This window comes from Sphingopyxis sp. 550B, assembly GCF_057401805.1.
On record NZ_CM171610.1, the window covers coordinates 1 to 112,126 of the forward strand.

General features: G+C 66.6%; 106 protein-coding genes, 1 tRNA gene and 2 riboswitches (1 of these 109 cut by a window edge). Of the genes, 28 read left to right on the forward strand and 79 right to left on the reverse strand.

Going from position 1 to position 112,126, the window contains the following annotated elements; genetic code table 11:
• Positions 1–1,527, forward strand: coding sequence for a glycerol-3-phosphate dehydrogenase (glpD, locus tag AC2S9W_RS00005; protein WP_076076765.1), 1,527 nt, complete (start codon positions 1–3; stop codon positions 1,525–1,527).
• Between the two features lie 81 nt (positions 1,528–1,608).
• Here glpD and ahpF read toward each other — a convergent pair whose 3' ends face one another.
• From ahpF to AC2S9W_RS00070, 13 genes are all read right to left on the reverse strand, one after another.
• Complete coding sequence (ahpF, locus tag AC2S9W_RS00010; protein WP_486571457.1) at positions 1,609–3,192, reverse strand: alkyl hydroperoxide reductase subunit F; 1,584 nt, start codon at positions 3,190–3,192, stop codon at positions 1,609–1,611.
• Between the two features lie 135 nt (positions 3,193–3,327).
• A complete protein-coding gene (ahpC, locus tag AC2S9W_RS00015) occupies positions 3,328–3,891 on the reverse strand; it encodes an alkyl hydroperoxide reductase subunit C (RefSeq protein WP_076076768.1) in 564 nt (187 codons plus the stop codon).
• A 323-nt stretch (positions 3,892–4,214) separates the two neighbouring features.
• Positions 4,215–4,766 (reverse strand): 3-hydroxyanthranilate 3,4-dioxygenase, encoded by a 552-nt coding sequence (locus AC2S9W_RS00020; protein ID WP_243469439.1) that lies wholly within the window; start codon positions 4,764–4,766, stop codon positions 4,215–4,217.
• Positions 4,763–5,209 (reverse strand): RidA family protein, encoded by a 447-nt coding sequence (locus tag AC2S9W_RS00025; RefSeq protein WP_067185885.1) that lies wholly within the window; start codon positions 5,207–5,209, stop codon positions 4,763–4,765. The genes AC2S9W_RS00020 and AC2S9W_RS00025 overlap by 4 nt, the downstream gene beginning before the upstream one ends.
• Entirely contained in the window at positions 5,206–5,985 is a 780-nt protein-coding gene (locus AC2S9W_RS00030; protein ID WP_083675151.1) for a 2-keto-4-pentenoate hydratase, read from the reverse strand. The genes AC2S9W_RS00025 and AC2S9W_RS00030 overlap by 4 nt, the downstream gene beginning before the upstream one ends.
• A 9-nt stretch (positions 5,986–5,994) precedes the next feature.
• On the reverse strand, positions 5,995–7,467 hold the full coding sequence (locus AC2S9W_RS00035; RefSeq protein WP_076076771.1) for a 2-hydroxymuconic semialdehyde dehydrogenase: 1,473 nt from the start codon (positions 7,465–7,467) through the stop codon (positions 5,995–5,997).
• Entirely contained in the window at positions 7,464–8,291 is an 828-nt protein-coding gene (locus AC2S9W_RS00040; RefSeq protein WP_076076774.1) for an alpha/beta fold hydrolase, read from the reverse strand. The genes AC2S9W_RS00035 and AC2S9W_RS00040 overlap by 4 nt, the downstream gene beginning before the upstream one ends.
• On the reverse strand, positions 8,291–9,040 hold the full coding sequence (locus AC2S9W_RS00045; RefSeq protein WP_234002467.1) for an ABC transporter ATP-binding protein: 750 nt from the start codon (positions 9,038–9,040) through the stop codon (positions 8,291–8,293). The genes AC2S9W_RS00040 and AC2S9W_RS00045 overlap by 1 nt, the downstream gene beginning before the upstream one ends.
• Positions 9,037–9,792 carry an ABC transporter permease gene (locus AC2S9W_RS00050; RefSeq protein ID WP_486571458.1) on the reverse strand — a complete coding sequence of 252 codons (756 nt, stop codon included), beginning with the start codon at positions 9,790–9,792 and terminating at the stop codon, positions 9,037–9,039. Before AC2S9W_RS00050 ends, AC2S9W_RS00045 begins: the two co-directional genes overlap by 4 nt.
• Positions 9,789–10,346 (reverse strand): VOC family protein, encoded by a 558-nt coding sequence (locus tag AC2S9W_RS00055; protein WP_076076779.1) that lies wholly within the window; start codon positions 10,344–10,346, stop codon positions 9,789–9,791. Before AC2S9W_RS00055 ends, AC2S9W_RS00050 begins: the two co-directional genes overlap by 4 nt.
• On the reverse strand, positions 10,343–11,395 hold the full coding sequence (locus AC2S9W_RS00060) for an ABC transporter substrate-binding protein (protein ID WP_076076782.1): 1,053 nt from the start codon (positions 11,393–11,395) through the stop codon (positions 10,343–10,345). The genes AC2S9W_RS00055 and AC2S9W_RS00060 overlap by 4 nt, the downstream gene beginning before the upstream one ends.
• The gene (locus AC2S9W_RS00065; protein ID WP_076076785.1) at positions 11,392–12,306 is read right to left on the reverse strand and encodes a fumarylacetoacetate hydrolase family protein; all 915 of its coding nucleotides are present in this window, start codon (positions 12,304–12,306) and stop codon (positions 11,392–11,394) included. The genes AC2S9W_RS00060 and AC2S9W_RS00065 overlap by 4 nt, the downstream gene beginning before the upstream one ends.
• Before the next feature lie 129 nt (positions 12,307–12,435).
• Positions 12,436–13,263: a sulfite exporter TauE/SafE family protein gene (locus AC2S9W_RS00070; RefSeq protein ID WP_486571459.1), complete on the reverse strand. Its 828-nt coding sequence runs from the start codon at positions 13,261–13,263 to the stop codon at positions 12,436–12,438.
• 333 nt (positions 13,264–13,596) lie between these two features.
• Here AC2S9W_RS00070 and AC2S9W_RS00075 point away from each other — a divergent pair, with 333 nt between their 5' ends.
• Both AC2S9W_RS00075 and AC2S9W_RS00080 read left to right on the forward strand, forming a co-directional pair.
• On the forward strand, positions 13,597–14,400 hold the full coding sequence (locus AC2S9W_RS00075) for an aspartate dehydrogenase (protein ID WP_076076787.1): 804 nt from the start codon (positions 13,597–13,599) through the stop codon (positions 14,398–14,400).
• A gap of 28 nt (positions 14,401–14,428) precedes the next feature.
• Positions 14,429–14,875 carry a VOC family protein gene (locus AC2S9W_RS00080; protein ID WP_067112222.1) on the forward strand — a complete coding sequence of 149 codons (447 nt, stop codon included), beginning with the start codon at positions 14,429–14,431 and terminating at the stop codon, positions 14,873–14,875.
• A gap of 297 nt (positions 14,876–15,172) precedes the next feature.
• On the opposite strand, the gene AC2S9W_RS00085 is transcribed toward AC2S9W_RS00080, so the two are convergent.
• Entirely contained in the window at positions 15,173–16,189 is a 1,017-nt protein-coding gene (locus AC2S9W_RS00085) for an amidohydrolase family protein (RefSeq protein ID WP_234002468.1), read from the reverse strand.
• 167 nt (positions 16,190–16,356) lie between these two features.
• Between AC2S9W_RS00085 and AC2S9W_RS00090 the strand changes: the two genes are divergently transcribed.
• Positions 16,357–17,313 carry a LysR family transcriptional regulator gene (locus AC2S9W_RS00090; protein WP_104959849.1) on the forward strand — a complete coding sequence of 319 codons (957 nt, stop codon included), beginning with the start codon at positions 16,357–16,359 and terminating at the stop codon, positions 17,311–17,313.
• A 116-nt stretch (positions 17,314–17,429) separates the two neighbouring features.
• Here AC2S9W_RS00090 and AC2S9W_RS00095 read toward each other — a convergent pair whose 3' ends face one another.
• From AC2S9W_RS00095 to AC2S9W_RS00135, 9 genes are all read right to left on the reverse strand, one after another.
• Entirely contained in the window at positions 17,430–18,818 is a 1,389-nt protein-coding gene (locus tag AC2S9W_RS00095; protein WP_076076790.1) for an amino acid permease, read from the reverse strand.
• 26 nt (positions 18,819–18,844) lie between these two features.
• Positions 18,845–20,098: a kynureninase gene (gene kynU, locus AC2S9W_RS00100; protein ID WP_076076792.1), complete on the reverse strand. Its 1,254-nt coding sequence runs from the start codon at positions 20,096–20,098 to the stop codon at positions 18,845–18,847.
• Entirely contained in the window at positions 20,088–21,530 is a 1,443-nt protein-coding gene (locus AC2S9W_RS00105) for an aldehyde dehydrogenase family protein (protein WP_234002469.1), read from the reverse strand. The genes kynU and AC2S9W_RS00105 overlap by 11 nt, the downstream gene beginning before the upstream one ends.
• Complete coding sequence (locus AC2S9W_RS00110) at positions 21,527–23,155, reverse strand: thiamine pyrophosphate-binding protein (RefSeq protein ID WP_076076795.1); 1,629 nt, start codon at positions 23,153–23,155, stop codon at positions 21,527–21,529. Before AC2S9W_RS00110 ends, AC2S9W_RS00105 begins: the two co-directional genes overlap by 4 nt.
• 98 nt (positions 23,156–23,253) lie before the next feature.
• Positions 23,254–23,931, reverse strand: a complete 678-nt coding sequence (locus AC2S9W_RS00115; protein WP_076076798.1) for a fumarylacetoacetate hydrolase family protein — start codon at positions 23,929–23,931, stop codon at positions 23,254–23,256.
• Between the two features lie 10 nt (positions 23,932–23,941).
• On the reverse strand, positions 23,942–24,859 hold the full coding sequence (locus AC2S9W_RS00120; protein WP_076076801.1) for a hypothetical protein: 918 nt from the start codon (positions 24,857–24,859) through the stop codon (positions 23,942–23,944).
• A 25-nt stretch (positions 24,860–24,884) separates the two neighbouring features.
• Positions 24,885–26,636: an LVIVD repeat-containing protein gene (locus AC2S9W_RS00125; RefSeq protein WP_076076803.1), complete on the reverse strand. Its 1,752-nt coding sequence runs from the start codon at positions 26,634–26,636 to the stop codon at positions 24,885–24,887.
• A gap of 80 nt (positions 26,637–26,716) precedes the next feature.
• Positions 26,717–29,098, reverse strand: a complete 2,382-nt coding sequence (locus tag AC2S9W_RS00130) for a TonB-dependent receptor (protein ID WP_076076806.1) — start codon at positions 29,096–29,098, stop codon at positions 26,717–26,719.
• 272 nt (positions 29,099–29,370) lie between these two features.
• Positions 29,371–30,915, reverse strand: a complete 1,545-nt coding sequence (locus AC2S9W_RS00135) for a M23 family metallopeptidase (RefSeq protein WP_076076809.1) — start codon at positions 30,913–30,915, stop codon at positions 29,371–29,373.
• Between the two features lie 294 nt (positions 30,916–31,209).
• Between AC2S9W_RS00135 and AC2S9W_RS00140 the strand changes: the two genes are divergently transcribed.
• From AC2S9W_RS00140 to AC2S9W_RS00165, 6 genes are all read left to right on the forward strand, one after another.
• A complete protein-coding gene (locus tag AC2S9W_RS00140; protein ID WP_486571460.1) occupies positions 31,210–33,975 on the forward strand; it encodes a helicase-related protein in 2,766 nt (921 codons plus the stop codon).
• Positions 33,975–34,274: an RNA-binding S4 domain-containing protein gene (locus AC2S9W_RS00145; protein WP_067106393.1), complete on the forward strand. Its 300-nt coding sequence runs from the start codon at positions 33,975–33,977 to the stop codon at positions 34,272–34,274. Before AC2S9W_RS00140 ends, AC2S9W_RS00145 begins: the two co-directional genes overlap by 1 nt.
• A 163-nt stretch (positions 34,275–34,437) precedes the next feature.
• Entirely contained in the window at positions 34,438–34,776 is a 339-nt protein-coding gene (gene fdxA, locus AC2S9W_RS00150; protein WP_067106391.1) for a ferredoxin FdxA, read from the forward strand.
• A gap of 314 nt (positions 34,777–35,090) precedes the next feature.
• A complete protein-coding gene (locus tag AC2S9W_RS00155; RefSeq protein WP_067106389.1) occupies positions 35,091–35,741 on the forward strand; it encodes an ATP-dependent Clp protease proteolytic subunit in 651 nt (216 codons plus the stop codon).
• 215 nt (positions 35,742–35,956) lie between these two features.
• Positions 35,957–37,225: an ATP-dependent Clp protease ATP-binding subunit ClpX gene (gene clpX / locus AC2S9W_RS00160; protein ID WP_067106387.1), complete on the forward strand. Its 1,269-nt coding sequence runs from the start codon at positions 35,957–35,959 to the stop codon at positions 37,223–37,225.
• 270 nt (positions 37,226–37,495) lie between these two features.
• On the forward strand, positions 37,496–40,702 hold the full coding sequence (locus tag AC2S9W_RS00165; RefSeq protein ID WP_076076819.1) for a TonB-dependent receptor: 3,207 nt from the start codon (positions 37,496–37,498) through the stop codon (positions 40,700–40,702).
• A 91-nt stretch (positions 40,703–40,793) separates the two neighbouring features.
• On the opposite strand, the gene AC2S9W_RS00170 is transcribed toward AC2S9W_RS00165, so the two are convergent.
• The 10 genes from AC2S9W_RS00170 to AC2S9W_RS00215 all read right to left on the reverse strand — a co-directional run bounded on the left by AC2S9W_RS00170 (position 40,794) and on the right by AC2S9W_RS00215 (position 44,411).
• Complete coding sequence (locus tag AC2S9W_RS00170) at positions 40,794–41,204, reverse strand: SufE family protein (protein WP_076076822.1); 411 nt, start codon at positions 41,202–41,204, stop codon at positions 40,794–40,796.
• An 89-nt stretch (positions 41,205–41,293) separates the two neighbouring features.
• Positions 41,294–41,548 (reverse strand): hypothetical protein, encoded by a 255-nt coding sequence (locus AC2S9W_RS00175; protein WP_174521638.1) that lies wholly within the window; start codon positions 41,546–41,548, stop codon positions 41,294–41,296.
• 26 nt (positions 41,549–41,574) lie between these two features.
• Entirely contained in the window at positions 41,575–41,838 is a 264-nt protein-coding gene (locus tag AC2S9W_RS00180) for a hypothetical protein (RefSeq protein ID WP_076076824.1), read from the reverse strand.
• A 45-nt stretch (positions 41,839–41,883) separates the two neighbouring features.
• Positions 41,884–42,132: a hypothetical protein gene (locus AC2S9W_RS00185; RefSeq protein ID WP_067185928.1), complete on the reverse strand. Its 249-nt coding sequence runs from the start codon at positions 42,130–42,132 to the stop codon at positions 41,884–41,886.
• 10 nt (positions 42,133–42,142) lie between these two features.
• A complete protein-coding gene (locus AC2S9W_RS00190; protein ID WP_424537962.1) occupies positions 42,143–42,463 on the reverse strand; it encodes a hypothetical protein in 321 nt (106 codons plus the stop codon).
• A gap of 11 nt (positions 42,464–42,474) precedes the next feature.
• Positions 42,475–42,774: a hypothetical protein gene (locus AC2S9W_RS00195; RefSeq protein ID WP_212598518.1), complete on the reverse strand. Its 300-nt coding sequence runs from the start codon at positions 42,772–42,774 to the stop codon at positions 42,475–42,477.
• 28 nt (positions 42,775–42,802) lie between these two features.
• Positions 42,803–43,183 carry an envelope stress response membrane protein PspC gene (gene pspC / locus AC2S9W_RS00200; RefSeq protein ID WP_067106375.1) on the reverse strand — a complete coding sequence of 127 codons (381 nt, stop codon included), beginning with the start codon at positions 43,181–43,183 and terminating at the stop codon, positions 42,803–42,805.
• Between the two features lies 1 nt (position 43,184).
• Positions 43,185–43,460, reverse strand: a complete 276-nt coding sequence (gene pspB, locus AC2S9W_RS00205) for an envelope stress response membrane protein PspB (protein WP_067185932.1) — start codon at positions 43,458–43,460, stop codon at positions 43,185–43,187.
• A gap of 12 nt (positions 43,461–43,472) precedes the next feature.
• Positions 43,473–44,135, reverse strand: a complete 663-nt coding sequence (pspA, locus tag AC2S9W_RS00210; RefSeq protein ID WP_067106372.1) for a phage shock protein PspA — start codon at positions 44,133–44,135, stop codon at positions 43,473–43,475.
• Positions 44,136–44,240: 105 nt separating this feature from the next.
• Positions 44,241–44,411: a hypothetical protein gene (locus tag AC2S9W_RS00215; RefSeq protein ID WP_156482980.1), complete on the reverse strand. Its 171-nt coding sequence runs from the start codon at positions 44,409–44,411 to the stop codon at positions 44,241–44,243.
• A gap of 176 nt (positions 44,412–44,587) precedes the next feature.
• Between AC2S9W_RS00215 and pspF the strand changes: the two genes are divergently transcribed.
• Positions 44,588–45,613, forward strand: a complete 1,026-nt coding sequence (gene pspF, locus AC2S9W_RS00220; protein ID WP_486571461.1) for a phage shock protein operon transcriptional activator — start codon at positions 44,588–44,590, stop codon at positions 45,611–45,613.
• A 234-nt stretch (positions 45,614–45,847) separates the two neighbouring features.
• Here the strand turns inward: pspF and AC2S9W_RS00225 are convergent, their stop codons facing one another.
• Entirely contained in the window at positions 45,848–46,366 is a 519-nt protein-coding gene (locus tag AC2S9W_RS00225; RefSeq protein WP_486571462.1) for a hypothetical protein, read from the reverse strand.
• 229 nt (positions 46,367–46,595) lie between these two features.
• Between AC2S9W_RS00225 and rplU the strand changes: the two genes are divergently transcribed.
• The 3 genes from rplU (at position 46,596) to AC2S9W_RS00240 (ending at position 48,226) form a co-directional block, all read left to right on the forward strand.
• Positions 46,596–47,075, forward strand: coding sequence for a 50S ribosomal protein L21 (gene rplU / locus AC2S9W_RS00230; RefSeq protein ID WP_486571463.1), 480 nt, complete (start codon positions 46,596–46,598; stop codon positions 47,073–47,075).
• A 42-nt stretch (positions 47,076–47,117) separates the two neighbouring features.
• Positions 47,118–47,387 (forward strand): 50S ribosomal protein L27, encoded by a 270-nt coding sequence (rpmA, locus tag AC2S9W_RS00235; protein ID WP_067106365.1) that lies wholly within the window; start codon positions 47,118–47,120, stop codon positions 47,385–47,387.
• A 242-nt stretch (positions 47,388–47,629) separates the two neighbouring features.
• Entirely contained in the window at positions 47,630–48,226 is a 597-nt protein-coding gene (locus AC2S9W_RS00240; RefSeq protein WP_486571464.1) for a GNAT family N-acetyltransferase, read from the forward strand.
• Positions 48,227–48,242: 16 nt separating this feature from the next.
• Here AC2S9W_RS00240 and AC2S9W_RS00245 read toward each other — a convergent pair whose 3' ends face one another.
• Positions 48,243–49,877 carry an amidohydrolase family protein gene (locus AC2S9W_RS00245; protein WP_199775010.1) on the reverse strand — a complete coding sequence of 545 codons (1,635 nt, stop codon included), beginning with the start codon at positions 49,875–49,877 and terminating at the stop codon, positions 48,243–48,245.
• 61 nt (positions 49,878–49,938) lie between these two features.
• On the reverse strand, positions 49,939–50,337 hold the full coding sequence (locus AC2S9W_RS00250) for a hypothetical protein (protein ID WP_158682280.1): 399 nt from the start codon (positions 50,335–50,337) through the stop codon (positions 49,939–49,941).
• Between the two features lie 211 nt (positions 50,338–50,548).
• Between AC2S9W_RS00250 and AC2S9W_RS00255 the strand changes: the two genes are divergently transcribed.
• Entirely contained in the window at positions 50,549–51,004 is a 456-nt protein-coding gene (locus tag AC2S9W_RS00255; RefSeq protein WP_067106361.1) for an Lrp/AsnC ligand binding domain-containing protein, read from the forward strand.
• Between the two features lie 57 nt (positions 51,005–51,061).
• Here AC2S9W_RS00255 and AC2S9W_RS00260 read toward each other — a convergent pair whose 3' ends face one another.
• From AC2S9W_RS00260 to AC2S9W_RS00275, 4 genes are all read right to left on the reverse strand, one after another.
• Positions 51,062–52,468: an amino acid permease gene (locus AC2S9W_RS00260; protein WP_076076833.1), complete on the reverse strand. Its 1,407-nt coding sequence runs from the start codon at positions 52,466–52,468 to the stop codon at positions 51,062–51,064.
• A 116-nt stretch (positions 52,469–52,584) separates the two neighbouring features.
• The gene (locus AC2S9W_RS00265; RefSeq protein WP_104959851.1) at positions 52,585–54,219 is read right to left on the reverse strand and encodes an amidohydrolase family protein; all 1,635 of its coding nucleotides are present in this window, start codon (positions 54,217–54,219) and stop codon (positions 52,585–52,587) included.
• A gap of 157 nt (positions 54,220–54,376) precedes the next feature.
• Positions 54,377–56,077, reverse strand: coding sequence for an amidohydrolase family protein (locus tag AC2S9W_RS00270; RefSeq protein ID WP_234002471.1), 1,701 nt, complete (start codon positions 56,075–56,077; stop codon positions 54,377–54,379).
• A gap of 90 nt (positions 56,078–56,167) precedes the next feature.
• Positions 56,168–58,414: a TonB-dependent receptor gene (locus AC2S9W_RS00275; RefSeq protein WP_486571465.1), complete on the reverse strand. Its 2,247-nt coding sequence runs from the start codon at positions 58,412–58,414 to the stop codon at positions 56,168–56,170.
• Between the two features lie 507 nt (positions 58,415–58,921).
• On the opposite strand from AC2S9W_RS00275, the gene AC2S9W_RS00280 reads away from it, so the two are divergent.
• On the forward strand, positions 58,922–59,593 hold the full coding sequence (locus AC2S9W_RS00280) for an FABP family protein (protein ID WP_486571466.1): 672 nt from the start codon (positions 58,922–58,924) through the stop codon (positions 59,591–59,593).
• A gap of 48 nt (positions 59,594–59,641) precedes the next feature.
• On the opposite strand, the gene AC2S9W_RS00285 is transcribed toward AC2S9W_RS00280, so the two are convergent.
• Complete coding sequence (locus AC2S9W_RS00285; protein WP_486571467.1) at positions 59,642–59,767, reverse strand: hypothetical protein; 126 nt, start codon at positions 59,765–59,767, stop codon at positions 59,642–59,644.
• Between the two features lie 385 nt (positions 59,768–60,152).
• Complete coding sequence (locus tag AC2S9W_RS00290; protein WP_067185952.1) at positions 60,153–60,851, reverse strand: CerR family C-terminal domain-containing protein; 699 nt, start codon at positions 60,849–60,851, stop codon at positions 60,153–60,155.
• Positions 60,852–60,896: 45 nt separating this feature from the next.
• On the opposite strand from AC2S9W_RS00290, the gene AC2S9W_RS00295 reads away from it, so the two are divergent.
• On the forward strand, positions 60,897–62,279 hold the full coding sequence (locus AC2S9W_RS00295) for an oxygenase MpaB family protein (protein ID WP_486571468.1): 1,383 nt from the start codon (positions 60,897–60,899) through the stop codon (positions 62,277–62,279).
• A 15-nt stretch (positions 62,280–62,294) separates the two neighbouring features.
• Here AC2S9W_RS00295 and AC2S9W_RS00300 read toward each other — a convergent pair whose 3' ends face one another.
• A complete protein-coding gene (locus AC2S9W_RS00300; RefSeq protein ID WP_286750049.1) occupies positions 62,295–63,254 on the reverse strand; it encodes a Coq4 family protein in 960 nt (319 codons plus the stop codon).
• 99 nt (positions 63,255–63,353) lie between these two features.
• Here AC2S9W_RS00300 and AC2S9W_RS00305 point away from each other — a divergent pair, with 99 nt between their 5' ends.
• The gene (locus AC2S9W_RS00305) at positions 63,354–63,995 is read left to right on the forward strand and encodes a TetR/AcrR family transcriptional regulator (protein WP_067185958.1); all 642 of its coding nucleotides are present in this window, start codon (positions 63,354–63,356) and stop codon (positions 63,993–63,995) included.
• Between the two features lie 43 nt (positions 63,996–64,038).
• Here AC2S9W_RS00305 and AC2S9W_RS00310 read toward each other — a convergent pair whose 3' ends face one another.
• On the reverse strand, positions 64,039–65,478 hold the full coding sequence (locus AC2S9W_RS00310) for an MFS transporter (protein WP_067106344.1): 1,440 nt from the start codon (positions 65,476–65,478) through the stop codon (positions 64,039–64,041).
• Positions 65,479–65,487: 9 nt separating this feature from the next.
• Entirely contained in the window at positions 65,488–67,929 is a 2,442-nt protein-coding gene (locus AC2S9W_RS00315; RefSeq protein WP_286750050.1) for a TonB-dependent receptor, read from the reverse strand.
• Between the two features lie 565 nt (positions 67,930–68,494).
• Here AC2S9W_RS00315 and AC2S9W_RS00320 point away from each other — a divergent pair.
• Positions 68,495–69,946, forward strand: a complete 1,452-nt coding sequence (locus AC2S9W_RS00320) for an alpha-L-fucosidase (protein WP_286750051.1) — start codon at positions 68,495–68,497, stop codon at positions 69,944–69,946.
• 141 nt (positions 69,947–70,087) lie between these two features.
• Here AC2S9W_RS00320 and AC2S9W_RS00325 read toward each other — a convergent pair whose 3' ends face one another.
• The 6 genes from AC2S9W_RS00325 to AC2S9W_RS00350 all read right to left on the reverse strand — a co-directional run bounded on the left by AC2S9W_RS00325 (position 70,088) and on the right by AC2S9W_RS00350 (position 78,365).
• On the reverse strand, positions 70,088–71,002 hold the full coding sequence (locus AC2S9W_RS00325; RefSeq protein ID WP_486571469.1) for a LysR family transcriptional regulator: 915 nt from the start codon (positions 71,000–71,002) through the stop codon (positions 70,088–70,090).
• 127 nt (positions 71,003–71,129) lie between these two features.
• On the reverse strand, positions 71,130–72,029 hold the full coding sequence (locus AC2S9W_RS00330; RefSeq protein ID WP_486571470.1) for an enoyl-CoA hydratase: 900 nt from the start codon (positions 72,027–72,029) through the stop codon (positions 71,130–71,132).
• Between the two features lie 47 nt (positions 72,030–72,076).
• Positions 72,077–73,084 carry a polysaccharide deacetylase family protein gene (locus AC2S9W_RS00335; protein ID WP_486571471.1) on the reverse strand — a complete coding sequence of 336 codons (1,008 nt, stop codon included), beginning with the start codon at positions 73,082–73,084 and terminating at the stop codon, positions 72,077–72,079.
• Positions 73,085–73,102: 18 nt separating this feature from the next.
• Complete coding sequence (locus AC2S9W_RS00340) at positions 73,103–74,656, reverse strand: AMP-binding protein (RefSeq protein ID WP_486571472.1); 1,554 nt, start codon at positions 74,654–74,656, stop codon at positions 73,103–73,105.
• Positions 74,657–74,747: 91 nt separating this feature from the next.
• The gene (locus AC2S9W_RS00345; protein ID WP_486571473.1) at positions 74,748–76,970 is read right to left on the reverse strand and encodes a TonB-dependent receptor; all 2,223 of its coding nucleotides are present in this window, start codon (positions 76,968–76,970) and stop codon (positions 74,748–74,750) included.
• A gap of 267 nt (positions 76,971–77,237) precedes the next feature.
• Positions 77,238–78,365, reverse strand: a complete 1,128-nt coding sequence (locus tag AC2S9W_RS00350; RefSeq protein ID WP_486571474.1) for a CaiB/BaiF CoA transferase family protein — start codon at positions 78,363–78,365, stop codon at positions 77,238–77,240.
• A gap of 503 nt (positions 78,366–78,868) precedes the next feature.
• On the opposite strand from AC2S9W_RS00350, the gene AC2S9W_RS00355 reads away from it, so the two are divergent.
• Positions 78,869–80,098, forward strand: a complete 1,230-nt coding sequence (locus tag AC2S9W_RS00355) for an MFS transporter (RefSeq protein ID WP_486571475.1) — start codon at positions 78,869–78,871, stop codon at positions 80,096–80,098.
• Positions 80,099–80,282: 184 nt separating this feature from the next.
• Here the strand turns inward: AC2S9W_RS00355 and cobU are convergent, their stop codons facing one another.
• From cobU to AC2S9W_RS00445, 18 genes are all read right to left on the reverse strand, one after another.
• Entirely contained in the window at positions 80,283–80,795 is a 513-nt protein-coding gene (gene cobU, locus AC2S9W_RS00360; protein WP_067185971.1) for a bifunctional adenosylcobinamide kinase/adenosylcobinamide-phosphate guanylyltransferase, read from the reverse strand.
• Positions 80,792–81,001 carry a hypothetical protein gene (locus AC2S9W_RS00365; RefSeq protein WP_486571476.1) on the reverse strand — a complete coding sequence of 70 codons (210 nt, stop codon included), beginning with the start codon at positions 80,999–81,001 and terminating at the stop codon, positions 80,792–80,794. Before AC2S9W_RS00365 ends, cobU begins: the two co-directional genes overlap by 4 nt.
• A complete protein-coding gene (cbiB, locus tag AC2S9W_RS00370) occupies positions 81,001–81,939 on the reverse strand; it encodes an adenosylcobinamide-phosphate synthase CbiB (protein ID WP_486571477.1) in 939 nt (312 codons plus the stop codon). The genes AC2S9W_RS00365 and cbiB overlap by 1 nt, the downstream gene beginning before the upstream one ends.
• Positions 81,932–82,912 (reverse strand): aminotransferase class I/II-fold pyridoxal phosphate-dependent enzyme, encoded by a 981-nt coding sequence (locus AC2S9W_RS00375; protein ID WP_486571478.1) that lies wholly within the window; start codon positions 82,910–82,912, stop codon positions 81,932–81,934. The genes cbiB and AC2S9W_RS00375 overlap by 8 nt, the downstream gene beginning before the upstream one ends.
• Entirely contained in the window at positions 82,909–83,631 is a 723-nt protein-coding gene (locus tag AC2S9W_RS00380) for an adenosylcobinamide-GDP ribazoletransferase (RefSeq protein WP_486571479.1), read from the reverse strand. The genes AC2S9W_RS00375 and AC2S9W_RS00380 overlap by 4 nt, the downstream gene beginning before the upstream one ends.
• Entirely contained in the window at positions 83,628–84,197 is a 570-nt protein-coding gene (locus tag AC2S9W_RS00385) for a histidine phosphatase family protein (RefSeq protein WP_486571480.1), read from the reverse strand. Before AC2S9W_RS00385 ends, AC2S9W_RS00380 begins: the two co-directional genes overlap by 4 nt.
• The gene (cobT, locus tag AC2S9W_RS00390; RefSeq protein ID WP_486571481.1) at positions 84,194–85,210 is read right to left on the reverse strand and encodes a nicotinate-nucleotide--dimethylbenzimidazole phosphoribosyltransferase; all 1,017 of its coding nucleotides are present in this window, start codon (positions 85,208–85,210) and stop codon (positions 84,194–84,196) included. The genes AC2S9W_RS00385 and cobT overlap by 4 nt, the downstream gene beginning before the upstream one ends.
• Positions 85,207–85,614, reverse strand: a complete 408-nt coding sequence (locus tag AC2S9W_RS00395) for a DUF1636 domain-containing protein (protein ID WP_486572105.1) — start codon at positions 85,612–85,614, stop codon at positions 85,207–85,209. The genes cobT and AC2S9W_RS00395 overlap by 4 nt, the downstream gene beginning before the upstream one ends.
• A 2-nt stretch (positions 85,615–85,616) precedes the next feature.
• On the reverse strand, positions 85,617–86,162 hold the full coding sequence (locus AC2S9W_RS00400) for a hypothetical protein (protein WP_424539956.1): 546 nt from the start codon (positions 86,160–86,162) through the stop codon (positions 85,617–85,619).
• A gap of 32 nt (positions 86,163–86,194) precedes the next feature.
• Positions 86,195–88,147: a TonB-dependent receptor plug domain-containing protein gene (locus AC2S9W_RS00405; RefSeq protein WP_486571482.1), complete on the reverse strand. Its 1,953-nt coding sequence runs from the start codon at positions 88,145–88,147 to the stop codon at positions 86,195–86,197.
• A gap of 146 nt (positions 88,148–88,293) precedes the next feature.
• A riboswitch (cobalamin riboswitch) is annotated at positions 88,294–88,483 on the reverse strand.
• A gap of 12 nt (positions 88,484–88,495) precedes the next feature.
• Positions 88,496–89,797: a cobyrinic acid a,c-diamide synthase CobB gene (locus AC2S9W_RS00410; RefSeq protein WP_486571483.1), complete on the reverse strand. Its 1,302-nt coding sequence runs from the start codon at positions 89,795–89,797 to the stop codon at positions 88,496–88,498.
• A complete protein-coding gene (gene cobO, locus AC2S9W_RS00415) occupies positions 89,794–90,402 on the reverse strand; it encodes a cob(I)yrinic acid a,c-diamide adenosyltransferase (RefSeq protein ID WP_486571484.1) in 609 nt (202 codons plus the stop codon). Before cobO ends, AC2S9W_RS00410 begins: the two co-directional genes overlap by 4 nt.
• Positions 90,403–90,513: 111 nt before the next feature.
• Positions 90,514–90,735, reverse strand: a riboswitch (cobalamin riboswitch).
• 522 nt (positions 90,736–91,257) lie between these two features.
• Positions 91,258–92,448, reverse strand: a complete 1,191-nt coding sequence (locus AC2S9W_RS00420; protein ID WP_067113795.1) for an IS91 family transposase — start codon at positions 92,446–92,448, stop codon at positions 91,258–91,260.
• Between the two features lie 5 nt (positions 92,449–92,453).
• Positions 92,454–93,362, reverse strand: coding sequence for a tyrosine-type recombinase/integrase (locus AC2S9W_RS00425; protein WP_067113797.1), 909 nt, complete (start codon positions 93,360–93,362; stop codon positions 92,454–92,456).
• A gap of 165 nt (positions 93,363–93,527) precedes the next feature.
• Positions 93,528–93,604: transfer RNA gene (locus AC2S9W_RS00430), tRNA-Arg, on the reverse strand.
• A 48-nt stretch (positions 93,605–93,652) separates the two neighbouring features.
• Complete coding sequence (locus tag AC2S9W_RS00435; RefSeq protein ID WP_475282834.1) at positions 93,653–94,126, reverse strand: DUF1178 family protein; 474 nt, start codon at positions 94,124–94,126, stop codon at positions 93,653–93,655.
• Entirely contained in the window at positions 94,123–94,389 is a 267-nt protein-coding gene (gene grxC / locus AC2S9W_RS00440; protein WP_067113840.1) for a glutaredoxin 3, read from the reverse strand. Before grxC ends, AC2S9W_RS00435 begins: the two co-directional genes overlap by 4 nt.
• 4 nt (positions 94,390–94,393) lie before the next feature.
• Positions 94,394–95,206 carry a double zinc ribbon domain-containing protein gene (locus AC2S9W_RS00445; protein ID WP_486572049.1) on the reverse strand — a complete coding sequence of 271 codons (813 nt, stop codon included), beginning with the start codon at positions 95,204–95,206 and terminating at the stop codon, positions 94,394–94,396.
• Positions 95,207–95,392: 186 nt separating this feature from the next.
• Here AC2S9W_RS00445 and AC2S9W_RS00450 point away from each other — a divergent pair, with 186 nt between their 5' ends.
• On the forward strand, positions 95,393–96,196 hold the full coding sequence (locus AC2S9W_RS00450; RefSeq protein ID WP_486571485.1) for a class I SAM-dependent methyltransferase: 804 nt from the start codon (positions 95,393–95,395) through the stop codon (positions 96,194–96,196).
• 191 nt (positions 96,197–96,387) lie between these two features.
• Here the strand turns inward: AC2S9W_RS00450 and AC2S9W_RS00455 are convergent, their stop codons facing one another.
• Positions 96,388–96,780 (reverse strand): (deoxy)nucleoside triphosphate pyrophosphohydrolase, encoded by a 393-nt coding sequence (locus tag AC2S9W_RS00455; protein WP_286750224.1) that lies wholly within the window; start codon positions 96,778–96,780, stop codon positions 96,388–96,390.
• Positions 96,781–96,883: 103 nt separating this feature from the next.
• Between AC2S9W_RS00455 and AC2S9W_RS00460 the strand changes: the two genes are divergently transcribed.
• Positions 96,884–97,063 (forward strand): Flp family type IVb pilin, encoded by a 180-nt coding sequence (locus AC2S9W_RS00460; protein ID WP_067113754.1) that lies wholly within the window; start codon positions 96,884–96,886, stop codon positions 97,061–97,063.
• A gap of 138 nt (positions 97,064–97,201) precedes the next feature.
• Positions 97,202–97,381 (forward strand): Flp family type IVb pilin, encoded by a 180-nt coding sequence (locus AC2S9W_RS00465; protein WP_067113752.1) that lies wholly within the window; start codon positions 97,202–97,204, stop codon positions 97,379–97,381.
• A gap of 73 nt (positions 97,382–97,454) precedes the next feature.
• On the opposite strand, the gene AC2S9W_RS00470 is transcribed toward AC2S9W_RS00465, so the two are convergent.
• The 5 genes from AC2S9W_RS00470 to AC2S9W_RS00490 form a co-directional block, all read right to left on the reverse strand.
• Positions 97,455–98,957 (reverse strand): M48 family metalloprotease, encoded by a 1,503-nt coding sequence (locus AC2S9W_RS00470; RefSeq protein WP_486571486.1) that lies wholly within the window; start codon positions 98,955–98,957, stop codon positions 97,455–97,457.
• Positions 98,958–99,254: 297 nt separating this feature from the next.
• Entirely contained in the window at positions 99,255–100,202 is a 948-nt protein-coding gene (locus AC2S9W_RS00475; RefSeq protein WP_067106173.1) for an acetyl-CoA carboxylase carboxyltransferase subunit alpha, read from the reverse strand.
• A gap of 152 nt (positions 100,203–100,354) precedes the next feature.
• Complete coding sequence (locus AC2S9W_RS00480; RefSeq protein WP_286750215.1) at positions 100,355–101,242, reverse strand: tyrosine recombinase; 888 nt, start codon at positions 101,240–101,242, stop codon at positions 100,355–100,357.
• Entirely contained in the window at positions 101,235–103,055 is a 1,821-nt protein-coding gene (locus AC2S9W_RS00485; RefSeq protein WP_286750216.1) for a hypothetical protein, read from the reverse strand. The genes AC2S9W_RS00480 and AC2S9W_RS00485 overlap by 8 nt, the downstream gene beginning before the upstream one ends.
• A complete protein-coding gene (locus AC2S9W_RS00490) occupies positions 103,052–103,357 on the reverse strand; it encodes a hypothetical protein (protein WP_156482976.1) in 306 nt (101 codons plus the stop codon). Before AC2S9W_RS00490 ends, AC2S9W_RS00485 begins: the two co-directional genes overlap by 4 nt.
• Between AC2S9W_RS00490 and AC2S9W_RS00495 the strand changes: the two genes are divergently transcribed.
• Both AC2S9W_RS00495 and aroB read left to right on the forward strand, forming a co-directional pair.
• The gene (locus AC2S9W_RS00495) at positions 103,330–103,893 is read left to right on the forward strand and encodes a shikimate kinase (protein ID WP_067106188.1); all 564 of its coding nucleotides are present in this window, start codon (positions 103,330–103,332) and stop codon (positions 103,891–103,893) included. The genes AC2S9W_RS00490 and AC2S9W_RS00495 overlap by 28 nt on opposite strands.
• Complete coding sequence (gene aroB / locus AC2S9W_RS00500) at positions 103,881–104,987, forward strand: 3-dehydroquinate synthase (protein WP_067106167.1); 1,107 nt, start codon at positions 103,881–103,883, stop codon at positions 104,985–104,987. Before AC2S9W_RS00495 ends, aroB begins: the two co-directional genes overlap by 13 nt.
• 28 nt (positions 104,988–105,015) lie before the next feature.
• Here aroB and AC2S9W_RS00505 read toward each other — a convergent pair whose 3' ends face one another.
• The 4 genes from AC2S9W_RS00505 to radA form a co-directional block, all read right to left on the reverse strand.
• Complete coding sequence (locus AC2S9W_RS00505; protein WP_067106165.1) at positions 105,016–106,902, reverse strand: cation:proton antiporter domain-containing protein; 1,887 nt, start codon at positions 106,900–106,902, stop codon at positions 105,016–105,018.
• Entirely contained in the window at positions 106,899–107,324 is a 426-nt protein-coding gene (locus AC2S9W_RS00510) for an iron-sulfur cluster assembly scaffold protein (protein ID WP_067106163.1), read from the reverse strand. The genes AC2S9W_RS00505 and AC2S9W_RS00510 overlap by 4 nt, the downstream gene beginning before the upstream one ends.
• A complete protein-coding gene (locus tag AC2S9W_RS00515; protein WP_067106161.1) occupies positions 107,321–107,896 on the reverse strand; it encodes a CvpA family protein in 576 nt (191 codons plus the stop codon). Before AC2S9W_RS00515 ends, AC2S9W_RS00510 begins: the two co-directional genes overlap by 4 nt.
• 142 nt (positions 107,897–108,038) lie before the next feature.
• Positions 108,039–109,400: a DNA repair protein RadA gene (gene radA, locus AC2S9W_RS00520; RefSeq protein WP_286750217.1), complete on the reverse strand. Its 1,362-nt coding sequence runs from the start codon at positions 109,398–109,400 to the stop codon at positions 108,039–108,041.
• A 187-nt stretch (positions 109,401–109,587) separates the two neighbouring features.
• On the opposite strand from radA, the gene fsa reads away from it, so the two are divergent.
• From fsa to AC2S9W_RS00535, 3 genes are all read left to right on the forward strand, one after another.
• Positions 109,588–110,238 carry a fructose-6-phosphate aldolase gene (gene fsa / locus AC2S9W_RS00525; RefSeq protein WP_067106157.1) on the forward strand — a complete coding sequence of 217 codons (651 nt, stop codon included), beginning with the start codon at positions 109,588–109,590 and terminating at the stop codon, positions 110,236–110,238.
• 252 nt (positions 110,239–110,490) lie between these two features.
• Complete coding sequence (locus AC2S9W_RS00530) at positions 110,491–111,294, forward strand: enoyl-CoA hydratase-related protein (protein WP_286750218.1); 804 nt, start codon at positions 110,491–110,493, stop codon at positions 111,292–111,294.
• A gap of 1 nt (position 111,295) precedes the next feature.
• A protein-coding gene (locus AC2S9W_RS00535; RefSeq protein ID WP_486571487.1) for an acetyl-CoA acetyltransferase crosses the window boundary here: on the forward strand, positions 111,296–112,126 show its 5' portion. Its footprint extends 672 nt past the window's final position; the window shows 831 of its 1,503 coding nt (coding positions 1–831); the start codon lies at positions 111,296–111,298; its stop codon lies beyond the right edge, outside the window.

Here is a 112,126-nt window from a genome sequence, read left to right on the forward strand (position 1 = left end):
ATGACCGACCCCGTGCCGCCGCCCTATGATGTCATCGTGATCGGCGGCGGGATCAACGGCGCCGGGGTCGCGCGCGATGCGGCCGGGCGCGGCGCGCGGGTGCTGCTGCTGGAGGCGGGGGACCTTGCGCAGGGCACCTCGTCGGCCTCGACCAAGCTGATCCACGGCGGGCTGCGCTATTTGGAGCATTATGAATTCGGCCTGGTACGCGAGGCGCTGAAGGAACGCGAGATATTGTGGGGCATCGCGCCGCACGTCATCCGGCCGCTGCGCTTCGTGCTGCCCTATCGCGACGGGCTGCGCCCGCGCTGGCTGCTGCGGCTCGGCCTGTTCCTCTACGACCATATCGGCGGGCGCCGGAAACTTCCCGCGACGCGCTCGGTCGACCTGCGACGGCACGCGGCGGGCGCGCCGCTCCAGCCGCAATATGTGCATGGCTTCGAATATTCGGACGGCTGGGTCGACGATGCGCGGCTGGTGCTGCTCAACGCGCGCGACGCGACCGACCGGGGGGCGCGGGTCCGCACGCGGATGCACGCCGACCTGATGCGCGTCGAGAACGGCCTGTGGGTGGTCGAGGCGACGGGCGAAGGCGGGCGCGCCTATCGCTTCACCGGGCGCAGTCTGGTCAACGCTGCCGGGCCGGCGGTGCTCGACGTGCTGCACCGCGCCTCGGCCCCGCCCGATTACCGGATGCGGCTGGTGCGCGGGTCGCATATCGTCGTGCCGAAGCTGTTCGACCATCCCTATGCCTATTTCTTCCAGCTTCCCGACGGGCGCATCTTCTTCGCCATTCCCTATGAGCGCGATTTCACGCTGATCGGCACCACCGACCAGGACCATGACGGGTCGCTGGCCGACGTCCATGCGAGCGCCGAGGAGGTCGCCTATCTGTGCGAGGGCGCGAACCTCTATTTTCGCACCGCGATCACCCCCGCCGACGTCGTTTGGACCTATTCGGGGGTGCGGCCGCTGGTCGAGGACGGATCGGGCCGCCCCGAGGCGGCGACGCGCGGTTATCGTATCGACCTCGATTGCGACGAGGGCGCGCCTTTGCTCACCATCTATGGCGGCAAGATCACCAGCTATCGCCATGTCGCCGAACATGCGGTCGACGAACTCGCCGCGCATGTCGGGGCGCTGTCGGGCCGGCGCTGGACCGGCACGGCGCCGCTGCCCGGCGGCGATTTCGCGACCGACGGCGCGGCGGCGCTGGCCGCGGAATATAAGCTCGCGCACCCCTTCCTGCCCGCCGCGACGGTCGAGCGCATCACCCGCGCCTACGGCACCGACGCGCGCCGCTGGCTGGGCGACGCGGGCGACTGGGACGCGCTGGGCGGCGAAATCGCCCACGGCCTGTCGGCGGCCGAATGTGAGTGGATGTGCGCAAAAGAGTGGGCCCAATCCCCCCCCGACATCCTGTGGCGGCGCAGCAAGCTGGGGCTGTTGTTCAGCGAGGACGAAGTGATCCGCCTCGCGGCGTGGCTCGATGCGAGGCGCGGCGCAGCTTCGATGCTTGTGGATTGACTCGTTTCGTCATTGCGAGCGGCTTTGCAGCTCGCAATGACGAAGAGTGCCTACAGGGAGACGAGCCGCCTCCGCGTCGTATCAGGCGACCTCGACCTCCGCTTCGGCGGGCAGGCGGATCATGTAGTCGAACGCCGACAGCGCCGCCTTCGACCCTTCGCCCATGGCGATGACGATCTGCTTGTAGGGCACGGTGGTGCAGTCGCCCGCCGCGAAGATGCCAGGCTGGCTCGTCTCGCCGCGATGGTCGACCTCGATCTCGCCGCGCCGCGACAGGCTGATCGCGCCCGACAGCCATTCGGTGTTGGGGACAAGGCCGATCTGGACGAAGATGCCCTCCAGTTCGACCTGGTGCAGCGTGTCCTTGTTGCGGTCCTTGTACGACAGGCCCGTCACCTTGCCGCCATCGCCGAGCACCTCGGTGGTCAGGGCCGAGGTGATGATCCGCACGTTGGGCAGGCTCGCGAGCTTGCGCTGGAGCACGGCGTCGGCGCGCAGTTCGGCGTCGAACTCGATCAGCGTCACATGCGCGACGATCCCGGCGAGGTCGATCGCCGCCTCGACCCCCGAATTGCCGCCGCCGATCACCGCGACGCGCTTGCCCTTGTAGAGCGGCCCGTCGCAATGCGGGCAATAGGCGACGCCCTTGTTGCGATACTCGTCCTCGCCGGGCACGCCCATCTGGCGCCAGCGCGCGCCGGTCGACAGGATCACGGTGCGCGCCTTCAGCGACGCGCCGTTCGCCAGCCGCACCTCATGCAGCCCGCCCTCGCGCTTCGCCGGGATCAGTTCCTCGGCGCGCTGGAGGTTCATGATGTCGACGTCATATTCCTTGACGTGCTGTTCCAGTTGCGCGGCGAGCTTCGGCCCCTCGGTGTGCGTGACCGAGATGAAATTCTCGATCGCCATCGTGTCGAGCACCTGTCCGCCGAAGCGTTCGGCGGCGATGCCGGTGCGGATGCCCTTGCGCGCGGCGTAGATGGCCGCCGCGGCGCCCGCGGGGCCGCCGCCGATGACTAGGACGTCGAACGGGTCTTTTGCGGCGATCCTCTCAGCGGCCTTCGCCTCGGCGCCGCTGTCGAGCTTTGCGAGAATCTGTTCCAGTTCCATGCGGCCCTGGCCGAAGGTCTCGCCGTTCAGGAAGATCGTCGGCACCGCCATCACCTGGCGTGCCTCGACCTCGCCCTGGAACAGCGCGCCGTCGATCGCGGTGTGCGTGATGCGCGGGTTGAGGACGCTCATCAGGTTGAGCGCCTGCACGATGTCGGGACAGTTCTGGCACGGCAGCGAGAAATAGGTTTCGAAATGATAGTCGCCGTCGAGCCCGCGGACCTGGTCGAGCAGTTCGGGCGCGGCCTTGGACGGATGGCCGCCGACCTGCAGCAGCGCAAGGACAAGCGAGGTGAATTCATGGCCGAGCGGGATGCCGGCGAAACGCACCGCCACATCGGGCGCGCCGACGCGGCGGATCAGGAAGCTCGGACGGCGCGCGTCATCGTCGGTGCGCGCCACGCTGACCTTGTCCGACAGCGACGCGATCTCGTCGAGCAGGCCCGCCAGCTCGGCCGACTTCGGGCCGTCGTCGAGCGACGAGAGCAGTTCGATCGGTTCGCGGATGTTGGCCATATAGGCCTGAAGCTGCTGCTTGAGCGATGCATCGAGCATGGAGAGAGTTCCTGTAATCTGAAAAACATCCATGTGCTCCCACGAAAGCGGGAGCCCGGAGCAAAGCCATGCCAGCATTGCGGCCAGACGCTCCGGGTCGCCGCTTCCGCGGGGACACACGGCGTTGTTTTGGGCTTAGATCTTGCCGACGAGGTCGAGCGAGGGAGCCAGCGTGGCCTCGCCCTCTTCCCACTTCGCCGGGCAGACTTCGCCGGGGTGGCTGACCCAATATTGCAGCGCCTTGATCTTGCGCAGCAGTTCGGCGGCGTTGCGGCCCACGCCCTCGGGAGTGATTTCGAGGAGCTGGATTTCGCCCTGCGGATCGAGGACGAAGGTGCCGCGATCGGCGAGGCCGACGCCCTGGCGCAGAACCTCGAAGTTGTTCGAGATGCTGTGGTTCTGGTCGCCGACCATATAATAATTGATCTTGCCGATCGCCGGCGAGGTGTCATGCCACGCCTTGTGGCAGAAATGCGTGTCGGTCGACACCGAATAGACCTCGACACCCATCTGCTGGAGGGTCGGGTAGATGTCGGCAAGGTCCTCGAGTTCGGTCGGGCAGACGAAAGTGAAGTCGGCCGGATAGAAGAAGAAGACCGCCCACTTGCCCTTCACATCCTCGTCGCTGATGTCGACAAACTTGCCATCCTTGTAGGCGGTGGCCTTGAAGGGCTTGAGCGTGGTATTGAGAACGGACATGAGAGCCTCCTGCTGGGTTGTTCGGAAGGCCCCTGTCTAGCGCCCGGCGCGCGCGAACGGAAATTGGAATTCCCCCCGACGCTGATCGAGTTTATCGATCAATAGCCGCTTGCTTTTTCAAAAAGGCGGTTAGCGCGTGGCGATACTGGCTGGAATCGTCATTGCGAGCGGCGAAGCCGCGCGGTAATCCAGAGTAGCGTAGACCGCCCTAGATTGCTTCGCTCCGCTCGCAATGACGAAGTGGGCCAATCCAAGTCATTCGGAATCCTGGAGTATGGAATCTTACCGGTCGTCCTCCCCGGTGGATGGATTTGAGGATCGGCTCAGCCGGCGTCCGCTGCCGGCGCGTGCCTGCCCGGATGGACCGTGCCGCAATGGCCGCAGGTGCGCAGTTCCTCGCTGGCATAGAAAGCCTCGAACAGCGGCGGCAGGTCGCGCACGATGCTCTGGAGCTGAACCTCGACCCGGTGGACGATGTGGCCGCAATCGTCGCAATACCATTGGAAGGCGTCGAGCAGGCCGTCGGGGCGCTTGCGTTCGATGACGAGACCGACGCTGCCCGCGACGGGGCGCTGCGGCGAGTGCGGAACATAGGCGGGGAGCAGGAAGATGTCGCCCTCGCGGATCGGCATGTCCTTCGGGCCGTCCTCGGTCCACAGGCGCAGGTTCATGTCGCCTTCGAGCTGGTAGAAGAACTCCTCGAGCGGATCGACATGATAGTCGGTGCGCTGGTTCGGACCACCGACCACGGTGACGATGAAGTCGGCATCCTCCCAGATCTGCGCGTTGCCGACCGGGGGTTTCAGCACGTCACGATGATCCTCGATCCACTGTTGGAAGTTGAAGGGCAGGCCATAGGTCAGCATGGGCGTCATCCTTGTGTCGAAGCGCGCGGGATGAAGGCGGTCGCCTTGATCTCGATCAGCAGATGCGGGTGGGGAAGCTGGTGGACCGCGACGGTGGTGCGCGCGGGGCCCGCTTCGTCGAAATATTCAGCGTAGACAGCATTGTAGCCGCCGAAGTCGTTCATGTTGACGAGGAAGCTCGTCACGTCGACGACGTCGGCGAGCGAGCCGCCCGCGTCGGCGAGGATCGCGCCGATATTCTCGATCACCGCGCGCGTCTGTTCGGCGATATCGAGGCTGACGGTGCCATATTCATCGGCCGAAGCGCCGGCGAAGCTGTTGTCGGCGCGGCGCGAACTGGTGCCCGAGACGAAGACGAAATCGCCCGCGCGGCGATAATGCGGAAAGCGGCCGCGCGGGCGCGCCTTGCCGGGGATCACCCTGCCCCCTCCATTTTGGGCGCTGCCGCTCATGCCGCGCCTCCTTCGATGGTGAAGCCGACGCGGCCGAGATGCCCGGCGTCGAGCGACACGGTGCGCGCCTCGCCGATCGCCGCCGCCGCCGTCGCGCCGCCGAGCATCACGGTCCAGCCGGGCTGAAGCGTGAGGCCCGCCGCGCCCGCAAGCCGCGCCGCCGCGACCAGCGAGCGGATCGGGTCGCCAAGGATCGCGGCGCTGGTTCCCGTCTCGGCAATTTCGCCGTCGACACGCATCTCCATTGCAACGTCCGAAACGTCGGTGTCGGCGGCGAGCCACGGGCCGACCACGAAGGCCGACGACGACGCATTGTCCGCGACCACATCGCCCAGCGCGAAGCGGAAATTCTCGTAACGGCTGTCGATGATCTCGAGCGCCGCCGCGACCGCATCGACCGCCGCGAGCGCCTCTTCGCGCGTCACCTCGCCCGCCAGCGGCGCCTTCAGGCGCACCGCCACCTCGGGCTCGACGCGAGGGTGGATGAAGCGCGCGCGATCGATCGCGCCGCCGTTCACGACGACCATGTCGGAGGTGAGCCGGCCCCAAATCTGGTCCTTGAGGCCCATCTGCGCCATCTTCGCCTCGCTGGTGAATCCCATCTTCATGCCGACGAGCGTCGCCCCGCGCGCCAGCCGATGGTCGATCGCGGCGCGCTGGATGGCATAGGCGTCGGCGAGCGGCAGTTCGCCCGTCTCGCCCGTGATCTGCGGGATCGCTTCCGCCCTTTGCGCGGCGGCGTCGAGCCTCGCGGCGATTGCACTGATGTCCACCATTTCGGTCCCTTACAGTTTCACGCAGATGTTGGTCGGCTCGGAATAGAAGTTCAGCGAGTGCTCGCCGCCCTCGCGCCCGATACCCGACAGCTTCATGCCGCCGAACGGCGTGCGCAGGTCGCGCAGGAACCATTCGTTGACCCAGACGATGCCCGTTTCCATCTGCGCCGCGACGCGGTGCGCGCGGCCCACGTCGCGCGTCCAGATCGCGGCGGCAAGGCCATAGTCGGTATCGTTGGCGAGTTCGACGGCTTCCTCCTCGCTGTCGAACGGCGCGATGTGGCAGACGGGGCCGAAAATCTCCTCGCGCACGCAGCGCGCCTCCTGCCCGAGACCGGTGAGGATCGTCGGCTGAACGAAGGCGCCGCCCGCAAGCGCGCCGTCGAGGTCGGGCACGCCGCCGCCGGTCACCACCATCGCGCCTTCCTCACGCGCGAGCGCATAATAGGAGAGCACCTTTTCGCGGTGGCCGTGCGAGATCAGCGGCCCCATGTCGGCGCCCGACCACGGATCGCCGACGGTCAAAGCTTCCGCGCGTTCCGCCAGCGCTTTCACGAAGCGGTCAAAGATCGGGCGCTCGACATAAATGCGCTCGGTGCACAGGCACACCTGCCCGCAGTTGGAAAAGACCGACCGCACCGCCCCCGCGACGGCCTCGTCGAAATCGCAGTCGGCGAAGACCAGCGCGGCGTTCTTGCCGCCCAGTTCGAAGGAGACCGGCTTCACGCCCGCCGCCGCGACGCGCATGATCGCACCGCCCGTCGCCGATTCGCCGGTGAAGGTGATCGCGTCGATGGCGGGATTGGCGGTCAGCCACTCGCCCGTCGAGTCGGCGCCGAAGCCGTGGACGAGGTTGAACACCCCCGGCGGCACGCCCGCCGCGTCCATCACCTCAGCGAGCAGGGTTGCGGTCGAGGGGGTCTCCTCGCTCGGCTTGACGACGACGACATTGCCGCAGGCGAGGGCGGGCGCGACCTTCCACGTCATCAGCAGCAGCGGCAGGTTCCACGGCGAGACGATCGCGACGACGCCGAGCGGGCGCGCGATCGCATAGTTGATCGCGCTGCGCCCGTCGGGCAGGTCGGTGCGGAAACTCGGCATCGCGCGTGCTTCGGCGAGCGCGGCGAAGGCACGGAAATTGGCGGCACCGCGCGGAATGTCGATCGTCCGCGCCTGATGCAGCGACTTGCCGGTGTCGGCGATCTCGGCCGCCGCGAACTCGTCGAAGCGCGCCTCGATCCCTTCGGCGATGCGGATGAGCAGCTTGCAGCGCTCGGCCTGCGACATCCTGCCCCACGGCCCCTTGAGCGCTGCGCGGCCCGCGGCAACGGCGCGGCCCACGAGGTCGCGGCTGGCGAGCGACACGCGGCCCGCGACGCTGCCGTCCACGGGATTCACATTGTCGAACCAGCCGTCACCCTCGACGAAGGCGCCGTCGACATAGTTCAGGACCGGCCGGTCGGCGAAGGGATAGGCGCTCATGCCGCGCCTCCTACCGGCACATAACCGGCGGCGTTGCTGTGCGCGGGGCCGGACTGGCCGACATGGCCCGCCATCTGGAGCAGCGACAATATCGTGTCGTTGAACTGCACCGGCTGTTCGAGGAAAGCCGAATGGCCGGCGTCGTTGATCTCGACGAGGAAGGAGCCAGGCACATCGGCCTGCACCAGCCGCATCGCCTCGACGGGAAAGAGGATGTCGTCGAAACCGCACAGGAACAGCACGGGAAAGCCTTTGCCGCCCAGATCGGCGGCGGGCCGGGCCGCAAACTTGCCGGTCAGGCTGTGGCGGTCGACGGCGTTGAAGCTCGCGATCTGGCGATAGAGCACCGCCAGTTCGCGCGGCGCGCTCGCGCCCAGCACGCGCTCGATCTGGTCCATAGCGGCGGTCTTCGCGCGCGCGGCGTCCATGAGCGCCTTGACCCCGGCACTCTCTTCGATGCCGTGCAGGCTGTCGCAGACCGCCAGCGCCGCGACGCGTTCGGGCGCGCGGTGCGCGAAGCCGATGCAGGTCCCCGCCCCCATCGACTGGCCGACGAGCGCGACCCGGGTTTCGCCCAGATGGTCGAGCAGCGCGGTCAGGTCATCGACAAAGGCATCGCGCCCGCGCCCGTCGATATCGCGCGACAGGCCGAAGCCGCGATGGTCGAAGGCGATGACGCGGTTCGAGCGCGACAGCGCGTCGAGTTGCCGATACCAGATCGCGTGATTGCCGCCGATGCCGTGCGCCAGCACGACGGCCGGTCCTTCGCCCTGCGCCTGCCAATAGAGTTCGGCGCCCGCAGTCGCCAGCACTCCGCTGTCCATCACGCTACTCCCATCAATTTGCTGAGCCGCACGACATAGTCGCCGAACGCCGGGTTCTCGCGCGTGACGCTGGGGTCGCGCGGGCGCGGCAGGTCGATGCGGACATCCTCGACGATAGTCCCCGGCCGTTCCGACATCACCAGCACGCGATCGGACAGCAGCACGGCCTCCGCTATGCTGTGCGTGACCAGCACCACCGTCTTGCGGTCGCGCTGCCAGATGCGCAGCAGTTCCATGTTGAGCCGGTCGCGGGTCAAGGCGTCGAGCGCGCCGAAGGGTTCGTCCATCAGCAGCACCTGCGGCCCGCGCGCGAGCGCCTGGCCGATCGCGACGCGGTGGCGCATCCCACCCGATAACTGATGCGGATGGCTGTCTTCGAACCCCGTCAGGCCCAGCGTCTCGACCAGATCGGCCAGCGCCGCCGCGTCGGGACGCTTCGCCGCCGGGTCGAGGTCGACGCCGAGCAGCAGATTGTCGCGGACATTGAGCCACGGCAGCAGGTTCGACGTCTGGAACACGAAGCCCATATCCGCCGACGGTGCCGTGACATCCGCGCCGTTGAAGCGGATATGTCCTTCCTCGAAGGGAACGAGGCCTGCGATCAGCCGCAGTAGCGTGCTCTTGCCGCAACCCGAGGGGCCAAGGATCGAGACGAACTCCGACGCGCCGATCTCCGCGCTGACGTTTTCGAGAACACGGCGACCGCCGAACAGCTTGCCCGCGCCCGAGAGGGAAATCACCGCGCTCATGCCGCCCGCCACCAGATGAAGCGTTCCCAATAGGCGACGCCGTAGAAGAGAAGCAGCGACAGCACCGTGACGGCGATCAGCGCCGCGAAGGTCAGCGTCGTGTGGCCGGAGCCCGAGGCAGTGAGGATCAGGTTGCCGAGCCCGTCGTTCGACCCGACGAACTCGCCCACGACGGCGCCGATCACCGCGAGCGGCATCGCGACCTTGCACCCGTCGAGGAAGCTCGGCAGCGCCGCGGGGACGCGCAGCCGCCAGAAGCCCTGCATCGGCGTCGCACGCAGCGCCCGGAAATGCTCCTCCAGATGCCCGGGCGTGCTGGCGAGCCCGCCCAATGTCGCAATGATGATCGGGAAGAAGGCGAAGAGGAACGCCATCATCAGCTTCGACGCCAGCCCATAGCCGAACCAGACGACGATCAGCGGCGCGAGGCCGATCTTCGGGATCGACTGGAGCGCGACGAACAGCGGATAGACGGTGCGCTTCGCGGTGCGCGAGAAATGAATCAGCGCCGCGATCGGCACGCCCAGCGCCACCGCGATGAGGAAGCCCCAGAACACCTCGGTCAGCGTGACGAGGCTCTGCGCCAGGATCGGCCCGCGCGAATCCCACAGTTCGCCCAGGATCGCGCTCGGCGGCGGCAGCAGGTAGGAGGCGACCCCCGACCAGCGCACGCCGAACTCCCACGCCAGCCCCAGCGCGAGGAAGAAGCCCGCGCTGATCGCGGCATCGCGGCCGAACGGCGCGCGCGTCATGCGCCGTCGTCCTTGTCGAGCAGCGCCTGAATGCGCGCCGGGGGCGGCACCAGAAAGCGGTCGAGGTGCCAGCGGTCGAAGGTCTCCAGGTCCTTCCCGTTCCACACCGACGCCGTATGGGGATGGTCGGCGTCGATCTGCGTCATGTCGGTATAGAATTCGACATTGTTGCCGTCGGGATCGCGGAAGACGAGGAAGCTGTTCGCCCCCGGCCCGTGCTTGCCGATGCCGCGGTCGATCGGGATGCCACGCGCGACCAGCATCGCCGCGACCGCCTCCATCTCCGCGATCGTTTCGAGGCGATAGGAGAAATGCTCGACCGCCGGATAATGACCGTCCGGGATGCCGGTATGGCCGGGCGGAAGCTGGAGCAGCGCGAGATCGTGATGATCGGTGCCCGCGCGCAGAAAGACCATGTTGTGGTCAATCCAGTCGGACACCTCCAGCCCGACGACTTCGGTGTAAAAGGCAAGGCTGCGGTCGATGTCGCGCACCTTGAGCACGAGATGGCCGAGCCGCGTCGGGCGCGGGCGATAGAAAGCGGGATCGGTCATGGCTGTTTCCCCATGGGCACGAAAGCATTGGTGAAGAGCTGCGCGCTCTGGTCGAAATCCCGAAGCTGGCCGCTCGCCTGCAGAGTGGCGACAGTGCGCTCGATCTTTTCGGGGCGAAGGCGGTGCGAGCCACCCTCGGCCGCCATCAGTTCGGCGGTCTCGCGGATCTGGCGTTCGGTGACGGCCTCGTCGAGCAGCGGATAGGATTTGCGGATGATCGCCAGCGCGGCTTTCGGGTCGCGCGCCGCGTCGGCATAGCCGCGATAGGCGGCCTTCAGGAAGGCGCGCACCAGCTCAGGGTCCTTTTCGATCAGCGTATCGTGCGCCGCGAAGCCGCTGCCGTAGACGTCGAGCCCGAAATCGGCATAGGCGATGCGGCCGACGGTGACACCCTTCGCCTTCGCCGCCTTGTCGAACAGCGCCATCGAATTGCCGAGCCAGCATTCGGCGGCGTCGATCCGCCCCTCGACCAGCGAGGAGACGACGATCGCGGGGTCGAGCTGGATTTGCTCGACGCGGGCGGGATCGACGCCATTGTCGCGGAGCCACGCGGGCAACAGCGCCTGGATCGCCGAACTCTGCCCCGCCCCGAAGCGCAGGCCGGCAAGGTCGGCGGGCCGTTCGACGCGGTGGCGCTCGCGCACGAAGCAGGCGCCGGCGGGAAGCCGCATGTTGATGCCGCCGATCATCCGCACCCTGCCGCTCTTGGCACGGCTCAGCGCAACCGACAGCGGGTCGAGATAGGCGAATTCGAACATGCCCTGATCGAGTTCGTTCGCGGTCCGCATCCCGCCGAACCCGCGGACGGGCTCGACGTCCAGCCCCGCGTCAGCGAAATAACCCCTGTCGATCGCGACGAAGATGCCCGCCATGCTGCCCTGCGGCAGCCACGCCATGTTGAAGCGGACCGGCCGCGCGCCCTCGTCCTGCGGCGCTGTGCGCGGCGCCATACCGCCGAACGCGCTCCACAGGGTCAGCGCCGCGATGCCCGCGACGACGAGCAGCGGCACGATCAGCGCGCGGCGCGAGAAGGCAACTCTTTCGGTCATGCGCGCGGCAGATGCGGCGCGGAGACGGGGTTGCGCAGTTCGCCGATCCCATCGACCCACGCGTCCATCACGTCGCCGTCCTTCAGGAACACGCCGCGCCCCATGCCGACCCCGGCGGGGGTGCCGGAGGCGATCAGGTCGCCCGCCCTGAGTTCGAGGACCGTCGAGAGATAGGCGATCTGTTCGTAGATGTTGAAGATCATCTCGGACGTGTTGCCGTCCTGCATCGCCTCGCCATTGACCTTGAGGCCAAGGCGGATGGCGTGCGGATCGCCGAGGCAGTCGCGCGGCACGAACACCGGGCCAAGCGGCGTGAAGCTGTCGAAGCTCTTGCCGCGGAACCAGTCGTGCGAAAAGGGAAAGTCACTGCGCCGCGTCCGGTCGCGCGCCGACACGTCGTTGACGATCGTATAGCCGGCGATCAGATCGTGCGCGGCATCGACTGGGACATTCTTGCCCGACCGGCCGAGAACGACGCCGAGTTCGACCTCCCAGTCGGGGCGCGACACCTGCGGCGGCACGGTGACGGTATCGCCGGGACCGACGACGCTTTCGATCGTCTTGAGGAAGATATAGGGTTCGCTCTCGGCCTTGGCGGCGAGCTTGGTCTGCATCTCCTCGGCGTGCTCGATGAAGTTGGACGCGGCGGCGAAGATGCGGCGCGGCTCGAACGGGGCGGCGAGCGTCGGTGCGCCGATTCCGCCGGTGGCGCCTTCGAGCGCGCGGGCGAGCGCGAACAGCCCCTCACGCCGCGCCTCCCAGTCGCGGACGATCGCGGTGACGTCGCCCGCGACGGCCGCGAAGCCATGCGTCGCCGCGGCATCGTGCAGGTCGTGAAAGGCGCCGCCGACCTGGATCGTCGGGCGCGGCCCTTCGGCGGCGGCGCGGGTGGCAAGGGCGAACCAGGTCATGCGTTTCTCTTTCTTTCCAAAAGCGCCGGCGAGCGCGGGACCGGCGCGGACGAGCGCGAGACCGGCGCCAATCCGCGCAAGAGCCGCGCGGCGACCGAGCGGGCGAACAGGGGCAGCGCGCATCGCATCTCAGCCGAAGGCCCGGAGCAGCATCCGCACCGCGACGACGGTGAGGAACAGGCCGAACAGGATGCTGAGCTGCCGCTTCGACAGCGCGTGCGCGATGCGCGCACCCAGCGGCGCGGTGACAAAGGTCGCCGGGCCGATGATCGCAAGCCCGATCAGGTTGACGTAGCCGAGGCTGCCCGGCGGCAGGCCGGGGACGTTCCAGCCGGCAATGACGAAGGCGACGGTCGCGGGCACGCTGATCATCAGGCCGAACAGTGCGGCAGTGCCGACCGCGCGGTGGATCGGGATGGCAAACAGCGTCATCGCTGGCACGCTGAGCGTGCCGCCGCCGATCCCCATCATGCTCGACACGCCGCCGATTCCGAAGGGGATGAGCTGGCCGCCGACGCCGCCCGGCATCGCGTCGGCGATGTGCCGGCCTTCGAGAGGCAACAGCATCTTGATCGCGACGAGCAGCGCGACGATGCCAAACACCGCCGACAGCACGTCGCCCGACACGCGCGAGGCGAGGACGACCCCCGCGATCGCGCCGAGGAAGATAGCGATGCCCCAGCGGCGAAGCTGGACATGATCGACCGCGCCCTTCGCCTCGTGCGCGCGCGACGAGGAAATGGCGGTCGGGATGATCGTCGCCAGCGAGGTCGCAACCGTGACATGCATCCGCACCGACGGATCGACGCCGAGCGCGGCGAGCACGAGGTCGAGTACCGGCACGATAACGATGCCGCCGCCGACGCCCAGCATGCCCGCGATCACGCCGCCGACCGCCCCGGTCAGCAGCATCATCGCCGCCAGCGTCAGCAATTCCGGATTCAAAAGCGCGTGCATCGGTCCTCCCCAAAGATCGGCGATGCTTGTGCGGGGTCCGGGATATGCAGTCAAAGATGGAAAATGAGTTTTTCTATAACCGAAAATAGATAGCCGGTGAAACGCAAGCCGAGAATATCAAGCCTTTATCCACGCCCGCCCGTCATGTTCGTGTCGAGCGAAGTCGAGACATCCATCGGGATAGCGCTTGGTCGATGGGTGTCTCGACTTCGCTCGACACGAACGGATTGAGATGGCGCATAGTTAGAGCACAGGGCTCTATATCCTTTTCAGGATATCAAGGCGGCCAAAGGATATTATCCTATATAGCAGCGCCGCCCTAGCGCGGCAGGCATGAAAAGCATCGGCATCGCCGGATTCGGCACCATCGGCCGCGTGGTCGCGCGCCATATCGAAGCAAGCGAATTGCCGCTGAAACTGGCGGCGGTTTCGGCGGGCGACCGCAGCCGCGCCGAAGCGGCGATGGCGCAGCTGAAGACGCCGGTTCCCATCGTCGACACGCACGAACTGGTCGCGCTGTCCGACGTCGTCATCGACAGCGCCCCGACCGCGGCCTTCCGCGAGATCGCCGAAACCACGCTGCGCGCCGGCAAGACGCTGGTCACGGTCAGCGGCGCGGCGCTGATGCAATGGCCCGAGGCCGCCGACGTCGCGCGCGCGCACGGCGGGCGGCTGATCCTGGCGACCGGCGCGCTGCTCGGGCTCGACGCGGTGCGCGCGGCGGCGGTCGGCACGATCCACTCGGTCACGATGGTAACGCGCAAGCCGGTCAAGTCGCTGATCAAGGCCGAGCATGTCGTGCGCAACAGGATCGACCTCACCGCGATCACCGAACCGCTCAAGATCTTCGAGGGCAGCGCGCGCGAGGGCGCGATCGCCTTTCCCGCCAACGTCAACGTCGCAGCCGCGCTCGGCATGGCGGGCGTCGGCCCCGAACGCACCCGGCTCGAAATCTGGGCCGATCCCGCGCTCGAACGCAACACGCACCGCATCGTCGTCGATTCGGACAGCGCGCGGCTGGAGTTGGGAATCGAGAATATCCCGACCGACGAGAATCCCGGCACCGGCCGCATCACCGCGCAGAGCATCGTCGCGGCGCTGAACGACCTCGTCGCACCGATCCGCATCGGCACCTGATTTCCTTGCCAACAGAAAGGCCCGAGACATGACCACCCGCCTGCGCCATGTGGCGATCGCTTCCGCCGACCCCGATCATGCGGTCGGCTTCTTCACCGACGTCCTCGGCTGGACCGTCGCCGGCAAGGTCGATAGCCGCAACGCGCGCGGCTATTATGTGACCGACGGCCATATCAACATCGCGCTGCTCTGCTTCAAGAACCGCCCCGCCGCGGGGATGGAGTTCCCCGAAGGCTATACCGGGCTGCATCACATCGGTTTCCAGTGCGACGACATCAACGACGTCGTCGCGCGGTTCGAGAATTCGGGCTATGCCCCGCGCCACGACGTCAACCTGGCGCAGGGCCTCGGCAAGAATCCCGCCAAGGACAATGCCGAATACAAGATGACCGGCCCCGAAAGCGTGATGGTCGACGTGTCCGAACGCGGCTGGGTCGGCACCGACAGCTACAAGGGTGTTCCGCCCGCGGCGTGACGTCCTTGCCCTGAAATGCGAAGGCCGCCGGAGCCATGCTCCGGCGGCCCCTTTTGCGTGCGCCGAACATGCTCGGAAAATCGGTGCGCGAGCGGCCGGTTTCGACCGGAAGCTGCCGTCCATCTCCCCTCCCGCAGGCGGGAGGGGTTGGGGGTGGGCAGCGGCGGTGCAAAGGCCCACCCCGCTGCGACTAACGAACAAGTTCGTAAGTCTCGCTGCCCCTCCCGCCTGCGGGAGGGGAAACCAGGGAATGTCTCAAACGACCGCTTCCCACCCCAAAGCCGACATCGGCAATGGTTACAGGTTCAGGAAGGCCCGCGCATTGCCGCTGAGGATCTTCGCTTTCTGCGCCGCCGACAGTCCGTCGTGCTCGCGCACAAGCGCGCCGATGTCCTGCTCGCCGAGCGGGAAGGGATGGTCGGAACCGAGCAGGATGCGGTCCTCGCCCATCACGTCGACCAGCAGGCTGAGCGCGCGCGGATCGAACACGGCGGAATCGACGAAGAAGCGGTCGACATAGGTCGACGGCGGGTTCGGGCAATCGACGCGCACGATGTCGCGGTGCTTCCACGCATTCTCGACCCGGCCGAGCAGGAAGGCGAAGCTGCCGCCGCCGTGGCCGAAGCAGATGCGCAGGCTTTTCGGCAGACGCTCGAACGCGCCCGACAGGATCAGCGACAGGATCGAAAGCTGCGTTTCCGCCGGCATCGCGACGAGCCAGGGCAGCATATATTTGGGCATGCGCTCGCGCGCCATCATATCCCACGGGTGGACGAGCACCGCCGCGCCGACATCGGCGCAATGGGCCAGGAAGGTCAGCAGCCCCTCGTCATCGAGGTTGCGCAGCCCCATGTGGTTGCCGATCTGCACGCCCAGATGCCCCGACGCGACCGCGCGGCCGACTTCGGCGCATGCCATGTCGATGTCCTGAAGCGGTACCTGCGCCAGCGCCTGCATCCGGTCGGGCGCATGGGCGCAGAAGGCGAGCGCCGCATCATTGAAGCGCTGCGCCGAATCGAGCGCCTGTTCGGCGGGGCGGCCGTAGCCGAACATGATCGGCGTCGCGCAGATGATCTGGAGGTCGATACCCTGCTCGTCGAGCGCCTCGATGCGGCGGGCGGGATCCCAGAGGATGTCCTCGACCGGGCGAAACGGCTTCGTTCCCGACATGATGAGGCCGGTGCCGTCGCCGGCGTCGCGAAGCCACGGCAGCCCCTCCGCCTCCGCCTGCGCGCGATAGGCGGCGTCCATCGCGGGGAAGAAATGGCTGTGCATGTCGATCACCGCCGCTGTGTGTGATGCCTGTCTGTCCATGCGTATTCGCGGCGCTCCCCGTCCATCGGTCGATTACGACCGGCGGCCGGTTCCGGGCGCGGGTCGAATACCCGGGTAGCCGGGGTTTGCTATCAACAATAATCTCCAGACTTGTCCTCGCTATTATAAAATGGCTATAACTGTATCAGGCCGCCCGGGGGAGCATCATGCCAAAATTTCACGAGAATTTTCTGCTGAGCCGTCTGAAGCTCCGCCAGTTGCGGCTGCTCACCGCGATCGCCGACGAAGGCACGGTGCTCAAGGGATCGCAGGCGCTGAACATCGCCCAGCCGGCGGCGACGAAGAGCATCAAGGAGCTGGAGGACGCACTGGGCGTCCAGCTGTTCGACCGCTCGTCGCGCGGGGTGACGCCGACCGATTTCGGCGAGGTGATGATCAAGCATGCGAAGCTGATCCTGACCCAGCTTCGCCACGCGAGCGAGGAGCTGCAGTCGCTGGAGGAAGGCCTGTCGGGCCGCGTCCATGTCGGCACGCTGCTCGCCGCATCGACGTCGCTGCTGCCGCGCGCGCTCGCCCGGCTGCGCGAGCGGCGGCCGGGGATCGCAGTGACGGTCGCCGAGGGCACGATCGACCGGCTGATGCCCGGCCTGCGCACCGGCGACATCGACGTCGTGCTCGGCCGCCTGCCCGAATATCGCGAGCGCGAGGGGCTGAAGCAGGACGTCCTTTATCTCGATACGGTGTCGATCATGGTGCGCGCCGATCATCCGCTGGCGGCGCGCGACGCGCTGAGCCTCGCCGAACTCGTCGACCAGCCGTGGGTGATGCCGCCGCCGCAGACGTCGCTGCGTCGCCAGATCGACCACGCCTTTCGCCACGAAGGGCTGGAGCCGCCGCGCGACGTGATCGAATCGGTGTCGATCCTGACCAACCACGCGCTGCTGATGAGCACCGACATGCTCGCCGCGATGCCGCACCAGGTCGGGCTGGGCCAGGCGGGACTGGTCGCGCTGCCGGTGACGCTGGAGGGCGCGAGCTCGCGCATCGGCGCGACGACCCACGCGCATGTCGAGCTGTCGGCGGCGGCGCGCTATTTCATGGGCGTGATCCACGAGATCGCGGCCGAAATCCGCGCCGAACTAGGGCAGGACACGGTCAGCTAGAGTGTTTTCAAGTCAGGTGGAATCACCTGACGACTCGGAAAACACGGCAAAACAAGAATCCAGAGTGCCGGTTTTGATTCAATTAAAACCGAACGCACTCTAGGTTCGACGCGAAGCTATGCGGATTCGAACGTTCCCCGCGACCGCGCCATACGGCGCCAGACCAGATAGGCGGCGGCGATCAGCACCAGCCACGGTCCGCCGGCGAATACCGCCACCTGCCAGTCGGCATGGAGCGCCATCGTCACCGTGATCGCGCCGAGCAGGACCAGTCCGAGAATCTGCGCATAAGGAAAGAAGGGCATGCGCACCGGCAGATCGGCCCCCTGGTGCCGCCGGCGGAAGCGGAGGTGGCTGACGAGGATCGCGCTCCACACCAGCAGGCCGCCGAACAGCACGATGCCGAACAGATAGTTGTAGGCGAGCGGGGTCAGGATCGACAGCGAGGCGGCGGCAAGGATGCCCGCGCCGGTGACGGCGGTCGCGCGCATCGGCACATTCTGCGCATTGAGCTGCCCGAGCGCGCGGGGCGCATAGCCGCCGCGCGCGAGCGAGAAGAGCATCCGCGAGCCCAGATAGATGCTGGTGTTCATCGCCGACAGCGCCGCCGTCGCGACGACGAAGTTCATCAGCCCCGCCGCATAGGGGATGCCCGCGCTCGCGAACATCTTCACGAACGGGCTTTCGGTGACGACCTTCGCGCCCGATTCGGTCCATGGCAGGAAGGCGACGATGATGAACAGCGCGAGGATGTAGAAGAGGAACAGCCGCGCCGCCATCGTGCGCAGAGCGGCGGGGATCGCGACCTTCGGGTCCTTGGCCTCACTGGCCGTGCCGACGACGAACTCGAGCCCCATGAAGGAGAAGAGCGCCATCAGCACCGCCAGCCAGACGCCCAAAAAGCCGTTGGGCAGGAAACCGCCCGCAAGGCCAGTGACATTGTGCAGCCCGATGGGATCGCCGACGATGCCCAGGATGCGCGACAGGCCGACGACGATGAAGGCGACGATTGCCGACACCTTGATCACGGTCAGCCAATATTCGACCGATCCGAAATTATGCACCGCGCGCGTGTTGATCCACAGCACCGCCGCGGCGCTGCCGATCGCCCACAACCACACCGGCACGTCGGGAAACCACCAGCTCATGTAGATGCCGACCGCGACCGCCTCGGCGCCGATCAGCAGTACCTGCTGAATCCAGTATGTATAGCGGACGATGAAGCCCATCATCGGCCCGAGATAGATTTCGGCATAGGTGCCGAACGAACCTGCGGTGGGGTGGACGACGGCCATTTCGGACAGGCTGAACACCATGATCACCGCGATCAGCGCCGCGATCAGATAGCTGATGAGCACCCCCGGCCCGGCATAGCCGATCGCGATTCCCGATCCCATGAACAGGCCGGTGCCGATCGCGCCGCCGAGGCCGATCATGATGATCTGCGCCTTACTCAGCCCACGCTCGAGTCCCGCCTCGCGATCGAGATAGGCCTGTTCGTCCATCGTCACTCCCTCCCCTTGCCGCGCGCTCATGTAACGGCGTCGCGTACCTGATGCTCCGGCAATTTCCAGATGCCGCCGTCCATGATCGCCACCAGCCGGTCGACGGCATCCCACACGTCGACGAAGCGGACATAAAGCGGCGTGAAGCCGAAGCGCACCGTGTCGGGCGCGCGGAAATCGCCGATCACCCCCGCCGCGATCAGCGCGCGCATGATCGGATAGCCGTCGGCGTGCGCGAAGGACACCTGGCTGCCGCGCGCCTCGGCCGCGCGCGGCGACGCGAGCGTGAAGCCGTGGCCGGCGCAGCGCTGCTCGACGAGGCGGATGAACAGGTCGGTGAGCGCTATCGACTTCGCGCGGATTGCGTCCATGTCGGCCGACAGATGGATGTCGAGCCCGACCTCGGCGAGCGCCATCGATAGAATCTGCTGGGTGCCGATCAGATATTGGCGGATGCCCTGCTGCGGGCGGTATCCGGGTTCGAAGGCGAAGGGCGCGGCGTGCCCCCACCAGCCGGTGACGGGCTGGAGCGCCTGCCCCTGGTGGCGCCGCGCCGCGAACAGGAAAGCAGGCGAGCCGGGACCACCGTTCAGATATTTGTAGGTGCAGCCGACCGCGAAATCGACGCCAGCGCCATTGAGGTCGACCGGCATCGCCCCGGCGCTGTGACACAGGTCCCAGATGGAGAGCGCCCCGGCCGCATGCGCGCGCGCGGTGATCGCGGCCATGTCGTGGACGTGCCCCGACTTGTAATGAACATGGGTGATCGCGACCGCGATCGTGTCTTCGTCGATCGCCTCCGCAATCTCGTCCTTTTCACAGAGCCGGACCTCGACCCGCCCGCCGGTCGCTGCGGCGACGCCCTCGGCGATATAGTTGTTGGTCGGGAAATTACTGCCTTCGAGGATCAGAACGCGGCGGTCCGGACGCAGCGCGACCGCGGCCGACAGCACCTTGAACAGATTCTGGCTCGTCGAATCGCAGACGACGACCTCGCCCGGTGCGGCGCCGATCAGCGGCGCGAGCTTGTCGCCGAGCCGCACCGGCAGGTCGAACCAGCCGGCGCTGTTCCAGCTCTTGATCAGGCCGGTCCCCCACTCGCGCGTCACGACGTCGTGTGCGCGCGCCGCCGCATCCTTCGGCATCGCGCCAAGCGAATTGCCGTCGAGATAGATCAGGCCTTCGGGCAGGTCGAAGCGATCGCGCAGCGGCGCGAGCGGATCGGCGGCGTCCATCGCCTGACAGGCGGCGCGATCAAGGGGTTCGGCATCAAGCGTCATGGAAACATATCACCTTCGTCTGCGACATTTCGCGCGCGGCGAAGCGCACGCCTTCGCGGCCCATATTGCCCCGCCCCGCGCCGCCGAAAGGCATGGCGTCGAGCCGGTAGTCGGTCGAATCGTTAATTATCACCCCCGCCGCGCGCAGCCGCCGCGCCGCGTGGCGCGCGTTGCGGATCGATTCGGTGAAGATCGCGGCATGGATCGCGTAGTCGGCGCGATTGGCCGCGTCGATGGCCTCGTCCAGATCGGCGAAGCGGAACAGGCTGACGACCGGGCCGAAGGCTTCGCGGCAGGCGACGCGCGCATCATCGGGCACGTCGGCAAGCAAAGTCGGCCGCACCAGCGCCCCGGCGCGCTCGCCGCCCGCAAGCAGCGTCGCGCCGCCCGCCACGGCTTCCTCGATCCACGCCGCGATGCGCGTCGCCTCTCCCGTGCCGATCATCGGGCCGATGTCGGTCGCCGGGTCGGTCGGGTCGCCGACGCGCAAGGCGCGCGTCGCGGCGATCAGCGCCGCCCGAAAGTGGTCGTGGACCGCGTCGTGGACATAGATGCGCTGGACGCCGATGCAGTTCTGCCCCGCCGCGCCGAACGCGCCCGAAACGCAAGCGGCGGCGGCCCTGTCGACATCGGCATCGTCCATCACGATCACCGGCCCGTTGCCGCCGAGTTCCATCGCCACGCGCTTGATCCCGGCCGAACGACAGATCGCCTGCCCAACCCCGGCGCCGCCGGTGAAGCTGATCATCGCCACGTCGGGGTGGCTCGTCAGCGCATCGCCGAAGTCGGCCCCGCGCCCGGTCAGCAGGTTCAGCGCCCTTTCGGGCAGTCCCGCCGCGAGCAGCAGCCGCGCCAGCATGATCGCGACGAGCGGCGCCTGCTCGGCGGGCTTGAGCACGACGGCGTTGCCTGCCGCGAAGGCGGGGCCGAGCTTGTGGCAGACGAGATTGAGCGGATCGTTGAACGGCGTGATCGCGGCGACGACGCCGACAGGTTCATAGATGTAATGCCCCGACCGCGACTCTCCCCCCGGAAAGCCGTCGAAGGCGATCGTCTCGCCGGCCAGCCGCACCGCCTCTTCGGCCGAGAGGCGCAGCGTGTTGACGGCGCGCGCCACTTCGCGAGCGGCGGCGCGGATCGGCTTGCCCGTTTCGGCGGTGATCGCGGCGGCGAAGCGCTCGCCATCGGCTTCGAGCGCCAACGCGGCGGCGTGGAGAATGCGCGAGCGCGCGCCGGTCGGCAGCTCGCGCATCGCGGCGGCGCCGTGCACCGCGGCGGCAGCCGCGCGTTCGACATGGCTCGCATCGGCGCAGGCGACCGCGCCGAGCGCCGCGCCCGACCAGGGATCTATGACATCCATCGTCGCGTCGGCCGCCTCCCAGCGGCCGCCGATCAACAGCGAGCGCGCCGCGTCGAACGCGACATGCATCATGGCTTGTCCTTGCGCAGCACCAGCTCGTCATATTCACGGCTGTCGAGCAGCGCCTCGACGATGACCGGGCCGTCCGCAGTGAAACCAGCTTCGAGCGCGGCACGGAATTCGGCGGGATCGCGCGCGACCGTCACCGGCACCCCGAACAGCGACGGGCCGCCGATCGTTCCCTCAGCACGCACCGGCGTGCCATAGATGGGGTTCGCCTTCTTCTCCTGCTTGATGCGGATCAGCGCGAGGTCGTTGTCGGTGAAGACGACGATGACGATCGGCAGCTTTTCGCGCGCGGCAGTCGCCAGTTCGCCGACCGTCATCAGGAAGCCGCCGTCGCCGAGCACGCAGCAGACCGGCGTATCGGGACGGCACAGTTTCGCGGCGATTGCGGCGGGCAGGCCGAAGCCCATTGCCGACCAGCCGTTGGTCATGATCTGCGTCCCCGGCCGGGGCGTGCGCCAATGCTGGCCGATCAGATGCGTGTGCGCGCCGACGTCGCAGGTCATGATGCCGTCGGCGGGCAGCACGTCACGGAGCACGTCGAGCGCGGCGCAGGGACCGAAACGGCCCTCGCGCCCCTTCAACTTCGCGAACATCGCCGCCCTGCGCTCGGCCAGCGCCGCGAGGTCCCAGGCCTTCGCGGCGGCGGGCAGCGCGAGGAGCGCGTCGAGCGCGGGCGCGATGGCGCCGACGACCTCGGCGGCGACGGGATGCTTGGCGCGGTCGATGTCAGCGGGGGCGACGTCGATGCTGGCGAGCGCGAGTCCGTCCTTCATCCAGCTTTCGTAATTGAACTCGATCGGGTCGTAGCCAACCGCGACGACCAGATCGGCCTCAGCATGTGTCCGCCCAACCATGTCGGACAGTGCGTGGAACAGCACACCCGCGTAATTGGGGTGATCCTCCGGCACCATGCCCTTCGCCATCGGGGTCAGCAGTACCGGCAGGCCGAACCGCTCGGCCAGCGCGAGGATGCGGTCCTGCACCCCCGCGTGGACGGCGCCGAGGCCGACGGCGAGCACCGGCTTCGCGGCGGCGGCAAAGGCGGCGGTCAGCGCATCGAGCGCGGCGGCATCGGGCGCGGGTGGTGCGTCGGGCACGATCAGGCCGATTGCGGCAGGCTCGACCACCTCCGCGCTCATCCCCTGCGGCAGGCCGACATGCACAGCGCCCGGGCGGCCCGACAACGCTATCCGCGCCGCCTGCGCCAGCGTATCGGCGGCGCCGTCGGCCTCGATCCGCATCGTCGCCTTGGTCAGCGGCGCAAACAGCGCCTGATGGTCGATCGCCATCTGCACGGTGCGTCCACGCAAGGGCGCAGGCATCTCGTCGGTCAGCGCGATCATCGGCGAGCGGTCGAGCGTCGCGCCGCCGACCCCGGTCGCAAGGTTGGTCGCGCCCGGTCCGAAGGTGCCGAAGCAGACCCCCGGCACCCCGGTCAGCCGCCCGCACACATCGGCCATGAAACCCGCGCCGCCCTCATGGCTGGTCAGTACGAAGTCGATGCCGTCAGTGGTGCGGATCGCCTCCATATAATCGACCCAGCCGCCGCTCGGCACGCCGAAGACATGGCGCACGCCCATGTCGCGCAGTCCCGTCACGACGTTGCGGGCTACGGTCGTCGATGTCATGCGCGATCCTTCATGCGGGAGCCGGGGTACAGCGCCGGATTAGGCGCCTCCGTCATACACAAATAATATCAAATGCCCTCTATGATATGGCGAACTTGTTATAAGAAGCGGTTGGCAATCGTCCCGATGCCGTCGATCCCGCCCTCGACGACATCGCCTGCCACGATCCGGCCGACGCCCGCCGGGGTGCCGGTGTAGATGAGGTCGCCCGCCTTCAGCTCGACATAGGTCGACAGCTCAGCGATGATATCGGCGACGGGCCAGATCATATCGGCGATATTGCCGTCCTGCCGGACCGTCCCACCCACCGACAGCCAGATTCGCGCTGCAGCTGGATGGCCGACCTCGGCCGCCGGGCGGATCGGCGACAGCACCGCGCTGTGGTCGAAGCCCTTGGCCATATCCCACGGCCGGCCGCCGGCCTTCGCGTCGGCCTGAAGGTCGCGGCGCGTCAGGTCGTTGCCGACCGCATAGCCGAAGATGTGAGACATCGCGTCGTCGGATGCGATATTCGCGCCGCCCTTCGCGAGCGCGACGACCAGCTCGATCTCGTGATGCAGATTGTCGGTGCGCGGGGGCATCGCGATGTCGCCCGCCCCCCCGACGATCGCATCGGCGGGCTTCGAGAAGAAGAAGGGCGGCTCGCGCGTCGGATCGCCGCCCATCTCGCGCGCGTGGTCGGCGTAATTCTTGCCGACGCAGAAGATGCGGCGAACGGGGAAGCGCTCGGCGCTTCCGGCGATTTCGGCGGTGGGGGCGGAAACATCGAAACGCATGGGCAAGTCCTCAGGCTGGCGGATAGAGCGCCGCGCGGCACTTGCCGAGATCGGCGCCGTCGAGGCCGCCTTCCCTCACCGCATTCCACGGGCTGCCCATCCTGTCTTCGGGGCGATACCAGAAGCCATAGAGCTTGCCGTTCGCCGCGACCAGCGTCGCCGCGCCGATGCTGCCCTCTGCCTTCGAATACCAGGCGAGCCGCATGATGCGGCCGAAGATCGTGCCGCGCAGCGTGCCGAGCCCGTCGTTGTAGCAGCCGATAACCTCATTCCCCTTCTGCCGCAGCAGGATCGGGCCATATTCATGGGCATAGACGCCGCCGACGTCCTCGCCGCCGCCCGCCCCGCGCTGGTCGAGATCGCCGATCACGGCGAGGTCCGACAGACGCGTCGAACCGCTGCCCGCCCAATTGCTGTCGATGCGCAGCCGCAGCCAGTGTGCGCGGGCCTCCTTCGGCAGTTTCACCAGCGTCTGCGCGTCGGCCTTGGCCTCGCCCTCGACCAGCGTCTCGAACGGCCCATCGGGCCCGGCGGTCGAGCCGAGCAGCGCGAAGCGCCGCACTGGCGAGCCGTCGGGGGCCTGCGACATCGACCCGTCCTCGCGCACCACCGGCTCGAAGCGATTGTCGAGCGCGACCGCTCGGATCGTGCCGCTGCCCGCCAGCTCGAAAGCGAGCTGGTGCGGGAGGGTGACGGCCTTGTCGGACTGCCAGCCATAGGCCGGACCGCCGTCGACGAGGTTGATCGTCCAGGTCGACCAGTGGCGCGCGGCCTCGCCCGCATCGGCCTCCGCGATGCCGCCCCAGCTGATGTGCAGGATATTGTCGCCGGCAGGTTCGGCGGGATTTGCCACCGGCTTGTCGGCGGGCGCGTTCGAGCATCCGGCGAGGAGCAGCGCCCCCGCCAGCGTCATCATCGCTGTGCGCATAAATCAGGTCCTTTTCGAAGTGGGATTATCGCCGTTCGGGCCAGATGGTCTTCGGCGCACCGAGCCGCGGCTTGCCGAGCAGCGGCGACGACAGCGCATAGACGCCGTTCACCGAAAAGGCCCAGATGATGTTGCGGTCATATTCGGTATAGACCGCGAAGGTCGAGTTGCCGATCGCATAATCGGGCAGTTCGTCGGTCGTCGCGAAGCGCGGGACGAAATAGCCCGCGACCTTCGGCTTTGCCGGATCTTTGACGTCGAAGATCTGGATGCCCGCGTTGTAGAAGGCATAGATGGCGAGACCCTGGCGCCCGCGCTCGGGCTGGGTGAGCCCGCCCGACCGCTTCGGCCCGAAGCTGCCGCGCCGCTGGCAGAAATCGGTGAAGGCCGCGCCGGGCGGCGGCGTCGGACGCGGGAAGGTCGCCGCGACCTTCGGATGCGCGGGATCGCGCACGTCGATCGAATAAATGTCCTTGAACGGCTCGTAGCAATTCTCGTTCATCGGATAGCCGTTCGCGAAGACGAAGCCGGTGCGGTCATACTGGCTGACGTCGACATTGTCGAATTCGGTCCCGGCATAGCTCGGCGGGACGGTGAGATGGCCGAGCGTCTTCGGCTGCGCCGGGTCGCTGAGGTCGAACGTGTAGAAGCCGAGCCCGCCCATGCCGCCGAAGCCGACCTTGCCGCCGTTCTCGACCGGCCGGGTGGTCACGATTGGATAGCGCGACCCCATCCAGCTCGTCCGGTTGCCCGCGCGCGGATTGGCGCGATAGGCGGCCTCGCTGGCGGGGTCGCCGAGCTGCTGGCCGGGCACCGTGATTTGCGACACGAATTTCGGGTTCGCCGGGTCCGCCATGTTCCAGACCTGATAGCCGGGCGAATAGAGATAATCGGGATATTCGGTGAGCGAATAGCTGTCGTCGGGCGCCGCCGAGAGCAGCATATATTTGCCCCCGAACCATGTGACCGCGTCGAGCGCGCCCGATCCCTGCTGCTGCCCGATCGGCGCGTCGGGGTGCTTGGTGTCGGTGGTGCGCGTCGCGATCAGTTCCCACTGGTCGGGGGTCGGACCGTTCATCGCATAGACCTTGAAGCCCTTGAGCGAATTATAGTGACGCTGCTCCGCCACTTTCGCGGGCTCGCGGCGCTTGTCCTCCATCAGGCCGAAGCGGCCGATCTCGTAGGAGGCGACGAGGATGTTGCGCCGCAGCTTCTCGTTCCATGCGATGGTGACGCCGCCGAAATAGTCGGTAACCGCGGAGGCGTCCCAATCCTCGCTCGACCCCTTGGCGCTCCAGGTGCCGCCCTGCGACCAGACGATCTTCGCCTTGCGCGGGTCGGTGACATCGAGGATGCGCAGATAGTCGCGGTCGTGGGTGTAGAGATAGCGCTTGCCGCCGAAATCGACGACATTCGCCCAGGCGTGCCACGGCGATGTCACCGCGGGATAGAAGGCGATCACATCGACGTTGCTGGCGTAGCTGTTCTGATCCCAATGATCGAGCTGCCCCGGAAAGCGTGGCGCATCGGTCGTCAGCGGCGTCGCGACCGGATGGCGGAACGACCCATCGGGGTTCATGCCGTAATCGACGCCCGGTTTCGGCGGGGCTGGCGGATTGTCGGGGGTCATGGTGATCCAGGCCTGCAGCCACGAATCGCGCACATCGATCGGCCCGGGTTCTTTCGGACCCCAGTCCGCCGCAGCGAGCGCCGCCGTGCCGAGCAGCGCGGCGAGGACGGTGCCTGCGCCTGCCATGATCCTGATGCCGCGCTTCATTGCGAACCCTTTCCTGCCTGTTGACCCGCTGCATCATTGCGACCCCGAACCCGATCCGGAGTTGCAATGACAATGATGCCCTAGAAGCGGAACCGGGCCGTCAGGCCATAGGTGCGCGGCGGGATATAGGTCGAATAGATGGTGCCGAACAATTCGAGCTTGCTGGTATAGTTGAGCTCGTTGGTGAGATTCTTGATCCAGGCGGTCAATTCCCACTTGTCGTCGATGTCGCGCACCCCGATGCGTGCATTGAGCAGCACCTCTTCGTCGAACTTCAGGATCGGGGTGTTCGGATTGTCGAAGAAATTCGCCCCCGTATACTGGAAGTCGGTGCCCGCCACCAGCGCGAGCCGTTCGCTGATCGGCTGGTCGAGGTTCGCCGCGACGCTGAACGCATGCTTGGGAGTGCGGCGGCAACTGTTGCCGTCGAGGTCGGTTCCGTCGTCGTCGATGATCAGCTCGCCGGTAAAGTTGCACTTCGAAAATGCATAGTTGCCCGACAGGGTAAAGGTATCGGTGATCCGCGCCTGGAAATCGAGTTCGAGGCCATAGGCGCGCGTGCCGTTCTTCGCATTGAAGACGAAATTGTCGGGCGGCATCCCCGGCCCCGGCGACAGGAACTGGTTGGTCTGGAGATTGTCGTAGAGCGTATAATAGGCCGCCGCGTTGATGAACAACCGCCGGTCGGCAAGCGCGAGCTTGGCGCCGAGTTCGAAGCTGTCGGCGGTTTCGGGATCGAAGGAGACCAGCGCCTCGGCCGGCGTGTTGGCGTCCTCGCCCGTCCAGCCGCCGGGCTTGTAGCCCTTCGCATAGCGGGCATAGAGGGTGACGTCGTCGCTCGGTTCGTAGCGTAGCGTCGCGCTCGGCAGCCAGGCGTCCCAGCTCCGCGTCTCGCCGACCTGGAAATTGACCGCCTCGCCCTCGAACGACACGCCCGAGCGATTGTTCGAATAGCGCTTGCGGTCATAGGCATAACGCAGCCCCGCCTCGACGGCGAGCTGGTCGGTCAGGTCGAAGCTGACTTCGCCGAAGACGCCGATATTGTCGTTGCGCGAGCTGGTGACCGTGTGGTTCGAGCCGGGCGACGGCGTCGCCGGGATGCCGCCATAGGCGAGCGCGAAGGCGAATTCCTCGATCGCCCCGAAGTCGGGGAAGAGGAAGTTCACATCTTCCGCGCGGCGGATCTTCTCGTGCAGATAATAGACGCCGCCTTCGAGCCGGAGCGGCCCGCCATTGTCCCAGCGCAGGCGCAGTTCCTGCGAGAATTGCTTCACGTCCTCGCCCTTGCCGCTGTCGAAATAGCTGTCGGGGACAGTCGCGAGATAGGTGTCGAGCCCGGCGAGCATCGCGGAGGTGATGTCGGGGGCGTTGGTGGCGGGGTCGAAGGGGAAGTTGAAGAACATCCCCGATCCGTCCTCGCGCGCCGCCAGCGAGCTGTCGCGATAGGCGGTCTGCGAGGTGATGCTGATCCCGTCGCCCGGCTGCCAGTCGATCGTGCCGCTGAGCCCGTACATGTCGCTGTTCTGGAAGCCGGTGAAATTATGCTCGCCCGAGCGGCGCTTCGCGCTCTTGAACGGCGCGTTGCGGTTCGGCAGCACGAAACCGGGCAGGCTGTCGATCGTCGGCGCATAATAGCCGAGGTAGGTCACTTCCTCGCTGTCGCCGGGAACGAGGATGTCGACCCAGCGCGCGCCGTCGCGGTGGCGCGTATAGTCGGCCGACAGATTGACATCGAGCGTCGCGTCGGGTTGCCAGCGCAGCTGCGCGCGCACCGACTGCATATTCTGGTCCTCTTCGTCGCCGCCGCGCAGATTCTTCGCATAGCCGTCGTGCTTGCGCGAACTAGCCGTCAGGCCGAGGCTGACGGTGTCCGACACCGGGCCGCGCATCGACGCCGCGACGTCGATCCGGTCATAGTTGCCGTAGCTCGCCTCGAAGCGCCCTTCGAACGTGTCGCCGGGCTTCTTGGTCACATAGTTGATCAGGCCGCCGACGACGCTCTTGCCGAAACGGAGCGCCTGCGGCCCCTTGAGCACCTCGACGCGCTCGAGGTCATAGAGGTCGAGCAGCGAGCCGGTGCCGCGCGACAGATAGACGCCGTCGACGAAGATGCCGACCGCCGCGTCGGCGCCGGCGCCCTGGATGTCCGAACCGATGCCGCGGATGAACAGTTCGGTATCGACCGCGCGCTCGGCGCTGAGCTTGAGCCCCGGAATGCGGTAGGCGACTTCGGAGAAATCCTTGATGCCGGCTTGTTCGAGCGCGGCGCTGCTGAACGCCTGGACCGAAATCGGAACGTCCTGCAGGCTTTCGGCGCGCTTGCGCGCGGTGACGACGATCTCGTCGCCCGGTGCGGCCGCGGCAGCCTCGTTCGGGGCCGCCTGCGCAAAGGCCGTGCCCGGCGCCGCGAGGCCCGCTACGGTCGCGAGAAGCGCCCAGCGCAGATTTCGAGTGGATGTCATTGCAGCTTACCTCCCCAGCGGCCGGACCCCTCATCCTCGCTCGGGAAGGTGCCCAACCGGCATTGTTGTGTCGCAGGCTGCAAATTAGCGGCGTTCATATATCAACATAATAAATTATGCATGCCCCAATATTCCTTTTTGATTATATCCAAGATTCGACCAGCCAGCAGGCGACGCCGGCCGCGCCGCGAGCGATGGCGGTCGCGCGGTAGCTGCGCACGCGTCTGAACGGAGCGGACGATAGCCGGCGCGTGGATCCGCGCCGCGTCCCGTCAGAGTCCGTCGCCGGCCCGCTTCGAAGCGACGTCGGCGAGCGAGCCGAGCTTCGGCCCCTCGATCTGCTTCGGCGCGACGGGCGCCAGCGCCGCGCCCGGGCCGATCGCGGTCAGCGTGCGGATGCGCGCGCGGAAGGCCGCGAGTTCCTGGCCTTCGAGCTGTGCCTTGGTGACGAAGCTGACCGACATCGGGTTCACCGCATGGCCGTTGCGATAGACTTCGAAATGAAGATGCGGCCCGGTCGACAGGCCGGTCGAGCCGATATAGCCGATCACCTGCCCGCGCGCGACGCGCTGGCCCGTGCGCACCGCGATGCGGCTCATATGCCCATAGCCGGTGCCGGTGCCGCCGCCATGGTTGAGCTTGACGTAATTGCCGAAGCCGCCGGTGCGGCCGGCGACCGTCACCACGCCGTCGCTGACCGCATGGATGGGCGCGCCATAGCCGCCGCCGAAATCGACGCCGCTGTGCATGCGGCGATAGCCGAGGATCGGATGGCGCCGCACCCCGAAGGTCGAGGTGACGCGGCCGTTCGTCGGGCGCACCATGCCGCCGCGCCGTTCGCCGACGCCCGACGCCTCGAACCACTGGCTGCGCCCGTCCTTGGTCCATTCGAGCATCGACAGCTTCGGCTTGCCGCCGCGGATCAGCCCGGCATAGAGCAGCCGGCCCGTCTCGCTTTCGCCCGTTTCGGCGCGGCGATGGTCGACGATGATGTCATATTCGTCCGAGGCGCGCAGGTCGCTGCCGACCGAGATCTGCTTGCCGATCACGCGCAGATAGGCCTGGATCGCCTCCGGCGGCGCGCCCGCCGCGCGCGCCGAACGATAGAGGCTGTCGCCGACCCGTCCGCGGATGCGCAGCGGCGTCGCGTCGACGGCGATCGGGATGCGGCGCATCACCATCCGCCCGTCGATCCGCTCCATCTCGATACGAAGGTCGAAGCGTGCGCGCATCGCCAGCGCCTCGACCGGGCGCGGCATGGTGCGCGCCGCGCGGCGTCCCAGGATCAGGTCGATGCGCGTGCCCGGCGCGATGTCGGACAGCGGCACGGCGCCCGAAACCTGCTGCGCGATGGCCTGCGCCTCCACGCCGCCGACGCCCGAGCGTTCGAGCAGGCGGGCGAAGCTGTCGCCGCGGCCGAGCGTCGCGGCCAACTCGATCTGCGGCCGTTCGGGCGTCTGGGTCAGCGGGCGCACCGCGTCGGTCGCGGCCATGTGGCGGCCCGTGTCGGCGCCGAGCGCGAGCGGCACGATCATCTGCGCGCGCGCCTCGTTGAAATCGGCGGCGTCGAGCGCGGGCGCGCCGCCGATCTCCAGCGGCTTGATGCCGGGAAAGGTCGCGATGGCGCTGCCGCACAGCAGCGTCAGCGTCACCAGCCCGCGCCACCATTCGGCCGAGCCGATATTGGCGCCCAGATCGGGAACGAGGTCAAGACCGGCGAGACGATCGCGCCACGAGAGTGCCGGTTCGGGTTCGAACCCCGCGGGCCGCAGCGGAACGGCCTGCGCCATGCTGAGCGCGGCCGCGTTGCCTGACATCCCGGCAATGGGTTCGTGGCGCTGGAACAAATAAACCCCCGCTCGACGGGCCTCCCGCGACCCGGCCGTCGATGATCTCGTCGGACCGAACGTCTGTAAACAAAGGTCGTTAAAGTCAATTTAATGGCTTCCCCGCGGCTTTTGGCTTGCGGCGAGCCGTGGCCGAGGCGGGCTGTGGCGTGCCCGCCGGCGGAAAAGGCAGGCGAGAGGCGTATCGTGCGGCGATCGGCGGTTGCACCCGCGCGCGCGCCATGCCAGCGTGGCGCCAAGACGATGCCTTTCACCTCCTCCTCCATGGTCAAGGCCGTCCTTGGCCCCACCAACACCGGCAAGACCCATTTGGCGGTCGAACGCCTGACCGCCCATGTCAGCGGCATGATCGGCTTCCCGTTGCGCCTGCTCGCGCGCGAGGTCTATGACCGCGTCGCCGCGATCAAGGGACCTGCCGCGGTCGCGCTGGTCACCGGCGAGGAACGCATCTGGCCGCCCGAGGCGCGCTACGTGCTCGGCACGATGGAGGCGTTGCCGATCGAGCGCGACGTCGCCTTCGTCGGGATCGACGAGGCGCAGCTTGGCGCCGATCCCGAGCGCGGGCACGTCTTCACCGACCGGATGCTACGCGCGCGCGGCCGCGACGAGACGATGATTCTCGGCTCGGCCAGCCTCACCCCGCTGATCCGCGAACTGGTGCCCGAGGCCGAAATCGTCGGGCGGCCGCGTTTTTCGACGCTCAGCTATGCCGGCGCGATGAAGCTGTCGCGCCTTCCCAAGCGGTCGGCGATCGTCGCCTTCTCGGCCGAGGAAGTCTATGCGATCGCCGAGATGCTGCGCCGCTTCGCGGGCGGCGCGGCGGTGGTGATGGGCGCGCTGAGCCCGCGCACCCGCAACGCGCAGGTCGCGATGTTCGAGGCGGGCGAGGTCGACTATCTGGTCGCCACCGACGCGATCGGCATGGGGCTGAACCTCGACGTGCGCCACGTCGCCTTCGCCAGCCTGCAGAAATTCGACGGGCGACGCCTGCGCCGCCTGACCATCGCGGAGATGGCGCAGATCGCGGGTCGCGCCGGACGCCACCAGCAGGACGGCAGCTTCGGCACCATCGGCCTGCCGCAGGGCGGTATGACGCCCGAGGAAATCGCCGCGATCGAGGGGCATCATTTCCCGCCGCTGTCGAGCCTGTTCTGGCGCAACCCGCAGCCGCGCTTCGACACGCTCGACGGGCTGCTCGCCGACCTCGCCCAGTCCCCTGCCCACCCCGCGCTGCGCGCGGCGCCCGAAGCGGTGGACCTCGCCGTGCTGCGGCACCTGGCGGGCGATATCGAGGTCGCGGCGCGCGGCGGCGAGCCGCAGGCGGTCGAGCGATTGTGGGACGTCTGCGGCCTGCCCGATTTCGAGCAGCTCGGCGCCGAGCATCACAGCCGCACCGTGCTCCGCCTGTGGCAGTGGCGCACCAGCGGCGACGGCATGATCGACCCCGACTGGTTCGCGCGCCGGCTCGCGCGGCTCGACGATGCCGAGGGCGACATCGACCAGCTCGCAAGCCGCATCGCGGCGGTGCGCACGCTGTGCTTCATCGCCCAGCGCGGCGATTGGATCGCCGATGCGGCGGGGTGGACCGCGCAGACGCAGGCGCTCGAATCGCGATTGTCCGATGCGCTGCATGCGGCGCTGACGCAGCGCTTCGTCGACCGGCGGCTGGCGCTGCTGATCCGCGACGCCGGCCAGCGCCACGCCGCGCTGCCGGTCGCGGTTGGCGCCGACGGCACCGTCGCGGTCGACGGCGAAGCGCTGGGAACGCTGAACGGCTTCAGTTTCAAGGTCGACCCTGTCGCGCGCGCGAGCGACCACCGGCTGCTGCTCGCCGCCGCGGACAAGCATCTGCGCGGCGAGTTGGCGCGGCGCGCCGCGGCGCTGGCCGAGAGCGACGGCGGCGCGCTGGCGCTGGTCGGCGACGCGGGCGCGCCGCCGCGCCTCGCATGGCACGGCCAGACCATCGCGACGTTGGCGCGGGGAACGACGCTGGTGCAGCCGGCGATCCTTCTCGATGCGGCGCTGCGCCGGCTCGATCCGCCGCAGGTGCAGGCGATCGCCGAGCGGCTCCAGCGCTTCGTCGCCGAACAGATCGCACGCCACGCCGCGCCGCTCGCCGCGATGGGCGCGGCGGCGGGCGACCTCTTCACCCCGCCGCGGGTGCGCGCGCTGCTCGCGGCGCTGGTCGACGGCGGCGGCACGGCGCCGCGCGCTGCTGTCGAGGACCAGCTCGCGGCGATGACCGCGGACGAGCGGCCGCTGCTCCGCCGGCTCGGCCTCACCATCGGGTCGCTCGACCTGTTCCACCCGCAGCTCCTCAAGCCCGAGGCGGTGCGCTGGCGCGCCGCGCTGCTCGCCGCGCAGCAGGGCACGGCGATGCCCGCGCTGCCGCCGCACGGCGCGGTGCTGCAAAAGGGCGGCGACGAAGCGGGGCTGGCGGTGGCGGGCTTCCGCCGCTGCGCTTCGGGCTGGCTGCGCATCGACATGGCCGAGAAGCTGGCGCGGCAGGCGCATGCCGCGCGGATGCAGGCCGCCACGCCGCCGAGCGCGCCGGTCGCGGGTGGCGATCCGCATCACGCCGCGCAGCAGGAGGCGGGCGAAGAGAGCGAAGGCGATGGCGAAGGCGCCGCCGCCGCGCTGCCGCCGGGGTTTGCGATCGATCCGGCGCTCGCCACCTCGCTCGGCCTTGACGAGGAGGCACGGCGCGCGCTGCTCCAGAGTTTCGGCTTCCGCCCCGTCGGCGATCCCGCGCTTCAGCGCTGGCGCTGGGCGGGGCTCAAGCGCGCCGACAGGCGCCAGCGCCGCAAGCCGGAGCACCGCAAGCCGGAAAGGAAGGGCGCCCCGCAGCGGCAGGCCGGCGAAGCCGCGAAGGGGCGGCCACCCCGCCCCGCCAAGAAGGGACCGCGCCCGAAACCGGGGCAGGAAGCGCCGCGCACCCCGCGCCCCGAGCGGGCGCCGCGGCGCGGCCCGTCGCCGCACAGCCCCTTCGCGGGCCTCGCCGCGCTGCTGGCCGAGGGGCGCAAAGACTGATGGCGAGTCCGGGCGCCGCGGGCAGCATCCGGCTCGACAAGCTGCTCTGGTATCTGCGCTTCGCCCGCTCACGCAGCATCGCGCAGGCGATGGTCGCGGCAGGGCATATCCGCCTCGACGGCCGACGCGTCACCCGCGCCTCGGCCGCCGTCCATGCCGGCGCGACGCTGGTGCTGCCGGTGGGCGAGCGGATCGAGGTGATCCGGCTGCTGACCGTGCCGTCGCGGCGCGGCCCCGCCCCCGAAGCGCAATCCTGCTATGTCCGGCTGGAGGACAGGGGTTCGTCCGCCGCGAGCTGAACGGTCGGCGCCTCCCAGGAAGCACCGCGCGCGGCCGCCGATCGAGTGAGAGTGATTCGCAACTGTCGTCAGGCGTTGACGCGCCGCCGCCGCGCGGCATAGAGGCGAGGAATCGTTGCAGTCGAACGGCGCGCGCCGCGCCGCGATAAGGGAGCCGTTACCCATGACCTACGTCGTCACCGACGCTTGCATCCGTTGCAAATACATGGATTGCGTCGAGGTCTGTCCGGTCGACTGTTTCTACGAGGGCGAGAATATGCTCGTCATCAACCCGAACGAGTGCATCGACTGCGGCGTCTGCGAACCCGAATGTCCGGCCGAAGCGATCCTGCCCGATACCGAAAACGGCCTCGAACAGTGGCTGGAGCTCAACGCCAAGTTCAGCGCCGACTGGCCGAACATCACGACTAAGAAGGAAAGCCCCGCCGACGCCGACGAATGGAAGGGTGTCGACGGCAAGTTCGACAAATTCTTCTCGCCCGAGCCCGGCGAAGGCGACTGATTCGCACAGCGAAAAGACGAAGGAAGCGGGGCGGGCCACTCCCGCCCCTTTCTTTTTTGGCGGAGCAGCAGACGGCGGCTCATGTCGGCCGGTGGGCGACATTCTTCTCCCCTCCCGCTTGCGGGAGGGGAAACCAGTCCACCTTTTGCACGTTCATTCCACAGCCTGAGGTCGCCCCTCACATTCCCCCGATCCCAAACCGGCCGGCGCGATTGCCCTCTTGAAACCCTTCGCCTTGCCGCCGATGTAGGGACGCGGAGGGGTCAGCCCGCCGGTCCTCGGCGCGGCATCCCGGAAACATAGGATAGATTCGCATGATCGACCCGCTCGCCGCCCTTGTTCCCGTCGTCGTCGAACAGACGAGCCGCGGCGAACGCAGCTTCGACATCTTCTCCCGCCTGCTGCGCGAACGGATCGTCTTCGTCACCGGCGAGGTCGAGGACAATATGGCCTCGCTGATCGTCGCCCAGCTGCTGTTCCTCGAATCGGAAAATCCGAAGAAGGACATCTTCATGTACATCAACTCGCCGGGCGGGGTCGTCACGGCGGGCATGGCGATCCACGACACGATGCAATATATCCGCCCGCGCGTCGGCACCGTGTGCATCGGCCAGGCGGCGTCGATGGGCAGCTTCCTGCTCGCCGCGGGCGAGCCGGGCATGCGCGTCGCGCTGTCGAACGCACGCATCATGGTCCACCAGCCGTCGGGCGGCGCGCGCGGCATGGCGTCGGACATCGAGATCCAGGCCAAGGAAATCCTGCGCATCCGCAAGCGGATGAACGACCTCTACTCGCAATATACGGGCAAGCCGCTCAAGGACATCGAGAAGGCGATGGACCGCGACACCTTCCTCGAGGCCGAGGAAGCGAAGGCGTTCGGGCTCGTCGACCATGTCTACGACCGCCGCCCGGCGATGCCCGGCGACGAAGCGGCGAAGGATGTGAGTGAAGGGCCGACGCCCTGATCCGGAGCCTGATCCATCCCTTTGCCACCCCGGACTCGGTCCGGCACGACGAAGAGAGTGACATTCCGGTAACCGCATTTCTTGACGCCCGCTTGGCACCGCGATGCTAGGCGGAACATTGAACCCGCGTCACCCAATTGCCATATTGTAATTGGGTGGCCGCGGGCTAGGATAAGGACGGCAGCGCGCCTTTTGCGCCCGCCAGAGGAAGTTTTATGACCAAATTGAGCGGCTCGGACAGCAAGAGCACTCTCTACTGCTCCTTCTGCGGCAAGTCGCAGCATGAAGTCCGCAAGCTGATCGCCGGCCCCACGGTGTTCATCTGCGACGAATGCGTCGAACTGTGCAACGACATCATCCGCGAGGAGATCAAGGGCGGAGTCGCCGCGCGCAAGGACGGCGCGGTGCCGACGCCGCTGGAGATCTGCCAGCATCTCGACAATTATGTCATCGGCCAGAACACGGCCAAGCGCGTGCTGTCGGTCGCGGTGCACAACCATTACAAGCGCCTCGCGAACAGCGGCCGCGGCGACGATGTCGAACTGGCGAAGTCGAACATCCTGCTCGTCGGCCCGACCGGCAGCGGCAAGACGCTGCTCGCGCAGACGCTCGCGCGCTTCCTCGACGTGCCCTTCACCATGGCCGACGCGACGACGCTGACCGAGGCGGGCTATGTCGGCGAGGATGTCGAGAACATCATCCTCAAGCTGCTCCAGGCGTCGGACTACAACGTCGAAAAGGCGCAGCGCGGCATCGTCTATATCGACGAGATCGACAAGATCAGCCGCAAGGCCGAAAATCCGTCGATCACCCGCGACGTGTCGGGCGAGGGCGTGCAGCAGGCGCTGCTCAAGCTGATGGAAGGCACGACCGCGAGCGTCCCGCCGCAGGGCGGCCGCAAGCATCCGCAGCAGGAATTCCTGCAGGTCGACACGACCAACATCCTGTTCATCGCGGGCGGCGCCTTCGCCGGCCTCGAAAAGATCATCGGCGACCGCCTGCAGGGCAAGTCGATCGGCTTCGGCGCGCATGTCGCCGGCCCCGACGAACGCCGCGCGGGCGAGGTGCTCAAGCAGATCGAGCCGGCCGACCTCCTCAAGTTCGGCCTGATCCCCGAATTCGTCGGCCGCCTGCCGGTCATCGCGACGCTCGAGGACCTCGACGTCGATGCGCTGGTCAAGATTCTCGGCGAGCCCAAGAACGCGCTGGTCAAGCAGTACAAGAAGCTGTTCGACCTGGAGGAGGTCGGCCTGACCTTCACCGACGACGCGCTCGTCGCGATCGCGAAGAAGGCGATCGAGCGCAAGACGGGCGCGCGCGGGCTGCGCTCGATCGTCGAGGCGATCCTGCTCGACACGATGTTCGACCTGCCCGATCTGACCGACGTGGTCGAGATCGTCGTCGACAAGGATGTCGTCGAGGGCCGCAAGCAGCCGGTCCGAGTCTACGCCGACAAGGCGAAGGAAGCCGGCGACGCCGCCTGAGTCGCGGCGGCCAACTGGTTGCACCGCGAAACCATGTTGCATTGCAGCAACAGTTGTCGGAAAAAATGCCGCCGCGCCTGATCGCCGATCGGGCGCGGTGACGGAAAACCGGCCTTTTCCCTGACCATCCCCGACGGTTCACCGCTGTCGGCTTGCACTGTTATATTTGCTGTCACAATCGTGCCACATGCGGGCTTCAGGGGCGCTCGCAGGTTCGGCGCGCCCCATATTGCGCGCCTGCCGCAGCTACCAACTAGGGGACGTCCTGACATGAAACTTCGCTATTCGATCGCCGCAAGCCTGATGGCCATCAGCGCGGCCACCGTAATCGCGGCACCCGCCCAGGCCCAGCAAACGACATCTGCGGTCCGCGGCACCGTGGTGTCGGCTACGGGCCCGGTTGCCGGCGCCGATGTGACGGTGACGCACGTTCCGTCGGGGACGACGCAGCGCACCACCACCGATGGCAGCGGCAATTTCTCCGCCAACGGCCTTCGCGTGGGCGGCCCCTTCACGGTCGAGATTTCGGCCGGCGGCTTCGAACCGGTCCAGGTTACCGACCTGTTTCTCGAGGCCGGACAGCCGTTCCGCCTGCCGATCGAAATGCAGGAAGAGGCGATCGTCGTCACGGCGTCCGCCCTGCGCGGAACTGTCGCGACCTCGAACGGCCCGGTCACGGCGCTCGACCGCACGGCGATCGAAGGTGCGGCATCGCTCAACCGCGATATCCGCGACCTCGCGCGTCGCGACCCGCTCGTCAGCCTCGACCTGACCAACAGCCGCGCGATCGAGGTTGCGGGCAACAATGGTCGTCTCAACCGTTTCTCGGTCGATGGCGTGCAGTTCAGCGACGACTTCGGTCTCAACAACGGCGGTCTGCCGACCGCGCGCGGCCCCGTCCCCTTCGACGCGATCGAGCAGTTCTCGGTCAAGGTTGCCCCTTACGACATCGCCGAGGGCGATTTCCAGGGCGGCGCCGTCAACGTCGTGCTGCGGTCCGGCGGCAATCGGTTCCATGGCGGAGCCTTCTTCTCCTACACCGACGACAACCTCACCGGCAGCCGCAGCCGCGGCAACAACGTCACGCTCGACTTCGACAGCAAGCAATATGGCGGCTATCTGAGCGGGCCAATCATCAAGGACAAGCTGTTCTTCATGCTTGCCTATGAACGGACCAAGGAAAGCGACCCGTTCGACGATGGTTTCGGGCCCGGCTTTGCCAATCAGATTCCCGGTCTGACACAGGCGGTTGTCGACCTGGTCAGCCAGACGGCGCAGTCGCGTTACGGCTATGACACGCTGGGATTGTCGCCCAACGCGGTCGAATCGGACGAAAAGCTGATCGGCAAGCTCGACTGGAACATCAATGACAAGCACCGCGCCTCGCTGACCTATATCCGCAATGTCGGAACTCAGCAGTCGCAGCAGAACACCTTCACCAACCCGCCCTATTCGCTGGGCTTCCAGTCGAACGGCTACGAACTGGGCGAAGAAGTCAACACCGGCATCTTCGAACTGAACTCCAACTGGTCGAGCCGGTTCTCGACCCAGGTGCGCGTTTCCTACCGGGACTACAACCGGTCGCAGACGCCGTTCGGCAGTCGTGATTTCCCGCAGTTCGACGTCTGCACCGACGCCGTTTCGGGCGGATCGTCGTCGACGAGCTGCACCGGCACCAGCCTGGTGTTCGGACCCGATATCAGCCGTCATTCCAATGCGCTGAACACCGAAAATCTGTCGGTCGACTTCACCGCTCGGCTCGATGCGGGCGATCATGCGCTCCGTTTCCTCGCAGGCTATACCGACGTCACGGTATTCAATCTGTTCCTTCAGCGTTCGCTCGGCCATTTCTATTTCGACAGCATCGCCGATTTCCTGGCCGGCAATGTGTCGCGGCTGCGCTACGGCAACGCGGTTCCCAGCCTCGATCCGGACGACGCAGCGGCCCAGTTCGGCACGCAGAACTACACGATCGGCCTGCAGGACGACTGGCAGATCACACCCGATCTGACGCTGTCGGCAGGTGTGCGCTATGATCTGTTCGGCAATGACGCGCGTCCGCCGCTCAATCCGAACTTCCTCGCCCGCTACGGATATCACAATCGCGAGACGTTCAACGGGCGCAGCGTCGTGCAGCCGCGTGTCGGCTTCAACTGGAAACCGTCGGACCGCCTGATCGTTCGCGGCGGCGTCGGCATTTTTGCCGGCGGCACCCCCGACGTTTATCTCTCCAACGTCTTCTCCAATACCGGACAGTTGACCAACTCGATTGACATCCGGCCTTCCAATTGCGCGACATCGGCCACGTGCGACGCCCTGACGGGCATCACCAGCGGCGCGATCACGCAAAGCGTGAAGGACTATCTCGCCACCAACATCGGATCGCTGGCCGCCGCGCAGACCGACAATATCGACCCGAATCTGAAGCTGGCCCGAAAGCTCAAGACCTCGCTGCAGGTCGATTATGAAGCCGACCTCGGCACGCTGGGCGATGGCTGGCTGTTCGGCGCCCAGTTCCTGTACGACAAGAACATCTACGGCTATCAGTGGACCGACCTGCGTTCGGTCCCGACCGGAGCGGTTCTTCCCGACGGGCGCCCGGCCTATGGTCCCTTTGGCGGCAGCGCGACGACGAATCGCGACCTGCAACTCACCAACAGCAAGAAGGGGCGCGGTTATTTCGCCACGGCCCGCTTTGCCAAGAGCTGGGACTTCGGCCTGTCGATCGACGGCAGCTATACCTATTCGAACGTCAAGGATGTCGCGGCGATGACCTCGTCGACCTCGTCGTCGAACTATGGTAACAACATCTTCGTCGACCCGAACTTCGCCGCTTATGGCCGATCGCTCTACGAGTTCCGTCATCAGTGGAAATTCGGCTTTGATTTCAAGCGCGAATTCTTTGGCGACAATGAAACGCGCTTCAGCCTGTTCGGCGAATATCGCTCGGGCCGTCCGTACAGCGTGACAATGCTCGACAACAGCGGCGGCCGCGGCGCGGTCTTTGGCACCGTCGGCAATCTGGGAAGCATGGCGCTGTATGTTCCCAACCTGAACGACACCAGCAAGGTCGACTTCGACACGCCGGCGAGCGAGGCGAATTTCAACGCGCTGGTTTCGGCATTGGGCCTCGAAAAATATCGTGGCCGAATCGTGCCGAAGAACAGCCAGCGTTCGCCCGATTTCTTCAAGGTCGACCTGCACGTTAGCCAGGAAATCCCGGCTCTGGTCGGTAACGCCAAGTTCAAGCTGTTCGCCGATGTCGAAAATGTGCTGAACCTGATCGACAGCGACTGGGGCGCGCTACGCCAGGTGTCCTTCCCCTATGCGGCGTCTCTGGTCGAGGTGAGCTGCATCACGGATGGCGCCAACGCCTGCGCCAAATATCTCTATAGCGAAGTCGAAGCGCCCAACACGACGCTGGTCACGCGCCAGTCGCTTTATGGCGTCCGCGTCGGCGTGAAGGTCAACTTCTGATCCTTCGCCTCGAACGGAACAACAATGCGGCGCGGGAGGAAACTCCCGCGCCGTTTTCGTTGCAGAATGGGAAAACTCGTCGGAAGACCGGTCAATCGGTCGCGATGCGGCGGGCGGTGTCGGCGACCAGCGCGATCATGTTGGGAACGCCCTGGGTGCGGTTCGATGAGAGTTGGCGCGTCAGGTCGAAGGGGGCGAGACGGCCCGCGATGTCCATCGCCGCGACCTCGGCGGCCGGCCGGTCCTGCACCGCGGCGAGGACGAGCGCGACGATGCCCTTGGTGATCGCCGCGTTGCTGTCCGCGAGGAAATGCAGCCGTCCGTCGTCGCGCGGCACCGGATAGACCCAGACGCTCGCGCTGCACCCGCGCACCAGCGTCGCATCGGTCTTGAGTGCATCGGGCATCGGTTCAAGGGTACGGCCGAGGTCGATCAGCAGGCGATAGCGGTCGTCGCTGTCGAGGAAATCATACTCTTCGAAAATGTCGTCAAGGCTGCGCATGGTGCGCCAGTGACAGATTCGGGGTACGGATGGAAGGGGGCCGGCCCCCTCTTTTGCCGCCCCCGCCTGCGCGGGGACGACCTTTCCTTTTACAGGTCGACCCCCGCGGCGATCGCCTCGAGCTTGCGCAGCCGTTCCTTGAGGTCGGCGATCTCGATCCGCGAGCCGGCGTGCGGCACGGCGGGATCGTGCGCCGCCGACCGGCCGGCGGCAAGTTCCTCGCGCTTGAGGTCGATCCAGTCGCGCCAGCCGCGCAGCGCCGCGAGGCTGACGATGCCGAGCGCAGTCAGGGCAACGGCCGCGGTCACGAGGTTGGCGGCGAGATCGGAAGCAATGGTGGCCATGGTTCGGCTCCTTCTCTTCGTCCCGTTCAGGGATGCGAACGGTCGCGCAGCTTCTCGATCTCCTCGTCGAGGCTGGCGGCGCGGTTGGTGTCGGTGGCGATGCGTTCGAGGACCTGGATCCGCTCCTTGAGCTGGCGGATCTCGGCCTGGAGCGCCCTGGTTTCGGCATCGTTGCCGGCAGCGATATATTCGGCTCCGTGGGAATCGCGGCGCACGCCATATTTCGCGCGGAGGATGCTGCCGATGGTCACGATCAGAACGATGCCGATCACCATTTCAAAGGGGTTCATGGGGGAGATTCCTTTCGCCTGTCGGTCCGGTTGTCAGTCCGGTCGTCAATTCAGGGGCGCATCGCGCAGCTTGTCGATTTCCTGGGCGACATCGATGCCCCGGTCGGTGACGATCCGTTCGAGGACGCGCACCCGCGCCTCCAGCCGTTCGGTCTGCGCGGCATATTGCGCCGCCTTTTCGGCCGTCATCTCCGACTGTTTCTCGATCATCTTCTGCTGGTGCTTGGTCCAGATGAACAGACCACCGACAATGAACGGCGCGAGCGGGATCAGCGCATAGACCATATCTTCCATGTCCGCCTCCTCAGTTCGCCGGGCGCCGCAGCGCCTCGATCTCGTGGCTCAGCCGGTGGCCTTCGTCGGTGACGATCCGCTCGACCACTGCGAGCCGATCCTTGAGCGAGCCGAGCTCGGCGCGGAGCTGGGCGTTTTCCTGGCTCAGCAGCTTGATACGCTCCATCGCCTCGTCGCCGGTCTTGGGATAGACCGCCTGTCCCCAGGCGCCGTCGAGCGGATAGCCGTTCTTGATCCGCATCCAGGTGGTGACGACCCAGCCGGCGATACCGGCGACGCAGATGATCGCGAGGATCGGGCCGATGGCGTTGATGATACCGAGTTTGTCCATAATTCCTCTCCTCAGCGCAGCCGGTCGATCTGTTCGGCGAGCTGCGCCGCGCGGCCGTTCGCGTCGGTGGCGATGCGTTCGAGCACCGACACCCGCTCCTCCAGCCGCGTGATCTGGGCCGAAAGCTTGGCATTGTCGTCCGTCAGCAGCGCGATTTTTCGATCAGCGTGGGGGTCGGTTCGATGAACCGTGCCGCCCCATTCATTCTCGATCGGATAGCCGTGCCTCGCACGCACCCAGGTGGTGAACATCCATCCGGCGATCGAAAGGCCGACGATCGCGATGACGAAGGCGGGTCCTCCCCAGCTCATGATCTGTCTCCCTGTTGCCCGGTCCCGCTCAGCGCAGCGCGTCGATCTCGTCGGCGAGGCGGCGGTTGTGGCTGGTATAATATTGTTCGATGTCGGCGAGGCGGCGGTCGATGTCGCGGAAGCGCGAGCGGATGTCGCGCGTCGAGGCGCTGGGGTTCGAGCGCACGCCCTGCCAGAATTTCGCTTCCTCTGCCGAGCCATAGAGCGCAAGCGGTTTGGGCGTTCCCATCCAGGCGACCAGCCAGTAGGCGATCAGCGTCCAGGGGAAGCCGCCCATCAGCGTCAGCAGCACCGCGCCGACCCGGACCCAGAGGACGTCGATTCCGATATAGTCCGCGATCCCCGCACACACGCCGCTCCACTTGGCATGCTGTTTATCGAGATAGAATTTGGTGCGGCTGGCAGACATCTCAGTTCCTCCTGCTCATGTTTTCAAGCTGCGCCAGATCCTCGTCGCTGCGAACCGCGGGGCGGAAGTCGGGATGGTCGGCGCTGATGATCCGTTCGACGGTATGCAGACGATTCTCGAGCCGGCGGGCGGTGTCGTAGAGTTCGTCGAGCAGCTGCTCATCCTCTCCGGTCAGCGTCTTGGCCTGTTTCCACCGCGTGATGTAGTGGAGGATCAGCCAGGGCAGACCGAGGAAGAGGGTGCCGATGACGATCGGAACGATGATGATCTCTTCCATCGGTGCGGCTCCTTACTGCTTGCCCTGCGCCGCCTTGAGCGCGGCCAGTTCGTCGGCGACCTTGTCGGCGGCCTGCAGTTCGGCGATCTCTTCGTCGAGCGACTTCTTGTAGCCGAGACCCAGCGCCTCGGCGCGGCCTTCGGCTTCGTCGACGCGGCGTTCGAGGATCTCGAAGCGCGAGAAGGCGTCCTGGACGCGATCGCCATTGGTCATCTCGCGCAGGCGATAGCGGTTCTCCGCGCTTTCGAGGCGGTTGACGACGCTCGACTGGCGGGCCCGCGCCTCGCCTAGCTTCTTCTGGAGCTTGGCGATATCGGCTTCATAGCCCTTGAGCGCATCGTCGAGCACCGCGATCTCGCCTTTCAGCCGTTCGGCCATGTCGCCGGCCTTCTGCTTTTCGACGAGCGCGGCGGTGGCGAGGTCCTCGCGGTCCTTCGACAGCGCGAGTTCGGCCTTTTCCTTCCAGCTGTCCTGCAGGCTTTCGAGCTTGGCGATATGGCGGCGCATTTCCTTCTGGTCCGCGATGGTGCGGGCCGCAGAGGCGCGAACCTCGACCAGCGTCTCGTTCATCTCGAAGATGATCTGGCGGATCATCTTTTCGGGATCCTCCGCCCGGTCGAGCAGATCGGTGACGTTGGCGGCGATGATGTCGCGGGTCCGTGAGAAAATACCCATTTTACTACACTCCTGTCGAAACACGTCCGAGCCCTTGGCAGGGCCCTTTTGAATGCTGGTGCCGGGGCGGGGCAAGGGGGGAGAGAGCCCCGGCACCAGAGCCGGTCAGGCCATGCGGCCGACCGTCGGGGTCGATGCAGCCGCCGCCAGCATCGCGGTCGGGGTTCCGGCGGCGCTGGCAGCAATCCGAGGCTGGTCGAGCACGCCGACGAGAATGGCCAGCGCACCGACCGCGCTGAACGCGAAGGTAGCGGCCTGGGCAAGGGTCGTCTTCATGGATCGAACTTCCTCATTCTGCTGCTCCGGCACGACATGCGCCGGTTCGCCTTATTCTATGCAGAGGGCGTGCCAATTGCCCGAAAGCACCGGAAAAGCGCGCAACTTTACACTGAAATCGCCTTGCAAGCCGATTCCACTTGCCATTCAACGGGAAATTTTGCCAATAGTTGGGAATGGAGCGCGAAACGCAGTTCATCGGGCAATCGGCGGCCTTTCAGGATGCGGTCGACCGCGCGAGCCAGGCGGCGCTGCTCGACCGCCCGGTGCTGGTGATCGGCGAGCGCGGCACCGGCAAGGAACTGATCGCCGAACGCCTGCACCGCCTGTCGGCGCGCTGGGACAAGCCCTATGTGATCCTGAACTGCGCCGCGATGCCTGAGACGCTGATCGAGGCCGAACTGTTCGGACACGAGGCGGGCGCGTTCACCGGCGCAACACGCAGCCGCGCGGGCCGTTTCGAGGAAGCCGACGGCGGCACATTGTTCCTCGACGAACTGGCGACGATGTCGATGGCGGCGCAGGAGCGGTTGCTGCGCGCGGTCGAATATGGCGAGATCACGCGCGTCGGCGCGTCACGCCCGGTGCGCGTCGACGTCCGCATCGTCGCAGCGACCAACGAGCATCTGCCCGCGCTGGTCGAGGATAACCGCTTTCGCGCCGACCTGCTCGACCGGCTGTCGTTCGAGGTCATCACCCTGCCCCCGCTGCGCGCGCGCGAGGGCGATATCGAGGTGCTCGCGACCTATTTCGGGCAGCGCATGGCGGCGGTTCTCGGCTGGGAGGAATGGCCGGGCTTCGGCCCGCGCGCGCTCGCGGCGATGGAGGGGCACGACTGGCCGGGCAACGTCCGCGAACTGCGCAACGTCATCGAGCGCGCCATCTATCGCTGGGCAGACGCGACCCGTCCGGTCGACGCGCTGAGCTTCGACCCCTTCGCGAGCCCGTGGCAACCCACGGTGCAGCGCAAAGCCGCGGCGCCCGCCTCCGCGCCTTCGGCCGCAGCCAGCGAAGCCGCGCCGGCCGCGCCGCCCTCGGGCCCGGTCAGCGACCTGCGCGCCGCGGTCGACGGCTATGAAAGGCAGATCCTCGCCGAAACGATGGCGCGCTGCCGCTATAACCAGAAAGTCGCGGCCGAGGCGCTGGGACTCAGCTACGATCAGATTCGCCATGCGCTGAAGAAGCATGGGCTGAATCAATAACCTCGCCCCTTCCTTCGTCATGTCTAATATGTTTCGGCATCCATGGTTCCGACGATGGGCCCTGAAACGGCTTGGCCTGTAAGCCCCTCAGCTTGTTCCCCGGCGAAAGCCGGGTCCAGATGGCGTCGTGCTGCCCCGCATGGACCCCGGCTTTCGCCGGGGAACAGCTACGCGTCGGAACGGGAATAATTGCCAAGCAAGTCCGGGGTGACGATTTCCGGCAGGCTCGGCCTCCTATTGCGGCAATTGCCGCTCCAGCGCCTCGACCACCGCATCCTGCGTCGCCGCCATGTCGGCGAGGCGGTCGCGCAGCGCATAGATGTCGGGCAGACCGTCGATATCCTCGGCGACGCTGCGGTCGAGATAGAGCCGGTCGATGTCGGCGAGTGCGGCGGTGAGCGGCGCGCGCGTCGCCTGGAGGCGTGAGATCGCCTGCTGCGCGACGACCCAGCGTTCGCTGGCGACCGCGGCGCCCGAAGCGGCCGAGACGAGCGTCGCGGCGGTGCCGCGTTCGGCGGCGAAGGCCCTCTGCGCGGCGACGGCATCGGCATCCCATCGCGCGAGGCGGCCGGCGAGGTCGGCGGGCAACGGCCCCGGCGGGTCGACGACGACTACGGGTGGCGCGACGTCGAATCGTCCCTCAACCGGCCGCTTGGCCAGCGACGGCGCCCCGTCCCCGCCCGCGGCGGCGCAGGCCGAAAGCGACAGGGCGGCGGCGATCGCCAGTGGACGGGAAAGCGGGATGCGCGTCATCGCCGCCCCTGATATGGGGGCCGGCGCGGGGCGGCAAGCCGAATCGGAATGCGCACCCATCGGGATTCCGCGAACGGCGGCGAAATCGCCGAAAAGCCCGGAAACATGCGGTTGACAGAAAGCCCCGGTCCCGCTAGTGGCGCGGTCTTTCCCGCATGCCGGAAAGTTCGCCTGCTTCGGCGGGCGGTCGGCAGCGCGGGCGATTTAGTTTTTGATTGGATGGAAGACCATGTTCGCAATCGTGCGCACGGGCGGCAAACAATATCGCGTCGCCGCTGGAGACAAGATCGCCGTCGAGAAGATCGAGGGCGCGGCCGGTGACACCGTGTCGCTGGGCGACATCCTGCTGGCCGGCGACGGCGGCGAGGTGAAGGACGCCGAGGGACTGACCGTCTCTGCCGAGATCATCGCCCAGACGCGCGGCGAGAAGGTCATCGTCTTCAAGAAGCGCCGCCGGCACAATTACCGCCGCCGCAACGGCCACCGCCAGTCGCTGACGCTGCTGCGCATCCTGTCGGTCGGCGAAGCCAAGAAGGCCGCCCCGAAGAAGGAAGCGGCGCCGAAGGAAGACGCCGCCCCGGCCGCCGAAGCCAAGGCTGCGCCCGTCGAGAAGAAGGCTGCAGCGCCGAAGAAGGCCGCCGCGCCCAAGGCCGAAGCCACCGAGAAGAAGCCCGCCGCCAAGAAAGCGGCCCCGAAGAAGGACGCCTGAGCGCGCTCGTCCGCGGCTCGGCAGAAGTAAGGAGCATCAGTCATGGCACATAAGAAGGCAGGCGGTTCGTCGCGCAACGGCCGCGACTCGCAATCCAAGCGCCTTGGCGTGAAGAAGTTCGGCGGTCAGGAAGTGATCGGCGGCAACATCATCGTGCGCCAGCGCGGCACCAAGGTCTATCCGGGCGTCAACGTCGGCATCGGCAAGGACCACACGCTGTTCGCGACCGCGGACGGCCGCGTCCGATTCCACGACGGCAAGCTCGGCCGCAAATATGTGTCGGTCGACTGTATGGCGGACGCCGCCGAATAAGGGACGATCCTGCCGCGGTCGTCCACCAAGGGACGACCCGGGACCGCCCTTTTCCGCCCGACGCGGAAAACCAGGTTCGAAAAGAGGGAGACGGGTCGCCCCGGTCTCCCTTTTTTCTCGCCCTTATTCCGTCGCTTGACGGACGGGCGCGAAAATCGGGCCGATCATCTCCCTCGCACATCGACTGTCGCCAAAGCGTCACCATCTGGCGCCAAGGCGACAGCCAAATGGGAGTGATGAGAATGTTTGCGCGTACCGATAGACTGTTGCTGCGGCCCGGCTGGCTGGAAGATGTCCCGGCGCTCGCCCGTGCGATCGGCGACGAGGCGGTGGTGCGGGGCCTCGCCCGCGCGCCCTGGCCCTATGGCGAAGCGGAGGCTTCAGCCTTCCTCGACCAGCCGACCGCCCCCGACCAGCCGCGCCTCCTGATCTTCGCGCGCACCGGCGCCGCGCCGCGCCTTGTCGGCGGCTGCGGCATCGCGCCCGGCCCCGACGATGGGCTCGAACTCGGATACTGGATCGCGCGGCCCTATTGGGGGCTTGGTTTCGCAACCGAGGCGGGGCGCCAGCTCGTCCGCATCGCCCATGCGATGAAGCTGCCCAAGCTGACCGCCGGCCATTTCGTCGACAACCCCGCGTCGGGCGCGGTGCTGCGCAAGCTGGGATTTCGGCCGACCGGTCGGGTCGTGCCGCGTCACAGCCTCGCGCGCGGGGGCGAAGCGCCCTGCGCGCTGTTCGAGCAGGGCGACGGTGACGGCAGCGATGCCGTCACCCCCATGCGCGGCCGCGTCGGTTTCGACGAGGATTTCCGCGGCGAGCTGCGCCTGATGGCGGCCTGATCCGCCGCCCCGGCCCTCAGGGCAGGAAGGGCGCCGTCACCGTGTCGGGCGCGCGGCCTTCGGGCCGCGATGCCTTGACCATGCGTGCGACCTCTTCGAGCAGGCGAGCATTTTCCATCACCACGCCGTCCTTGATCGTGTGGATGATGCCGGCGGTGCGGACCATCTGACCCGACGCATCGAGCGTGTTGGCGCCGAAACCGTAGAGGAAGGCCAGATTATAGGCCGGGTTGCGGTCGACGATCAGCAGGTCGGCCGCATAACCCGGACGCACCAGGCCCAGCTTCGCCTCGCGCAGCGTCTCCGCGCTGTTCAGCGTCGCGGCCTTCAGTACCTCGTAATTGTGCAGCCCCGCCTCGCGCAGCAGTTCGAGTTCGCGGACGTTGGAGAAGCCGGGGGTCGCCCAGATATAGCTGTCGTCGGTGCCATAGGCGACGCGGCCGCCTTCCTTGTTGAAGGCATAGATCAGCCGGCCCCACAGGTCGTAGGCCTTGCTCCACGCCGCCTCGTCTTCCGACGACCAGTCCCAGAAATAGCCGCCGTGCAGGTTGCGGTTGGGGAGGAACTTCTCCCACAGCAGCTGATGCGTATATTTCTCGTGCCACGGCAGCCCCTGCGCGCGCAGGATGTCGCGGTTGGCCTCGTAGACCACGCGCGTCGGCAGCATGGTCACGCCGGTTTCGGCGAGTTCCTTTGCCACCTCGGTCAGCAGGCGGGTGCGCGCGGGCTCGCGGTCGGCCTCGGTCCAGACCATGCCGGCGTGGCGAAAGCGGTGGCTCTCGTCATCGTAATTATAGTCGCGAGGGAAATCCTGCACCGTGCGGTCGAGCGCGGATTCGGCATAGCCATAATGATGCTCGATCATCGTGACTCCCAGCTTCGCGGCGGTCAGCGCGTCGACGACGGCGGTAGTCGCGGGCGGCAGATGGACCGAGGTGATCCCGCCTGCGGCATAGACGGCCTTGCACACCGCGCCGAAAAGCTCGCGGTTCCAGGCGATCGGCCCGACGCTGACGACATGCGCGCCCTTCGCGGCGATCTCGCGCGCGATGCGCGGCGCCTGCGACGGGTCCTCCTGCTCCTCGCGCGTGTAACCGGGCAGATTGCCCCACGTCCAATAGGGGTAGAGGCGCGGCGCGAGGATGCGGTTGGCGGCCGACAGGCGCTGCTGCTCGAGCGCGTGCGGCATGCCGCGGTCGGGCACCATCACTTCCGAGGTCACGCCGTGGGCAAGCTTCAGATAATGGTTGTAGGCCATCGGAAGCGGATCTTCGCGGATGTGCATATGCAGATCGATCATGCCGGGCATGACGAACTTGCCTGTCGCGTCGATGACCCGGTCACCGGTAGGCCGGGAACTCGCGCCGCGACGGCCGAGCGTCACCGGGTCGAGCGCGATCATCTCCGCGATCCGGTTGCCCTCGATCACGATGTCGTAGGGACCGGCCGCCGGTCCGCCATGTCCCGGAATCACCATCGCATTGAGGATAACGAGGCGGCGATAGGGACCCGCCGCCAGATCGCCATGAGCCTGCGCCGGCGCGACAGTTGCCGACGGAACGACCGCCGCACCCACGGGAAGCGCGGTGCCCGATGCGAGCATCGCCACGCCCGCCGCCAAGCCCATCGCCTTCTTCATCATCCTGCGCATACCATCCTCCCTCGTCATCCCGTCGTTATTGTTCGAAAGCCCGGTCCGTCCGGGCCGCCCGTCATCCCCGACCGGCCGCCGCAAAGCGCGCGCCGCGCTCGTCCACCTGATCCGCCGCACCGTGCCCGAAGGCCGCGGGCTGCCAATCCTCGTCGTCGTCCTTCGCGCCCGACAGGCTCGGCAACAGGAAGGCGTCGGCGAGCGCCGCCCGGTCGAGCCCGCCGCCAGCGGCCGGGAACTTCGCGCCGAACCCTTCGATTCCTTCGGCCGCGGCGAGGATACGCGTCCGCAACCGCTCCCCGAGCGACTGGCGGACCGGCTGGCCGGCGAGGATCTTGATCCAGCTGTTCCAGCTGATGCCGATGCGGCACATGATGTCGGCCTGGCCGCCGGCGAGGGGGACGATGTCCTCGACCAGCATGGGATTGATGATGCACATGCGTTGCTTGTGCTGCTTCACCTCGATACTCCTTTTCCTGCGACCATCGGTAGGGCGGCCGCGCAGCCGGCGCGGCGTGGGCCGGGCGGCCCGAACCCGATCGAATGGCGACTCCTGCGTCCCGAACCGGTCACATCTCCAATATAGCGGCATAACGTCGAATTTACTTGGAATTTTCGGTACATTATACGATGATCATCCGGATAATTCCGCATTATCCGGAGAATAATCGATGCTGAATGACGCCGACCGCCGCATTCTCAAGGTCATCCAGGCCGAAGGCCGAATCACCAACCAGGAACTGGCGAACCGGTGCGGCCTGTCGCCGTCGGCCTGTTTCGACCGGCTGAAGCGACTGCGCGAACAGGGTTATATCCTGGGTTTCCATGCCCTGCTCAACCCGACCAAGCTCGACCGCGCGCTGCTGATCTTCATCGAGGTGCTGATGGACCGCACGACGGGCGACGTGTTTCAGGAGTTCGCGGCGTCGGTTTCGGTGATGCCGGAAATCCTCGAATGCCACATGGTGGCCGGCGGTTTCGACTATCTGATCAAGGTGCGCGTGCGCGACATGGAGGCGTATCGTGCCTTCCTGGCCGACACGCTGGTGCACATGCCCGGCGTGCGCGAGACGCGCACCTATGCGGTGCTGGAAGAGGTCAAGAATTCGGCCAGCCTGCCGCTGTGACCACCGCGCCCTGGCGGACGGGGGGCGGACGCCCGGCGCGCGCATCCGTCCCCTTCCCTATTGCCCGGCCAGGCGGCTCTTGCGCGCGCCATAGGCCAGATAGACGCCGGCGCCGATCAGGTTCCAGATCAGGAACCGGCCCTGTGTGACCGCCGGCAGGCTGATGAACAGATAGAGGCAGCCGAAGATCGCAACCAGCCCGACGACCCAGGGCATCGGTGCGCGGAACTGCCGCGGCAGGTCGGGTCGGCGCACGCGCAGCACAATCAGGCACAGGCCGACGGCGACGAACGCGGCGAGCGTTCCCGCATTCGCCAGCTCGGCGATTTCCGCCAGCGGGAAGAAGCCCGCGATGCCCGACACGACGATCGCGGTGCCGATCGTCACCGCCACCGGCGTGCCCTTCGCATTCACCCGGCCGAGCCGTTCGGGCAGCATCCGATCGCGCGCCATGACGAAAAAGATGCGGCTCTGCCCGAACATGAAGGCCAGGATCACGGTCGGCAGCGCGACGACGGCCACCGCGCCGATCAGCGTCGCGACACCCGGATGGCCGAGTTGGCGCAGCACATAGGCGAGCGGCTCGCCCGAGCGCGAAAACTCCATGAACGGCATCGCACCGATCGCCGCCGCGGCGACCGCCATATAGACTAGTGTGCACACGACCATCGAGCCGATGATGCCGATGGTCAGGTCGCGCGCGGGATTCTTCGTCTCCTCCGCCGCGGTCGACACCGCGTCGAAGCCATAGAAGGCGAAGAAGATGATCGCGGCCGCCGCCATCACGCCGCGCACCTGCCCGTCCACCTCATGCGCGGCGAAGCCATAGGGCATGAAGGGCTGGAAATTGCCGGCGTCGAATGCCTTCATCGCCAGCACCACGAAGGCCGCGAGCGCCGCGATCTTGAGCACGACGAGCGCCATGTTGAGCGTGGCGCTTTCGCGCGTGCCGACCAGCAGCATTCCCGCCACCGCCGCGACGATCAGGATCGCCGGCAGATTGATGATCCCGCCGGCATGCGGACCGGCGGCAAGCGCGAGCGGAACGTCGATCCCCGCCGCCTGCAGGAAGCCGACCGCATAGCCCGACCAGCCGACCGCGACCGCCGCGCAGACCACCGAATATTCGAGCACGAGGCTCCAGCCGATGACCCAGGCGACGCCTTCACCGATTACCGCGTAGCTGTATGTATAGGCGCTGCCCGACACGGGCATCAGCGTCGCAAGTTCGGCATAGGCGAGCGCGGCGCAGACGCAGACCAGCCCGGCGACGACAAAGGCGATGATGACAGCGGGCCCTGCCCGCTCCGCGCCGACGCCGATCAGCGTATAGATGCCGGTCCCGACGATGGCGCCGACGCCGAGGCCGATCAGATGCGGCCAGCTCAGCGTGCGATGGAGCCGCTGGGTCTCGCCGACCGCTCCGATCGTGTCGATCGCCTTTCGGCGGGTCAAAAAAGACATGAGGGTTCTCCCGCCCGGCCGCCGCAGCAACCGGGGTCAGGACCGGGGGCCGCCGGGACCCGGCCCTTCGCGGCAAGCGGAGGGCGGGACGCCGGCGGACCCTGCGGACCGGATGCTTACTGGCCGAGTTTCGCCTTTTCGGTTTCGACCATGGCGGCGACGTCGGCGAGCAGCTTCTTCGCGTCGTAGACGATGCCGTCCTTGATCGTGAACTTCACCCCGCCGACGACTTCCTGCCGGTTTGTTTCGGGATTCAGGCGCTGGAAGCCGGTGCCATAGAGCGTTTTCAGATTCTGGAGCGGGTTTTCGGGGACGATCACCAGATCGGCCAGCATCCCCGCACGCACCGCACCGATCGGCGGCGTTTCGCCGCGCGGTTCGTACAGCGTCTGGGCGCCCATCATCGTCGCGGCGCGCACGACCTCGAGCGGCGAGAAGCCCGCTTCACGCAGCAATTCCATTTCCTCGACATAGGCGAAGCCATAGACCTTCCAGATGAAGCCCGAATCGGTGCCGACCGTCACGCGCCCGCCCATATTCTTGTAATCGTTCATCAGCCGCATGAAGAGACCATAGAATTTCTTCCACGCGAACTCATTCTCGGTCGTCCAGTCATAGAAATAGGAGCCGTGATTGTCGCGGGTCGACTGGAAATAGTTCCAGAGCTGCGGCGTCGTATAGCGCGCGTGCCAGTCGGCGTTGCGGGCACGCATCAGGTCGCGCGATGCGGCATAGATGTTGAAGGTCGGGTCGAAGGTGACGTGGTTCGCCTTCTGCGCGTCCAGATATTCCTGCCACTGCTTGGAACCCGGGCCATAGACCTGATTCCAGATTTCGGCGACCTCGCCGAAGCGATGCTGTTCGTTGTTATAGTCGTAGCCCGACGGGAAATCCTGGATCGCCCGCCCCTTGAGCAGCGATTCCATGTGCCCGTAATAGTGGGTGACGGTGTTCAGTCCCGCCTCACCCGCCTGACGGGCGTTGAAATTGGCGACGCCGATCTGGCTGAGATGCGCGGTCGTCCCCAGCCCCATCTTCTTCGCCTCGTCGAGCGCGGCCGAGAAGACGTCGGGGGTCTCATTCTCCCGGTTGAAGAACTTGATGCCGTCGATGTTGTTCTGCTTGGCCCAGCGCACCCACGCGCGCGCCTTTTCGGGCGTGTCGACGACGCCGCCCGACCAGCCGGCGCCCAGCGTCTGATAGTTGAAGATGCGCGGCGCCACGATCTCGTTGCGCGCCGAGCGGTTCTTTTCATTGCTAGCGACCGCAGGTGCCGAAAGCGGCACGCCGCGCACCGTCGTCACGCCATGCGCAAGCCACAGCTTGTAGGCATAGCTGGCATCGGGCGCCTTGTCGGGTCCGGGCAGGTGGACGTGCATGTCCGTGAAGCCGGGCAAGACGTACATGCCGGCCGCGTCGATCTCGTAATCGGCGTCCTGCGCGATGCGGTTGCTGCCGGACGGAAGCCCCGGCCAGCCCGACTGGGAGATAGAGGTGATGCGATTGCCTTCGACAACGATGTCGAACCGGCTGCGCGGCGGTCCGCCGGTCCCGTCGATGATGGTGGCATTGCGGATCACCATCTTGCGGAAGGGACCGGCGCCTTCGCCGGCGCCGCGGGCGGGGGCCCCCGCGGTCACGGGAAAGGATGCCGCGGGCGCGGGGATCTTTTCATCGCCGCGCTGATGCGCGCCCGCCGGGGCGGCGAGCAGCAGCGCCGCGAGCGCGATCTTCGTGAATTTCCGTTTCATATATTCTGTTCCCCCTGTCGGTACAGATGCTTCAAATACGAACGATCGACCATTGTTTGCCGGCGGGCGCAAGCCCCCTGTCGATCGCGGTCCCGATTCTTCCTTCCGCCATGGCGGAAAAATGGGACGGCCCGCCGTGGGCCGTCCCCCTTTCGGTTCAGGGCAGCGGAACGCCTTCTTCGGGCAATCCCATCCGCTGTTTTTCGGCCTTCACCATCTCAGCCACATCGGCGAGCAGCTTCTTCGCGTCATAGACGATGCCGTCCTTGATCGTGTAGCTGACCCCGCCGACGCGTTCGAGCCGCTGCGTCTGCTCGTTGAGGCGCAGCGCGCCGGTGCCGTAGAGCGTCTTGAAGTTCTGGAGCGGGTTTTCCTTCACCAGCACCATGTCGGCGAGCTTGCCGACGCGCACCGTGCCGATCGGCGGCGCCACGATGCCCTTGGGCTCATAGAGCGTCAGTGCGCCGTTCAACGTCGCGGCCTGCACGACCTGGCTGGGGTTGAAGCCGGCCTCCTGCAACAGCTCCAGTTCCTCGATGAAGCCGAAGCCATAGGTCTTGAAGATGAAGCCCGAGTCCGACCCCGCGGTGACGCGGCCGCCGATATTCTTGTAGTCATTAATCAGCTGCATGAATTTCTTGTAGAAATTCCGCCAGCGCACTTCCCGCTCGGTCGTCCAGTCGAAGAAGTAGGAGCCGTGATTCTCCCGCGACGACTGGAAGAAGCCCCAGAGCTGCGGCATCGTATAGCGCGCGTGCCAGTCGGCGTTGCGCGCATGCATCAGATCGCGCGACGCGGCATAGATCGTCATCGTCGGATCGAAGGTGACGCCATTCGCCTTCTGGCTTTCCAGATATTCCTTCCACTCGGGGGTTCCCGGATTGAAGCTTTCGCGCGCCAGATTGGCGACGTCGCCGAAGCGGTGCTGCTCGTCCATGAAATTATAGTCGGGCGCCCAGTCCTGCACCGGCCCGTTCTTGAGCAAGGATTCGAAATGGCCGTAGAAGTGAGTCACGGTGCCTAGGCCGGTGGCGCCGGCGTGTTTTGCGTCCATCCTCCCGACGCCGATCTGCGACAGGTGCGCGACGGTGCCGATCTGCTGCTTCTTCGCTTCGTCGAAGATCGCCTCCAGCACCTCGGGCGGCTGGTTGGCGTCGGCGCCCAGCTTGATGCCGTCGATCCCGGCCTTCGCCGCCCAGCGCACCCATTCGCGCGCCTTTTCGGGCGTGTTCGTCAGACCGCCGGTCCAGCCGCGCCCCATGCCCGGCCGATGATAGGAAAAGATGCGCGGCGCGACGATCTCGTTGCGCGCCGAGCGCGCCCGCTCGCTGAGCGAAATCTCGAACGGCGCGAGGTCGACGCCACGAACCGAGGTCACGCCGTGCGCGAGCCACAGCTTGTAGGAATAGCTGAGGTCGGGCGCCTTGTCGTCGCTCGACCCGTGGACGTGCATGTCGATGAAGCCCGGCAGCATGAACATGCCGGTCGCGTCGAGCTCATAATCGGCATCGCGCGGCGCGCGGCCGTCGACGAGCGGCAGCCCCGGCGTACCGGCGGCCTCGATCGAGGTGATGATGTTGTTCTCGACCACCACGTCGACCGGGCCGCGCGGCGGCGCACCGCTGCCGTCGATCAGCGTGACGCCGCGGATGACCATCTTGCGGAACGGCCCGGCGCCCTCGCCCGGCTGGCGCGCGGGGGCGGGAACGGCACCCGCACGCGGCTTCGTCGCCTGCGCTGCGGGGCTGGCGGTCTGCGCCAGCCCGGACACCGCCGGAATGGCGCAAAGCAGCCCGGCCGCCCCGGCCATCAGAACGCGTCGTGTCGTCGATCCCAGTTTTTTCCCCAGTTTTTTCATTGACCCTCTCCCGTTGGAAGCCCCTGAACCGATACCGTCGTGGGAGGGCGGGCGCACCGGCAGGAGCTCCCCGGCGCGCCCGCCGTCCCGTCAGCGGAACCGCTTCGTCAGATTGAGGCCGATGGTGCGCGGCGGCGCGCCATGGGTGACCGTCAGCCCGCCGGTGTTCCCGCTGCTCGACTTGGTCGTGACCGCCTCGGCATTGAAGATGTTGTTCACATAGAGGTGCGCGCTCCAGTCGCCGTCGGGCGCCTGGATACCGAACCGCGCATTGAACAGGGTGTAGTCGTCGACCTTGCGGCGATAGGCGTCGGTCTTTGCCAGCGTCGAGTAGGACGAGCCGGCATAGGTGCCGTCGAACCGGACCAGCCCTTCGAGGGTGCTGCTGAGCGACCACAGATATTCGGCCGAGGCGCTGACGTTCCACTTGGGAACGAACGGCAGCCTGTCGCCCTTGCGGCCCGCCGCGATGACGATGGTGCTGACCTGATCCTCCGACAGCTTGGCGTCGGTATAGCCGACGTTGGCGATCAGCGAGAGACCGCCGACCGGCGACGCGTTGAGTTCCGCCTCGAGCCCCTTGATGCGCGCCGCGCCGACGTTCGAGATCAAGCCGAACACCGAGCCCGCGCCGGCGGTGCGCGCCGACACCTGCATGTTCGTCCAGTCGATCTGATAGCCCGTCAGGTTGAAGTAGACGCCGCTGATCGGCTGGCTCTTCAGGCCGAGTTCGTAGTTCCACAGGCTGTCGGCGGTATAGCCGGCGAGTGCGACCGGCAGACCGTTCGCCTGGTTGACGCCGCCCGGACGGAAGCCTTCGGCCGCTTGGGCATAGATCATCAGGTTGCGGCTGAACTCATAGGCGAGGTTGAACTTGAAGACGAAGCCGTTCTCCTTCGACCGCGCCTCTCGATAGGGGCTGGGCTTCGAGGCGTAGTGAATCTGCCCCTGATCGACGACGCCGCCGACCGTCTTGTCATATTCGTACCAGCGCGAACCGACGGTCGCGGTCAGTTTCTCGAAGAATTCATAGGACAGTTCGGCGAACAGCGCCTTCTGCTTCAGATGGTCGCTGATCGTGCGGTCGTAATAGATGTTCGCGGCCACGAAGGGCAGCAGCTGGCCGTTGCGCGGATCGGCGGCGAGCAGCGTCGAGCGCACCGTCGTCTTGCGATCCTCCATATAGCCGCCGACGGTCCAGTTGAACGGGCCGCCGTCGGTCGAGCTCACGCGGATCTCGTTCGACCAGTTGCGCACGCTCTGCGGCTGATACAGGCTCGAATAGAGGATCGTGTTGGTGAGATCGAGATAGGAAGCGAGTTCGGTCGCCGAGCAGGTCAGCGCGGTGTTGCCGAGCAGATATTGCGCGCAGCCGGCCGCCGTGGCGCGGCCGTTGAAATTGTCGCTGACGTCGCCGACGGTGATCTTGTCGCGGTCGAAATAGGTCGACACCGCGGTCAGCGCCACCGGCCCGAAGTCGTACCGCAGCGTGCCGCTGTAGATACGGTTCGTGTCGTAGTTGCCCGATTCGGACCGCGCGCTGGTGACGTGCCGCTGGCCGGTTTCGTAGAACCAGCGCGACGCATCGGTCGACACCTTCGAATAATAGGCGCCGAGGTCGATCGTCAGCTCGTCGGTCGGCGTGAAACGCAGCAACGCGCGGCCGCCGAGGGCATAGCCGTCGTTGATGTTCCTGGTGCCGTAAAAATTATTGTCGATGTAGCCGGCGAACTGCTGATAGCTGCCGACGACGCGCAGCGCGAGCTTGTCGGTCGCGATCGGCAGGTTGATCATGCCGTCGACCGAGGCGCCCGGGCTGCCGCCCTTCACCGCCGACAGATTCACCGACCCCGCGCCTTCGAGCGTGTCGGTCTTCGGCTTTTCATAGATGATGCGGACGGTGCCGCCCATCGAACCCGAGCCGTAGAGCGTGCCCTGCGGGCCACGCAGCACCTCGGCGCGTTCGACGTCGAAGACGCGGAAGTCGGGGGTGCTGCCCGCGGCGTCGCTCGACGTGCCGACCGATCCCGATACCGGCGATTCGTCGTAATAGATGCCCACCGTCGGTTCGCCCGCGCCAACGACGCCGCGCAGGATGACGCGCCGGTTGCCCGGGCCGTTGTCGACGATGCGCAGGCTGGGCGTGTCCGACGTCAGTTCGGTGAAGCTGGTGGTGCCCGCGCGCTCCAGCGAATCGCCCGTCACCGCCGAGATGGCGAGCGGCGTGTCCTGAAGGCGCGTGCCGCGCTTCAGCGCGGTCACAATGATTTCACCGCCCGTCGCCGCGCTCTGCGCGCTGTCGTTCTGCGTATCCTGTGCGGCCGTATCCTGTGCCATCGCCGGAGCGATTCCGGCGACGCCCATCGCCGAAACCATCAGTACGGCCCGTGTGAAACGGGCAACGCGACCAACGAAAATCTCACTGTCTCCCATGTTGCTAATCCCCTTTTTGCGAATTCCGACCGTGAATTCTTCAGTTATCGGATGCTATCATCGGGGTTTCCGAAGGTGCGTGGTATTTTCATCCGAAATCCGGATTTAATTCTCCGTTTTACGTGAAATTCGTCAATTCTTCGGGTCTGTTGGAAAATTTCCCGATAGATCATCATGATTCCGCCCTGACGGAGCGCCCCGCTCCGTCACCAGTATGGGCAGACGGCCGATATCCGTGCCAAACCGGGGCGGAATCGCTCCTCTCGGCCGTCGTGAGGACGACTCGAAAGCGGCCCGAGTTGCGAGTCCGCGGCGGCGACAAGGGCGCCGCGCCTTGCTAGGCTATCGCCGGACGGTCGAATCGCGCCGAGCGGGGTCGAGCGGTTGCGCAGTCAGGGGAGACACAGGGGCGTGGACATTCCGGACGATATTTTCACCGAGCCCGATCCGATCGACGCCGACACGCTGGCGCATCTGGGGCCGCTGCGCCGGCTGGCGGGCATTTGGGAAGGGCATCGCGGGGTCGACCTCAACCCCAAGGCCGAGGGACCCGAGCGGAAATCCTATTACGAGCGCATCGAGATGCAGCCGATCGACCCGCAGACCAACGGGCCGCAGCTCTTCTACGGCTTGCGCTATCATGTGCACATCAACACGCCCGACGAGGACATCGCCTTCCACGACCAGGTCGGCTATTGGCTGTGGGAGCCGGCGACAGGCCTTATCCTGCAGACCGTGGCGATCCCGCGCGGGCAGGTGGCGATCGCAGCGGGACACGCCACGCCGCAGGCGACGAAGCTGGTCCTGACCGCGGAACGCGGGCGGACCGACTATGGCATCTGTTCGACCACCTTCCTCGAACTCGCGTTCCGGACCGACAGCTATCGCATCGAGGTGAGCTTCCACCGCGACGGATCGTGGAGCTACATATCCGACACGAGCCTGATGGTGCGCGGACGCGATGTCGCGTTCCAGCACCGCGACCGGAACAGGCTGACCAAGATCGCCGAACCCGACCTCAACCCCTGGGCCAGGACCGTCAGGGACCCAAAGGCGGCCGCCGCGCCGCAACGGGCGGACTGACGCACGGTGGCGGCGGTCCTCCGAAGGATCGCCGCTTGGGTCAGGACCCTAGGTCCGCCGATACATCATCTGCCCCATCGTCCGCGACCGGCGCACCAGATAGCGCCCCGGCAGAATCAGGCCGGACCGCGCGCCGTCGCGCGTGACCATCATGCCGAACCGCGGAATCATCACGATCCGGGGCCGCCACTGGTAGACATCCCGATGAGCGCGTCGCCCGCCCATGACCTCTCTCCTCTCCTTGCCTTAAGCGCAAGGAAAGCGCGGGCCGGATCACGGCGCGAAACCGCGGCCCCGTCGGATCGGTGGGCGGTAGACGAAGTGATCGGCAGCGAAAACGACTCCGGAAAGCCCCGAGTAGCGGCGGCCGGGGCAAGGACGTTCATGACCCGTACGTAAGTTATTGAAAATTCTGAACTCGGAAGCGAACGACAATGTCCGCTTCGCGCTTCATCCCGGCTGTTTGCGTTGGCGTTACAGGTCATCTGAAACGGTTGCTTTGGGGAATATGTGTTCAAGTCCGTGGCTGGTCTTCGTCGGTGCAAGTGGGTCGACGCCGTCAGATGTCCGCACAATGTTGATCATCGCGTCCAAGGGAGTCGATCTGTCTTGCAAGCGCCGCGATGACGAGCGCAACATAGTCAGCCTTTCCTGCCGTGCGTGCGATGACCGGCAGGCCTGAGAGGAAGCCCGTCAGGCTCGAAATCATCAGCACCGCGCGCACCTGTGCCTCGGTCTCCGTCAGCTGCCCGCCCGTCGTCTGCACGATCAGATCGGTCGCAAGTTCGATGCCCGGGCGCCACAATTCGGCATAGAGAATCTCGAAGGCCGGACCGGGGCTTGCGATTTCGCGCTGGACGAACAGCGACGGATTCTGCGCCCCCGGGGTTGCGAGCAGGAAGCGCGCCAGCGCCGCAAACAGCCGCTTGAGCAGCGCGCGCGCTGCGTCGGGCGCCAGCGGTTCCTGCAGTGCGGCATAGGATGTCAGCGCCACGGCGCCCATGCCTTCGCGATAGCGCGCGACGATCGCGTGCGCGCAGGCGAGATAGAGGCCGCGCTTGTTGCCGAAATAATAGGTGAGCGCGGGCAGGTTCACGCCCGCCTCCCTGGCGATTTGCCGGGTCGTGACGCTGGCGAAGCCGCTGTTGCCGAACGCGGCGAGCGCGACGGCGAGGATGCGGGCGCGCGTCTCCTCGCCCTTGCGATAACCGTCGGAGGCGGTGCGGAGCGGGGTGGCCGGGGTTGCGGAGCGCGGCATCGGCGGTTCAATCCCTTTTGCTTGAATTTATATCAATTGATATATATGGCCGATGCCATCTCGTCGAGAGGGAGATGGATATTGATCACGCGCGCGACGCTCGACACTCTGTGGGCGAAGGTGGAATCGCAGCGGGATCGGGTGCCCGCGATGTACGGCAAGGTCGATTTCCGGGCCGTTCCCGAACGCTTCGCCGCGGCGCCGGGCGATCCGACCGCGCTGTCGGGCAAATATGACCGCGACCGCGATGCCCTGCTCGCCGATCCCGACCGGGTCGAATTCATCCGTGCCTATACGATGACCGGCGACGTGACCGCCGATGCCTATGCCGCGCTGATGCGCGAATACGGATTCCGCGCGCTGGTCGACATGCTGACGCGCGCCTGCGATGAAGGCGTCGAGAGCGTCCCGAGGGCACCGCCCGAACTGGTCGCCTTCATCCGCGACATGGAGCGGATTCCCGACTGGCTCGACATGAAGCTGGTCGAGGAAGGCGCGCGGATCGACCGCAATTCGGCTGCCAATTTCGGCCCGTTCATCATTCGCGGGGCCTTCATCGCGACCTTCATGAACAAATATGCCGCGCTGCCGATGGCGATCACCGGCACGCTGTCGAGCCAGACCGCGGCGCGCCGCGTCAAGGATACCGCGACATTCTTCACCACCTCGCTGCTGCCCGGCGCGCTCGAACGTCATGGTCCCGGCTTCAAGGCCGCGGCGATGGTGCGGCTGATGCATTCGATGGTGCGTGCGAACGTGCTGCGGCGCCCGGACGACTGGGACATGGACGTCTATGGCATTCCGATCCCGCAGGTCGACCAGATGCCGGCCGGGCTGATCTCGGTCTTCCTGCTGTCGTACAGGATGATCGAGGAGGGGCGTCACGAATTCACCCGCGCCGAGCGCGCGACGGTCGAACTGGCCCGCTATCGCTGTTTCCTGCTCGGCCTGCCCGAGGAACTGCTCGCCGACACGCCGCAGGGGATCGTCGACTTGATGAACGCGCGGAGCGGCACGCTCCGCAGCGGCTATGACGACAGCACCTGCGGCGAACTGCTGCGCGCGACGATGGCGGCGGACCTGCGCGCCGACGATTCGCTGCGCGCCCGCCTGCACGAGATCTTCGAGCGCGCCTTTGCCAAGCTCTTCTTCGTCAAGAGCTTCATGGGCGGCGACAAGGCGAAGGCCGCGGCGATCGGCGTCCATCTCACCGCCGGCGACGTCGCGCTGGCGGCAATCGCCGGGCTGTTCATCTATGCCCGGATTCGGCTTTATGCGCTGGCGGCCCATATTCCGGGATTGCGTACGGTCGCCGACCGGCGGCTGATCGCCAAGCTCAAGGCGCAACTCGTGAGCTATGGCCATGCCGAATTCACCACCGACGCCGCGCAATACCGCCCGTCAGTGCCGCCGGTGCCCGCCGAATAGGCCGGCGCGGCCGCGCTAGGCGGCCACCGGGGTGAGAGCCTCCATCATCCGCACCGCCGCACTGTCGAGCGGACGAATGCCGAGTTCGGCGCGAACGCGCTCGATCGGGTCGGCGATGCGCTGGTGCCACGGAACCGCGATCAGCTCCTTCGTCGCGCGTCCGTGGCGCCAGCCGTCGAACATCACGGTCAGCAGCATGTCCATCATCGCAGGTGCGTGGACCGCGGCCTTGGTCGCCACCGTCGCCAGGAAGCGCGTCGAATAATTCTGGCCGAACTGCGCCATCTGAAAGCCGGAGATCGCGACCTCGCCCGCCGGGGTGAAGCCGTATCCGGCGACCAGATGCCAGATGTCGTGGAGCTGGAGGATGCGCCGGTTGGTCCGGTTCTGCGCCGGGTAATCGCCCGGCAGGACGACGGTGTCGGCGTCGATCACCTCGATATCGTACCCGTTCGCATTCAGCATCGACAACAGATCATGCGCAAGGCTGTCGGCTGCATGGCTTTCCAGATCGGCGGTGGTCAGCCGCACCTCGGGCTGGGCGATCAGTTCGTGCACGCTGTCGAATTCGAGCAGCGCCGCCTCGCAGGCGTCGATCATCCGCTGGTCGTAGCGGCTGCCGAGCGCGACGACGGCGAGCGTCAGATCGAGTTCGCCCGCGGTCGGCGAGGGCGGCTCGGCAACGATCGCCCAATAATCGTCCCACAGCGCGCGCGGCAGCGCGATGCGCGGTTTGCCCTCGGTCGCCCACGGCAGCGCCGCCGCGATCTGCGTCGCGCGCGCGGCACCGTTGTCGCTCGCCGCCGTGGCGGCTGCGATGGCGTCGAAGATCGGCACCTGCGCGACGGGATCGACGAAGGCAGCGGTCGTCATCAGGGCAGCGAGGCCCAGTGCCGGCTCCTCCGCCAGCGGCGGACGGGCCGTCTCGACCCAGGTTTCGAATTCCTTGCGCATCGACGGTTCGATCATCGCCATTCATCTCCCGAATTTCATCGATCGATCGATTACACTATAAGAGTAGAATAATCAACTTATATAGCTGGCACTTCTTGCGGCATCGATTATAAGCGGCCCATGGACGAACCTACCAAAGTCAGTTTCCCGAGGCGCGCCGCGGCGAAGGCGCGGACGCGCCAACGTATCGAGGAAGCCGCGCGTCGCCTGTTCGTCACGCTCGGCTATGCCGATGCGACGATGGCTGCGATCGCCGAAGCCGCCGATATCCACATCACCACGCTGTTCACCCATTTCGCCTCGAAGCGCGATCTGGCCGCGGCGATCGCGGTAACTGCGGGCACCCGGTTCGAAGCGGTGGTCGCGACGCATCGCGCACAGGGGGTGCCGGTGCTCACCTTCTGGCGCAACCAGGTGGTCCGGCTCGCGCACGCCTATGAGCGCGATGGCGACGGCCAGATCAACCTCGGCCGCGCGCTCGCGGGCGAACCCGAACTGCTGCCGGTGTGGTATGGGCATCAGCGGCTCCAGATCGATCTGATGACCGACTATATCGCCGACGAGCTCGGCATCGATCCGACGGTCGACCGCCGCGCGCAAATGGTCGCCGCGATGCTTGTCGCGGGCGGGCGGATGGCGTTCGATGCCTGGATCGAAAGCGGCCGCGCGGGTGATCTGGTGGCCGAGAACGAACGCCTGCTCGAAGCGGCCGAGGCGGTGCTCGCCCGCGGCCTGCCACTAACCCGGCGCGACGGCATCTAGGGTCAGGACGCTAGCAAGGGTTCGACCGCAACGAGACCCGCGATCATTCCGCGGCAGCTTCGCCCAGTTGCCGGATATTTTCCAGATGGCGCGACCGGCTGATCGGATAATGGGCGAGGCAGAGGATTGCGATGGCGGTCGCGACCGACAGCGCCACGATATAGATGGTCGCCAGCCCGTGTAGCGCATCGGCACCGACCTGTCCCGGCCGGGCATTGTCGGGAAAACCGACGAAGGACAGCAGCAGCCCCGCGAGCATGATCCCCATGCCCGAAACCGCCTTGTTGACCATCGTCGCGGCCGAAAACAGCAGGCCTTCGGAGCGGCGGCCGGTCTCGAGCCGGATCTGGTCGGTCACGTCGGCGACCATCGACACCGCCAGGATGCCGCCCGCGACCGTCGTCATCATGCTGAAGGCGAATTGCCCCATCAGCAGCCACAGCAGCAGCGGATCGCCGTTGGCCGGAAACAGGCCGACAAGACGCAGGATCAGCGGGACGACACTCGATATCAGCGACAGGCCGAACATGAGCATCGCCGCCGGCTTTTTGCCGAAACGCGCCGACAACGGCAGCACGACGACGAAGGCGAGCAGAATGCCCGCAACCGCGGTCGATGCGACGGTGGCGATCTGACTGGCGCTGAGTTCCCAGAAATAGGTCGAGAAATAGACGCCCAGCGACAGGTTGAGTCCTGACGCCACGGCGAAGAACAGGCTGGCGAGCAGGATGGAGACATAGGCGGGGTGAACCAGTACGCCTAGCATCTCGCGCAGCATCCGTCCGACCGGAACCTTGACGACCGGTGGCGGCGGCGGGCGTTTCAGCACCTCCCTCTGCGTCCCCAGCGAGGAGACAAGGACCGACAGCAGCATGATCGCCGCCGCCGCCCAGGCATAGGTGACATAGCCGCCCGCGTTGAGATGGCCGACCGGCTGCGTCGGCGTCGGCCGCAGGAAATAGCCGAAGGTCACGACCGTCATCCCGATGCCGCCGCACACGCCGAAGAAATAGCGCGCGGCAACCAGCTTGGTGCGCTCGTCATAATCGCTGGTGAATTCGGCAAGCAGCGCGGTCGAGGGGATCTCATAAAGGCTGATCGAAAAGCGCACGAGGATGGCCGTGGTGACGAGCCAGGCGAACTGCGCGCCATGCGCCATCCCGGGCGGCGTCCACAGCAGCAGATAGAAAAGTGCGATGGGAAAAGCGGCGGCATACATGAAGGGGTGCCGGCGGCCCCAACGCGTCCGGACATTGTCCGAATATTGTCCGAGCAACGGATCGAACAGCGCGTCGGCGATCATCGCGATCATGATCGCCGTTCCCACCCAGGCCGCCGGAAGTCCGACGACCTGGTTGTAGAACAGCATCAGGAGCGCGTTGAAGCCATGGTCCTTGATGCCGAAGGCGATGGTGCCCGAACCATAGAGAAGCCGGGTCCTGAACGGCAGGGCATCGGCCGGACGTGCGTCGGTCCTGCTCACGCGAGCGGCCTATCGGAACCGGACTTCGAGCTGGAGGCCATAGGTTCGCGGCGGGGTCAGCGAATAGGATTGCGCAACCTCCAACGTCGGCGACGACGCGAGCAAATTGCCCTGCGCGCTGTCATATCCCTTGCTGTCGAACAGATTCTTGACGAAGGCAACGACGCGATAGCGATCGCCCGTACCGGTCCAGATCGCGCGCAAATCGACCTGATCCCAGGAAGGCATCCGGTTGTAGGGGCGATTGAAGATGTTGCTGTAGGCCGAACTGCGCAGCACATAGTTTCCCGACAGCGAAAGGGTGCCGGGTTCGAAGTCGATGCTGTACATCGCATTGAGCGCCAGCTTGTGGCGCGGCGTGTCGGACAGCCGCGCGCCCGCGACGCTTTGCGGCTGCTGGCCATTGACTGACGGTCCCGACGGCTGCGCGCCGGGCTGCACCGCCAGCGGGTCCTGCCCATCGACGAAGCAGCATCCGTCGCCGATCCGCGAATGGCCGTAGCCATAGTTGAACGACAGTTGCAGCGGATCGGCGGGCTGCCAGGCAAGTTCGAGCTCGGCACCATAGCTTTGCGAGCTTTTGAGGTTGAAGAACTGGGTGAGCTGCGCGCCGCCCGGCTGCGACACCGTCAACGGCACCTGAAGCCCCTGATAATCATAATAGAAGCCGGCCAGATTGACGCGCAGCCGCCGGCCGATTGCATGCTTGTAGCCCGCTTCGAAAGCGTCGACATGCTCCGCTCCGGTCTGCGGCAGCACCGAAATGCCGCCGGCGTTGAATCCGCCAGACTTGTAGCCGCGGCTGTAGCGGAGGAAGGCAAGCTGGTCGTCGCCGGGTTGCCATTCGACCGCAACGGTCCCGGTCAGCGCGTCCCAGCTGTTCGCCAGCCCGCGCCGCGCAATGCCCGTTGCGGGATCGATGGTCACGGCCGACGCGACCCCCGGTGCGGGGAGCGTGGAGATTTGCGACGCGGTGATGTCGAGCGCCGGAGTCGCCGAACCATAAAGGTCGGGCGAGAAGCCGCCGCAGCCGAAGCAGAGAATGCGGAAGGATTCGTCGCCGCTCTTCCTGTCATGCGTATAGCGCAACCCGGCCGTGATGCGCAGCGCGTCGGTGAAGCGATAGTCGACCTGACCAAAGACCGCCGACGATTTGGTGGTCAGCGTCGAGGCGGCATAGACGAAATCGCCGAGCGGGTTGGCGGGGCCGTTGGCCGGCGCGCGCAGTTGCAGCTGGTTGGGCGCGTTGAAGTGCGATTCCTGTGTCAGCGCCTCCTGATAATAATAGACGCCAGCGACCCATTGCAGCGGTCCGTCGGTGTTCGACGTCAGGTTGAGTTCGCCGCTGCCGAAGCTCTTGTCGTTGTGCAGATTGAGCTGCGTCGACGGAAAGGCGGTGAGCGGTGTGCAGCCGGGAATGAAGGCGCAGACGCCGCCGCCCGGGGCAAGCGGAAAAGCGTAGGAAATCACGCTCGTCCCATCGAGTTCGTATGTGTTGTCGATACGATATTTCTGATAGCCGCCGAGCAGGCGGACGTCGAAGGTCGGCAGCGACCATTTGATATCGCCCGTCGCGCCGAAATTGCCGCGCAGGCGCTCGGTCTGCGTCGTATCGGCGCTGAAGCGCCGGATGTCGGTCGCGCCGGGCGGCACCGGATCGGGATCGAGAGCGACGACGCCCGGAATCAGGTAGCCGAACGCCGCGCCCGGCGTGATCGCACCGGTCGGATAGGGAGCGAAGTCATAGGCGCCGATGCGGTTGAGCGGGTGCGGATTCAAGTCGCTTCGGCCCGAGAATATCTTGGCCCATGCCGTCACGTCGGATCCGAGGTCGGCCTCCAGCTGCAATTCGACATAGCGGCGCTCGCCGCGGCCGCCTTCGCTGATCCCGCCGGCCTCGTTCTTGAAATAGCCGCGTCCCTGCTTGTGGTATCCGCCCGCCAGCCGCGTGCGCAGCCCCCGGGTCAGCGCGCCCGATGCCGATGCCTCGATCGTATAGAGCCCATAATTGCCGACGGTGCCGCGCAGGTCGGCGCTGAAGTCCTCGGTCGGCCTTTTGGAAATCGCATTGATCGCGCCGCCGATCGAGTTGCGGCCATAAAGCGTGCCCTGCGGGCCGCGCAGCACTTCGATGCGATCGATGAAGAAATCGGACGCCGCGATCGAAGTGGTCGAGGCGTCATAGATGCCGTCCGTATAGGTCGAAACGCCGGGATCGCTGCCGTTGGTGTTGGTCTGGCGCCCGATGCCGCGGATGAACACGCGATCATTGCCCGCCGAATAGCTCAATCCGGGCGTGAAGTTGGCGAAATCCTGCAGCGTGTCGATACCGGCGAGCTGGCGCGCATCGGACGTATAGGCCGATATGGCCAGCGGGACTTCCTGCAGATTGGCCGTCCGCTTTTCGGCCGTGACGACGATTTCGGTCAGGCCCGGGCCGTCTTCCGCCACGGAAGGCCGGCTCCCGGCCGTCGTCGTACCCTGCGTCTGAGCCGCAGCCGGCATCGCCATGAATGCGACGCCCGCAAACATCCAAGATATATTTCGCATACCACGCCTCTCCCGCCGCCAGCGATCCTGCTGGTCGATTATTGGCGCGATGGGCCCGCTTCACCGGGTCCACGCTATGTACGGCGAAATGCCATTGCGGCATTCCCCGTCACCATCGTTATAGGTGTTTCATATATTAGTCTATAATAGTATATTTAACATCGCGATTTTATCGATGGGAGAGCCATTCCCGGCGCATTTGCGGGGATTGCCCGGCGATGGCAGGAGCATCTTATCTCATTGGAAAAGCAAGACGACATCGCCACGACGATTTCGATGTTCGCACATGTTGCAATGGCGTAATATATTTTTCTATGATGATAGAATCATCATGATCGGCTTGCCACGGCCGACACGACCATCGCCACGAAGCGGGCGAGGTATAGGGGAGACAGGAAATGAACGGAGTTTCGCGCGCGATGGATCGGCGGACGGTCTCGACGGGCATTGGCGAGGGCCAGGGCTGATGGCTTCCACCGCCCGGACGCTTGCCGAACTGAACGCGCGCGCCCTCCCCGACTGGTATCAGGACGCGAAGTTCGGGATTTTCATCCATTGGGGCGCGTTCGCCATCCCCGGCTTTGCCCCGCGCCTTGGTTCGATCGGCGAAGCCTTCGCCAGGGACTATGACCGGGCGGTCGCGATGGTGCCCTATACCGAATGGTATTGGAACGCGATCAAGGTTCCGGGAACGCCTTCTGCCGAATTCCACCGGGCGCATTATGGCGATGCGCCCTATGAGGATTTCAAGCAGCCGTTCGAGGCGGGACTCGACCATTGGGACCCCGCCGCCTGGGCGGAGGCGTTTCGCGACGCCGGCGCGCGTTATGTCGTGCTCGTCACCAAGCATCACGACGGGCTTTGCCTGTGGCCCAGCCGGATCGCGAACCCGCATCAGGCGGGATGGACGACCGGACGCGACATCGTCGGCGAGCTCGCCGCAGCGGTGCGCGCTGCCGGGCTCCGCTTCGGGGTCTATTATTCGGGCGGGATCGACTGGACCTTCAACCGGCGCCCGCTGCGAACGCTCGGCGACTTCATCGCTTCGACGCCCGGGGGCGACTATCCGGCCTATGCGATGGCGCAGGTGCGCGAACTGATCGACCGCTATGAACCGTCGGTGCTGTGGAACGACATCAGCTGGCCCACGCGGCCCGGGCCGCTGTACCGGCTGTTCGCCGACTATTATCGGGCGGTGCCCGACGGCGTGGTCAACGACCGCTGGGTGGCGGCCAGCCTGCAGCGCGACCTGCTGAAAATTCCGCTGGTGCGGCGCTATGTCGACCGGAAGATCAAGGCGGCGATCGCCAGGCAGGGTCCCGATGCATCACAGGGGATCATTCCGCCGGAAATTCCGCACAGCGATTTTCGGACGCCCGAATATGCAGCCTTCGCCGAAATCCAGGAGAAGAAATGGGAAGCGACACGGGGGATGAGTCACAGCTTCGGCTTCAACCGCAACGACGACGAAAGCGACTACGCCAGCGCCGATACGCTGCTCCACGATTTCATCAATGCCGTGTCACGCAACGGAAATCTGCTGCTGAACATCGGACCGCGCGCAACTGACGCGGGCATACCCGACGAACAGCTTCGTCGCCTGAAACGCTTCGGCGCATGGCTCCGCGCAAATGGCGACGCCATCTACGGCACGCGGCCATGGACGCAATCGGATGGCGAGACCGAATGCGGGCTTGCCGTCCGCTTCACCGCCGCACCGGGGCGCGTGAACCTGATCGTCAAGGGGCCGGTGGCCGACACGCGGCTGGTGATCAAGAATCTGGCCCTCTCGGGCAAGGGCGTCCGTCTCGGCGATGGCAGCCCGGTCGAGATCGAGGCGCGCGGCCCCGATCTGCAGCTGACCTTCGCTTCTTCCTGCGTCGACACTGTCGGCACGGCTGTTTCCGTCGCGGTTTAGGGTAGCAAGACGACCGAAGTCGTCACGGTCAGCGGCGGGCACCCGACGGCTTCTCCAAACGGTTTCACAAAGGGTGAAAAATCGTTGCGCACGTCAGGGCGCCGTGCGGCGCCGGTGTCGCCCCGGACTGACGGTGCCTTGTCACGGATTGTCGGTGGATTTATTTTTCTGGCCCAGGAATTCGACGATCCGGCGCATGGCCAATGTCGCCGGGAAATGAGGGTTGGTACAGATGGCGAATTTTCGCAGCGCCCAGGTCTCGTCCAGGTCGATCAAACGCAGTCCAAGCGAATAGGCCAGGTTGCGAGCGGCGACGACCGGCAGGATGCCGATCCCGAAACCGGATTGGACCATCCGGCAGACGCCATCGAAGCTGTCGACTTGCGCGCGGATCTGTAAAGGCATGCCGGTCGTGGTGGCAACCGATTGCAACAGGCGAGTCATCGATGCGTTATCCTCCAGCACGACGAAGCTTTCGTCATGGAGGTCAGCGAATTGCATCCTGTCGATACCTTCGCGAAAGTTGCTCGGCGCCACGATCGCGAGCCTGTCTTCCTTATATGGAACGGTGTCCAGACCGTCGGTAATCGTGCCCGCCATGACGATCCCGACGTCAGCCAGGCCTTCGCGGATAAGCGAAACGATGTTGCCGGTGTAGGCTTCGCGCAGATCCACTCGCGTGTCGGGATAGGTCGCCGCAAACCGTGACAGATCCTCCGGCAGAAACTGGGCGATCGCCGACGTGCACGCGTGGAGTTTGACGGTTCCGATGAGACCGCTGGCATAATCCACGAGATCGCGCGTTGCGATGTCGAGGCGCCTGAACACGTGGTGGGCATGGTCCAGCAGAACCCGGCCGGCCGATGTCGCCTCCACCCCGCGCCCGGTCCTGTCGAACAACCGCGCGCCATAATATTCTTCCAGGTTCTTGATCCGCCGGCTGGCCGCGGCGAGCGCGATGTTCATCTCGTTGGCGGCCTTGGAAATACTTCCGAGTTTCGCCGCCAGAACGAAGAGATTGAGCGATTCAAGATTTACCTGGTGTCGGCCACGCATCAACTTAGCCCGTCCGGTTGAGAACTTTGATACGCTCTATCATGGCAGGAAGCCAGGTGCACCTGCAACGCCAGGTTTCCCTGGAGGCGGGACGCCCCGATGGTGCGAACCGGGAATCAACATGCCGTCAGGAAGTCGAACCCTTGGCCGGGTCGTATACCTTGGCATTATAATCGACGTTCTTCGACATGATTCCGCGCGTATCGATGAGGGTGCCAAGCGTCTGCATGTTATGCGCGTGGCTGAGTTGATGATAGGCAAATGCAGTCTGCATCGCTCCGGCCCGTCCCTGCGCGTCTTGAGCCGCATTGACTGCCTCTTTGGCCAGCTTGAGAGCGAACAAGGGCTTCCTGGCTATTTTCCTCGCAAGTTCGAGAGTGAAGCTGTCGAGTTCGTTGCGGTCGACGACATGGTTGACCATGCCGAGCCGATGGGCGTCCCGGGCGCTCACGAACTCCGAAGTGAAGAGCATTTCTTTCGCCCGGCGTACGCCCAATTCCCATGGGTGCTGGAAAAACTCCGCGCCGCACACGCCCATCGCCACGGTGTTGTCTGCAAAAAGCGCGTTATCGGCCGCGATGATGATGTCGCACGGCCATATCAGCATGAGGCCGGCTGCGATCACGCGTCCCTGGACCTGTGCGATCACTGGCTTGGGAATGTTGCGCCACCTCTCCGACAAGCCCTGGTAGACTTCCTTCTCGCGCGCCATCACCCCTTCGCACCCCTCGCAGCCAAAGCCGGTCCAGGTCCCGACGACCTGATACTGTTCGAGGACCTCGGCGGCGTCGCGGTTCTTGAGGTCATGGCCGGACGAAAAGTCGTCGCCCACTCCGCCCAATATGATCACCTTGACCTCGTCATCCTGGACGGCACGGTCGAACGCATCGTTCAGTTCGTAAAGCAGACGGGTATTCTGCGCGTTTCGGGTCTCGGGTCGATTGAGCAGAATGCGCACGATCGCCGGGTCCGGCTGCTCGTACAGGATCGTGGTGAAGCTGTCTTGTGCGGGGGGCTTGAGAGGCATTGGAGATCCTTTGGGATTTCGACCGCGGTGACGCGGTCGGCAAGACGTCAGTGTTGATCCGGCGACAGCGGGAAGGCACCGGCCTCCACGCCGAAACATTCCTCGATATTCGCCCGCATCCGGCGCACGATGTCGATCTGCGCTTCGCCCTCGCGGGGGAACAGCTTTTCAATTTCTTCGAGAATGCCGGGGTGGCGATCGTTAACCGGTACGCCCAGGGCCAGCGCCCATTTCTCTATCTGGAAGATGAATTCCGGGCTGATCCGGGGCGGCATCTCGGCATTGGCACGATCGCGCATCGCTTCATCGAGAGACACGAATTGCACGCCGTGAGCCACGAAAGCGTCGAGGATACGCTCGAGGCATTCGCCAGCGATCGGGGTCCCGTGAATCAGCCAGACAAGCGCCACGTCGCGACCGAAAACAGCTCGTGCGTTGGCGGCGTGGATGCGCAGCTGGCGCAGCGCGCTTTCGACATAATCGTCGTGCAGCGCCGCCAGGTCGTCGGACCGTCCGTACTTGACGACGCGCGTGTGGGCGGCATGCCAGCGAAAGTCGTGAAAATTGGCGCTCACGGGGATCGGGAAGTAGCCGCTGTCGGCGACGAAATTCGTGATCTCGTCGCATTTGCACTGCGTATCGCCCCACATGTCCATGCAGAAACGAAAACAACGGCGCGGCGCTGCATCGATGTATCGCCCGATCAGCCGCTCCGAACGCTCGATATCTCGAGCGTAAGCGTCGGCCGCGAGCCAGTTTATGCTGGGATGGTGGTGGGTATGGTTCCCGACATGATGGCCACCCTCGACCCACAGGTCGAACACTTCCGACAGATCGGGATCGTCATCCAGCTTCAGGGTGTTGGAAAATTGATAGATCCCGGCAAGACGATGCGCGGCCAGTGCATTCATCAACGACCGGGCGGTGCCGCCGGCGGAATGGCCTGGAGCCATGCCTATATTGCGAAACAGCAGAAGATCGTCGACGGTCACCGCGACCTTGACGGGGCCGAGCGGCGATACGGGATGGTCTTTGCCGCCGTCGATGAGATTCATTCGCAATCTTCCTTTCCATCAGGCGACATTTCTGGCCCGACCTTTCCAGAATGGCGCCCGCAGGGCTTGCTTGTCCACCTTGCCCACCGCCGTCAGCGGTAGGGATCCGACGATATCGATCGTCTTGGGTGCATAGAGCGGGCCTTTGCGATCCCGAACATGACGTTGCAGCGCTTCCGCCGGAAGCTCGTGACCGGGACGGAGAATGATAAACGCGTGCACCGCCTCGCCCCAACTTTCGTGCGGCACCCCGATCACCGCGCAGGATGACACGTCGGGATGGCTGTTGAGCAGGTCCTCAACCTCGCGCGGATAGACGTTCGTCCCCCCGGTCACGATCATGTCTTTCTTGCGATCGACAATCGAAAGGCGCCCGAACTCGTCGATAAAGCCGATATCGCCTGTGTGGAGCCAGCCATCGGCGAGGGCGACACCCGTTTCGTCCGGATTATCGAGGTAACCAGCCGTGACGGCGGGCCCGCGCACGCAGATTTCACCGACCTTGCCCGGATCGCTTTCATATTCGCCCGCATCGCTGGCGATGGCGAGTTGTACCGTGCTGACCGGCGTTCCACAGGCCTGGAGTGAGGCGGGGTCACCGCGGTCGTGATGCTCCTTCGACAGGATGGCAATAGGCGTGCATTCGGCTTGCGCATAGATTTGCGCAAAGACTGGTCCGACCAGATCCATCGCTTGGCCAAGCCGGTCGGGAGAGATGACGGACCCGGCATAGGCGATGAGTTCGAGGGACTGCAGGGCAGCGCGGTCCGGAGCGGCATCGAGCAGGCGATAGACCATCGTCGGAACCATGAGCGTCGCATTGATGCGTTCGCGTTCGACGATCCTGACGAATTCGTCCACGTCAAATTTCCTGGCAAGATGGATCGTGCCGCCACGCATGAGGGTCGGCAGGATGAGTTGGCCGCTGACATGACTTATCGGCGCGAGCGCCAGATAGCGCGGACAGTCAGGCATGCCGAGTTCGCCGTTCAGCGTGATGGACTGCATCGCAACCGATGCGCCGCTTTTCATCACGATCTTGCTGCGCCCGGTCGTGCCGCCGGTCAGGCTGAGGTTCACGATATCGCCGGATGAGGCAATATCTTGCGCCGGCACATCTGCACTTTCGTCGGCCAGGTGCATCAAATCATGACCGACCGTGGCGGCGCCAACGCTGAAAATCATCAGCCCGGGAACCCTGTCAGCCAGTTCGCGAGCGCGGGTGGCAAACGCGTCGGTGTCGATCACCAAAGCGACCGCGCCCAGTTCCGCAAGTTGATCGACGTGCAGGTCGAGCGCGCTTAGCGGATGGAGCCAGGTTGTGGCGATGCCCAGCCCTTGCGCGGCGACATTTGCACACCAAGGTTCCGGGCGGTTCTCGCTGAGAAAGGCAATCTTTGCGCCACGCCCGAAGCCATGAGCGCGAAAGACCGCCTGCTCGCCTGCGATCAAAGCGCTTACCTGACGATAGCTTAGCTGCGCGTCGCCCTGCCTGAACGCGATTCTCGCGGGGTATTTCGCCAAAGCACGCATGACGAGGGTGTAGAATGTCGGCAAGCTGTTCAGTTCCATCCGCCCCGTTCTCCTTTACGCAGTGGGCCCCGGCAGTCCGTCGAACCATAACCGGCGAGGCCGCGCGAATTTCGTATCCCGTTCGCGTGGGTTAGAATTCATACCTGAATTGCGCGCCGAACGTGCGGGGCGGGCTGACCGAGCCGTTGACCGGAGAGCCATACACCGCCGAACCGACGAGCCCGTTGGCACGCGTGACCTTGTCGGTGATATTACGCACGAAAACGCTTGCGATCCAACTCTGGCCGTCCGGGCGGTACGTCAGAAATGCGTTGGCCTTGACGTTGCCCGCCTGCCCGACGCGCGGATCGTTGAACGCCGTGAAATAGACCCGAGAGGTGTAATTCATTTCTCCGCGTGCGGTGAGCGAACCCGAGCCAAGGTCGAAACGATATTGCGCGCCGGCATTGACGGTCACTCGAGGTGCCTGTGTCAGGCGTTTGCCATCGAGATCCTGCTCTCCGAGCGCGGGACGACCCGGGTCGAGCGATTGAAAATCCTTGTAACGACTGTGCAGGTACGAGAGCGATCCATCGAACTGCAGCGCATCGGTAGGCAGCACCGTCAGTTCCAGTTCGCCGCCGTAGAGAACGGCCGAGGCGGCATTTTCGGTGACCACCGTGCTGTTGATGACCTTGGACACCTGCAGGTTGCTGTAATCATAGTAGAATCCCGCGAGGTTGGCCCTTATGGCGCGATCCAGCGCGGTCACTTTTATGCCCCCTTCATAGGCCCAGAGCTTCTCCGGCGCGAACGCGGGGCGATCAACCCCCAGGTTGAAGCCGCCGCTCTTGAACCCTTTCGACACGGTAGCGTAGAATAGTGCATCGGGCGTGGCCTGAAATTGCACGCCCAGCTTGGGAGTGAACGCCGTGTTCCTGGTCCTCGCCGACCGCGGGAAACCGGGGAGGGGTATCAACGAGGCGTTGGGATCGTAGGCGCGCGCGAAATCAAGCTGGAATATGTCGTCGATCGAGATATTCTCCCGATTGTAGCGTGCCCCCGCGATGATTTTCAGGCTATCGGTTACAGCAAGATCGAGCTGGCCGAAAACGGCCACCGCTTTGACGTGCGTATCGCCTGCGACGACGAAGCCATTCGTCATGAAGTCGGAGCCACCCGAGATCATGAGATTTCGTGTAGCCTGCGTACTGGCGTATATTTTCTCGTCGAAATAATAACCACCGACGAGCCAGTCGGTTTCTCCGATTTTCCCCGATAACTGTAGCTCCTGACTGATTTGGCGGGAGCGCTCTGCATTAATATAGTAGTTCAGAGGTATTTCGGTTTGATCCAGGTCGGAAATGAATTCGTATCGAGAATGCCTGTATCCCGTCAGGCTTTTGATCGTAATCTGATCGAGGTCGTAACTGATCGTTCCCGAAAAGCCATAAACCCGCTTGTCGTTCGTGGGATCGCGATCGCTGTTGATGTCGCGCAGGTTCCCGGCCGGCGTACCGCCGAGGGCGACGCCTGGTAGCGTGGTGCCGGGATTGTACAGGTCAAAATAGTGGATTCCGTACGAGTTGTCGCTCTCGCGATAGAAATCGCCCGTCAGGGTCATACTCAACCGCGAGGTCGGCTCGATCCTGATCGTGGCTCGCGCGCCGCGCTGGTTTGCGTCGTCGATGTCGGTACCCGTGTGGAGATTCTTGCCGTAGCCGCTACGATTGTTCGATACGACCGCCAGTCGGGCCTGCACACCTTCGGCCAGCGGTCCGCTTACCGCGGCCTGCAGCGAAACGGTGCCGTAATTCCCGACGGTCAGATCGGCATAGCCCGCCAGCGAATCCGTCGGTTGCCTGCTGATGACGTTAATCGAGCCGCCAGTTGCGTTGCGGCCATAAAGGGTACCCTGCGGTCCCCTCAGGACTTCGACGCGTTCGACATCAAAGAAGGACCCCAGCTGTGCGCCGGGACGGCTGACATAAACGCCATCGATGTGATATGCGATACGGGCTTCGGAACCGGGATTGATCGCGTCGAAACCGATGCCACGGATTGCGATACGCGCTGCGCCGCCATATGTCCCGAAGTTCACGCTCGGCGCAATCGTCATCAAATCGGCCACGCTGGTGACTTGCCGGTCGCGCAGGGCATCGCCGCTCAGGGCGGTGATCGCGATGGGAACGCGCTGGATGTTCTCCGATCGCTTTTGGGCCGTTACCACGATATCGCCCATCGGCGAATTCCCACTGTCGGCCTGTATGGAATTCGGCTTGGTTGCTGCGGCGTCCTCGGCCGGTTGCGGCTCGGCGGCCATGGCTGGCAAGGCAGTGCCGGCAAGTAGCAGGCCAGTCATAAATTTCTTCATTGGATGTTCCTCCCCTCGCATTCGTGCTCTCGTCCAATCGAAAGCCGAACGTCTGTCCAAATACTTCGTAGTCGCCCCGGACACCGGAATGCAGCCAGATTGCAGGGAAATCAGACTTCGCAAGATTCGAAATCCCATGCGATGCGCGGCCAGCACATTTCCGCGCCTGCCGTACAATCGCAGGAGCGGCATGATCGTCGACGATGGCGCCTCCCACCACTCCTGCCCGAGCAGCTGCAACGCGCAACCGGGGAGCGCATCGCTCGCCTATGCGATCATGCCGATTTCGCGCAGGATTTCATCGGTATGCTCGCCGACTGCAGGAATGGCGTCCATCCGCGCTTCGGCCTGACCGGGCGGCAAAAGCGCCGGGATCGGACCGACCGGACTTTCCACCGTTCGCCAACGGTCGCGTGCGATAAACTGCGGGTGCGCCCATAGCTCGGCCATGTCGTTGATGTTGGCATTGGCAATCCTGGCACGTTCGAGCCGCTCCAGGACCGTTTCGCGCGGAAGCTTCAGCAATACCGAGTTGATGATTTGTCCGAGTATTTCGCGGTTGTCATTTCGACAGGCGTTCGTGCAGAAACGAAGATCGGAGGCCAAGTCGGACCGTTCCAGCACGATGCGGCAGAAAGCCTCCCATTCACGCTCGTTCTGCACGCCAAACATGATGCTGCCGGTTGCCGTCCTGAAAGGCCCATACGGAAAAATCGTCGCATGTGAGGCGCCGACCCGCGGCGGTGGCGGGGCGCCATCGAACGAATAATAGAGCGGATACCCCATCCATTCGGCGCTGGCTTCCAGCATGGAAACATCGATATGACGGCCCTGCCCGGTACGTCCGCGCTCGATCAGCGCTGCCAGTATGCCCGAATAGGCATACATCCCGGCCGCGATGTCGGAAATGGAACAACCTGCCTTGCAAAGTTCTTCGGCAGAGCCCGTTACCGAAAGAAAACCACTCTCGCTTTGTATCAGCAGGTCATAGGCTTTCCTGCCATGATCCGGACCGTCATTCCCATAGCCCGAGATGTCGCATAAGATCAGCCGTGGATGGCTTTTTCGCAAGGTTTCTGCATCGAATCCCATCCGGGCCACCGCGCCCGGCGCCAGATTCTGCACGAACACATCAGCTCGATCGACCAACCGCATCAATGCCTCAAGACCTTCCTGAGACTTCAGGTTCAAAACGACGCTTTGTTTCGATCTGTTGCACCAGACGAAATGCGACGAAAGCCCGCGAACGCGCATATCATACTGGCGCGCGAAATCGCCCTCCGAGCGTTCCACCTTTATGACTCGCGCGCCGAGGTCGGCCAACTGACGCGTTGCGAAAGGCGCGGCAATCGCATGCTCCAGGCTAACCACGGTCAGTCCTTGCAATGGCAGCATGTCAGACGATCTCCCCGTGCGAAATCGTCGCCGGGACTGGTGATCCTGCTCCATTGCAAACTGCGAAAAGCGGGCGAAGAGCCGCCTGTCGAACTTCGAATTCCCTTTTGACTCGAGGCACGATCATCCCCCTTCCGCCTATGTTGAGCATCTTGATCCGATGGGGTCTCGCCTCTCGCCCGCTTTCGAACCAGACTCCTTATCGGCAAATCGGACTTCGCATTTGGCGAAATTGGAGTCATCGCAGGCGAGAAACAGCCGTATCCCATATCGTCGCCTGAGCGGAACGGCACGGACCCGATCGCGCATCGGCAACCGATCACTTGCTGCGATGGGCTCCGGCTACGACGACCAACCTTTCGAAATTGGCGAAGTCACACTTCGCTTGAATCGAGCTTGTGACTTACGCCACGGCCGTCGAGAAGCGGTTCCAAAGAGCGGCGTCTGTTGCTCATATGGATTTCGGCCGGTGGTCAGCCACGTGCAGCGCGAGAGGAATTTGGATGATCGCTGTCGATCTCACCCGTGATGGGCCTGCGCCGGGTGCGGGAACATCCGGCTCTCACCGCACGATCGCGCTATGCGGTTTGACGATGATCGTCGAAGGGTTTGACACCTATGCGATCGGGTATGTCGGGCCGGCGATCGCGAAAGAATGGGCAATGTCGCAGGTGCAGGTCGGCCTTGTCTATTCGATCGGGGTGGCGGCTTCGCTGGTCGGCTCGGTGGTCTTTGGCGGTCTGGCGGATCGCTTCGGGCGCCGGCGACTGCTGATAGGGGCCACCATCCTGTTCGGGATCGCCACGTTGCTGGGAGCGGTGGCCGGCGGAGTGGGTACGCTGATCGTCAGCCGTCTGTTGGCGGGGATCGGGCTGGGCGCCTCGATCCCTTGTGCATTGGCCCTGGCAACCGAGGCGGCGTCAGAACGACATCGCGCCAGCGTCCCCGTGCTGATGTCCGCAGCCATCGCCAGCGGCATGATTTTCTCCGGTCTGGCAGCCGCGCTGATCATGCCGGCATATGGATGGCGGGGCTTGATGGCAGCTGGCGGCATCATCCCGCTTTTATTGGTCGCACCGATGTATTGGGGCCTGATCGAGACCCGGCAAGCGGAAAGCGAGGAGGAGCAAGAAAAACCCTGGCGCATCTTAACGCAGCGTCCGATCGCGACTTTGGTGGCCGTGATGACGCTCGCGCTTTTCGGTACCTATCTCGTGGCGTTCTTCATGAGCTTTTGGTTGCCTTCGATGCTCACGCCGCTGACCGCCGATATCCAAGGCGTCGGTTTCGGTATGATGGTCATCAAGACCGCCAGCCTTTTGGGGTCGTTGACCGTCGCGGCGTTGATGGCTCGGGTCCAACCGGGCCGTCTGTTGCCGGCCACATTCCTTATCGGTGCCGTCGCGCTGGCACTGGGGCTGCGCGATCACGGAAATTTCACAACGACGGTCGCCGTCCTCGCGTTCATCAGTTTCTTCATCGATGGAGCGTTCAGCGGAATTATCGGGTTCGGTGCGTGGATATTTCCGAGCCGCATCCGCGCCACGGCAATTGGTGTCACGACCGGCATGGGCCGCTTTTCGGGCGGGACGCTCGGCCCCATGGCAGGCGGCATGATGCTCGATCGCGGCTTCGGCCTACCTGCGATTGCAACAATCGCCGCCATGCCTTTGCTGATGGCCGGCCTTCTGGTCGCAATCGCAGCCGGCATACACCGACGCGGAAATGCATGAGCACGAACATTGCCATTGTCGAAGCAAGCCCACGCGATGGAACGTGAGCTGCGGTGCTGCGATGGGTGGACCGCCGACGCGTATTGCCGTTGCGTTATTCGCCGCATTCGAAAGACGCGCAAGCGACCTCTCGTTCATTCTGGCTGATGGACGCAAGTCCATGCGCACCCCTTCATACGGCGAACTATTTCAGGCGCTGCGGAAGACCAGCGAATATCATCTGCACCTCCTGGACAGCCGCAGCGACGGCCTGGTTCGTCCGACCGGCTTCGTCGCGGAAGCGACGCGCCAGTGCGTTGTCCGGCACGATCCCGAGGCCGACCTCGTTGGCGACGAGGATGAGCTGGCCCCCGAACCGCCCAATGGCTTCGCAAAGCTCGCGCGTCGCGGCTTCGCAATCGGCCTCCGCCAGCATGAGGTTGGATATCCAGATGGTGAGGCAATCGACCAGGACGACGGCGTCCGCGTCATCGGCGGCGTCGAGCGCGGCGGCGAGATCATGCGGCGCCTCGACCGTTTGCCATCGTTCGTCTCTGTCCGCCCGGTGGCGCGCGATACGGTCGCGCATCTCCGCGTCATGGGCTTCCGCCGTGGCGATGAAGATGTGCCGGCCCGCGATCGCTTCGGCGCGCGCCTGCGCGTATCGGCTCTTTCCCGATCGCGCGCCGCCCAGCACGAAAAGGCTTCGTCCGGTCATGCGCTCCCCTTCCCCCTTCCCGCCGGCGCGAGCAAGCCGCCGACATCGCCATGCCGCGCATCGAAATCGGCACGATAGTCGCGACCGCTCGCCGTGACCCCGATGCGGCCCAGCAGCGCGCGGCGCAGGTCGACGGAGGCGAAGAGACCGTGCAGACAGGAACCCAGCACCGATTGACCGACGTCGGACCCGGTCGCTTGCAACATCACAGCACCCATTCGGCACCCCCCGCGAGAAGCCAGAGCAGCGCGCAGGCGCCGAGGTAGAGACGCAGCGCCCGGCGGATGTCGAGGCTCGACGGCGCGCGCGCTCCGTCGCCGATCCAGGGCTTGTCGTGCAGGACGCCGTCATAGGCGACCGGGCCCGCGAGGCGCAGCCCGAGCGCGCCCGCCATGGCCGCCTCCGACCATCCGGCGTTGGGCGAGGCGTGCTTACCGGCGTCGCGCCGCAGGATGCGCCAGCCGCCGCCGCCCGCGAGGCAGATCAGCAGCGCCGACAGGCGGGCGGGGATGAGGTTGAGCAGATCGTCGGCGCGCGCCGCCGCCCAGCCGAAGGCGCGCCAGCGTTCCTCGCGGTGGCCGATCAGGCTGTCGGCGGTGTTGACCGCCTTATAGGTCCAGGCCCCCGGCAGCCCCAGGACCAGCAGCCAGACGACGGGTGCGGTCACGCCGTCGCAAAAGCTTTCCGCAAGGCTTTCGATGGCGGCGCGCGAGATGCCGCCTTCGTCGAGTGCGGCGGTATCGCGGCCGACGATCGCGCCCACGGCGGCGCGGGCGGCGGGCAGACCTTCGCTATCGAGAGCATCGGCGACGGCGCGGACATGGTCGAACAGGCTGCGCTGCGCGATCGCCGGCCAGGCGAGCAGCGCCACGGCCGCCCACCCGAACGCGCCCAGCCGTTCGAGCAGCAGCGACTGGACGAGCCAGGCCGTCCCGCCGACCAGCCCGGCCAGCAGCAGGACGGTCAGCAGCCCCAGCAGGCGGCGCGTGCCGAAGCGTCGTTCCGGTCCGTTCCAACGCCTCTCGGCGGCGTCGATCAGCCGCGCGAACCATCCGACCGGATGCCCGGCCAGCCGGTAGAGGGTACGCGGCCAGCCCAGCGCGGCGTCGAGCCCCAGCGCCGCCAATGTGACCGGATCAGCCATCGGCGAGGGCGGCCTTCAGCCGCAGGAGCGCTGCGTCGTCCCCCGGAAGGCCGAAACGCAGCCATTGCGGCTGTTCCGCAAAGGGCCGCGTCAGGATGGCGCGGCGCGCCAGCCGTTCGAACAAGGCGCGCGCGTCGGCGGTCTCGACGAGCCGGAACAGCGGGCATGCACCGACCGGCATATATCCGGCCTCCCGCAACAGCGCATCGAGCGCGGCTGCCTGCTTCGGCAGGCGGCGGCGCGTGGCGGCAATCCAGTCCGCGTCGGCGTAGGCGGCGGCGCCGATGGCCACGGCGGCGGCGGACACCGACCAGGCGCCGAGCAGGGCGCGCAGATCGCGCAGGAACGGCTCCGGCCCCAGCACGAAGCCGAGCCGCACCCCGGCCAGCCCGAAGAATTTCCCGAAGGAGCGGAAGAGGATCAGGCGCGCGTCGTCGCCCACCGCCGGTGCGAGGCTCAGCGCGGGATCGACATCGGCGAAGGCTTCGTCGACCAGCAGCCAGCCCGTCCCGCCCCGGCTCGCGAGCAGGTCGCGAAGCGTCGCGGGCGTGACGGTCCGGCCGTCGGGATTGTTGGGATTGGCGAGGATGATGCTGCCGCCATGCCGCCCGATTGCGTCTGCACCCGTGGCCATTGCGTCCGGAATCATCTCGCCGTGCGTGCGATAGCCGGGTGCAGCGTATCGGGCCTCGCCGCCGATCAGCGCGCCGGCGAGGCGGAGGCCGATCTCGGTTCCCGGGACGGCGCAGACGTGGCGCGCGGCGACGCCGAAACAGGAGGCCGCCACGGCCTCCAGCCCGGCGATGGCGCCGCGTTCGGGGAGTCGCCGCCAGTCGATGTCCACGCGCTCCGTATCCGGCCAGGAATTGGGGTTGATCCCCGTCGACAAATCGATCCAGGGGTCGTCGCCCGAGCCGAACCGGCGCTTCGCGGCCGACAGGTCACCGCCGTGCCATGTCCACGGCTCGCTCATGCAACTTGCAGCCACAGCAGCGCCGCGAACAGCGACAGGCTTTCGGTCACTTCGATTCCGGCGCCATGGCCGTCGCCCGACACGCCGCCGATCGCGCGGCGCAGCCACCACCCCCAGCCGAGCAGGAAGAGGGGTGTAGCGAGAAGCGCGGGCGACCAGCAGGAAGCCGCCGCGAGCAGCGTGCCCCACAGCAGGAGATCGCCGATGCGGACGCCGCCGCGAAAGCGAGAACCCAGCCCCGCGTGAAGATCGGGCAGCCACCGCGACCAGACGAGCGGCCCGGTTCGCGCCGCGAAGGGGACGAGGGCGATGGCTAGGAAGGCCTGCGCCTCGATCAGGGCGTGGAGCAGAACCAGCTTGGCGACCAGTTGCAGGACGATCGCGACGACCGCGAAGCTGCCGACATGGGGATCGGACAGGACGGCGATTATGCGGTCGCGATCCTTGTGCGCCGCGCCGCGCGCATCGGCGATGTCGCCCAGCCCGTCGAGATGAAGCGCCCCGGTGACGCCCACCCACAGGAGCAGCGCGAGCAAGGCTCCCGACCAGCCGTCCAGCCTGGCGCCGCCCCATGCGGCCGCGGCGACGATCGCGCCGACGAGGAGCCCAACCGCCGGAAACCAGTGCATCGAGGCCGCGAATTCCGCGCTGGAAACGGCGGCCAGACGCGGCGTCGGCAACCGCGTCAGGAACTGGATGGCGATCAGCAGCCCCTTCATGGGCGCAGGCCGGTGATCTGCGCGACCGGCGCGTCGCCCGGCCACAGGCGCAGCGAGACGAGGACGCCATATGGCAGGTCGAACGACCATATCGAACGCCGTTCGAAGCCGCAGAGACCGTGCAGCGCCGCGCGGATCGCGCCGCCGTGCGTGACGATGAGCGTGGGGGCCGGTTCCAGCCCGGCGACGGCGCGCGACACGCGCGCGACGAGCGCCGACCAGCGTTCGCCGCCCGGCGGCGGGTTGGCGTCGGGATCGTCCCAGAAACGGGCCATGGCCTCGCGGTCGATCTCTTCGGCCGCGCGGCCGTCCCACGCGCCAAAATCGATTTCGCGCCAGCGGGGGTCGACGGCGAGCGGCCGGCCGATGGCCGCTCCGATTGCTTCGCCCGCCAGCCGGCAGCGCCGCAGGTCCGACGCGATCAGCCGTTCGGCGCCGACGGTGCGCGCCTGTGCGACGCAGGCGGCGATGCCCTCGGCCGTCGGCGCGCTGTCGGTCCGGCCCAGCAGCAGCCCCGGCCGCTCGGGCGCGCCATGGCGCAGCAAATGGAGCGCGAAGCCGGTCACAGCGATGCCGACACCGCGGCCTCGGCAAAGGTCGCCATCCGGTCGTGCGCGGCGAGTGCCGCGCGGACGACCCCGGTCGCCACCGCCGCCCCGCTCCCTTCGCCGAGCCGCATCCCGAGCGACAGCAGCGGATCGAGCCCAAGCTTTTCGAGCAGCAGCGCATGGCCCGGCTCGGCCGAGCAATGGCCCGCGATGCAATGGTCGGCGATCGCCGGATTGTCCGACGCCAGCGGCGCGATCGCCGCGCAGCAGATGAAGCCGTCGAGAAGGACGGGAACGCCCAATTGCCGCGCCCGCACCGCCGCGCCGGCGATCGCCGCCGTCTCGCGGCCGCCGACGCGGCGCAGCGTCTCGAACGCCGAACGCCCGGCATGGGCATGGACGGCGACCGCGCGCTCGACCACCTCGGCCTTGCGCGCCGCGCCCTGAGTATCGACGCCCGTGCCGGGGCCGACCCAGTCGGCGGCCGTGCCGCCGAAGCTGCGCGCGCATAGCGCGGCGGCAGCGGTCGAATTGGCGATTCCCATTTCACCCAGCACGATCATGTCGATCCCCTCGTCAACGACCGCCGCCCCGGCGTTGAGCGCGTCGAGGCATTCGGCCCGGGTCATCGCCGGCCCGGCCGTGAAGTCGGCGGTCGGCCGGTCGAGGTCGAGCGCGACGATCTGCAATTCCAGTCCGGCGGTAGTCGACAGCGCGTTGATCGCCGCGCCGCCCGCCTCGAAATTGGCGACCATCTGGGCCGTGACGGTTGAGGGAAAAGCGCTGACGCCGTGCACGGCGACGCCGTGATTGCCGGCGAAGACCGCAGCGCGCGCGCGGTCGAGGCGCGGGCGCTCGCGCGACTGCCAGCCGGCGAAGAAGATGGCGATGTCTTCCAGCCGCCCCAGCGATCCGGCCGGCTTGGTCAGCGTCATCTGGCGCGCGCGGGCAGCCTCTTGCGCTTCGCCGTCGATATTCCGCGGACGCGCCAGCGCGACCTCGAAATCCGCGATCGAGGCAAAGGCGGTCATTCGGCGACGAATCCCGGCGGCGGAACGCGGACGAGGAAATGTCCCTTCACGCCTTCCGGCCAGTCGGCATAAGCGACGCGGCCTTCGGCGCTGGCGGCATGATGCACGGCATAGTCGAGAATGGCGCGCGCCGCCGCTTCGTCCGGCGTGAAGCGGCCGAGCACATAGCCGACCTTCCCCGGCGCACGGATATGGACCGCGCAATATTCCTTGCAGGCGAACAGGCAGGGCATCTCCTCGACCGCGATCCGCGCATAGGCGGGCTCGCTGCGGGCAAGTCCGCGCAGCAGCCCGGCGAGCCGCGCCCCGCCGCGCACGCCCTCTTCATCCTCGCGCGCATCCTCGCCGTGACGGCAGGTGTTGCACACGATGACGGAGGGGCCGTCGGCGGCGGGGCGCAGCATCGTCACGCGGCCTGCGGTCTCGACACGTTCGCGGGCACGTCGAGGCTGAAGCCCGCGCGCGTCAGCAGGGCCTGCGCCGCCAGCAGTCCGGCGAAGATCGCGCCATAGCGCACGAACTGGCGCAGCAGCACTTCGCCCGAAAAGGCCGACCAGCCATGGTCGAGCAGCGCCACCCAAGCGAGAATGCCGAGTTTGAAGCCGACGAAGGCGGCGGTGTAGCTGGCGCTCATCCGCACGGCGGCGGGGCGGCTGCGCATCGAGCGCGCGACGGCCTCCGCCGACAGCAACGAGACTACCGCCGCCATGCCGAGCGCGAACGGCCACGCCGGGTTGCCCGTCTGATGCATGAAATAGGTCACGGCCTGCGCGGCGAACCAGGCAACGAACATCAGCATCAGTCCGATGCGACGCGGCACGTGCGTCGCGGCCAGCGCGGCCAGCGACGGAAAGGGCGTTGCACAGGCCAGAATCATCGAGGCGACGGTGCTCACCCCGGCCATGGTGCCGACCCAGACATTGCGTGCGAGAGCGGTAGAAGGCGTCTTCATATTCTTCTCCTCTGGCTGAAAATTCGGGCGCATCAGAAGCGTCCCCGGAAACCGGCGTAGATGGCGCGGCCTAGTGTGCCGTAACGGTAGGCCGTCATATAATTCTCATCGAAGATGTTCTCGGCACGCGCGAAGAAGCGGACATTCTCCGACAATCTGAATTCGGCGCGCAGGTCGATAAGCGTGTAATCGTCGAGGACGATGCTGTTCGACGCATTGTCGAAGCTCTTGCCGGACCAGCGCAATGCCGCTCCGACGTCGAGACCGAAGGGAAGAGCATAGCCGACCGACGCATTGGCCGCGTGGCGCGGACGGCGCGGCAGGTCCCTGCCGAAATTGGTCGCGCCCGGCGAACGATCCTCGGCCACGATCCAGCTATAATTGCCGTCGAGCGTCAGCGCGCCCAGCGTCAGCGCCGCCGTCGCCTCGATCCCATGCGCCTCGCCGCGCGCGACATTGGAATAATAGCCCGAACGGCGCGTGGAATCGCCAGGGACCAGGCAGAGCGGATTGGGCGTGGTGGGCGAGCAGGAATTGAAGATGATCTGCCCGGTCGTGGTGCGATCGAACCAGACCCCGCCAACCGTCAGAGCGCGGCCGAACAATTGCTGCTCGATCCCTGCTTCCCAGCCATGCGCTTCCTCCGGGTCGAGCGCGACATTCCCATATTCGCTGAACATCTGATACAGCGTCGGCGCCTTGAAGCCTTCGCCATAGCTCGCGCGCAGGATGGTCCCGGTCGGCAGCCGCCAGACACCGCCCGCCGCAAACAGTGTCTGCCCGCCGAAGCGGTCGTGATCGTCATGGCGGACGCCGCCGTTGATCGTCAGCCCGTCCAGGGGCTCGACGCTGAGCTGGCCATAAAGGCTCGTCACGTCCGCCTTGCCGATCGCGAAGTCGGGAAGGGGCGTTGCCAGCGAACCCGAAGGCGAACGGCTGCGGAACCTCGACCGTTCATTCTCGACGCCGAAGACCGCGCTGACGCCGCGCGTGACATCGATATTGCCCTGATATTCCCAGCGGCGATTCTCTCCCTTGGCCTGAAGGCTGACTGGACGAGCACGCAGCGGCCCGTAATTGCTGCGATCGGTGTCGGTGTAGGAATAGGAAATCCGGTTGCGGAAACGCCCATCCAACAGGTCGAAGTTGGCGCCGGCATAGCTCACGAATTCCTCGTTGAGCGCGTAGTCCGGTGTATCGCCGCTCGTCGAATCGAGATTGACGCGCGCCTTGGAATAATAGCCGCGCACTTCGACGCTGAGGTTCGAAGCCAGCGCCAGTTCGGCGCGGCCCGTCACGCTGCGGTTGCGATAGCCGTCGCGCTCGCCGCCGCCAAAGGCTGGGGCGATCGCCGAAATGCCGTCGGTGGTGAAGCTTTGCCCACCAATGCGCCAGCTCAGTGGGCCCGTGCGGCCGCCGATCGCGGCGCGCGCGCTGACCGTGTTGCGCGACCCGGCCTCGATGTCGAAGCTGCCTTCCAGCGGTTTTTCGGGGATGGCCGTGACGATATTGACAACGCCGCCGATCGCCTGGCTGCCCCACAGGATCGATTGCGGACCACGCAGGATTTCGATCCGCTCCATGTCGCCGACCAGCAGGTTGGCGAAATTATAGCCGCCGCCGGCCGCCGCCGGATCGTTGAGCTTCACGCCATCGATCACGACAACGGTATGATCGGACTCGGCGCCGCGGATGCGCAGCGATGTCGCGGTGCCATAGCCGCCGTTGCGCGAAACGGTGATGCCCGGCGTGCGCAGCAGCAACTCGGTCGCGCCGATGTCCTGCGACCGGTCGATCGCCGCCTTGTCGAGCACGGTGATCGTAGACGGCACCTCGTCGAGTGCGAGCGGCGCGCGCGTCGCGGTGACGACGATGCTGTCCTCTTCGGACGTCGCGGCGGCGTTGGCGGCTTCTGCGGCCGATACGGGAAAGCCGGCTGCAAGTGCCGCCAGTGAAATGGAACTTCGAACAATAACACGGAACATAGGGTACCCCATCGACAAGACCATTCGGTCGCTGGGTCGATGGCGGCCCACCCTGATAGGCGAACGACATCGGCCCGCGCGGCCGCGCGGTCACCTTTGTCGTCTGTCGGGTTCACCCCCGTCCGCCCGGCACACCCTGTCCGCGCGAAAGACGACGGCGACGGGCAGGTCTCCTGGCTCGCGGGTCGACGCCGGTCCGGGCCGCCTTCTCAGGACCGATGGTCCCAATGGCATATGGCCCGATGGCTCTCCGCTTACAGTTGCAGGGGCAGCAGGGGTTTCGCACCCCATTCCCTTTCAATCCCCTTTCGGGGAACCTGTCGCGGCCCGCTCGTTAGGCAAATCGCGTCAGGCGATCAAGTGAAAGAAGCTGCCCGTCACAAGACCGGCGCGATGCCCGGCGGGGCCGAGATCGCGACCCGCCGCGTCGGCAAGCCGGGCGAAGGGGGTGCCTTCGTTCGTCGATGTGATGGTCGCATGATGATATTCATGCCCCCACAGCGGCGTTTCGGCATCGGCGAAGCGCGTCGGCGCGAACAGCCGCGCCTGCCGATAGCCGAGCGACATCTTCCGTTTCGCGAAGCTGGTATCGACCGGCAGCAGCCTCGCCATCGGATGCACGATGCCGTCCGCATCCTCGATGCTGCGGCCGAGCAGCATATAGCCGCCGCATTCGCCATGCACCGGCGCGCGCGCCGCGAAGGCGCGCAACCCCGCCATGAAGCGCGCATTGCCCGCCAGCCTGCCCGCGTGCAGTTCGGGATAGCCGCCGGGCAGCCAGCAGGCGTCGCAGTCCATCGGCGGCGCCTCGTCGGCGAGCGGCGAGAAGCCGCAAATCTCCGCGCCCGCATCGCGCCACCACGACGCCAGATGCGGATAGAAGAAGGCGAAGGCATCGTCGGCGGCGAGGGCGATGCGCTGCCCCGGCGGACGCAGGCGCGGTCGGACGGGCAAGGCCGGAGAGGTCGCACGCGCTGCCGCGCGGATCGCGGCGAGGTCGCAATCGCGCGCGACGATGGCCGCGACCGCATCGATCCGCTCGTCCAGCGCGCCATCTTCGCGCGCCTGCACCAGCCCGAGGTGGCGAGAGGCGACCGCCAGCGCCGGATCGCGGCGGATCATGCCGAACAGCGGCAGGTCGAGCGCGTCGAATCCTTCGGCGATCATCGCGGCGTGACGGTCGCTCGCAACGCGGTTGACGATGACGCCGGCCACCGACGGCGCGCCGGGAAAGGTCGCGAAGCCATGCGCGATCGCCGCGACGCTCTGGCCCGCGCCCTCGGCATCGACGACGAGCAGGACCGGCCAATCCGTCAGCCGCGCGACCTCGGCCGCCGTGCTGCCCTGGCCCGCGCCATCGAACAATCCCATCGCGGCTTCGGCGACGACCAGATCGGCACCGTAGGCCGCCTGCGCCGCCAGCCCCTTCAGCATCGCCGGCGTCATCGCGAAGCCGTCGAGATTGACCGATGGTCGCCCGGTCGCCACGGCGTGAAAGCCGGGGTCGATATAGTCGGGTCCGCATTTTGCCGCAGCGACGCCGAGTCCTTCGCGCAGGAAAGCGCGCTGCAGCCCGATCGCGACGAGCGTCTTGCCCGCCCCCGAGCGCGGCGCCGCGACCAGCAGTCCCGGCGCGAATTGGCCGCTCAAAACTCGATGCCCCGCTGCGCCTTCACGCCCGACCGGAACGGGTGCTTCACCTGCACCATCTCGGTGACGAGGTCGGCGGCTTCGATCAGCGCCTCGGGCGCATTGCGGCCGGTGACGATGACATGCTTCATCTCGCCTCGATCGAGCAGGCCCGCGATCACCTCGTCAACGGACAGATATTCGTAGCGCAATACGATGTTGAGTTCGTCGGCGACCACCATCGCGATGTCGGGATCGGCGATCATCCGCTTCACCTCGTCCCATCCGGCGCGCGCCCAGGCGATATCGCGCGCACGGTCCTGCGTGTCCCAGGTGAAGCCTTCGCCCATGACCTTGTGCTCGACCTGCCCGGGAAAGGCCGAATAGACGGCCTTCTCGCCAGTCGCCCAGCCGCCCTTGATGAACTGGACGATGCCGACCTTCATCCCGTGCCCCAGCGCGCGGCACACCATGCCGAAGGCGGCAGTCGACTTTCCCTTGCCCTTGCCGGTGTGGACGATCAGCAGGCCCTTTTCCTGCGTCTTGTCGGCCATGATCTTGGCTCTTGCAGCCTGCCGCTTGCGCGCCTTTTCATTGTGGCGTTCATTGATTTCGTCTTCGGTCATCTTTCCCTCCGGGCACGACATCGCTCTGGCGCGGCGCCGACCGGCACCGCACCGCTGATTTTCGTCGCCCGAACGGGTGATCCGTGCCCTGGCCTTTCCCTGGACCGAGGCATTGAGCGACCCACGCCGGCAGGTCTCCTGGCTCGCGGGTCGTCGCTTGATGCACGCCTTCCCAGGTCGCCCCAGTGGCAGACCCGGTCGGGGACCGGGTCGGTGCATCGCGCTCGCCGCTTACAGTTGCAGGGACAGCCATGGCTTCGGCCTGCCGCGAACGGACGGCCTCACCATATTCCCTATTATGCCCTCGCGGGCACCGGCGCGGTTGCGCAAAGGCAGATGCCTTCACTCATCCGGAATTAGCGCATGATCCATCTTAATCAACATCCACGGTGATCCTGTCCCTAACGGCTGTTGGCGTCCATTGCCGCCGGATCGGTTGTCAAATGTCCGCTTCCAACGATTCGCGCCGCGGAAAACCGGCGACCGAGGCTGGAATCGTGCGGCCAGGTGAGCCTGCTTTCCCGGCCATGTCGGTACGATGCCGACGGTCCGCTAACGTTGAGAGTTTCAGACGCCGCCAGGCGTCAGAAAGTCTTCGGTGCCCGAACCGCGGTGGTCATGAGCCGAGCTATGGGGAAAGCTGTTTTGCGCTGATGGTGGGGTAGCCGGGCGCAGCCCAAAAGCGGACGCTTCCGGTAGCGGAGCGTCTGGATATGGGTCGAAAAAGCGGACGTGCAAAAGCAGACGGGCCGATTTTGGTGGTGTGACGTCTGCTTTTGAGCAGGGCCAGCGCAAGCGGGTCCGCTTCCAGGCGCGGGTCTGCCCTGGATGGTGTTGGCGATAGGCCGTGCCGGGTCACGGCGCCTGTATCCCGGATGACGGTGCCGGAGAGGGCGGCGCACGCGGGAGGTAGCGGCGCTCGAAAACCTCGATGATGATCATGGTGCCGCCACAGCAAGGGCATAGCGGTTGAGCTTTGAGGTCGGCGGGTTGATCGTCGTCTGGTGAAGGTGCGACGCTGAGCAGGCGGCGAGCGCGTTCGAGATGATACTTGCGCCTGGCGCTGGCGAGCAGTCCATAGTGGCGGATCCGATGGAACCCACGCGGCAGGGCGTGGAGGAGAAAGCGGCGGATGAACTCGTCAGCAGCGAGCGTCATGACCTGCTGCCGTCCGGCGCCGGACTTGCGGTAATCCTTGTAGCGGAAGGTGACCCCGACCTCATCGAACCGGAGAAGGCGGCTGTTCGATATCGCGACCCGGTGGGTGTAGCGTGACAGATAGGCGAGCACCGCCTCGGGCCCAGCGAACGGTGGCTTGGCATAGACGACCCAGCGCTTCTTGCGGACCGGCGAGAGGTGCCGCAGGAACGCGCGTCGTTCGGCGAGATGCGTGAGGCTGCCAAAGAGGGCGAGCTGCCCGCGGTCATGGAGCGCGCGCAGCCGGGTTAGGAACAGGCGTCGGAACAGGGCACCAAGCACGCGGACCGGCAGCAGGAAGGCGGGGCGTGCGGATATCCAGCGTGTTCCATCGCGCGAGATGCCGCCGCCGGGCACGATCATGTGGATATGGGGATGATGGGTCAGCGCCGAGCCCCATGTGTGGAGGACGGCGGTGATGCCGATCCGGGCGCCGAGGTGCTTCGGGTCGGCGGCAATCGTCAGCATCGTATCGGCCGCCGCCTTGAACAGCAGGTCATAGACGAGCGCCTTGTTGTGGAAGGCGATCGCGGCGACCTCGGCAGGCAGCGTGAACACGACGTGGAAATAGCCGACCGGGAGGAGGTCGGCCTCGCGGGCCTCGAGCCAGGTGCGTGCAGCAGCGCCCTGGCACCTCGGGCAATGCCGGTTGCGGCAACTGTTGTAGGCGATCCGCCAATGCCCGCAGTCGGTGCAGGCTTCGACATGGCCGCCGAGCGCGGCGGTGCGGCAATGCTCGATCGCCGACATGATCTTGAGCTGATGCAGGCTCAGATGCCCGGCATGGGCCATGCGATAGGCAGGCCCCGCGGCGCGGAAAATGTCGGCGACCTCGAGTGAGGCGCGCATCGGCCTCAGCCGTCGGGCGCCTCTTCGCTCGGCGATGCGAGCGCGAGCCTGTCGAGCGGGCTGACGATCGAGCGAACGGTCTTGGTGGCAACCTGCGTGTAGAAGGCGGTGGTGTTTAGCTTGGCGTGGCCGAGCAGCGCCTGGATGACGCGGATATCGACGCCGTCCTCGAGCAGGTGGGTGGCGAAGCTATGGCGGAGCGTATGCGGTCCGACGCGCTTGTCGATATCGGCGGCCTCGGCGGCTTCGACGACGACGCGGTAGAGCTGACGCGTGCTGATCGGAGCTGCGGCGCTCTGTCCGGGGAAGAGCCAGCCGTCGGGGACGAGGATGCCCTGTTGCCGCCCCGCGCGCCACCAGTCGCGCAGGAGCAGAAGCAGCCCTTCGGGCAGCATAGCGTTGCGGTAGCGACCGCCTTTGCCGCGCTCGATCCGCAGCAGCATCCGCTTGCTGTCGATATCGCTGACCTTCAGCGCCGACACCTCGGCGACGCGCAGCCCCGCGCCGTAAGCGACCGACAGCGCCGCCTGGTGCTTGAGCGAGCGGGTCGCATCGAGCAGCCGCTTCACCTCGGCCATCGTCAGCACGACCGGGATCTTGCGAACCTGCCTGGTGCGGATCAGCTTGCGCGCGAGGTCGGGGCGGTCGAGCGTGTGCGTGAAGAAGAACCGCAGCGCGCCGACGATGCTGTTCATCGTTGGTGCGGGGACGCCCGCCTGTTGCTGCTCGATCTGAAACTGCCGGACATCCTCGGCGCTCGCGGTGTGGGGCGAGCGCCCGAGCCAGGTCGCGAACCGTCCGACATCGCGAAGATAATTACGCTGCGTCTCCTTCGAGAAGCGGCGCATGGTCATGTCGTCGATCAGGCGCTGGCGCAGCGGGCTGATCGGGCCAATCTGGATAAGCTCGTTCATCGTTCGACTCCTCAGGTAAAGGAGCCGAAAGGGTCTGCCTGCGGCAGCCCACGTTCAATCAGGTGCGGCGATCGCTGGGCCGCTTTACATCGAGGCTAGCACCAATCCGCGCAGCGGTTCGTGCAACGGCCCATACCAGCCAAAGTTCTCTCTTTTGTTCGGGAATGGTGCGCCCGACAGGATTCGAACCTGTGGCCCCCAGATTAGGAATCTGATGCTCTATCCTGCTGAGCTACGGGCGCGTGCTGCCGGGGCAGCGCCGCCTCTCTACCGGCGCGGGCTTGCCGCCGTCAATTGGCGAGATCGGGCGGGACGACCGGGACGAGCAGCGGCATCGCCGCGATGCCGTCGTCGTGCAGCGCCTGCGCTTCTTCGGGCGAGGCCTGGCCGTGGATCAGATCTTCGGGAGCGCGCCCCTCGTGCATCGCGCGCGCCGCATCGGCGAATTCGCGGCCGACCCAGCGCGACTGCGGCAGCATCTCCGCCTGCTTCGCCGCGATGTCGGCGAGGACGCGGCGCACGACCTCCGCCGGCACGGCATTCGCCGGCTCGCCCGGCGGCACCGCGGCGACCACCGCCCCGCCCGCCTGGTTCGACTTGGCCCCCACGCGCGGCGCCATCACCGCCTTGCGCACCGCGCTGTCGCCACAGATCGGGCAGGCGATCAGGCCGCGCGCCTGCTGATCGGCGAAGCTGTCGCTGCTGGCGAACCACGCCTCGAAGCGATGTTCGCCCGCGGTGCAGCTGAGGTCGAAGACGATCACGGCCGCCCCGCCGCCAGCAGCGGGTCGAGCCCGCCCTTCGCATCGAGCGCGGCAAGATCGTCGCTGCCGCCGATGTGCCGTCCGTCGATGAAGATCTGCGGCACGGTGCGCCGTCCGCCGGCGCGCGCGACCATCGCATCGAAGCCCGCGCGATCCATCGTCACGTCGATCTCTTCATAAGCGGCGCCCTTGCCGTCGAGAAGCGCCTTCGCCCGCGTGCAATAGGGGCAGAAGAATTTGGTATAGATCTCGATCGTCGCCATGCGGCTATCCCGTCATCATCCTGCCATCCATATCGGAATCCAGCATGGCAAAGTCAATCGGATCGACGGGCGACGCCGCGCCGGGCACCACGCGCGCCCAGGTCAGCGCCGATACGCGCGCCGCCCCGGCCCGCCGCAGCGCCCGCGCCGCCGCGCGCAGCGTCGCGCCGCTCGCATGCACGTCGTCGATCAGAATCAGGTGCCGCCCGACGGCGCGCGTCCGTGCCGCGGGCGCCAGCGCGAAGGCACCGGCGACGATCCGTTCGCGCTCGCGCTTCGTCCTGCCGCGCAGCGACGCGGTGGCGCGCGTGCGGACGAGCAGGTGCGGATCGTGCGCGACGCCACTGTGCCGCGCCAGCGCGTCGGCGACGAGCGCCGCCTGGTTGAAGCCGCGCGACCACAGCCGCCAGCGGTGCAGCGGGATCGGGACGAGCAGCGGGTCGCCGTCCCCTTCCCCCGCCGTCAGCGCCGCCAGCGGCCGCGCGAGGAACTGCGCCATCAGCCGCGCATGGCCGAGCCGGCGGCCATATTTGAGCCGCAGCGCAACGGTACGGGCGGCCGGGCCATAGGCGACGGCGGCGGGGGCGCCGTCGAAAGGCGGCGGGTCGGCAAGGCAGGCGCCGCATTCGAGCGGAACGCCCGCCGGCGCATCGGGCAAGGGGATCGAGCAGCGCGAACAGGCGGGTCCGTCGAGGAAATCAAGCGACGACCAGCAGGCAAGGCAGAATTGCCGGTCGTCACCGACGATCACCCCGCACGCGGGGCAGCGCGGCGGCAGCGCATAATCGGCGACGCCGCGCGCCACGCTCCGCACCATCGTCCGCAGCAGCCCATTCCAGCGCCGCGGCGGCGCATCCTGCCCGTCTTCCCCCGCGCGCATCGCCATCTTGGGGTTGTGAAGCATCGGCGGGAGCGGCACAAGCGCGCCATGCCGTCCGCTCCCGCCCCCGCCTCATCCGCCCTGCTCTTTTCCCCCGCGCGCCATCGCGCCCAACGCGACCGGATGGTGCGCCTGCCGAAGGATGCCGATTTCCTCGCCCCGATCATCGCCGAGACGTTGCTCGACCGGCTGACGATGGTCACGCGCAGCTTTCCGCGCACGCTGCTGATCGGCGCGCACGACGGCGCGCTGATCGCGCATCTGCGCGGCACCGGGACCGCGCTGTTGATCCTCGAGGCCGGGCCGGCGCTCGCGGCGTCGGTGGGGATGGGGGCGGGCGCGCTGGTCGGGGAAGCCGATGCGGTCGACCTGCCCTTCGCGAGTTTCGACCTGATCCTGTGGCCCGGCGGGCTCGACGGCGTCAACGACGTGCCCGGCGCGCTCGTCCGCCTGCGCGCGCTGCTCGCGCCCGACGGGCTGCTGCTCGGCGCCTTCGTCGGCGACGGCAGCCTGCCGCGCCTGCGCCGCGCGGTGATGGCCGAGGGTGTCCGCCCCGTCGCGCGGATGCACCCGCAGATCGACCTGGCGGCGATGGGCAATCTGCTCCAGCGCACCGGCTTTGCGCTGCCCGTGGTCGATGTCGAGGCGCTGACCGTGCGCTATGGCAACGTCTTCGCCCTCGCCCGCGACCTGCGCGCCGCGGGGCTGGCGAGCCGCCTGTCCCCTGCTCCGCCGCCGCTGACCCGCGAGGAGGCGGCGCGGATCGCGGCCGCCTTCGCCGCCGGCGCCGACCCCGACGGCCGTATCGCCGAGCAATTCCGGCTCGTCCATTTCAGCGGCTGGGCGCCACACCCCGACCAGCCCCAGCCGGCGCGACGCGGCAGCGGCTCCGCCTCGCTGACGGAGGCGCTGAAGCCGAAGCGATAATTGTCGAGCCGGGGCGGCTACCGGCATAGCGCAAGCTTGCCGGCGGCCGCGGCTTTGGATTGACCTATTTCGTCATTGCGAGCGGAGCGAAGCAATCCAGGGCGCTTTATGCCCACTCTGGATTGCCGCGCGGCTTCGCCGCTCGCAATGACGAGTCCGTCTGATGTCATCATCTCTAATGGCACGCCGCTTTAAACAAGCGCTTCGAGCAGCCCGATCAGCGGGAGGTCGGCGGGCGGCATGTCGAGGCCGTAAAGTTCGACCGGCCGCACCCAGCGCAACGCGGTCGCATGTCGGGCCACCGGCGTTCCCCGCCATTTGCGGCAGACATAGAGCAGCAACAGCAGGTGCCGATTGCCGAGCGTATCGCTCGCGAAGCAGGCGGGGGCGAGGCAGGCGTGATCGACGTCGATCGCCAGTTCCTCGGCCAGTTCGCGGATCAGCGCCGCCTCGGGCGTCTCGCCGGGTTCGACCTTGCCGCCCGGAAATTCCCACAGCCCCGCCATCGGCTTGCCCGCGGGCCGCTGCTGGACGAGGATCCGCCCGTCGCGGTCGACGAGCGCCGCCGCGACCACGAGAAGCATGTTTTGCGCGTCGCGGAGCGCGTCGGGGACAGTCAAATTCCTTAACCTTCCTGTGCAAAATTCGGCCGCTTCGGGACGTAACATTTGGGGCAGGGGCGGAACAATGGCCAAGTTTCTCGCGCTGCTGCGGTCGACCAGGGCCGCGACAGCCATCGAATATGGGTTGATCCTGGCGATGATTTTCATCGCCGCAGTGTCCGCCATGGGGGGCGTGGGAACGTCGACCGCCAATATGTGGAATCGCGTGTCGACGACCACCGACACGGCGACGAACAAGAATTGATCCGGCGGTTTCCAAGCCGAATCGCGCATATTCCGGCGTCCGGCATTAAACTTTTCAAAACCAATTGCCCGTAAATCCCGCAGATGTTGACACCGACCAGATCGTCAACGGGGTAAGTGACCTACCAGGAGACCAGACATGAAGTTTTTCAAGAAATTCGTTCGCGACACCAAGGCCGCGACTGCCATCGAATACGGCCTGATCGCGGCGCTGATCGCCGTTGCCGCCATCACCGCGCTGACCAACGTCGGCTCGAGCGTCAGCAATACGTTCGACAAGGTCGACGGCAAGCTGACCAACGCCAACAGCAAGGCGTAATCGGCCTCTTCCATCCGCTTCGCGGGTGGCAGAATCCAGGGAAAGGGCGGTGCATGCACCGCCCTTTTTCGTGTCAGCGGCTGGCGTAGGTGACGATCTTCACCTTCTGCCCCGGCGTCAGGCGACTGTTCGCCGCCAGCCGGTTGAGCACCTGGAAGCGCTCGGCGGCATAATCGCTGTACGCCATGCGCCGCGCCAGGCTGGCGACGCTGTCGCCGCTCTTCACCGTCACGACATCGACGCGGCGCGGCCGGATCGCCGCCGCCTCGCTGGTGCTGAGCCGGCGGAGGCTGGTGAACATCGAGTTGAACACACCGCTGCCGCCCGCCTTGGTCAGCGCGACGAAGTGGAAGGCGCTGGTCCGCGAAAATTCATAGGCGAAGACTGTGACGTCGACCTGCCCCGACTGGCTGTTGGCCCGGACGGTCGTGTAATAAGCGGGGATGCCGCCCACCGTCGTGCGCTGGATCGTGCCCGGCGTCAGATTGGCCTTGCCGCCGATTTCCTTGAGGACGGCGGCGATATAGGCGTTCATGTCGCCGCTGTAGGCGCCGGTCGAGAATTGCGCCTGCCCGCCGTTGCCGCTGATCGACACCGCGCTCGTCCCGTTCTGCATGCCATAGCCGTTCGGAACCTCGAACCGCAGTTTCAGGTCGGGATGCAGAAATTCGCGCCCCTCGACGACGCCCTGCGCCGGATCGTCGCCATAGAGCACGCCGTTGACAGATGCCAGGAAGGCGTCGGCGTTACGCACCCCGCCCGCACCCTGCCGCGCGGCGAGCGTCTGGGCGTTGCGGACGCGCGAAGCGGGGTCGGGGTGGGTGCTCGCCCATTCGGGAAGCGAGCGCGCGTCACCGCCCGACAGGCGCGCTTCGAGGCTGGTCTGCGCGGCGAGGCTGGCGAGCATCGTCGACAGCGCGAGCGGGTCGTAGCCCGCGCTCTTCAGATATTGCACGCCGAGCTGGTCGGCCTCCAGTTCCTGGCTGCGCGAGAAGCCGAGCGTCGCCAGCTGCGCGACCTGCATCGCATTGTTCTGGAGCAGGCCGCCGAGACCGCCGAGCAGCCCGCCATTATCGCCGATCGCGCCGCCGAGCACGGTCGCGAGGACGCCAAGGACGGTGTTGCGCGTCGCCGCCGACTGGCGCTTCTTGCTGTGCCGCGCCGCGACATGGCCGACCTCGTGCCCCAGCACGCCCGCCAGTTCGGCCTCGTCGTTCATCAGCGCCATCAGCTGGCGGGTGACATAGACATAGCCGCCGGGGATCGCGAAGGCGTTGTTCACCGGCGAGTTGAGCAGGGTCACCGTGAAATCGCTCGGGCTGCGCGACAGGCCCGACTGCACCGCGATATTCTGGCCGACGCGGTTCACATAGGCGGCCTGCGCCCCGGCATAGGCGCCGCCGAATTCGGCCATGAGCTGCGGATGCGCCTCGCTGCCCTGCTGACGGTCGGCGGCGGAAATGCTGGTCGCGGTCCTGACCGCCTTCGCATCGGCGGGCGAACCGATCCCGCTTCCGGCCGCGGCGCAGCCTGCAACCAGCGCCGCGAGTGCTATCATCGTCGTCCTGCGGGCCATCATATGCCTCCCTCTGCTTTCACTGTCGACTGCTTGCGAACCATGGCCGGCGAATCATGCTTCTCTCTCGCTCGTCATGCTGAACTTGTTTCAGCATCCATGGCCAGACCTGTCCTTTACGCCGCTTTTCAGCGGGGGGCAGGCCATGGACCCTGAAACAAGTTCAGGGTGACGAAGAACGAAAGATCTGGACCCCGCTGGACGTGCTCGCAAACGACATGGTCGCCTTTCCTTTCCGCCCTCCGTTCGAGGAGCGGGTTTGAAGAAGAACGCCATCGTCGGCGAACGGGTTCCCCTTCAGGCCCGCCCCATCGCGAGGAATTTCTCCTCGCGCGCCGCCAGCACCGCATCGCGCGGCAGGCCCGACAGCGCGTCGAGTTCGCCCGCGATCGCGTCGCCGAGCGACTGGATCGCGACTTCGGGCGCGCGGTGGGCGCCGCCGACGGGTTCGGGGACGATGCGGTCGATCACCTTCAGCGCGAGCAGGTCCTCCGCCGACATCTTCATCGCCGCGGCGGCGTCGGGCGCCTTGTCGGCGGTGCGCCACAGGATCGACGCGCAGCCTTCGGGCGAGATCACCGAATAGACCGCATGCTCGAACATCAGCACCCGGTTCGCGGCGGCGAGCGCGATCGCACCGCCCGAGCCGCCCTCTCCGACGATCGCCGCGACCATCGGGACGCCGAGCGCCAAGCATTGCTCGGTCGAGCGCGCGATCGCCTCGGCCTGGCCGCGTTCTTCGGCCTGGATGCCCGGAAAAGCGCCCGATGTGTCGACCAGCGTCACCACCGGCAGCCCGAAACGGTCGGCAAGCTGCATCAGGCGGATCGCCTTGCGATAGCCCTCCGGCTTCGCCATGCCGAAATTATGCTTCATGCGCGAAGGGATGTCGTCGCCCTTCTCGTGCCCGATCACCATCACGCGGCGGCCGCGGAAGCGCGCCAGCCCGCCGAGGATCGCCTGATCGTCGCCGAAATTGCGGTCGCCGGCGAGCGGCATCCAGTCATCGAACAGACCCGCGACATAATGTTTGAAATGCGGCCGGTCGGGATGGCGCGCGACCTGCGTCTTTTGCCACGGGGTCAGCTTCGCATAGATATCGCGCAGCATCTTCGCGGATTTCGCCTCCAGCCGCGCGATGTCGCCTTCGATGTCGAGCGACGGATCGTCCCCCATCTCGCGCAGTTCGGCAATCTGGCGATCGAGCGCCGCGACCTGTTTTTCGAAGTCCAGAAAGGCTGTCATGCCGGATTCGCTAGGCGGATGGGGCGTTCAGGTCAACGCCTGCCGGAAACGGGGGCGGGTCCTATTTGTCCGGCAGCGTCCCGCCTTGCCGATGGCTGGAGATTGCTTCGCTACGCTCGCAATGACGAACATCGTCCAAATAGGGATAGTCCCTATTCGTCGATCCGCGCCAGCGGGTGGCGGCGGTTGACCAGTTCGACGAGGCGGCGGCTGTCGACATGGGTATAGATTTCGGTCGTCGCGATGTCGGCATGCCCCAGCATCAGTTGCAGCGCGCGCAGGTCGGCTCCGCCTTCGAGCAGGTGCGTGGCAAAGGCGTGGCGCAGCACATGCGGGCTGACCGCCGCCGGATCGACCCCGGCGCGCGCGGCGAGTTCGCGCAGCATCTGGAACAGCCGCACGCGCGACAGATGCGCCTTGCCCGACGGAAACAGCCACGGGCTTCCCTCGGCGACCAGCGGCAGCCAGCGGTCCAGCGCCGCGCCCGCGCGCGCCGACAGCGGCACCAGCCGGTCCTTGTCGCCCTTGCCGCGCACGATCAGATAGTCGCGCCCGCCCGCGACCGCGCGGCGCGGCAGCGACACCAGTTCGCTCGCGCGCAGGCCCGAGCCATAGAGGAGCTCGAGCAGCAGCAGCATCCGCACCGCCGACGCCGGCGCTGCCGCCCCGTCCGCCTCTTCGCCCGCCTGCGCGAACAGCCGGTCGACATGGTCGTGGGTCAGGATGCGCGGCAGCGGCCGCCGCGTCGCCGGGCGGGCGATGTCGAGCGCCGGATTGTCCGCCCGCTCGCCCTCGTCGAGCAGGAAGGCGAAGAACTGGCGCAGCGCCGACAGCTTGCGCGCGGCGCTGCTCGCGGCGAGGGTCCGATACTCCGCCATCAGGCCGCGCAGCGCCGCGGCATCGGCCGCCGCGAGCGGACCGCGCACCCATTCCGCCGCCTGCACCAGGTCGCGGCGATAGGCCGCCAGCGTGTTGCGCGACGCGCCGCGCTCGGCGGCCATCATCTCGAGGAAGCGGTCGATCAGCGCCGCGTCAGACACGCACCAGCGCTTCGGCGGCGATCATCCGCGCTTCCGATCCCAGCCCGACCTCGCGCAGCGCGCGGACGATATGATAGAGGTGATAGGGCGGCATCTTCGACCAGTCGCCCTGCATCCCCGCCGCCGCGAGCAGCGCGACCATGCCGGGTTCGCGCCGCTGCGCCGCCGCCTCGATCGCGCGCGTCCAGCGCGTCTGCTTCGACAGGCTGATGCCGAGATCGCTCGCCGCCGATGCCGCCTGCCCCTCTTCAATGCGGCCGAGCCCGGCAAGCCCCGCGAGCAGCAGCTTGCTGCGCAGCCCCTCGGCGCTGTCGTCGTCGCTCGCGAAATTGCCGACCGCCCCCGACGTCGTCCCGTTCAGCGGGCGCGGCGAGCCGACCGCCAGAATGCCCCAGGCGCGGCTGCCGACCGACACGGTCGGAACCCACGCCATCGCATTATTGTCGTAACCCGCCGTCAGCATCGAACCGACGAGCTGCCACGGATCGTCGCCGACGTCGGTCGCGGGCGGCAGGCCCGCCGCCGCGCGCGCGGTCGCCACCATCGCGGCATAGCGTGCCACCGGACCGGTTCCAGCGCTCCACAATGTCTGCATCGCGGCATAGCGGTCGGCGCCGTTCGCGGCGCGGAAGGCGCTGCGCAGCCGGTCGGTCTGCTCTTCCAGCGCTTCCGAAGGCTCCTCTTCGCCCGCCGCGGCGCTGAGCAGCGAGACATAGGCGTCGCTCGACAGCACGCCGCGCGCCGCCGCATAGGGCGCGGCAGCGATGCGGTCGGGCATTTCGGTCATCGGGGCGAGTACCGTCCAGCCGCGCATCTGGGGCGGCGCCGACGCGCGCAGCGGGTCGGGGATGGGCACCGCGGTCGCGGTCGCCATGCCGAAGCGCCAGCTCGTCAGCCGGTCGACCTTGTCCCATTCGATCGTCGTCGAGCGGCGTCCGGCGCCGGTCGCGCCGAGCACGCGTTCGGCCAGCAATATGTCGAAATTGGCGATCTTGCCGCTCGACCGCACCCGCCCGATCGCCCAGCCCGCCGGCCCGGCCTCGCCCGACAACCCGGCGCAGATCGCCGCGGCGAGCCGCCACGCCTGCTCGTCGCCGTGCGCGAGGCCGGCGGGGACATAGGCGCACAGGCCCGCGGGGTCGGCATTGGCGAGATAGGTCTGCTGCGCGACCGCGACCAGCCGCTGGGTCGCGCGGTCGTAATCGACCGACTGGACGATCCGCCGCGCGGTCGTCGATTCGCCCATCCGCAGCAACAGCGCGGCGCGCTCCGCCGCCAGGTCGGCGCCGTTGATCGTTTCCGGCGTGTCGATCGCCGAGGCAAGCGCGCGGCGCAGCAATATCTGCCCCCAGCGCGACGCGAGCGTGCCGCTGGTCGCGCGCATGATCGCGGCGGCATATTGGCCGCGCACCCCGAAGGCGTCGGGCGCGAGGCCGCCGGTTTCGGGCGTCAGCGGGCCGATGCGGGTGAGCAGCCGCCGCGCGCCGGGTGGCAGGTCGTATTTCAGCCCGCCGCTCGTCGCCTCCTCCTCGGTCCCATCCTCCGTCGCGGCGTCGCCCGGTTCGGCCGCGGCGATCGTCGGAGCGACCGGCGGCGGGGTCACGGCGGTGCCGGTGGGCGGCGCCGGGCGGGCGGACGGGGTCGGTGCGGGGCTCGTCGAGGGCGTCGGTGTCGGCCGGGGCGCCGGGGTTTCGGCGGGGCTGCCGAATCCCTCCGGCAGCAGCGATTCCTGCGCGATCGCGGGCAGCACCAGCGCCGCGGCGAGCGCGGTGCCCGACAGGCCGAGGGTCAGGGCAAGCAGCTTGCGCGTCATCGGGCCATGCTTTCGGCCAGTTTGTCGGTCACGTCCACCTCAATCATCCGCGGTTCGATCGGCCGGCCGAGGACCAGCAGCAGCAGTGCGAAGGCCGCGAGCAGCAGGGCCGATATGGCCAGTCGCCCGATCCAGCGGCTTTTTCCCGATCCGTCCTTCGCACGCAATAGTCCATGCCCATCCTTGCCGGCGGCGACGCAAAACGGCAACACCGCGCCGCGCGAGCGGTAAAATGATTGTCCCACGCGGCGCGGGCGGTATAGCCGCGCGCGGCATGACGCGAAACCCGAAAAGCCCGGCACCGGCCGTTCCCCCCGCGATCCGCGAGCGTTCGATCGTGCTCGTCGGGCTGATGGGGTCGGGCAAGTCGACGATCGGCCGACGGCTCGCCGACCGGCTGAAGATGCGCTTCGCCGATGCCGACGACGAGATAGAGCGCGCGGCGGGCATGACGATCTCCGACATTTTCGCGCGCTTCGGCGAGGCGCATTTCCGCGACGGCGAACGGCGCGTGATCGCGCGGCTGCTCGCCGGCCGGCCGCTGGTGCTGGCAACCGGCGGCGGCGCCTTCATCAACGAAGAGACGCGCGCGCTGATCCTGAAGGACAGCCTGTGCATCTGGCTCGACGCCGACATCCCGACTTTGGTCGAGCGCGTCGCGCGGCGTAGCCACCGCCCGCTGCTGAAGGACCGCGATCCCGGCGAGGTGCTGCGCGAACTGGCGGCGGTCCGCAACCCCATCTATGCCGAGGCGCATCTGCGCGTCAGTTCGGCGAGCAAGCCGCACGAGCATACGGTGCGCGCGATATTGGAGGCCCTATCGCAATGGACAAGCTGACGGTCGAACTGGGTGCGCGCAGCTATCCGATCCTGATCGGCGACGGGCTGCTCGCCGACATCGGCGCGCACGTCGCACCGCTGCTGAAACGTCCGCGCACGATGATCGTCACCGACAGCCATGTCGCCGATTCCTATCTGGCGCGCGTCGGCGCGTCGCTGGGCGCCGAAGGCATCTCCTTCTCCTCCTTCGTGCTGCCCGCGGGCGAGGGCACCAAGAGCTGGGACGGCCTTGCGCGCCTTACCGAATGGCTGATCGGCGAAGGCATCGAACGCAGCGATCATGTGATCGCGCTCGGCGGCGGGGTGATCGGCGACCTCGTCGGTTTCGCGTGCAGCATCGTCAAGCGCGGCTGCGCCTTCATCCAGGCGCCGACGACCCTGCTGGCGCAGGTCGACAGCAGCGTCGGCGGCAAGACCGCGATCAACGTCGCCGCGGGCAAGAATCTGATCGGCGCCTTCCACCAGCCGGCGCTGGTGGTGATCGACCCGACGACGCTGGCGACGCTGCCGCCGCGCGAGCTGGGCGCGGGCTATGCCGAGGTGGTCAAATATGGGCTGATCGACGACGCCGGTTTCTTCGCCTGGTGCGAAGCGAACGGCGCGGCGCTGCTCGCGGGCGACAGCGAGGCGCGGCACCGGGCGATCGCGCACAGTGTCGCCGCCAAGGCGCGCATCGTCGCCGCCGACGAGCGCGAGACGCAGGATGTGCGCGCGCTGCTCAACCTCGGCCACAGCTTCGGCCATGCGCTCGAGGCCGAAACCGGCTATTCGGACCGGCTGCTCCACGGCGAGGCGGTCGCGGCGGGGATGGTGCTCGCGCATCAATTCTCTGCCGCCCACGGCCTCTGCTCCGCCGCCGACGCGGCACGGGTGCGCGACCATCTCGCCGGCGTCGGCCTGCCGCACAGCCTGACGAGTGCGGGGGTCAACAGCGGCGGTGCGGCGCTCGCGGCGCATATGGCGCACGACAAGAAAGTGCGCGGCGGCAAGCTGCCGCTGATTCTGACGCGCGGCATCGGGCAAAGCTTCGTGACCGACGCCTACGGGCTCGACGCGGTGGCGGCCTTTCTGGACGGGCAGCAGGCTACCTAAAACACTCGTCATTGCGAGGTTATTGAAGTCACGCCGCCGCGCCGCTTTCCTCTTCTTCGCGTGCGCGTTTCGCCGCCGCCCGCCGCTCGCGCAGCGCTTCGAGGACGCTCGCCGCCTGGCGGCCGCCGCCCGCGACGAAGCGATAATCACGCCCGGCGCCGAGGTCGCCTTCGCTCATCTGCATGCCCAACCGCTCGGCGTCGAGCTGGCGCAGCGCCGCCTCCACATCCTCCATCTCGCGCGGGTCGACGCCGAGCCGGCCGAGCGCCATCAGCCCGAGCGCGATCGAGCTTTCGAACAGCTCGCGCACCGCCCCGGAAACCCCCGCGCCGTCGATCGCCATCAACTGGCGGCGGTCGAACACACGGGTCAGCACCTGCGCCTGCGGAAAGGCCTCGACGATCGGCGCCAGCGTCGCGGCATCGACGGACGGGTCGTCGATGCAATAGATGATCAGCCGCGCCTCCTCCGCCCCCGCGCGGCGCAGCAGGTCGAGCCGCAGCCCGTCGCCGAAATAGACCTTGGTGTCGAAGCGTCCCGACAGCTCGATCTGGCTCGGCTTCCTGTCGATCAGCGTCACCGAGCAGTCGACCGCGTGCAGCATCTGCGCGACGATCTGTCCGAAGCGGCCATAGCCGATGACCAGCGCCGAACCGCGCGGCGCGGCCTCGGGCCCGTCATAACCGGCCTCTTCGCCCCCCGGCGCCAGTTCGAGGTTCCGCGCGAACAGCATCAGGAAGGGCGTCGTCACCATCGACAGCGTGACGACGGCGCTGAACAGGCTGGCCGCCTGCGGCGCGATGAGCATCGCATCGGCCGCCTGCGTGAAGAGCAGGAAACCGAACTCGCCGCCCTGGCTGAGCAGCAGCGCGAGGCCGAAGGCGACCTGCCACGACTTGCCGGCCGCGCGCACCAGCAGCGTCAGCACCACCACCTTGACGATCACCAGCCCCGCCGCCAGCCCGACGACGCGCAGCGGATCGGCGAGCACGACGTTGACGTCGAGCACCATGCCCACCGCGAGGAAGAAGAGGCCGAGCAGGATCAGGCGGAACGGCTCGACATCGGCCTCGATCTCGTGCCGATAGGGCGAATCGGCGAGCATCACGCCCGCGACGAAGGCACCGAGCGCGGTCGAGACGTGCAGGCTGTGCATCAGCGCCGCGCTCGCCAGCACGACGAGCAGGCCGACGACCACGAACAGTTCGCGCTCGCCATAGCGGCCGACGAGACGCAGCAGCGGATTGACGACGAAGCGCCCCGCGAGCACCAGCCCGACGATCGCGAGCACCGTATAGAGCGCCAGCACCCCGCCCGGCGGCGCCGCGGGGTTGGCGGGCGCGCGCGACAGGGCGGCGACGATGGTGATCATCGGCACGATCGCGAGGTCCTGGAACAACAGGATCGAAAAGGCCTTTTCGCCGAAGGGCGAGTTGATCCGCCCCGAACTCTTGAGGCTGGGCAGCACCTGCGCGGTTGACGAGAGCGCGAGCGGCAGGCCGAGCGCCAGCGCCGCCTGCCAGCTGAAGCCCTGCGTGAGCAGGATCAGTCCGGTGAGCACCAGCCCCGTCACCACCACCTGCGCGAGGCCGAGCCCGAAGATCGCCTTGCGAAGCTGCCACAGCCGCCGCGGATGCAGTTCGAGCCCGACGAGGAAGAGCAGGAAGGCGATGCCGATCTCCGCGAACGCGAGCTTCGATTCGCCGCCGCCGACAAGCCCCAGCCCATAAGGGCCGACGAGTGCCCCGGCGACCAGATAGCCGAGCACCGCGCCGAGCCCTAGGCGGCGGAACAGCATCACGAACAGCGTCGCGACGCCGAGCAGGATCGCGCCTTCGAACAGCAAGGTGTCGGTCGGCGTTTCGGATACCCGCTCGGTCACCGCCGCGCCCGCCGAGAGGAGCGGCAGCATCATCCCGCGACGTCGGCGCCCGCGAGCGCCGCGACCGCGGCATCGAAGGGCAGCAGGATCGCGCCGTGCCGCGCCGGATAGTCGCGCGCCGGCGCGAGCAGGTCGAACCCCGGCCAGTCGGGCGCCGCACCCTCGCCCGCGAACCAGCCGGCGATCGCATCGCGCGCGGCGCGCAGGTCGGCAAGGCTGCGCCCCGGCGCATGGCGCGCAAGCAGCGCCGCCGATGCCTGCCCCAGCGCGCATGCCTCGACATGCAGGCCGACCGCGCGCACCGTCCCGGCGGCGTCGGAATCGACATCGACGATGATCCGGCTGCCGCACAGCGGCGCGCGCAGCGAGGCGCGCTGCCCGGCATCCAGCAGCGGATAGTCGGCGTTGGCGACGGCCAGCGCCAATATGTCGCGATTGTAGAGCGGCGCGCTCATCGCGCCCGATCCGCCCCGCCCTGCGCCGCGACATCCTGTTCCGCCGCGTCGGGCACCGCCGCCGCGCGCGCGTCGGCGCGGCGGTCGGCAATGACCTTGCTCAGCGCCGCGCTCGTCGCGCTCAGCGCGGGATAGGTGCGGCTTTCGGTCATCCAGCCCGGACGTGCCGCGTTGCCGTAACCGACATCGTAGAGCAATGTCGCCGCCATGAAGAGCAATGTCGCGAGCAAAAGCCCCTTCACCGCGCCGAACCCCGCGCCGAGCCCGCGGTCGAAACCGCCGACCAGCGAGGCGCGGCTGCGCTGCCCCATCGCGCGCGATCCCCATTTCGTCACCGCGAACACGCCGCCGAACAACAGCACGAAGGACAGCATCGCCGCGCCGCCGGGGGCGCCGATATAGGCGCCCAGCAGGCCGGTCAGCGTCGCATGGAAGAAGCGCACCGCCAGGAAGGCGAGCACCCAGGCGAGGAGCGACGTCACCTCCTGCACCAGCCCGCGCGAAAAGCCGAGCACCGCCCCGCCGCCGACGAGCGTCAGCACGATGATGTCGAGGGCCGTCAGATTCGCCATCGGACCGCAATCCAAAAATCACGCATGAAATACAACCGTTCGTGCTGAGCTTGTCGAAGCACCGTCCTTTTTCTCCTTCCCGGCGGAAAGAACAGCCCTTCGACAAGCTCAGGGCGAACGGAATAGCTTGATGTCCGTCGATCTAGGCACGCCCGAGCATCAGGTCAACGAGTTCGCCGAGCCGGCCGAAGCCGGTGACGCCGATCCCCTTCACACCCTTCATCCCCTTTGGCCCCCAGCCGCTTGAAAAGCCGAGCTTCGCCGCCTCGCGCAGGCGCAGCGCGTCGTGCGCGACCGGGCGCACCTCGCCCGACAGCGACAGTTCGCCGAAGACGATCGCATCGGCGGGCACCGGCCGCTCGCTGAACGCCGAGATCAGCGCCGCCGCCACCGCGAGGTCGGCCGCCGGATCGGTGAGGCGATAGCCGCCCGCGATGTTCAGATAGACCTCCGCGGCGCCCATCTGGAGCCCGCAGCGCGCCTCGAGCACCGCGAGCACCATCGCGAGCCGCCCGCTGTCCCAGCCGACGACGGCGCGGCGCGGCGTCGCGCCGCTCGCAAGGCGGACGGTCAGCGCCTGTACCTCGACCAGCACCGGCCGCGTGCCCTCCAGCGCGGGGAATACCACCGACCCCGGCACGTCGCGGCTGCGGTCGGTCAGGAACAGGCTCGACGGGTTGGCGACCTCGCCCAGCCCCTCCTCGCCCATCGCGAACACCCCGATCTCGTCGGTGCCGCCAAAGCGGTTCTTGACCGCGCGCAGGATGCGATACTGGTGGCTGCGCTCGCCCTCGAACGCCAGCACGGTGTCGACCATATGTTCGAGCACGCGCGGCCCCGCGATCGTCCCGTCCTTCGTCACATGGCCGACGAGCACGATCGCCGCGCCGCTGTCCTTGGCATAGCGGATCAGCTCCTGCGCGCTCGCGCGCACCTGGCTGACGGTACCCGGCGCGCTGTCGATCAGGTCGCTGTGCATCGTCTGGATCGAATCGATGACGACGAAATCGGCGCTGCGGCCTTCCAGCGTGGCGAGGATGTCGCGCACCGAAGTCGCGCTGGCGAGCGCCACCGGCGCGTCGCCGAGCCCCAGCCGCTGCGCGCGCAGCCGCACCTGCGCCGCCGCTTCCTCGCCGCTGATATAGACGACCGATTTGCCCGCCCTGGCGATCCGGCCCGCGGCCTGAAGCAGCAAGGTCGATTTGCCGATCCCCGGATCGCCGCCGATCAGCGTCGCCGACCCGGCGACGAAGCCGCCGCCGAGCGCGCGGTCGAACTCGGCGATGCCGCACAGCATCCGCTCGGGCATCGCGCTCTGTTCGTCGAGCGTTTCGAGCGCGAGCGTGCGGCCGCCCTTCGACAGGTCGTGCTTCGCGGAAAAGACGGTTTCGGCCGCTTCCTCGACCAGTGTGTTCCACTCGCCGCAATCGGCGCACTGGCCCTGCCAGCGATAACTGACGGCGCCGCAATTCTGGCAGACATATTGGCGTTTCGCTTTGGCCATGAAGGTCGCTTAGCGGGAACAAAAATGGAACGCCAGCAATTTCCCACCATCGTCATTGCGAGCGAAGCGAAGCAATCCAGAGCATGCGTAAGCCGTCCTGGATTGCTTCGCTTCGCTCGCAATGACGAGGAAAGGGTTCTAGGGGATCGGAAAACCCGAATCACCATCCAGCAGGATCATCCGAGCCATGAAATTTTTCGCCGACACCGCCGAAATCGACGCCATCCAGGAACTCGCCGCAACCGGCCTGCTCGACGGCGTCACGACCAACCCGTCGCTGATCGCCAAGTCGGGCCGCGACTTCAAGGAGGTGACGAAGGAAATCTGCGCCCTCGTCGACGGCCCCGTGTCGGCCGAGGTGGTCGCGCTCGACCATGAAACGATGATGAAGGAGGCCGAAATCCTCCGCAAGATCGCCGACAATGTCTGCATCAAGGTGCCGCTGACCATCGACGGGCTCAAGACCTGCAAGGCGCTGACCGGCGACGGGACGATGGTCAACGTCACGCTCTGCTTCTCGGCGACGCAGGCGCTGCTCGCGGCAAAGGCGGGGGCGACCTTCGTCTCGCCTTTCGTCGGTCGCCACGACGACAATGGCTTCGACGGCATGCAATTGATCGCCGACATCCGGCTGATCTACGACAATTACGCCTTCGACACCGAAATTCTCGTCGCCAGCGTGCGCCACGGCATCCATGTGCTCGAAGCCGCGAAGATCGGCGCCGACGTGATGACCGCGCCGCCGTCGGTCATCAAGGGACTGTTCAAGCATGTCCTGACCGAAAAGGGCATCGAAGGGTTTCTGGCGGACTGGGCCAAGACCGGGCAGTCGATCTGACGCGACACGGACGACGCCAGTCCTCAATTCGTCATGCTGAACTCGTTTCAGCATCCATGGCCCGAATCTCCGTCGAACGCCGCGCTACGGGAGAGGGCCGGCCATGGACCCTGAAACAAGTTCAGGGTGACGAAAAGGATGTGGCGTGCAGCCCCGCCTTCGGGTGCGCACGCCTGTTGGGGCACGCCCGTCCTTTCCAGTTGACGTAAACGTCAACTCGCGCCGATACTCGCCCGAAAGGGAGAGATTCGCATGACCGACACCGCCGCCCCCGCCGTCCTGACGACACGCAACGGCCATATATTGATCGTCACGATCAACCGGCCCGAGGCGCGCAACGCCGTCAACGCGGCGGTCCACGTCGGCATCGGCACCGCGCTCGACGAAGCGGAAAGCGACCCCGAAATCCGCGTCGTCATCATCACCGGCGCGGGCGACAAGGCGTTCTGCGCGGGCGCCGATCTCGTCGCCCTGTCGCGCGGCGGCGCGCTGGCGCCCGAGGACAAGGCGCAGCAGGCATGGGGCTTCGGCGGCTTTGCCGCGCACCCGATCTCGAAACCGGTGATCGGCGCGGTCAATGGCTTCGCCTTCGGCGGCGGCTGCGAGCTCGCGCTGATGTGTGACCTGATCGTTGCCGCCGAAAATGCGCAGTTCGGCCTGCCCGAGGTCAAGGTCGGGCTGTTCGCGGCGGCGGGCGGCGCCTTCCGGATCGTCAAGCAGCTGCCGCCGAAGCTGGCGATGGAACATCTGCTCACCGGCGATCCCTTCGATGCCGCGACCGCGCTGCGCCATGGTTTCGCCAATCGCGTCGTGCCGCTCGCCGACCTGATGCCGACCGCGATCGCGCTCGCCGAGAAGATCGCGGGCAACGCCCCCTTGTCGGTGCAGGCGTCGAAGCGCGTCGCGCTCCGGATGCAGGACGGGGCGATCGCCGGCGACGATGCGCATTGGGCCGACAACAGCCGCGAACGCAAGCTGCTGATGGCGAGCGAGGACGCGCGCGAAGGCCCGCGCGCTTTTGCCGAGAAGCGCAAGCCGGTGTGGAAGGCACGCTGAGATGAGCATGACCGATCCCGAACGCATTCCCGTCATCATCGGCGTCGGGCAGGTTAACGACCGCCCCGACGATCCCGACCGGGGGCTCGACTCGCTCGGCCTGATGGTCGAGGCACTGAAGGTCGCGGCGCAGGACGCCGGCGTCCCGCTCGCCGACATCGACAGCCTCGCGATCGTCGACCAGATCAGCTTCCATCATCTCGGCAAGCTGTGCGAACCGCTCGCGGCGGCGATCGGCGCCAATCCCGCGATCAACTACCAGTCGGCGGCGCCGCATGGCGACACGCCGATCCGCCTGCTCAACGAGGCCGCGAACCGCATCGGCGCGGGCGAGGTCAAGCTGGCGGCCGTCGTCGGCGGCGAGGCGCTGCGCACCGCCGCGGGCCGCGCCGCCAAGGCGGCGAGCGGCGAGGACAAGAGCTATAATGCCGTGCGCAAGGTGGCGACGCGGCGCGAGCCCAACTACGCCCAGAGGCACGGCCTGTCGGCGCCGGTCGACGTCTATCCGCTCTATGAAAATGCGACGCGCGCGGCGTGGGGCGAAAGCCTCGAGGACGCGCAGTTCGAAAGCGCCGAAATCTGGTCGCGCTTTTCCGAGGTCGCGGCGGAAAACCCCGGCGCGTGGATAAGAAAGCCCGCCTCGCCCGCCGACATCCTCGACGTGAACGAACGCAACCGCCCGATCGCCTTTCCCTATTCGAAGCTGATGGTCGCCAATTCGTCGGTGAACCAGGGCGCGGGCTTCCTCGTCGCCAGCCTTGCCGAGGCACGGCGGCGCGGCATCGCCGAGGACCGGCTGATCTATGTCGGCATGGGCGCGGCCGCGAAGGAA

Excerpts from the sequence above, each read along its gene's own strand:
- glpD (WP_076076765.1), top strand. The coding sequence starts at position 1 with ATGACCGACCCCGTGCCGCCGCCCTATGATGTCATCGTGATCGGCGGC.
- ahpF (WP_486571457.1), bottom strand. The coding sequence starts at position 3,192 with ATGCTCGATGCATCGCTCAAGCAGCAGCTTCAGGCCTATATGGCCAAC.
- ahpC (WP_076076768.1), bottom strand. The coding sequence starts at position 3,891 with ATGTCCGTTCTCAATACCACGCTCAAGCCCTTCAAGGCCACCGCCTAC.
- AC2S9W_RS00020 (WP_243469439.1), bottom strand. The coding sequence starts at position 4,766 with ATGACGCCCATGCTGACCTATGGCCTGCCCTTCAACTTCCAACAGTGG.
- AC2S9W_RS00025 (WP_067185885.1), bottom strand. The coding sequence starts at position 5,209 with ATGAGCGGCAGCGCCCAAAATGGAGGGGGCAGGGTGATCCCCGGCAAG.
- AC2S9W_RS00030 (WP_083675151.1), bottom strand. The coding sequence starts at position 5,985 with ATGGTGGACATCAGTGCAATCGCCGCGAGGCTCGACGCCGCCGCGCAA.
- AC2S9W_RS00035 (WP_076076771.1), bottom strand. The coding sequence starts at position 7,467 with ATGAGCGCCTATCCCTTCGCCGACCGGCCGGTCCTGAACTATGTCGAC.
- AC2S9W_RS00040 (WP_076076774.1), bottom strand. The coding sequence starts at position 8,291 with ATGGACAGCGGAGTGCTGGCGACTGCGGGCGCCGAACTCTATTGGCAG.
- AC2S9W_RS00045 (WP_234002467.1), bottom strand. The coding sequence starts at position 9,040 with ATGAGCGCGGTGATTTCCCTCTCGGGCGCGGGCAAGCTGTTCGGCGGT.
- AC2S9W_RS00050 (WP_486571458.1), bottom strand. The coding sequence starts at position 9,792 with ATGACGCGCGCGCCGTTCGGCCGCGATGCCGCGATCAGCGCGGGCTTC.
- AC2S9W_RS00055 (WP_076076779.1), bottom strand. The coding sequence starts at position 10,346 with ATGACCGATCCCGCTTTCTATCGCCCGCGCCCGACGCGGCTCGGCCAT.
- AC2S9W_RS00060 (WP_076076782.1), bottom strand. The coding sequence starts at position 11,395 with ATGACCGAAAGAGTTGCCTTCTCGCGCCGCGCGCTGATCGTGCCGCTG.
- AC2S9W_RS00065 (WP_076076785.1), bottom strand. The coding sequence starts at position 12,306 with ATGACCTGGTTCGCCCTTGCCACCCGCGCCGCCGCCGAAGGGCCGCGC.
- AC2S9W_RS00070 (WP_486571459.1), bottom strand. The coding sequence starts at position 13,263 with ATGCACGCGCTTTTGAATCCGGAATTGCTGACGCTGGCGGCGATGATG.
- AC2S9W_RS00075 (WP_076076787.1), top strand. The coding sequence starts at position 13,597 with ATGAAAAGCATCGGCATCGCCGGATTCGGCACCATCGGCCGCGTGGTC.
- AC2S9W_RS00080 (WP_067112222.1), top strand. The coding sequence starts at position 14,429 with ATGACCACCCGCCTGCGCCATGTGGCGATCGCTTCCGCCGACCCCGAT.
- AC2S9W_RS00085 (WP_234002468.1), bottom strand. The coding sequence starts at position 16,189 with ATGGACAGACAGGCATCACACACAGCGGCGGTGATCGACATGCACAGC.
- AC2S9W_RS00090 (WP_104959849.1), top strand. The coding sequence starts at position 16,357 with ATGCCAAAATTTCACGAGAATTTTCTGCTGAGCCGTCTGAAGCTCCGC.
- AC2S9W_RS00095 (WP_076076790.1), bottom strand. The coding sequence starts at position 18,818 with ATGGACGAACAGGCCTATCTCGATCGCGAGGCGGGACTCGAGCGTGGG.
- kynU (WP_076076792.1), bottom strand. The coding sequence starts at position 20,098 with ATGACGCTTGATGCCGAACCCCTTGATCGCGCCGCCTGTCAGGCGATG.
- AC2S9W_RS00105 (WP_234002469.1), bottom strand. The coding sequence starts at position 21,530 with ATGATGCATGTCGCGTTCGACGCGGCGCGCTCGCTGTTGATCGGCGGC.
- AC2S9W_RS00110 (WP_076076795.1), bottom strand. The coding sequence starts at position 23,155 with ATGACATCGACGACCGTAGCCCGCAACGTCGTGACGGGACTGCGCGAC.
- AC2S9W_RS00115 (WP_076076798.1), bottom strand. The coding sequence starts at position 23,931 with ATGCGTTTCGATGTTTCCGCCCCCACCGCCGAAATCGCCGGAAGCGCC.
- AC2S9W_RS00120 (WP_076076801.1), bottom strand. The coding sequence starts at position 24,859 with ATGCGCACAGCGATGATGACGCTGGCGGGGGCGCTGCTCCTCGCCGGA.
- AC2S9W_RS00125 (WP_076076803.1), bottom strand. The coding sequence starts at position 26,636 with ATGAAGCGCGGCATCAGGATCATGGCAGGCGCAGGCACCGTCCTCGCC.
- AC2S9W_RS00130 (WP_076076806.1), bottom strand. The coding sequence starts at position 29,098 with ATGACATCCACTCGAAATCTGCGCTGGGCGCTTCTCGCGACCGTAGCG.
- AC2S9W_RS00135 (WP_076076809.1), bottom strand. The coding sequence starts at position 30,915 with ATGTCAGGCAACGCGGCCGCGCTCAGCATGGCGCAGGCCGTTCCGCTG.
- AC2S9W_RS00140 (WP_486571460.1), top strand. The coding sequence starts at position 31,210 with ATGGTCAAGGCCGTCCTTGGCCCCACCAACACCGGCAAGACCCATTTG.
- AC2S9W_RS00145 (WP_067106393.1), top strand. The coding sequence starts at position 33,975 with ATGGCGAGTCCGGGCGCCGCGGGCAGCATCCGGCTCGACAAGCTGCTC.
- fdxA (WP_067106391.1), top strand. The coding sequence starts at position 34,438 with ATGACCTACGTCGTCACCGACGCTTGCATCCGTTGCAAATACATGGAT.
- AC2S9W_RS00155 (WP_067106389.1), top strand. The coding sequence starts at position 35,091 with ATGATCGACCCGCTCGCCGCCCTTGTTCCCGTCGTCGTCGAACAGACG.
- clpX (WP_067106387.1), top strand. The coding sequence starts at position 35,957 with ATGACCAAATTGAGCGGCTCGGACAGCAAGAGCACTCTCTACTGCTCC.
- AC2S9W_RS00165 (WP_076076819.1), top strand. The coding sequence starts at position 37,496 with ATGAAACTTCGCTATTCGATCGCCGCAAGCCTGATGGCCATCAGCGCG.
- AC2S9W_RS00170 (WP_076076822.1), bottom strand. The coding sequence starts at position 41,204 with ATGCGCAGCCTTGACGACATTTTCGAAGAGTATGATTTCCTCGACAGC.
- AC2S9W_RS00175 (WP_174521638.1), bottom strand. The coding sequence starts at position 41,548 with ATGGCCACCATTGCTTCCGATCTCGCCGCCAACCTCGTGACCGCGGCC.
- AC2S9W_RS00180 (WP_076076824.1), bottom strand. The coding sequence starts at position 41,838 with ATGAACCCCTTTGAAATGGTGATCGGCATCGTTCTGATCGTGACCATC.
- AC2S9W_RS00185 (WP_067185928.1), bottom strand. The coding sequence starts at position 42,132 with ATGGAAGATATGGTCTATGCGCTGATCCCGCTCGCGCCGTTCATTGTC.
- AC2S9W_RS00190 (WP_424537962.1), bottom strand. The coding sequence starts at position 42,463 with ATGGACAAACTCGGTATCATCAACGCCATCGGCCCGATCCTCGCGATC.
- AC2S9W_RS00195 (WP_212598518.1), bottom strand. The coding sequence starts at position 42,774 with ATGAGCTGGGGAGGACCCGCCTTCGTCATCGCGATCGTCGGCCTTTCG.
- pspC (WP_067106375.1), bottom strand. The coding sequence starts at position 43,183 with ATGTCTGCCAGCCGCACCAAATTCTATCTCGATAAACAGCATGCCAAG.
- pspB (WP_067185932.1), bottom strand. The coding sequence starts at position 43,460 with ATGGAAGAGATCATCATCGTTCCGATCGTCATCGGCACCCTCTTCCTC.
- pspA (WP_067106372.1), bottom strand. The coding sequence starts at position 44,135 with ATGGGTATTTTCTCACGGACCCGCGACATCATCGCCGCCAACGTCACC.
- AC2S9W_RS00215 (WP_156482980.1), bottom strand. The coding sequence starts at position 44,411 with ATGAAGACGACCCTTGCCCAGGCCGCTACCTTCGCGTTCAGCGCGGTC.
- pspF (WP_486571461.1), top strand. The coding sequence starts at position 44,588 with ATGGAGCGCGAAACGCAGTTCATCGGGCAATCGGCGGCCTTTCAGGAT.
- AC2S9W_RS00225 (WP_486571462.1), bottom strand. The coding sequence starts at position 46,366 with ATGACGCGCATCCCGCTTTCCCGTCCACTGGCGATCGCCGCCGCCCTG.
- rplU (WP_486571463.1), top strand. The coding sequence starts at position 46,596 with ATGTTCGCAATCGTGCGCACGGGCGGCAAACAATATCGCGTCGCCGCT.
- rpmA (WP_067106365.1), top strand. The coding sequence starts at position 47,118 with ATGGCACATAAGAAGGCAGGCGGTTCGTCGCGCAACGGCCGCGACTCG.
- AC2S9W_RS00240 (WP_486571464.1), top strand. The coding sequence starts at position 47,630 with ATGTTTGCGCGTACCGATAGACTGTTGCTGCGGCCCGGCTGGCTGGAA.
- AC2S9W_RS00245 (WP_199775010.1), bottom strand. The coding sequence starts at position 49,877 with ATGCGCAGGATGATGAAGAAGGCGATGGGCTTGGCGGCGGGCGTGGCG.
- AC2S9W_RS00255 (WP_067106361.1), top strand. The coding sequence starts at position 50,549 with ATGCTGAATGACGCCGACCGCCGCATTCTCAAGGTCATCCAGGCCGAA.
- AC2S9W_RS00260 (WP_076076833.1), bottom strand. The coding sequence starts at position 52,468 with ATGTCTTTTTTGACCCGCCGAAAGGCGATCGACACGATCGGAGCGGTC.
- AC2S9W_RS00265 (WP_104959851.1), bottom strand. The coding sequence starts at position 54,219 with ATGAAACGGAAATTCACGAAGATCGCGCTCGCGGCGCTGCTGCTCGCC.
- AC2S9W_RS00270 (WP_234002471.1), bottom strand. The coding sequence starts at position 56,077 with ATGAAAAAACTGGGGAAAAAACTGGGATCGACGACACGACGCGTTCTG.
- AC2S9W_RS00275 (WP_486571465.1), bottom strand. The coding sequence starts at position 58,414 with ATGGCACAGGATACGGCCGCACAGGATACGCAGAACGACAGCGCGCAG.
- AC2S9W_RS00290 (WP_067185952.1), bottom strand. The coding sequence starts at position 60,851 with ATGCCGCGCTCCGCAACCCCGGCCACCCCGCTCCGCACCGCCTCCGAC.
- AC2S9W_RS00295 (WP_486571468.1), top strand. The coding sequence starts at position 60,897 with ATGGCCGATGCCATCTCGTCGAGAGGGAGATGGATATTGATCACGCGC.
- AC2S9W_RS00300 (WP_286750049.1), bottom strand. The coding sequence starts at position 63,254 with ATGGCGATGATCGAACCGTCGATGCGCAAGGAATTCGAAACCTGGGTC.
- AC2S9W_RS00305 (WP_067185958.1), top strand. The coding sequence starts at position 63,354 with ATGGACGAACCTACCAAAGTCAGTTTCCCGAGGCGCGCCGCGGCGAAG.
- AC2S9W_RS00320 (WP_286750051.1), top strand. The coding sequence starts at position 68,495 with ATGGCTTCCACCGCCCGGACGCTTGCCGAACTGAACGCGCGCGCCCTC.
- AC2S9W_RS00325 (WP_486571469.1), bottom strand. The coding sequence starts at position 71,002 with ATGCGTGGCCGACACCAGGTAAATCTTGAATCGCTCAATCTCTTCGTT.
- AC2S9W_RS00330 (WP_486571470.1), bottom strand. The coding sequence starts at position 72,029 with ATGCCTCTCAAGCCCCCCGCACAAGACAGCTTCACCACGATCCTGTAC.
- AC2S9W_RS00335 (WP_486571471.1), bottom strand. The coding sequence starts at position 73,084 with ATGAATCTCATCGACGGCGGCAAAGACCATCCCGTATCGCCGCTCGGC.
- AC2S9W_RS00340 (WP_486571472.1), bottom strand. The coding sequence starts at position 74,656 with ATGGAACTGAACAGCTTGCCGACATTCTACACCCTCGTCATGCGTGCT.
- AC2S9W_RS00345 (WP_486571473.1), bottom strand. The coding sequence starts at position 76,970 with ATGAAGAAATTTATGACTGGCCTGCTACTTGCCGGCACTGCCTTGCCA.
- AC2S9W_RS00350 (WP_486571474.1), bottom strand. The coding sequence starts at position 78,365 with ATGCTGCCATTGCAAGGACTGACCGTGGTTAGCCTGGAGCATGCGATT.
- AC2S9W_RS00355 (WP_486571475.1), top strand. The coding sequence starts at position 78,869 with ATGATCGCTGTCGATCTCACCCGTGATGGGCCTGCGCCGGGTGCGGGA.
- cobU (WP_067185971.1), bottom strand. The coding sequence starts at position 80,795 with ATGACCGGACGAAGCCTTTTCGTGCTGGGCGGCGCGCGATCGGGAAAG.
- AC2S9W_RS00365 (WP_486571476.1), bottom strand. The coding sequence starts at position 81,001 with ATGTTGCAAGCGACCGGGTCCGACGTCGGTCAATCGGTGCTGGGTTCC.
- cbiB (WP_486571477.1), bottom strand. The coding sequence starts at position 81,939 with ATGGCTGATCCGGTCACATTGGCGGCGCTGGGGCTCGACGCCGCGCTG.
- AC2S9W_RS00375 (WP_486571478.1), bottom strand. The coding sequence starts at position 82,912 with ATGAGCGAGCCGTGGACATGGCACGGCGGTGACCTGTCGGCCGCGAAG.
- AC2S9W_RS00380 (WP_486571479.1), bottom strand. The coding sequence starts at position 83,631 with ATGAAGGGGCTGCTGATCGCCATCCAGTTCCTGACGCGGTTGCCGACG.
- cobT (WP_486571481.1), bottom strand. The coding sequence starts at position 85,210 with ATGACCGCCTTTGCCTCGATCGCGGATTTCGAGGTCGCGCTGGCGCGT.
- AC2S9W_RS00395 (WP_486572105.1), bottom strand. The coding sequence starts at position 85,614 with ATGCTGCGCCCCGCCGCCGACGGCCCCTCCGTCATCGTGTGCAACACC.
- AC2S9W_RS00400 (WP_424539956.1), bottom strand. The coding sequence starts at position 86,162 with ATGAAGACGCCTTCTACCGCTCTCGCACGCAATGTCTGGGTCGGCACC.
- AC2S9W_RS00405 (WP_486571482.1), bottom strand. The coding sequence starts at position 88,147 with ATGTTCCGTGTTATTGTTCGAAGTTCCATTTCACTGGCGGCACTTGCA.
- cobO (WP_486571484.1), bottom strand. The coding sequence starts at position 90,402 with ATGACCGAAGACGAAATCAATGAACGCCACAATGAAAAGGCGCGCAAG.
- AC2S9W_RS00420 (WP_067113795.1), bottom strand. The coding sequence starts at position 92,448 with ATGCGCGCCTCACTCGAGGTCGCCGACATTTTCCGCGCCGCGGGGCCT.
- AC2S9W_RS00425 (WP_067113797.1), bottom strand. The coding sequence starts at position 93,362 with ATGAACGAGCTTATCCAGATTGGCCCGATCAGCCCGCTGCGCCAGCGC.
- grxC (WP_067113840.1), bottom strand. The coding sequence starts at position 94,389 with ATGGCGACGATCGAGATCTATACCAAATTCTTCTGCCCCTATTGCACG.
- AC2S9W_RS00445 (WP_486572049.1), bottom strand. The coding sequence starts at position 95,206 with ATGGTGCGGAGCGTGGCGCGCGGCGTCGCCGATTATGCGCTGCCGCCG.
- AC2S9W_RS00450 (WP_486571485.1), top strand. The coding sequence starts at position 95,393 with ATGGTGCGCCTGCCGAAGGATGCCGATTTCCTCGCCCCGATCATCGCC.
- AC2S9W_RS00455 (WP_286750224.1), bottom strand. The coding sequence starts at position 96,780 with ATGCTTCTCGTGGTCGCGGCGGCGCTCGTCGACCGCGACGGGCGGATC.
- AC2S9W_RS00460 (WP_067113754.1), top strand. The coding sequence starts at position 96,884 with ATGGCCAAGTTTCTCGCGCTGCTGCGGTCGACCAGGGCCGCGACAGCC.
- AC2S9W_RS00465 (WP_067113752.1), top strand. The coding sequence starts at position 97,202 with ATGAAGTTTTTCAAGAAATTCGTTCGCGACACCAAGGCCGCGACTGCC.
- AC2S9W_RS00470 (WP_486571486.1), bottom strand. The coding sequence starts at position 98,957 with ATGGCCCGCAGGACGACGATGATAGCACTCGCGGCGCTGGTTGCAGGC.
- AC2S9W_RS00475 (WP_067106173.1), bottom strand. The coding sequence starts at position 100,202 with ATGACAGCCTTTCTGGACTTCGAAAAACAGGTCGCGGCGCTCGATCGC.
- AC2S9W_RS00485 (WP_286750216.1), bottom strand. The coding sequence starts at position 103,055 with ATGACGCGCAAGCTGCTTGCCCTGACCCTCGGCCTGTCGGGCACCGCG.
- AC2S9W_RS00495 (WP_067106188.1), top strand. The coding sequence starts at position 103,330 with ATGACGCGAAACCCGAAAAGCCCGGCACCGGCCGTTCCCCCCGCGATC.
- aroB (WP_067106167.1), top strand. The coding sequence starts at position 103,881 with ATGGACAAGCTGACGGTCGAACTGGGTGCGCGCAGCTATCCGATCCTG.
- AC2S9W_RS00505 (WP_067106165.1), bottom strand. The coding sequence starts at position 106,902 with ATGATGCTGCCGCTCCTCTCGGCGGGCGCGGCGGTGACCGAGCGGGTA.
- AC2S9W_RS00510 (WP_067106163.1), bottom strand. The coding sequence starts at position 107,324 with ATGAGCGCGCCGCTCTACAATCGCGACATATTGGCGCTGGCCGTCGCC.
- AC2S9W_RS00515 (WP_067106161.1), bottom strand. The coding sequence starts at position 107,896 with ATGGCGAATCTGACGGCCCTCGACATCATCGTGCTGACGCTCGTCGGC.
- radA (WP_286750217.1), bottom strand. The coding sequence starts at position 109,400 with ATGGCCAAAGCGAAACGCCAATATGTCTGCCAGAATTGCGGCGCCGTC.
- fsa (WP_067106157.1), top strand. The coding sequence starts at position 109,588 with ATGAAATTTTTCGCCGACACCGCCGAAATCGACGCCATCCAGGAACTC.
- AC2S9W_RS00530 (WP_286750218.1), top strand. The coding sequence starts at position 110,491 with ATGACCGACACCGCCGCCCCCGCCGTCCTGACGACACGCAACGGCCAT.